This is a genomic window from Terrabacter aerolatus, from assembly GCF_007991735.1.
In the GTDB taxonomy this organism is placed as follows: domain Bacteria; phylum Actinomycetota; class Actinomycetes; order Actinomycetales; family Dermatophilaceae; genus Terrabacter; species Terrabacter aerolatus.
This window is the reverse complement of record NZ_BJYX01000005.1, coordinates 114,414-226,498: the sequence shown is the minus strand read 5'-3', so window position 1 is coordinate 226,498 and position 112,085 is coordinate 114,414. Positions and strand designations below refer to the sequence as shown.

Below are 112,085 nucleotides of genomic sequence, written 5' to 3'. Positions count from 1 at the left end.
CCCGCCCGCCCCCACCCCCAACACCCCCGACACAGCCGTCGGAGAACACCCGAGAAAGCGAGACACCGATGAGACGCACCACAGCCATCACGGTCGCGTGCATGACTGCCGCGGCCCTCACGATGACCGCCTGCGGTCGCAGCGCCGACAACGGCGGCACCGCCGCCGGCCAGACCGGCGCCGCCATCAGCTCCGGCAAGGCCACCGGCACGATCACCGTCTGGGCCATGGGCGCCGAGGGTGACAACCTCTCGAAGCTGACCGCCGACTTCGAGGCCGCCAACCCGGGCGTCAAGGTCCAGGTCACGGCCATCCCGTGGGATGCCGCGCACGACAAGTTCACGACCGCCATCACGGCCGGCAAGACGCCGGACGTCGCCATGGTCGGCACGACGTGGATGGGTGAGTTCGCGAGCAGCGACGCGCTCGACCCGACGCCGGCGCAGATCGACAAGTCCTCCTTCTTCGACGGCGCCCAGAAGACGACCGAGGTCAACGGCACCTCGTACGGCATCCCGTGGTACGTCGAGACGCGCGTGCTCTACTACCGCACCGACCTCGCCAAGAAGGCCGGCTACGACGCCGTGCCCACCGACTGGCAGGGCCTCAAGGACATGGCCAAGGCGATGCAGACCAAGGCCGGCGCGCAGTACGGCATCGGCCTGCAGGCCGGCGGCGAGGGCTCGTGGCAGACCGTCATGCCGTTCGCGTGGAGCGACGGCGCCGACCTCACCAAGAACGGCGGCAAGGCCTACAACTTCGACAGCCCCGCGCTGCTCAAGGCCACGAAGTACTACCAGTCGTTCTTCACCGACGGCATCTCCAACAAGAGCGCCCCGGCGACCCCGACGACCGAGCCCGACTTCGCGAGCGGCAAGGTCCCGATGTTCATCTCCGGCCCGTGGGAGATGTCCGCGGTCGAGAAGGTCGGCGGCGCCGGCTTCAAGGACAAGTACAACGTCGCCCCGATCCCCGCCGGCTCGGCCGGGTCGTCGTCGTTCGTCGGTGGCTCCAACTTCGTCGTCTTCAAGAACACGAAGAACCGCGACACGTCCTGGAAGTTCGTCCAGTGGCTCGCCGACCCGAAGGTGCAGGCGAAGTGGTACACCATCTCGACCGACCTGCCCTCGGTCAAGAGCGCCTGGCAGGACCCGGCCCTCGCCTCCGACAAGAAGCTCGCCGTCTTCGGCAAGCAGCTCGAGACGGCCAAGGCGCCGCCGTCGTTCCCGACGTGGGAGCAGGCCGTCAAGGGTCTCGACACCGAGATGGAGAAGATCACCAAGACCGGTGAGGACCCGGCGACGGGCCTGAAGACGGCCCAGCAGCAGGCCGACTCCATCGGGACGGGTCTGTAGTCCGATGACCACCGTCCAGACCGGCACGACCGGTGCCCGTCGGCGGGACGACTCGTCCCGCCGGCGGGAGGGGCGGGCGGCCTGGATCCTCGCGATCCCCTTCTGCCTGCTCTTCCTCGCCTTCACGGCGTGGCCGGTGATCCAGTCGCTCTTCATGAGCATCACCGACACGAAGGCCCGCGACCTGCGACACCCCTTCAGCGTCAACGTCATCGGGCTCGACAACTTCGCCAAGGCCCTGTCGGACCCGATCTTCCGCCAGGCCGCCGGCAACACGGCCTACTTCGTGCTCGTCGGTATGCCGTTGACGCTCGTCGTCGCGCTCGCCGCGGCGGTCGCGCTCGACAAGGGCATCGCCCGCTTCCGCGCCATCTTCCGCCTCGGCTTCTACATGCCGGTCATCACCTCGATCGTCGCGGTGGCCGTCGTGTGGCGCTTCCTCCTGCAGGACCCGGGCGGCCTCATCAACACCGCGCTCGGGTGGGTCGGCATCACCGGTCCCAACTGGCTCGGTGACCCGAGCTGGTCGATGCCCTCGCTCATCCTCATGGCCACGTGGCGCAACTTCGGCACCGCGATGATCATCTTCCTCGCCGGCCTGCAGGCCGTGCCCGCCGAGCTGCACGAGGCGGCCGCCATCGACGGCGCCGGGGCGTGGAAGCGGTTCCGCCACGTGACGATGCCGCTGCTGCGCCCGACGCTGCTCTTCGTCATGGTCACGACGGCCATCGGCTACCTCCAGTTCTTCGAGGAGCCGTTCGTCATGACCAAGGGCGGTCCCCTGAACAGCACGATCTCGCTGTCGATGTACACCTACCAGCAGTTCGGCTTCGGCAACTACGGCCTCGCCTCGGCGATGAGCTACCTCATCTTCGTCGTCATCGCGATCGTCACGGCCATCCAGTTCCGCCTGCTCCGAGAGAGGACCTGACCATGTCCGTCGACACCGCACCCCGGCAGACGGCGCCGGCTCCGGCGCCGAAGGCCCGGGCGAGCCGGACCGGGTCCGGGATGGTCGGGGCGAGCCAGGGCAGCCGCTGGTGGCTCTACCTCGTCCTCGTCGTCGCGCTCGTCGCCGTCATCGCCCCGTTCGTCTGGATGGTGCTCGGCAGCTTCAAGGGCGAGGGTGAGCTGCGCCAGGTCCCGCCGACGTGGCTGCCCCAGCACGCCTCGCTCGACAACTACACGCAGCTGTTCAGCAAGCTGAACTTCGGGCAGTTCTTCACCAACTCGATCGTCGTCGCCGTCGTCGTGACGGCCGGCAACCTCGTCTTCTGCTCGATGCTCGGCTACGCCTTGGCGATGCTCGACTTCAAGGGCAAGAAGGTCATCTTCGTCGCCGTCATGGGAACGCTCATGATCCCCGGGGTCGTGACCTTCGTGCCGCTCTTCGTGCTCGTGGCCAACGCCGGCCTCATCGACACGATCCCCGGCCTCTTCCTGCCGTTCCTCGTCAGCCCGTTCGGCGTCTTCCTCATGCGCCAGTTCATCCTCGGGCTGCCCAGGGACCTGCTCGACGCGGGCCGGGTCGACGGGGCGGGCGAGCTGCGCATCTTCTTCCGGATCATCCTGCCGCTCTGCGGCCCGGCCCTGGCCACGCTGGGCATCCTGACCTTCCTCGGCAGCTGGAACAACTTCCTGTGGCCGCTCGTCGTGGCCCAGTCCGAGGACAGGTACACCCTCCCGGTGGCCCTCGCGCTCTACTCGACGGGCCAGAACAGCACGAACTACGGCCTGCTGCTCGCCGGCGCGACGGTCGTCATCATCCCGATCCTCGTCGTCTTCCTCATCTTCCAGAAGCGGTTCATCGAGGGCATCGCCACCACCGGCCTCAAGTAGGCACTCCCCACCCGGAAACAGGAGCACTGCACCATGTCCGAGAAGAAGCTCTACACGCCCAGCCGCCGTTCGATGCTCGTCGGCGGAGCCGCCTCCGTCGCCGCCTTCGCGCTCGCGCCGTCGGCCTCGGCGGCGACGACCACGCGCAAGAGTGCCTATGCCGTCCGCCCCCTCGAGAGCGGAACCGTGCACACGTGGGCGGCGGACACGTGGCGCAGCCTCGTCGCGATGACCGACCAGACGACGGGCCTGCCCGCCGACAACATCCCCGAGTCGCTCGCAGCCGGGGACCGCTCGGGCTACACCTCGCCGACCAACATCGGCGGCTACCTGTGGTCGACGATCGCGGCACGTGAGCTCGGCATCATCACCCGCGGCGAGGCCACCGCCCGGCTCGTCCGGACGCTCAAGACGGTGGAGCGCATGGAGCACCACGCGCCGAGCGGGATGTACTACAACTGGTACGACGAGGCCACGGCCACGGCGCTGCACACGTGGCCCGGGTCCGGCGACAAGGTCGTCCCCTTCTGCTCCAGCGTCGACAACGGCTGGCTCGGGGCCGCCCTGCTCGTCGTGCAGAACGCCGACCGGGGCGCCGCACCGTGGGCCAAGCGCATCTTCGAGCGCATGCGCTGGGACGCCTTCTACAACGACAACAGCGACCCGGCGCACCAGGTGCGGGCCGGCGGCCTCATCCACGGCGGCTTCTACCCGTACGAGGACGGCCGCCCCGGCGGCACCTACCAGGGCACCCACATCGGCGGCGCGCCCGTCTGGCTCACGACGCACCACTACGACACGACCGTGTCCGAGACCCGCATCACGAGCTACCTCGGCATCATCACGGGCCAGATCCCGGCCAAGCAGTACTTCGCGATGTGGCGCACGTTCCCCGCGACGTGCGACTGGTCGTGGCACGAGATGCAGCCCGTCGGCGTCAACCGCACGTACTACGGCCTCGACGTCTACGAGGGTGCCTACACCTACCGCGGCATGCACGTCGTGCCCGGCTGGGGCGGCAGCATGTTCGAGGAGCTCATGCCCGACGTCTTCGTCGACGAGGCCGCGTGGGCACCGAAGAGCTGGGGTCGCAACCACCCGAACCACGTCCGGGCCCAGCGCGAGCACGGCCTCGTCGAAGCGGGCTACGGCTACTGGGGGTTCAGCCCCTCGAGCGACCCGTTCGCCGGCTACCGCGAGTACGGCGTCGACGCCCTCGGTCTCAACCCCGACGGCTACTTCTCCGACAAGGAGAAGACGAACTACGACCCGGGCTTCGGTGACTGCCGCGCGGCGACCAACCCGTCCCCGACCTACGGCGACGGCGTCGTGACACCGCACGCGTCGTTCCTCGCGATGATGCACGAGCCCGACGAGGCGTTCACCAACCTCGCGCGGCTCCAGGCCGACTTCGACTCCTACGGGCGCGGCGGCTTCTTCGACGCCGTCGCCGTGAAGTCGGGCACGGTCGCGCGCCGCTACCTCTCGCTCGACCAGGCGATGATCATGGGCGCCGCCGGCAACGTCCTGGGCCACGACGTCATCCGACGCGCGTTCAGCACGCCAGCCGTCGAGCGGGCCCTGCGCCCCGTCATCGGCATCGAGGAGTTCGGCGCCAGCCCGGTCGCCTGACCTCCGAAGCACCTCCCCTCACGACGAAAGGCACCATTCCGTGCGCCCCGAGCTCAGCACCTCCGAGGACGGCGTCGCCTACCGCGACCTCAACGGCAACGGCCGGATGGATCCCTACGAGGACCCCCGGCTGCCCGTCGAGGAGCGGGTCGAGGACCTCCTCGGCCGGCTCTCGCTCGAGGAGAAGGTCGGCCTGATGTTCCAGACCGTCATCGAGGCGGGCGCGGACGGCACGGTGCTCGAGCACCCTGGCAACATCAGCAAGTCCCCGACGAGCGAGGTGGTGCTCGACAAGCACCTGACGCACTTCAACGTGCACGCGCTCGACGACCCGCGCATGGCGGCGCGCTGGAGCAACGCCCTGCAGGCGCTCGCCGAACGCACGCCACACGGCATACCCGTGACGGTGTCGACCGACCCGCGGCACGCGTTCATCGAGAACGTCGGGGTGTCCTTCTCCGCGGGCGCGTTCTCGCAGTGGCCGGAGCCCCTCGGGCTCGCGGCGCTGCGGGACGCGGGGACCGTGCGCCGCTTCGCCGAGATCGCCCGGCAGGAGTACGTCGCGGTCGGGATCCGGGCCGCCCTGCACCCGACGCTCGACCTCGCCACCGAGCCGCGCTGGGCCCGCCAGGCCGGCACGTTCGGCCAGGACCCCGACCTCGTGACCGAGCTCGGGGTGGCCTACCTCTTGGGCTTCCAGGGCGAGGCGCTCGGGGGGGACAGTGTGGCGTGCACGAGCAAGCACTTCCCCGGTGGAGGTCCGCAGAAGGACGGCGAGGACGCGCACTTCCCCTACGGCCGCGAGCAGGTCTATCCCGGTGGGCGGTTCGACGACCACCTCAAGCCGTTCCCGCCGATCATCGAGGCGGGGACGGCCGGGATCATGCCCTACTACGGCATGCCCGTCGACCTCGTCGTCGACGGCGTCGAGATCGAGCCGATCGGCTTCGGCTACAACAAGCAGGTCGTCACCGATCTGCTCCGCGAGAAGCTCGGCTACGACGGCGTCGTCGTCACCGACTGGGAGCTCGTCAACGACAACCACGTCGGTGACCAGGTGCTCCCGGCCCGCGCCTGGGGCGTCGAGCACCTCGACCCGCACGGCCGCATGGAGCTCATCCTCGAGGCGGGCGCCGACCAGTTCGGCGGCGAGGAGTGCGTCGAGATCCTCATCGACCTCGTCGCCCAGGGACGGGTGACGCAGGCCCGCATCGACGAGTCGGCGCGCCGCATCCTCGAGGTGAAGTTCCGGCTCGGCCTCTTCGAGAACCCCTACGTCGACGAGGATGCCGCGGCCGCCGTCGTGGGACGGCAGGACTTCCGTGACGAGGGGTATGCCGCCCAGGCGCGGTCGGTGACCGTGCTGCACCACGAGGACGGCCGGCTGCCGATCGAGGAGGGCCTGCGCATCTATGCCGAGCGGGTCTCACCCGAGGCGGTCGTCAAGCACGGCAAGCTCGTCGACCGTCCCGAGGACGCCGACATCGCCATCGTGCGGCTCACGGCGCCGTTCGACCCGCGGTCGGACCTCTTCCTCGAGTCGTGGTTCCACCAGGGCTCGCTCGACTTCCCGCCGGGGCTGGTCGCGCGGTTGGAGCGGATCGCTGCGGTCTGCCCGCTGGTCATCGACGTCGTGCTCGACCGGCCCGCCGTCGTGACGCCGCTGCTGCGCTTCGCCTCGGCCGTCGTGGGCAGCTACGGCAGCAGCGACGACGCGCTGCTCGACGCCCTGACCGGCACCATCGCCCCGGCCGGCCGCCTGCCGTTCGACCTGCCTCGGTCGATGGACCAGGTGCGGGCCCACGGCGAGGACGTGCCGGGCTACGACGACCCGCTCTTCCGCTTCGGGCACGGCCTCACGATCTGAGGCCTCAGCCGGTGTAGCCCTCGACGGTGCGCTCCGAGCGCACCGTCGCGTCGTCCGGGTTCTCGCCGAACTCGCGCTTGGCCCGCCGCTGCCGCAGCAGGTCCCAGCACTGGTCGAGCTCGACCTCGACGCCGCGCAGCCGGGCGTGCTCCTCGTCGACGGTGATCTCGCCGGCCTGGAGCGACGAGCGCAGCCGGTGCTCCTCGTCGATGAGCGAGGTGATGCGGTCCTGGATCGAAGGGTCGTCAGCCATGTCGTCACCTTCGCACGGCGGCGCACCCCCGTCGAGACCCTGCGTGCGGCATACCGCATCGGCGCCGGAAGGAGTAGGAAGGACTCATGGGACGTCCGGTGGTAGGCGTGGTCTACGGACTCGTGATGGTGGCCGTGGTGGTCGCCGTCGACGTGCTCTTCTTCAGGGACCACCCGTGGCCCCGGCTCATGGTCAACATCGGGATCGTGCTCGTGTTCGGCGCGTTCTACCTGAGGTTCACCCGGTCGGCCTGACCCCCCGGCCGGCTTGAGCAGACCTTGCGGCATTCCTGCTCCTAGACGTGGCTGCCCTTGCGGTGCCCTCGACAGACTGGGCGACGGTGCCGGACCCGGCGCCTTCCGTCCGTGCACCGTCCACGCGCCGAGGAGCAACATGTCCATCCGTGCCCTGTCGACCGGACCCGACCTGCTCGGCATCACGGCCGTGGCCCTGGCCGGAGCGGTCGTGGTGTCCCTCGGCGCCTACGTCGCGCTCGGCGGCGGATCTACCGAGCCGGCCGCGCCTGCGCCGGTGCACGCGGCCGCCCCGGCCCCGTCGCCGTCGACCGGGACGTCCGTCCCGTCGGGTGTGCTCCTCGGGGACCACGTCTCGACCGGACTGCGCCCGGTGGCAGGCAGGCTGTCCGCCGTGGTGCCCGGGCGCCAGTCGTGGGTGCGGATCCCCTGGACGACCGACACGCCGGTCTGCTCCGTCGCCGTGACCGTGTCGGCCGCTGATGCCTCCGTCGCCTACCCCCTGGCCACCAAGGCCTATGCGTCCTTCTACCGCGAGGACCGGCTGCGGGCCTCGGCGAGCGACTACACGGCGGTCCGCGTGCTCGTGCCGGCCCTGACGTCCGCCACGTCCGTCACCGCGGACGTCACGGCCAGCTACACCTCGACCGCGAAGGGGCCGGCCGGGTCGGTGCCGAAGGGGTGCACGGGCACTCCGATGACGCGCACCTACCGCGTGACGCTGCCCGTGACCCCCGCCTCGGCGGCCACCGGGTCCGCCGGGTCCGCTGGGTCCGCTGGGTCCAGTGGGTCCACGGGGGCCGCGGAGGCGCTGGGCCTGTCAGGCGCGGGGACCTCCTCCGTCGGCTGAGACCGCCGGCGCTCGGGCACCCCGAGGGTCGTCTCGCGCGCCTCGAGCGTCCAGGCGACGCGGACCTCCTCTGCCGGTCCGTCGTGGCCGTCGATGCGGCGCGACAGCAGCTCGAGAGCGGCCCGGGCCAGACCGGTGAGGTCGGGTGAGATGGTCGAGACCGTGGGGTTGGCGTAGCGGGTCTCGGCGATGTCGTCGAAGCCGATGATCGCCACCTCGTCGGGCACCGAGACGCCCGCCTCGACGCAGGCGCGCAGCGCCCCGATCGCCATGAGGTCGTTGAAGCAGAAGACGGCGTCGGGCGGCTCGGGGAGGGCGAGCAGTCGCTGCATCGCGGCGTGGCCGTCGGCTCGCTCGACGTGCGGGACGCCGATGACGAGGGTGCCGTCATAGGCGAGCCCGGCCGCCTCGAGTGCCTGCCGGTAGCCGAGCAGGCGCGCCGACGCGGTCCCGCGCGTGGTCTCCCGGCCGACGGCCGCGATGCGTCGCCGTCCTTGTGCGACCAGGTGTTCCGTCGCGGCCCGTGCGGCGGCCACGGAGTCGACGGCGATGTGGTCGACGTCCGAGGGGACCGGGGGCTCGCCGAGCAGCACCATCGGCAGGCTGTCGGCGCGGCTGCCGATCTCGTCGGCCGACAGGGCGAGCGGCGAGAAGATGACGCCGTCGACGACGTGGGAGCGCATGCCCTCCAGGACGACGCGCTCGGCGTCGGCGTCGCCCCTCGTCACGTCGAGCAGCACGATGAAGCCGAGGGCGGCCGCCTCCTCGGTGATGCGGGCCGCGAGCTCGGCGAAGTAGGGGGAGTCCATCGCCGGCACGGCGAGGGCCAGGAAGCCGGCCCTCCCGTGCTTGAGGCTGCGGGCCGAGAGGTTGGGGCGGTAGTGCAGCTCGGCCATCGCGGCCTCGACGCGCTCGCGGGTGCTCGCCTTGACGTGCGGGTGGTGGTTGAGCACGTTGGAGGCCGTCTTGACCGAGACGCCCGCGCGTTCCGCCACGTCCCTGAGCCGCGCCGCCACCCGTGTCTCCGTCCGTGCGACCCCTGCGAGGGGTCCTCCGACGGTCCGTCCGAGGACCGTGCGAGTCCCCGACCAGGCCCCGTCCAGGACAGGCTAGCGCCCGGGAGGGCCGAGGCCCACGGTCCGGTCAGGCGCTCACGTCCGGGCCGAGGCCAGCACCTTCCCCGTGCCGGTGCGCACCTCGAGCGACCGGATCTCGTTGGGCCGCAACGCTGTTGCGCCGGTGACCTTGGAGTAGCCGGCGGCGGTCGCACGCCACGACGCGGCGGTCGTCGCCCTGCCGTTGGCGTCGATGACCCACAGCGCCAGCTCGCCCTCCTTGGGCATGTCCTCGCAGTCGATGTCGAGCTGGGTGCCCCACCCGCGGGTCACGAGCGCGATGTCGACGCGCACCGAGCTGCCCGGGACGGCTGCCGCCTCGACGTGCGTCGTCGGCAGCGTGGACGTGGCCGTGGGTCCGGCCGTGGGGGGCGTCGTCGCCGTCCACCGTGGACCCAGCCACGCGCCGCCGACGAAGAAGGCGACCGCTGCCGCTGCTGCGAGCCCGGTGATCCAGGTGCGCCGGCGGCGTCGACGGCGGGACACCTCGGCGAGCAGTGTCGTGACCCGCTCGTTGTCCGGCTCGGTCGGCAGCCCGGCTGCGACCCCGGCCGCGGCCTCCGCCAGGTGCGGTCCGCCTTCCGGGCCGGCCAGGTCGAGCAGCCGGGGCAGCCCGGACACCTGACCGAGCTCGGTCTGGCACGGGACGCACGTGCGCAGGTGCTCGCTGAAGGCGCGGTGGTCGTCGTCGGACAGGCCACCGAGCACGTACGCGCCGAGCAGCACGTGCAGGTCGTCCGAACCGGGGTTCATCGGGTCACTCCCATCTCGTCGAGGATGACGCGCAGGTTGCGCACGGCGTAGTAGGCGCGCGACTTCACGGTGCCCTCCGGCACCCCGACCCGGACGGAGGTCTCGGCGACGGTGAGCCGCTCGTAGTAGAGACAGCGCACGATCTCACGGTGGTTGGTCTGCAGTCGGCCGAGGGCCTCCTCGACGAGCACCTGGTCGAGCGCCCGGTCGAGGGCGGAGTCCCGCTCGGCGATCTCGACGAGCTGGGCCTGCTGGGGTCGTCGCCCAGCGGCGCGGTGCTGGTCGACGATGAGGTGACGGGCGGTCGTGATGAGGTAGGCCCGCAGGTTCTCGGCGTCCGGCGCCTGTTTCCACACCCGCAGGATGACCTCCTGCACGATGTCGTCGACCCGGTTCGCGTCGCTCGTGGCGCGCCAGACGACGCGTCGGAGCATCGGCCCGTGCTCGCGGTAGATCTCCGCGACCGCCTCGTCGTCGAGCGGCATCCCGCCGCCACCTCCTCACTCGTGCTCCTGTCCCGGAAGACGCCGCTGCGCGCGCTCCGGTTCAGTGGTCGGCTCCCTGCACGGTCTCACGACACCGACGCGTGCGTATGCCGTCTGCCGCGGACCCGGCCTAGCGTGGGGTCATGTGCCCTGCCGCCATGCCCGACCCGGCCCAGCACCCCCTGACCGGTGGGCTCTTCTCTTCGCCGGTCCCGCCCGGCGCCGGCTGGCCGGGCGACCCCGCGACGGCCGAGACGCCGGTGGCCGCCACCCCCGCCCAGGTGCGCCGCCTCGCGAAGGGGGCGGACGGCATACGCGAGCTCGATGCCCGCATCAGCGTGTGCCGCGCGTGCCCGCGGCTCGTCGAGTGGCGCGAGTCTGTGGCGACCGAGGGGCGCCGCGCGGCGTTCGCCGACCAGCCCTACTGGGGACGGCCGGGGCCGTCGTTCGGCGACCCCGACGCCGAAGTGCTCGTCGTCGGTCTCGCACCGGCGGCCAACGGCACCAACCGGACCGGGCGCATGTTCACCGGGGACCGCTCGGGGGACTGGCTGTATGCCGCCCTGCACCGTGGCGGGTACGCGAGCCAGCCGACGTCGGTCGCGTCGGGCGACGGCCTCGTGCTGACGGGACTGCGCATCGTCGCGACCGTGCGGTGCGCACCGCCGGCCAACAAGCCGACCACGGAGGAGAAGGCGACGTGCGCGCCGTGGCTCGACCGCGACCTCGAGCTGTCGGAGCCGCGCCTGCGCTCGATGCTCGCGCTCGGCTCGATCGCGTGGGACGCGGCGCTCGGGGCCGCTCGCCGCCGCGGATGGCTTGTGCCGCGGCCCAAGCCGACGTTCGGCCACGGCGCCGAGGTGATCCTGAGGACGGCGACGGGCCGTCCGGTGCGCCTCGTCGGCAGCTACCACGTGAGCCAGCAGAACACCTTCACCCACAAGCTCACCGAGGCGATGCTCGACGACGTCATCGCCCGGCTCTGAGGCTGAATGAGTAGGGGCGCTGACGCACGGCTGCCGGTCATGGGTGAAGGTGGGGTGTGGAACCACGCAGCGTCAGGCCGTACATCGTCGCTCTCGGCGTGCTCTGGATCGTCCCCGCCGTCCTCGTTCTCGTGCTGCACCTGACGTTGCCGGACTACAACGCCTCAGGCCGGTGCACCGGCCTCGGCTTCGGCTGCGTCCCGACACCCGCGGACGGCGTGCTCCTGCTCGGCTACCTGGCGGCCCTGCCGCTCTTCCTCCTCGGCATGGTGGCGTGCCTCGTCATCGCCGTCGTCCGTGCCAGGCGGGACAGGCGCGCGAGCGCTGCCTCGACTCAGCCCTCCGACCTGCCGGCAGGATCGCCGGACGGGCCGGACCCGGACAGCGAGAGCGAGTAGGTCAGCAGCTCCGGGCAGGGCGGGAACGAGCTCCGGCTGCGCTCGCCCGTGGGCTCCCACCCGTGCTTCTCGTAGAAGCGGCGGCCACGGCCGTTGCCGGTGAAGACACGGAGCCGGGCGCGTGCGGTGCCTCGCTCGCGCAGGTGGTCGAGGACCTCGTCGTGGGCAAGCCCGGCCAGATCGGTGCCCCAGTGCTCGACGGCGATGCCGAAGTGCAGGAGCTCGTCCTCCCGGATGGCGGCAAAACCGGCGACCGCTCCCTGGCGCAGGACGACGAAGCAGTCGGTGCCGGCCAGGTCGACCTCGCGCAGCCATCGGTCGGTGATGGCCTGCCGCGGGAAGGGGTGCCGGTCCTGCGGGAAGACGGCGGCCAGCCCGAGCACCGCCCCGGGCTCCTGGACCTCGACGACCAACGGCACGTCCGACGCGGTCATCATCCTGAGCACACTCATGCGCGGTGCGCCTCGACGCGTCGTGCTGCATCCCCGGTCACGTGCGGAGTATGACCCAGGTGTCGTCAGGTCGGGGTGAAGTCGACGAGGTGCAGGTGCAGGGGGCCGCCGCTCGGGGCGGGATACCGCCGCCCGAGTCGTGGGGGCGGTCTGCGACGTCTTCCCGGCTTCGGCTCGGTCCTCGGCCGCGCGGGGGCGTCGCTGACAGTCGGGCGTGCTGGTCGTGGTGGCCCGATGAGCAGGCCGGTGGCGGTGGTGAACACCAGCCCGTCGGCGCGGGTGGGATCGCCGGTGATGCTGAACTCGCCCCGGTGGTGCCCGTCGTGGTGGAACGGGCACAGGCCGAGGAGGTTGACGTCGTCGGTCGGTCCGCCGTCGCGCCAGTGGACGAGGTGGTGGATCTCGAGGTTGCGGGTCGACCCGCAGGCGGGGAAGCGGCAGCCCCGGTCCCGGTCGAGGACAAGGACGCGGGTGCGGTGCGGGACGACGCGCTGGGCTCGGCCGACGTTGACGGGGTGGCCGTCGGTCTCCCACACCGGGGTGAGGGCGCCGTCGCACGTCAGGCCGTCGACGATGGACCGGGGGAGCCGGGGTCGGCCGGTGAGCCAACCGCCGTCGGTGTCGAGGTGGACCTGCACCCGGTACCGCGCCCTGCGCGCAGCGCCACCCGAGTCGCTCGAGCCGGCTGCGTCGAGGGAGCGGGTGGCCATCAGGTGGAGGGCGTCGGCCCAGGTGACGCGCGGGCGTCCACCGTCGGTGGAGCACCGCGTCGGGTCGATGACGTCTCCGTCCAGCGCCCGCCGCTGCTCGTCACCGTCACCGTCGGTGGCCACGGTCTGGAAGAGGTGGTCCTTCGCCTCGGCCAAGGCGGCCTCGACGAGGGCCCCGACCTCGGCCGGGGCGTCGTAGCGTAGGCGGAACCGGCCGTCGGCGTCGATCCCCATGCTGAGGTGGGCAGGCTCCAGCCGCGGGGCGTCACCGTCGCCGTCCTGCCCGTCGGGCACGGCCTCCCCGGGCAGCACCTCGCCGTCGTCGTCGACGCTGTCGGGCCCGAGCGTGAAGTCGTACCGGCTGACCGAGCGCTGCAGCTGCGTCACGGTCGCGTGCTGGGCGAACTCGGCGACCGTCGCATCGAACTCGGCCGGTGTGTGCCGGGCCACGACCGCGGCCTGGTCCAGGCTGATCCGGCCCTCCCTGAGCGCTGCGGCCGTCGCGGGGAGCTCGTCGGCGCGACGACCCAGCAGGATCACCGCAGCTGCCTGCCCCCGCGACAGGCCGGCGCGGAGCATCAGCCAGTGCGCCGGCGAGCGCAGCCCCGGCGCCTGCCACGAGCCGTCGGCCAGGACGGCGGCCACGAAGTCGACGAGCCGGGCGTGCGCGTCGTGCAGGTCGGCGGCCAGGGACGCGACGTGGTCCCAGTCCTGCTCGATCCGCTCCGCGCTCTGGCTCATGCTCCCATCGTACAGGTGTTCGAATCCATCTTCAAGGCTTGTCCACGCCAAATCACTTGCAGCACAGTCTATTTCGCGACTCAACACCGCCTCAGCGGTACGACCTCGCCTGAAGCTCGAAGAGCTCGGCATAGGCCCCTCCGGAGTCCATGAGCTCCTCGTGGGTGCCGTCCTCGGCCAGCCGACCGTCGACGAGGTGGATGACCCGGTCGGCTGCTCGTACCGTCGACATGCGGTGGCTGACGATGACGGTGATCCCACCGGTGCGGGCGCCGGCCTCGCGAGCCCGCTCGAGGTAGCCACGCAGGATGAGGTCCTCGGCCTGCGCGTCGAGGGCCGACGACGGCTCGTCGAGGAGCATGAGCAGGGGTGTGTCCCGCATCATCCCGCGGGCGATCGCGAGCCGCTGCCACTGACCCCCGGAGAGCTCGGTGCCCCCGGCGAACTCCCGACCCAGCTGGGTGTCGACGCCGTGCGGGAGGTCGTCCGCCAGCCGGGTGGCATCGGCCTGCTCGAGCGCAGACGCCACCCGGGCGCGGCCGGCGTGGTCGAGGTCGCCCATGGCCACCGACTCCCGGAGCAGCACGTGCGGGGTCGCATGGTCCTGGAAGACCGCGCCGACCCGGGCCTGCCAGTCCGCGTGCGGGATCTCGCCGAGCGACCGGCCGTCGACGAGGATCGTGCCCGCCGTGGGGTCGTGCAGCCGGGCGAGCAGCGACACGAGCGTCGACTTGCCGGCGCCGTTCTCGCCGACGAGCGCCACGGTCGTGCCGCGCTCGAGCACGAGGTCGATGCCCGAGAGGCTCGGCTCCGCCGCCCCCGGGTAGGTGAACGACACGTCCCGCAGCTCGAGCCCGCGACCCAGCACGGCCGGAGCCGACCCCGCCGGCGTGACGAAGCCGGCCGCATACTGCTTCACCTCGTCGAGGCGCGCGACGTGCTGGGAGGTCTGGACGGCATACACGACGATACGTTCCAGCATGCCCACCATCGCCTCGACCTGTGGGACGAGGAGGACGAGCACGACGAGCTACCCGACGCCGAGGGATCCGGACCGCACGAGACCGAAGACGCCGACGAGGCAGACGGCCAGCACCGCGATCCACGCCAGGCGGGACAGGCTGGCGAGCGCACGCGTGCGTCGGGCTGCTGCCGCCACGGCCGAGAGGCGCTGGTCGAGCGAGGTGTCCTGCGCCGCGAGGAGAGTCGCCGGGGCGCCGCTGCACCGCACCTCGATGCCGGTCGCGGGGTCGCGTGCGATGTCCTGGAGCCGGTCGGCGACCCGGATCGCCTGCGCGTTGTCCCGCTCGGCGTCCATGCGCGCCCGGAACGCACGACCCGACGCCCAGGCCGGCAAGAGGGCGGCCGGCAGGAGCAGGGTCAGCCACCACGCGATCGACGCGAGGACCCCCGCGAGGGTCACGGTCCCGACGAGGGCCGAGAGGTCGGTCGACAGGCGCAGCCCGGCGTTGCCGAGGTGTCGGGCGTGACGCCGGACCAGCGCGACCCGGTCGGCCATCTCCGGGACCTCGTGGTGCGCGACCGTGGGGATGCCGGCCACGACGCGCAGCACGTGGTCGTGGGCGTAGCGTTCGCCGAGGTCCTCGACGAAGGACCAGACGAGGGGCCACGAGACCGACTGGAGCACCGCGACGACGATCCCGGCGCCCACGAGCCACAGTCCGCTCGTCACCCGCTCCGCGTCCGCCGTCCCGAGCCCGTCGACGACGCGGCCCACGCCGAGCGTGGCGAGCGGCGCCAGCACCGCGGCCAGCACGGAGATGACGAGACCGGCGGCCGCGAGCCACGGCGCGGCCGCCAGGCCGAGCACCAGCCACAGGCGAACCCGCCGCCACAGCGTGCTCATCGGCCCTCCCCGGCGAAGAGCCGCGACGACTGGAGGGAGAAGAGCCGGGCGTACGTGCCACCCGCAGCCATGAGGTCGTCGTGCGAGCCGTCCTCCGTGATGCGTCCGCCCTCGAGCACGACGATGCGCGGGATCGGGCGCAGCACCGAGAAGCGGTGCGACACGACGAGCGAGGTGATGCCGGAGGTCAGGGCGAGCTGGCGCTCGACGAGATGGGCCTCGGACCTGGCGTCGAGCGCCGCCGCCGGCTCGTCGAGGACCATCATCCCCGCACCCCGAGTGAGGCCGAACGCCGCTCGTGCCAGGGCGATTCGCTGCCACTGGCCACCGCTGACGTCCTGGCCGCCGGGGTAGGTCGCGTCGAGGACCGTGTCCCAGCCCGCCCCCAGGCCGACCACGACGTCGAGCGCTCCCGAGCGGGCGGCTGTGACGTCGAGGTCGGCGCGGTCCGTCTCGGCCCACAGCCTGCCCGCGCCCAGCGTCACGTTGTCGCGAGCCGTCAACGGGTAGCGGCAGAACTCCTGCGTCAGCACGGCCACCCGACGCTGCCACCGTGTGACCTCGGCGTCGGACATCGTCGCCAGGTCGACCCCGTCGATCTCGATCCGACCGGTGTCGGGACGCACCGTGCCTGTGAGCAGCCGGATCAGCGTCGACTTGCCCGCCCCGTTGACGCCGACCAGCCCGACGTTCTCGCCGGCACCGATGCGGAGCGAGAGACCGTCGAGCACGGGGACGTCGCGTCCGGCATACGTGAAGGTCACGTCGTGCAGCGTGACGGTGGGCGGGCGCCCGTGCGTGCCCCCGGCAACCGGGGCGTATGCCGTGTGCCCGGGGGTGCGTACGGCCGAATCGACCGGGGGAGTGGGCGACTCGGGCATCGGACGACCGTAGATGCGCTCGGTCTCCCGGAGGTCGGCCAGGATCGCGGCGCCGCGGACGAAGAGGGGCAGTCCGCCGATCTCCGCCTGGGCGAGGAGCAGCACGAGGGGGATCGCGGTCGCGACGGAGCCGACCGCCAGGCCACCTCTGAGCGCCGCCCGGACCACGTGGACGACGACCCCGACGGCGATCGCCGCCCGGATGCCGTCGAGCACGAGGGTCCACACCGAGTTGTGGATGCGTTTGCGCCAGAAGGGCTTCCACGACAACGACATCTGGTCCCAGTAGCGCCTGGCCAGCCAGTCGGCCAGGCCGAAGACGCGCACCTCCTTGGGGGCGAGCCCCGTGGCGAGCCCGAAGGCGTACTCCGCGTGACGCTGGTGCTCGGTGGCGCCGACCCACTGGTCGAGCTCGCGGCGCATGAGGACGGCCCGGATGACGGCCACTTCGAGCGCGGCCGCCACGAGGAGCAGCGCGCTGGGCCAACCGACGACGGCACCGACCGAGACGGTCGCACCGACGACGGTGAGCAGGCCGGTCAGGGCGATGCCGCCCTGCATGAGCCCCTGGTTGATCTCCCACAGCCGCGACCGCACCCGGTGGGCCCGGTCGAGGAAGTCGGGGTCCTCGAGGTGCTGGATCCGTACGGGGGCGACGAAGAGCCGGGTCAGTCGGGCGAGCACGTCCCTCTCGGTGCGCAGGCTGAGGTCCTGGAAGACCGGTTCCTGGGTGCCCGAGACGACGACCTGCGCCGCGAGCACGGCGACGAGCCCACCGAACTCGAGGCCGATGGCGCCGAGGGGGCCTCCGGCCGCCGCTGCCGGGAGGTCGGCGACGAGGCCGCCGACGAGCCACGGCACACCGACCGACACACCGGAGACGAAGAGGGCGTTCACGACGACGAGGACCACCCCGAGCGGGTGCACGCGGAACTGGTGGCGCACGAGTCCGAGCACGTCATCCCCTGTCGTCGTGGACGCTGACCGCATCCGGTCTACCCGACCTCGTCACGGAGCGCACCCGGATAACGTGGTGGCATGGTGGACGAGGTGCTCGCGGGCACGACGTGGGTGGTCGAGCAGGTCGGTGGCGTCGTCACGACAGACCCGAGGCCGCAGCTCTCCTTCGACGCGGAGGGCAGGGTCACCGGTAGCACCGGCGTCAACCGCGTCATGGGCCGCTACGAGGCGGCCGACGGGATGCTCGCGGTCCTCGACGCCGCGACGACCCGCATGGCCGGACCCCCGGAGGCCATGGAGCAGGAGCAGCGCCTGCTCGCCGTCCTGTCCGAGCCGCAGCCCCTCGTCGTCGACGGCGACCATCTCAGGCTCGGCGACGCGGAGACGGTCGCCCTCCTCGCCCGCCCGGCCGGGACCTGAGCTCAGCCGATCATCGAGAGTCGCTGCGGCCCACGGTCGGTGCCGGTGTTGGGCACGGCGTCGACGGGGATGACCGGGGAGACGAACCATCCCCACAGGCAGTTCTTCTCGCCCGCGCACGACTGCGTCGCGCTCCCCGAGGGATCGATCGCCGTGAAGCCGTCGGTGTCGGAGTTGCCCGTGACGTGGAAGCCGGCGAGGTAGAAGGCGGAGACCCCGTCGATGGTGTACTCCGTGTTGGCTCCGCGCCCGTCGACGCTCGTGAAGATCGGGATGTAGACGATCGAGCCGACGCTGGCCCTGAGCACGGCCGGGCAGCCGCTCGGGACGCTGGTGCCGGGCTTGCCTCCGGCCGTGATCGTCCCCTTGTCGCTCGTCAGGTCGACGGAGCACGTCTTCTTCCCGGTCGAGTCGAGCCAGCCGAAGTTGCCCGGTGTGTACTGACCCGGTCCTCCGGAGCCGCACTTCTTCGTCCCGTCGACCTTCTCGTTCTTCGTCTGGAGGATGACCATGCTGACGTACTTCCCGGCGACCGGCACTCGGGGCAGCGGTGAGGTCGCCGGCACGCCGGATCCGTCCAGGGCGTAGGGCGGCGCGGCGGGGAAGTCCGTGCCGTTGGCCGTCGCGTCGTCCCAGGCGCACTGGGACTGCACCACCGGCAGGACGGTGCTCGGGTGGCCGCCGGACCAGCCGACCCGCGCGCACGCCGAGACGGTCGCGCCGTTCCAGCCCAGGGCCTGGGCGAAGAAGGGCTTGAGGACCGTCCCCGTGTCGGCGAGGTCGGTCGACGTGCGGGTCCGGACCTCGACGTAGGGCCCTGTGGACCCGGCCGGTGCCGGCAGGCAGTCGGTGAGTGCCCCCGTCGTGCCCGTGCAGCCGGTGAACCGGTCGGCCCCGACGAACGTGCCAACCGCGCAGACGCGCTGGATGCCGCCGAAGCCGTCGGCGGCGTTGGCGTTCGCGAGCTGCTTGAGGCCCGGCGTGGCCGGGTCGCACGTCGCTCGCTTCGAGGCGCAGTCCTGGGCGAGCGAGAGCGTCGCGGCGTCGGCGCCGTTCTGCAGCTGCCGTCGCTCCCACATCATCGAGCCGATGTCGACGACGAGCGCCAGCATGGCGATGATGACGCCGGTCGAGAAGAGGATCGCGACGAGGGCTGTGACGGCGCCGCGATCCCGTGCAGCCCCTCGGCACTGCACCCGTTGCCGGGCGCGGTACGTCATGAGCCCCCGAAACCCATACATGGATCCCCCGATCCCCATGGATGTCCCCGAGCCCATCTCGGGGCTGCTCCCGACAACGTAGGACATGTCGGCCGGGTCCCGGACGCGGTTCCCGGAGATTCCGGGCGGCGGCGTCCGTCACGCGCCGGGGTTGCCCGGGATCGTCCGGAATGTCGTGGCGCGAATCGGTTAGCGTGAACGACATGACGGGCCAGCCGTACTGGGAGAGTGCCGTGGAGAAGCAGATCCGCGAGGCGCAGGAGCGTGGGGACTTCGACAACCTGCCGGGCGCGGGCAAGCCCCTCGACCTCAGCGACTCGGGCGACCCCGACTGGTGGGTCAAGCGCTTCGCAGCGCGCGAGAACCTCGACCTCGGCGGGGCGCTGCCGGGCGCACTCGCCCTGCGCCAGGAGGCGGCGGGCTACCCGGAGTCGCTCGCCGACGTGCGCACCGAGGCCCAGGTCCGGGAGATCATCGAGGACTACAACAGGCGCGTCCTCGCCGACCGGTTGCGTCCCGCGGTTGGCAACCTGCCGCCGCTCCTCGCCAAGACCCTCGACGTCGACGAGATGGTCGAGGGCTGGCGTCCGCTGCGGGCCGTCGTCGACGAGCGCCAGCGCGAGGCGCGTGAGGCCGCCGCGGCGGCCCGTGCCGCGGCCCTGGCAGCGCGCCCCCCGTGGTGGCGGCGCCTCTTCCGGCGCTGACGGCCCACCCGCACGCGCCCTACCCAAGCGGCCTCCCGTCGTGCCACGATCACGGGAAGCCGTGTCCCCACGCGCACGACGTCGCGTCGGGACACCTGACGCAAAGGTGCGCATGTCCACAGTCCCCGGTCTCGAGGCGGCCCTGACGGCCTTCGAGGACCCTGCCGCCAAGGCCCGGGACCTGCTGCGCCTGCACCGCACCTGGGCGCACACGCACGAGGTGCCCGCCGGCGCTCGCGGCGTCGTCGCGCGGTCGTGGCTGCGACAGAACCCCGAGGGCGACAAGATCTCGACGCCGATCTCCGACGACGCGCTGCTCGCCCGACGCGAGCGGTCGCGGCTGCTCGCCTCCGTCGTCCCGATCCTCAAGGACCGGCTGCTCCCGCTCGCGCACGAGGCCGGCAACGAGCTCGTCATCAGTGACGACGAGGGCTACCCGCTGTGGATGTTCGGGCCGTCGCCGATCCGCCGCCGCAGCGACGGGCTCGGCTTCGTCGAGGGCGCCCGCTGGCGCGAGGGCGACGTCGGCACCAACTCCCTCGGCACCGCGATGGAGGAGCGTCGCCCGGTCCAGATCTTCGGACCTGAGCACGCCCGCGAGGACCAGCACGCCTGGGTGTGCACGAGCGCGCCGATCCTCGACCGGCGTGCCCGTACGCCGCTCGGGGTGGTCACGCTGAGCGGGGCCTTCCGCACCGCGCATCCGCACACGCTCATGCTCGTGACCATGGCCGTGCGCGAGGCCGTCGACACCCTCGCCGGTCAGCACGAACGCGACCTGCGCCGGGTCGCCCGCGCCAGCGAGGCGTATGCCGGGTCGGGGCGTTTCGTCGTCGTCGACCGTCACGGGTGGGTGGCCCGGGCGGAGGGCTACGGCGTGGGCGAGCGGGTCTGGGTGCCGAGCAGCCTGCGCGAGGGCACCGTGTGGGTGCCCGAGATCGGACAGGTCCGCGCCGAGGCGATCACCGGCGGCTGGGTGCTCCACGAGGCGGTCAGTGCCCCGGCGACCGTCGAGGTCGTGCGCCGGCCGAGCCCGCGCATCCTCGTCACGACCGCCGGCTCGACCGTCGAGATCGCCCTGTCCGAGCGGCACGCCGAGATCGTCGCCCTCCTCGCCCGGCACCCCTCCGGCCTCGACACGGCAGGCCTCATGGCCCTGCTCGACGGTGCCACGACGCCCGTGACGATCCGCGCGGAGATGTCGCGCCTGCGCAAACGCCTCGGTGGCCTCATCGAGAGCCGGCCCTACCGGCTCACCACGCGCGCGACGGTGCGGCCCGACGCGACCTGACCACCCGGCATACGCCATCGGTCGCGCACCACCCTGTCGACGAACTGCCCACTCGACGGGAGGGGAGGAAGGGGGAGGGGAGGGAGGGGTAGGGGCTGCAACGTTCTGCAACTCTGTCGGCGCGGTCCGGCCACACCTACCGTCGGCACGACCCCACCACGTGGACGAAGGAGTTGGCGATGGGTGAGCAGCTGACGGCGGGCGAGTGGCTCGGACGGTTCTCCGAGGCACTGGCCTCCGGCGAGGTCGACCGGGTGACCGGTCTCTTCGGCGACGAGTGCTACTGGCGTGACCTGACGAGCATGACGTGGAACCTGCACACGGCCGAGGGGCGCGAGCAGGTCGCCGCCATGCTCTCGGGGGTCGAGCGGGGCGCCTGGCCCACCGACATCGAGGTGACGAGCGAGTCCGAGGCCGACGGGGTCCACGAGGCGTGGTTCACCTTCGGCAACGACACCTTCACCGGCAAGGGGCTCGTCCGCGTCCGCGACGGCCGGGCGTGGACCCTGCTCACGAGCGCGCAGGCGCTCAAGGACCACCCCGAGCCCTCGGGCTCCCGGCGCCCGCGGGGCGCCGAGCACGGCGTCGACGTCTCGACCGAGAACTGGCTCGACAAGCGGCAGCAGCAGGTCGAGTCCTACGGCGTCGACGCGGAGCCCTACGTGCTCGTCGTCGGTGGCGGCCAGGGCGGCATCGGCCTCGCGGCCCGCCTCAAGCGGCTCGGCGTGCCGACGCTCGTCATCGACCGCTACCCACGGCCCGGAGACCAGTGGCGCAGCCGCTACCACTCGCTGTGCCTGCACGACCCGGTCTGGTACGACCACATGCCCTACCTGCCCTTCCCCGACCACTGGCCCGTCTTCACCCCGAAGGACAAGATGGGCGACTGGCTCGAGAGCTACGTCACCGTCATGGAGCTCGACTACTGGAGCAGCAGCGAGGCCACGTCGGCCTCCTTCGACGAGGCCGCCGGCGCGTGGACCGTGCACGTGACCCGCGAGGGTCGAGAGGTCGTGCTCCACCCGGCGCAGCTCGTCCTCGCGACCGGCATGAGCGGCATCCCCAACGTGCCGACCCTGCCGGGCCAGGACGTCTTCCGGGGCGACCAGCACCACAGCAGCAAGCACCCCGGCGGAGCGCGCTACGCCGGCAAGAAGGTCGTCGTCGTCGGCTCGAACAACTCGGCCCACGACATCTGCGCCGACCTGTGGCAGAACGGCGCCGAGCCGATCATGCTCCAACGGTCGAGCACTCACATCGTGCGGTCCGACTCGCTCATGGACAAGGTGCTGGGACCCCTCTACTCCGAGGAGGCCGTCGCCGCCGGGATCGACCACGACACAGCCGATCTCGTCTTCGCGTCGATCCCCTACAAGATCCTCGCCGACTTCCAGCGCCCGGCCTTCGACGCCATCCGCGAGCAGGACAAGGACTTCTACGCCGCGCTCGAGTCGGCCGGCTTCGACCTCGACTTCGGCGACGACGACTCGGGGCTCTTCCTCAAGTACCTCCGACGCGGCTCGGGCTACTACATCGACATCGGCGCCTCCGAGCTCGTCGCCAAGGGCGCGATCCGCCTCGTGCGCGGGCAGGTCGACCACCTCGCCGAGCACGCGGTCGTGCTCACCGACGGCACCGAGCTCGAGGCCGACGCGGTCGTCTACGCCACCGGCTACGGGTCGATGAACGGCTGGGCCGCGCAGCTCATCAGCCAGGACGTCGCCGATGCCGTGGGCAAGTGCTGGGGCCTCGGCTCGGACACGACGAAGGACCCGGGTCCGTGGGAGGGGGAGCTGCGCAACATGTGGAAGCCGACCCGCCAGGACAACCTGTGGTTCCACGGTGGCAACCTGCACCAGTCGCGGCACTACTCCCGCTACCTCGCGCTGCAGCTCAAGGCGCGCCTCGAGGGCATCCCGACACCGGTGTACGCCCTGGCCGAGACGCACCACCTCGCCTGACGGCATGTGTCGTGGTTGCCTCGACGAGCGGCGTTGCGGCTCAGCCCTGCTCGGGTTGCCGGTCCTCGTCGGCGACGAACTGCACGAGGTCGGCGACCGAGTCGACGATGCGGCTGGGCCGGTAGGGGAAGTGCTCGACCTGCTCGCGGCTCGTCGACCCGGTGAGCACGAGCACCGTGCGCAGGCCGGCCTCGAGCCCACTGATGATGTCGGTGTCCATGCGGTCGCCGACCATGATCGTCGTCTCGGAGTGCGCGTCGAGCCGGTTGAGGGCGCTGCGCATCATGAGCGGGTTGGGCTTGCCGATGTAGTAGGGCTGGCGTCCCGTCGCGGTCGAGATGAGGGCGGCGACCGAGCCGGTGGCCGGGAGGGTGCCGGCCGGGCTGGGGCCGCTCGGGTCGGGGTTCGTCGCGATGAAGCGGGCACCCTTCTCGATCAAGCGGATCGCCCGGGTGATCGCCTCGAAGGAGTAGGTGCGCGTCTCACCGAGGACGACGTAGTCGGGGTCGCGGTCGGTCATGACGTAGCCGACGTCGTGCATGGCCGTGGTCAGGCCGGCCTCGCCGACGACGTAGGCCGACCCACCCGGGCGCTGCTCGGCCAGGAACTGCGCCGTCGCGAGGGCCGAGGTCCAGATCGCCCGCTCCGGGACGTCGATGCCGCTCATGAGCAGTCGGGCGCGCAGGTCGCGCGGCGTGAAGATGGAGTTGTTCGTCAGCACGAGGAACGACCGACCCGACTGCTCGAGCGCGGTGATGAACTCCGCGGCTCCGGGGATCGCGTCCTCCTCGTGCACGAGGACGCCGTCCATGTCGGTGAGCCAGGTCTCGACGGGCCGGTGATCGGTCATGTCCACCATTGTGGCCGCAGAGCACGTTCGGCGCGCGTCCCGCCTGGACCGACGAGCGAAGCGAGCGCAGCGAGCCAGCCGAGGAGGGAGGGCGGGACGCAACGGAGCGCCGGACACGCGAGCGCAGCGAGCCAACAGTTCGGAGCGCCGGACACGCGAGCGCAGCGAGCCAACTATTCAGAACTCAGGAGGCGGACTGCCTCGCGATCGCGAGGTCGACGCGGTCGGCCGTCAGGGAGTGCTGGATGACCATGGTCGCCGCACCGATGACGCCGGCCTGGACGCCCGTCGTGGCGGGCACGATCTGGAGCACCCCGGTCGCGAGCGGGAGCGAGCGCCCGTAGACGACCTCGCGGACGCCGGCGATGAGGCTCTCGCCGGCCTGCACGAGCGAGCCGCCGATGACGATGACCGACGGGTTGAGCAGGCTGACGCAGGTGGCCAGCACCTCGCCGATGGTGCGGCCGGCCTGGCGGATCGCGAGGGCCGCTGGGATGTTGCCGCCGCGCACGAGCTCGACGATGTCGGCGTTGGACTCGGCGAGGATGCCGATCTCCTTGAGCGACTTGGAGATCGCCGGTCCGCTGGCCACGGCCTCGAGGCAGCCGATGTTGCCGCACGAGCACAGCACCTCCGGCGCGTGGGGCGCGGCGACGTGCCCGAGGTCGCCGGCGGCGCCGACGGCTCCACGGTGCAGGCGGCCTCCGCTGATGATGCCGGCGCCGATGCCCGTGGCGACCTTGACGAAGAGGAGGTGCTCGACGCCCGGGTGGGCCATCGCGTGCTCCCCGAGCGCCATGATGTTGACGTCGTTGTCGACGAGGACCGGCACGTCGAAGTCGCGCTGGAGGTGTCGCGGCACGTCGTAGCCGTCCCAGCCGGGCATGATCGGCGGCCGCATCGGGCGCCCGCTCGAGTGCTCGACCGGGCCCGGCACGCCGATGCCGATGCCGATGAGCTCGCGCGGCTGGCGCCCCGCCTGCTTGAGCAGGCGCCGGGTCGTGGCGACGAGCCAGTCGAGGACGACCTCGGGGCCGTCGGTGATGTCGAGGCTCTCGCCGATCTCGCAGATGGGTCGACCGCTGAGATCGGTCAGGGCGACCCGGCCGTGCGTGGCGCCGATGTCGGCCCCGACGACGACCCGCGCCTCGGGGTTGAAGGCGAAGCGCACGGGCGGGCGGCCGCCGGTGCTGACCGCCTCGCCACTCGGGGCGAGCAGCCCCGTCGCGAGCAGCGCGTCGACGCGGGCGCCGACGGTCGAGCGGGCCAGCCCGGTCAGCTTGGCGAGCTCGGCACGGGTGCGCGGGGTCTCGTCACGCAGCAGCTGGAGCAGCTCGCCGGCGCCACTGACGGCACTGGCGGCATACGCGGACGACGTTGACTCTTGACGCACCCTTCAAGTCAAGCACACGCATCTTCCGTATGTCATGCAACAGGCTTTGTCGTGTCCAGAGAAAACTTTTGCTTGACGTGCCGACAAAAGTGGGTCACGGTGTGACGCATGGAATCTCGACGGCGAGATGGAGCCGACGCACCGCTGCTGCGAATGGCCAACGTGGTCAAGCGTTTTCCGGGGGTCGTCGCCCTCGGCGGCGTCGACCTCGACGTGCTTCCCGGCGAGGTGCACTGCCTGCTCGGCCAGAACGGCGCGGGCAAGAGCACGCTCATCAAGGTGCTCGCCGGCGTGCACGAGCCCAACGAGGGCACCATCGAGTGGCTCGGAGAGCCGGTCACCCTGCACCACCCGCAGGCCGCCATGGACCTCGGCGTCGCGACGATGTACCAGGAGCTCGACCTCGTCGAGGGGCTCACCGTCGCCGAGAACATCTTCCTCGGTCACGAGCCCACCCGGTTCGGGTTCTCGCAGCGCCCCGCGGCCCGCCGCGAGGCCGCCGCGCTGCTCGCGCGTCTCGGCCACCCCGAGATCTCGCCCGCCGCCGAGGTCGGCACCCTCTCGGCCGCCTCGTGCCAGATCGTCAGCATGGCCCGCGCCCTCTCCCGCGACGCGCGGCTCATCATCATGGACGAGCCCTCCGCGGTGCTCGACGCCGGCGAGGTCGACCAGCTCTTCCGGGTCATCCGCGAGGTCACCGACCAGGGCGTTGCCGTCGTCTACATCTCCCACCGCCTCGAGGAGATCCGCGAGATCGGCGACCGGGTCACCGTGCTCAAGGACGGCAGGACCGTGGCCACCGGCCTCGACGCGCGGTCGACGCCGACGCAGGAGCTCATCCGCCTCATGACGGGCCGCTCGATCGAGTACGTCTTCCCGCCCAAGCCCGCGGTCGACGCCGGCGCCGAGCCGGTGCTGCGGGTCGAGGGACTCGCCCGGCCCGGGGAGTTCGCGGCGGTGTCGTTCGACGTGCGGCCCGGGGAGGTCGTCGGACTCGCCGGCCTCGTCGGCTCCGGCCGCTCCGAGATCGTCGAGACGATCTTCGGGGCCCGCAAGGCCACGATCGGCACCGTCCGGGTCGGCGGCCGGGCGGTGCGCGGCGGTTCCGTCGCTGCAGCGGTCGCCGCCGGCATCGGCCTCTGCCCCGAGGAGCGCAAGAGCCAGGCTCTCGTGCTCGGTGCCTCGCTCGCTTCGAACATCACCCTCGCGACGCTGCCCCGCTTCTCCCGCGGCGGCCTGCTCGACGGCTCCGCCGAGGTCGAGGCGGCCGAGGAGCTGCTCGAGTCGCTCGACGTCCGACCGCGGGGTGTGCACCGCGAGTCGCGCACCCTGTCCGGCGGCAACCAGCAGAAGGTCGTCCTGGCCCGCTGGCTGCTGCGCGGCTGCAAGGTGCTCCTGCTCGACGAGCCGACCCGGGGCGTCGACGTCGGGGCCCGCTCCGAGATCTACGCCCTGATCCGTCGCCTCACCGACGAGGGCGTCGCCGTCGTCGTCGTCTCCAGCGAGATCCCCGAGGTGCTGGGGCTGTCCAACCGGGTGCTGGTTCTCGCCGACCGCACCGTCCGTCACGAGGGGCCGGCCGACGAGCTCGACGAGCACGCCGTCCTCGACATCATCCTGAAGGGAGACGCGGCATGAGCGCCGACGTCACGAAGGTCGACCGGGCAGGGGAGCCGGTCGTCGCAGACAGCCCGCCGAGCGGTCCGCCGGTCGGCGGCCCCACGGCTGGTCGCCACGGAGGTCTCGCCGGCCTCCTCAGCGGTCCGGCCGGACGCAGCGCGGGACTCGTCCTCGCCCTCGTGCTGCTCGTCGTCGTCGGCATCATCACGGCCGGTGACCGCTTCGCCAGCCCCGAGAACGCCCTGACGATCCTGCGCCTCGGCTCGGTCATCGGTGTCGTCAGCGTCGGCATGACCTTCGTCATCTCGGGCGGCGGCATCGACCTGTCGGTGGGCGCCATCGTCGCGCTGTCCTCGGTCTGGGCCACGACCGTGGCGACCCAGACCATGGCCGCGAACTACCACTGGATCGTCATGGTCGTCGCCGCTCTCGTCGTCGGGGGCGTCTGCGGGCTCGTCAACGGGGTGCTCGTCGCCTACGGCCGGATGGCGCCCTTCATCGTGACCCTGGCCATGCTCGCGGCAGCCCGCGGCCTGGCCGAGCTCATCGCGAAGCGGCGCACCCAGATCGTCCGCGAGCGCGGCTTCATCGACTTCTTCGGCGGCAGCGTGCTCGGCATCCCGGTGCTCGTCATCATGTTCGCGATCGTCGCCGTCGCCGGCTGGGTGCTCCTCAACCGCACCACCTTCGGTCGGCGCACGCTCGCCATCGGCGGCAACCCCGAGGCGGCCCGTCTCGCCGGCATCCGCGTCCAGCACCAGACGATGTACCTCTACATCCTGCTCGGCGTCGCCTGCGGCATCGCGGCCGTCATGCTCATGGCCCGCACGACGACCGGCACGTCCACCCACGGCACGCTCTACGAGCTCGACGCGATCGCCGCCGTCGTCATCCGCGGCACGCTCCTCAGCGGTGGCCGCGGCACCGTCGTCGGCACCGTGCTCGGTGTCCTCATCTTCACGACGCTCACCAACGTCTTCACCCTCAACAACCTCGACACCTCGACGCAGGCGGTGGCCAAGGGGGCCATCATCGTCGCCGCCGTCCTGCTCCAGCAGCGGGTCTCCCGCACGAGGTCGACCTAGCCGTCCCCCGGTCGATCGGGGGATCGACCGGGCAGCCGGATGCGTCGACAGCACATCGCACCACCAGCCACACCAACTCACACAGCACCACCCCTCACCACCCGCACAGGCAGCAACCCTCACCGCTCACATAGGAGTCAGCGTGTCCGCATCACTCTCCCGTCCGACCCAGCGCGTCGCCGTCCTGGCGCTCACCATGAGCGCGGCCCTCGTCGCCGCGGGGTGCACGAGCAACGACCCGGCGACCACTCCGGCGGCGTCGACCCAGTCGGCAGCGGGCAACGCCGCGAGCGACAACGACGCCCCGGGCAAGAAGGTCGTCATCGGCTTCTCCGGCCCGGCCGCCGACCACGGCTGGCTCGCGGCGATCAACAACTCGGCGCTCGCCGAGGCCAAGAAGTACAGCGACGTCGAGCTCAAGGCGGCCGAGGGCACCAACGACGCCAGCGCGCAGATCGCCCAGATCGAGACCTTCATCAACGACAAGGTCGACGCCATCGTCCTGCTCCCGACCGACGGCGCAGCCCTCACCGAGATCGCGACCAAGGCCATGCAGGCCGGCATCCCCGTCATCAACGTCGACCGCGAGTTCTCGAGCCCGTTCGCCGCGCGGGCCACGGTGCTCGGCGACAACTACGGCATGGGCGTCTCGGCCGGCACCTACGCCTGCAAGCTCGTCAAGGACAAGAGCCTCACCAACCCGGTCATCGCCGAGATCGCCGGCATCGACGCCCTCCCGCTGACGCAGGACCGGAGCAAGGGCTTCGCCGACGCCCTCAAGGCGTGCAACCAGACGGTCGACAACCGCGTCGCGGCCGAGTTCACCGTCGAGTCGGGCGAGAAGCAGGCCTCGAACCTGCTCCAGGCCGCCCCGAAGATCGACATCCTCTGGAACCACGACGACGACCAGGGTGTCGGCGTCATGGCCGCCCTCGACCAGGCGAACCGCCACGAGATGGCCTTCATCGGCGGTGCCGGCTCGGCCAACGCGATGCGGTGGATCAAGGAGGGCAAGATGGAGGCGACCGTCATCTACCCGCCCACCCAGGCGGCCGACGGCATCAAGCTCGCGCGCCTCGTCGCGCAGGGCAAGGGCATCAGCGACCTCGTCCAGGTCGAGGTCCCGAGGCGCGTCGTCCTCAACGCGCCCGTCGTCAACAAGGCGAACGTCGACCAGTACCTGCCGCTCGGCTTCGAGTCCTGACGGGACGGCGCCCACGCCCGCACGCCGGTGCGTGGGCGCCACCCCTCAGGACGCACCAGAACCGGACGCCATGCAGCACACCCCCACGTCGGATGTGAGGACGTCATGACCACACCCAGCAAGCCCACCCTCGGGGTCGGGATGATCGGCTACGCCTTCATGGGCCGCGCCCACTCCCAGGCCTGGCGCAACGCCGGCAGCTACTTCGACGTGCCGGCCGTGCCGAGCCTGGTCGCCGTCGCGGGGCGCAACGAGGCCGCGGCGCGCGACACCGCCGACCGCTTCGGGTGGGCGGGCGTCGAGACCGACTGGCGGCGCCTGCTCGATCGGGACGACATCGACGTCATCGACATCTGCACGCCCGGCGACACCCACGCGGAGATCGCGGTCGCCGCGCTCGAGGCCGGTAAGCACGTGCTGTGCGAGAAGCCCCTTGCGAACTCGGTCGGGGAGGCCGAGGCCATGGTCGCCGCCGCCGAGGCGGCCCGGGCCAGGGGCGTCCGCTCGATGGTGGGCTTCACCTACCGTCGGGTCCCGGCCATCGCGTATGCCCGTCGTCTCGTCACCGAGGGACGCCTCGGCCGCATCCTCCACGTCCGCGGCGCCTACCTGCAGGACTGGCTCGTCGACCCGGCGTCGCCCCTGACGTGGCGCCTGCAGAAGGAGCGCGCCGGCTCCGGGGCCCTCGGCGACATCGGGGCGCACATCGTCGACCTCGCCCAGTTCGTGACGGGGGAGCGGCTGACGGGGGTCTCGGCCCTCACCGAGACGTTCGTGCGCGAGCGGCCCGTGGCCGACCCGTCGAGCGTCGGGACCGGCGGCATCAGCGCCACGGCCGCCCTCAACGGCTCGGCGACCACCGGCCTCGTGACCGTCGACGACGCGGCCGTGCTCGTCTCGAGGATGAGCGGGGGCGCGCTCGCGACGTTCGAGGCGACGCGCTTCGCCAACGGCCGCAAGAACGCGATCCGCCTGGAGGTCAACGGGACCGACGGGTCGATCGCCTTCGACTTCGAGGACATGAACGTCCTGCACGTCTTCGACGGTCGCGTCCCGAGCCGCGACGCCGGCTTCACCCGGGTGCTCGTCACCGAGTCCACCCACCCCTACGTGGCGGCCTGGTGGCCGCCCGGACACGTGCTCGGCTACGAGCACGGCTTCACCCACCAGGCGGTCGACCTCGTCACCGCCATCGCCGAGGGCGCCGACCCTCGTCCTTCCTTCTCCGACGGGCTCCAGGTGCAGCGGATCCTGTCGGCGGTCGAGACCAGCGTGGAGCGGGAGGGGTCCTGGACCCCGATCGACGGGGCCCACGCGACGTCGCCGGCCATGTCCTGAACGTCGCGGGGGCGGGCCCGACCTTCCTGTCGGACAAGAGGATCCGGTTCGCCGCCGCAACGTCAAGTCTCTGTCACCCCCCGAAGGAGCACGCTCACATGCAGCACGACAACGACGTCAACCCGCTCAAGCTCGTCAGCAAGCTCGGCCTCAACCGTCGCCAGTTCTTCGCCGCCACGACCGGCATGGCAGCCGCAGTGGCCGTGACCGGCGCGGCAGCCGCGCAGGCCGCCCCGGGCGCCCCGGGCGCCAACGGCGTCCTCATCCCCGCGCCCCGCCGCGGGATCATCCTCTACACCGTCCGCGACGCCGTCAGCCGCAACCCGCTGACCTCGCCCTACGCCTCCGGTTTCAAGGAGGTCCTGACCGAGCTGTCCTCGATCGGCTACCGCCAGATCGAGTTCGCCGGTCTCACCCAGAACGCCAACGCGGAGGGCGGTGCGAACCTCAACAACGTCGCCGGCGCCACCCTGCTGCGCTCGTGGCTCGACGACCTCGGCCTGCAGGCCGAGGGCAACCACGGCTCCGTCCCGTCGACCATCACCGACGCCAACATCGCGGCGTTCGACACGGCCTGCGAGATCGCCAACATCCTCGGCATGGGCCACATCGGCACCGGCAGCGACCCGACGAGCAGCGCCTACGTCGCCGACTGGGAGGCCGCCGCCGCACGGTGGGACTTCTACGGCGAGCGGGCCTCGCGCCACGGGCTCAAGCTCTACACGCACAACCACGACATCGCCTACAGCTTCCTGCTCGACAGCGGGCCGCTCGACGCGACCGGCCGGCCGACCCGGTCCTCCGGCGTGCGTCGTCTCGAGTACTTCCTCGCCAACACCGACCCGAAGCACGTCTACCTCGAGATGGACATCTACTGGGCCCACGTCGCGCAGTACAAGCACAAGACGTACACCGCCCCGGACGGCTCGGTCGTGACCTCGATCTTCGACCCCGCAGCGGTCGTCGCCGCCCAGACGAAGCGCTTCCCGCTCTTCCACGCCAAGGACGGCAAGATCGACACGACGCAGGCCAACGGCTACGTCATGGCCCCCTTCGGCCAGGGCGACATCGACTACTCGACGTTCCTGCGTCGCGTCGGCGCCAAGGGCTCGCACAACCCGATGTGGGAGATGGACACCGCCCCGGGCAACGCGACCACCGCTCCGAACCAGTCGATGGAGCTCTCGAAGGTCAGCTACGACGGGATGGCCGCGCTGCGCGGCTGACCCGCCACCCCCGGAACGCACGTCGACCGCCACACGCCGGCGGCCGGCATACCCCGGAAACACCGGGACCCGGGGAGTGCAGATGCCGTTGCAGCGGCGCACTCCCCGGGGACCGGCTTCGCCCGTCTCTGTCAAGAAGGACGTACCGATGAATGCTACTTCCCGTTCCAGGGCGAGGAGGCTGGTTGCCACAACTGCGGCAGCCGTCCTCGCCTGCACGGCGCTCGGCGCCGTGGCCACCCTCCCGGCCTCGGCCCACGACGGTGTCGACCACGGCACCGAGCCGGCCCTCGACTGGTCCAACTACGAGAAGATCACGCTCACCAAGGACACCGGTGAGCCGATCGACATGGCCGTGCTGCCCGACCGACGGGTGCTCACCACGGCCCGCAACGGCGACGTGCGACTCGTCGACCCCGACTCGGACGTCACGAAGGTCGTCAACACGCTGTCCGTCTACAACAACTCCGAGGACGGCCTGCAGACCGTCACCCTCGACCCCGACTTCCAGACGAACAAGTGGGTCTACCTCTACTACGCGCCCAAGACGATGACGGCGCCGTACATCGCCTCGACCCCGACGGGCTCGGCGCCCAACAGCCTGCCCGCCGGTGCGGACGCGTCGTACTGGGACCAGTGGAAGGGCTACAACCAGCTGAGCCGCTTCCGGTGGGACGACGCGAGCAACAAGCTCGACCTCGCGAGCGAGCAGGTCATCATCAAGGTCGAGACCCAGCGCGGCCAGTGCTGCCACGTCGCCGGCGACGTCGACTTCGACGACAAGGGCAACCTCTACCTCTCGACCGGTGACAACACGCCCGCCAGCGCCCCCGGCGCCAACGGCTTCGCGCCGAACAACAACGCACCCGGCTTCAACCCCGGCTTCGACTCCCGACGCGGCGCCGGCAACACGAACGACCTGCGCGGCAAGATCCTGCGCATCCACCCCGAGGCCGACGGCTCCTACACGATCCCGGCGGGCAACCTCTTCGCGCCGGGCACCGCCAAGACCCGACCCGAGATCTTCGTCATGGGCGTGCGCAACCCGTTCCGCATCGACGTCGACCCGGTGACGAACTCGGTCTCGTGGGGTGACTACGGTCCCGACGCGGGCGCTCCCGACCCGCAGCGCGGCCCGATGGGCTACGTCGAGTGGCAGACCACGGCCATCGACAAGCCGATCAACGGCGGCTGGCCCTACTGCCACGGCCCCAACGCCAACTACAACGAGTGGAACTTCGCGACGGCGACGCCCGGACCGTGGTTCGACTGCAACGCCGGAGCCAAGAACAACTCCACGTGGAACACCGGGCTCGCCCAGGTGCCGCCGGCGACCGCGCCGACGCTCTACTACGGCGACAACAACACGCACCAGCCGTGGCCCGAGCTGACCGACTTCGACCCGCAGGGTGGCCAGGGCCCGATGGGCGGTCCCGTCTACCACTACGACGCGAACAACCCGTCGACGACGAAGTTCCCGGCCCACTGGGACAAGAAGGCGTTCTTCGCCGAGTTCTCGCAGGACTACCTCGCCGTCTTCGACGTGCAGTGGCCGAACGGACCCGTCGACCACATCCAGCACTTCCTGCCCAACAAGGACCTCGAGACGAACGGCCAGCCGATCACCGACAGCCCGATCGACATCGAGTTCGGGCCGGACGGCTCGCTCTACGTCCTCGACTACGGCGACGGCTTCTTCCGTCAGAACCCCGACGCAGGCCTCTACCGCATCGACTACTCGCCCGGGCACAAGGCGCCGCAGGCCAGCATCAAGGCCACCCCGGCGAGCAGCAGCACCGCGCCGCTCACGGTCGCCTTCGACGCGTCCGGCTCGGTCGACCCCGAAGGTGGGGCCCTCACCTACGAGTGGGACTTCAACGGTGACGGCACCTTCGACGCCACCGGTGCCACGGCGAGCTTCACCTACACCGAGCTCGGCAAGTACACCGCGCGTCTTCGGGTCACCGACCCGCAGGGCCGTCGCGGCCTGACGAGCACGTCGATCAGCGTCGGCAACGTCGCGCCGACCGTCACCATCGCGACCCCGCCCAACGGTGGCTTCTTCGACTGGGGCCAGGCCGTGCCGTTCGACGTCAAGACGTCCGACCCCGAGGACGGCACCGCGACGGTGTGCTCCCGTGTCAGCTGGACCTTCGGTCTGGGACACGACGCGCACGCCCACCCGCTGAGCCAGGGCACGGGCTGCCAGTTCGCGATCCCGACCCCGGCCGACGCGACCCAGCACGGCGAGACCGAGAACATCTTCGGCGTCGTCGTCATCACCTACACCGACAACGGCGCCAACGGCCTGCCCGGTGCGACGACGACCGAGCAGCTGATCCTCAACCCCAAGAAGCAGGAGGCCGAGTGGGCCGACGCGACGCAGGGTGTGGAGATCACGGCCGACACGACGGCGAGCGGCCTGCGCAAGGTCACCTCGTTCGACGCCGGTGACTGGCTGGCCTGGGACCCGGCGAACCTCGTCGGCGTCACGGGCGTGACCGCCCGCGCCACCGGCACCGGCACCCTGTCGCTGCGATGGAACTCGCCGACGGCCGCTCCCTTCGGGACCGTCGCGGTGAACGGCTCCGGCTGGACCGACACGGCAGGGAGCCTGTCGTCGAAGCCGAGCGGCACCGGCAAGCTCTACGTCACCTCGACCGGTGGCGTCGTGCTCGACTCGCTGACCTTCGTGGGCAACGGCGTCGCCGACGTCACGCCTCCGACGGTGTCGGCGACCCTGAACCCGGCGACGCCGAACGGGGCGAACGGCTGGTACACGAGCAACGTCACCGTGACGGTCACCGCGACCGACAACGGCACGGTCGCCTCGCGCCAGCGCTCCACCGACGGCGGCACGACCTGGGTCAACGCCAACACCGCGCTGACGGTCTCGACCGAGGGCACGACCACCGTGCTCTACCGGGCCACCGACAACGGCGGCAACGTCAGCCAGGTCGGCTCGGTGACGGTCAAGCTCGACAGGACGGCACCGACCGTGACCGTCTCCGGTGCCGCCGAGGGTGCCTCGGTCGGCAATTCCGGCGACCTCACCTGGACGGCGACCGACGCCACGAGCGGCATCGACACCGTGACGGCGACCGTCGACGGCAACCCCGTCGCGGCCGACAAGCCGCTCGCGCTCTGGCGGCTCCCGCTCGGCAGCCACACGCTCGTCGTCACGGCCACCGACAAGGCCGGTCTCGCCACGACGACGACGAGGACGTTCACGACGACGACCTCGGTCGGCACGCTGACGGCGCTGACGGAGCGGCTGGCCCGCGAGGGCCTCGTCACCCCGGCGGGCGAGAAGGAGCTCGAGAAGCGGCTCCAGCAGGCGGAGAAGCACATCGCCGGCGGTCGCACAACCGCAGCGGTCTCGCAGCTCCAGGGCTACGTCGACGCGGCGAAGTCCAGCAGCAACGTCCGTGACGCGGCGGCCTCGGCCGCCCTGCAGCGCGACGCCAACGCGGTCATCGCCTCGCTGCGCTGACCGATCCCGGTGACCGGCGGCGGGTCCCCCCAGCCCGCCGCCGGTCACCGGCCCCACACTCGAGGAGAAGAACATGACGGACGAACGAACCGGCCTCTGGCTCATCGGGGCCCGCGGCTCCGTCGCGACGACGGTCGCGGCCGGCCTGGCCCTCATCACCGCGGGTGGCGCCGCTCCCGACGGCCTCGTCACCGAGCAGCCGGAGCTGGCCGGAGCCCACCTCGTGCCGCTCGGCCATCTCGTGCTCGGCGGCCACGACGTCACCGACGTGCCGCTGGTCAAGCGGGCCGCCCAGCTCGCCGACGCCGGGGTCATCCCGCACGCGGCGCTGGCCCTCGTCTCTGACGAGCTCGACCGCACGTGCCACCGCATCCGGCACGGTCACCGGGACGGCGAGGAGCGGCAGGCGGACGCCGTCGAGCGCCTCGCCGGAGACATCCGTGCCTTCGCCGAGGCCGAGTCCCTCGCCCGTGTCGTGGTCGTCAACGTCAGCTCCACCGAGCCCGTCGTCGTCGCCCACCCCGCGCACGCCGCCCTCGACGCTCTCGAGCAGGCCTGGGCCGCAGGGGAGTCGCCCCTGCCGGCAAGCTCGGTGTATGCCGCGGCGGCCTTCACCGCGGGTGCCGCCTTCGTCGACTTCACCCCGTCGACCGGCGCCCGCCTCCCCGCGCTGGAGCAGCTCGCGCAACGACACGGCGTCCCGTGGGGCGGCAGCGACGGCAAGACCGGCGAGACGCTCGTGAAGTCGGTGCTCGCGCCGATGTTCGCGGCGCGCTCGCTCCGGGTCCGCTCGTGGGCCGGCACCAACCTGCTCGGTGGTGGGGACGGTGCGACGCTCGCCGACCCCGAGGCCATGGAGAGCAAGGCCCGCAGCAAGGCGCGCGGGCTCGAGGCGATGCTCGGTCACCCGGTCGACGGCCCCGTCCACATCGACAACATCGCCGACCTCGGCGACTGGAAGACGGCGTGGGACCACCTGACCTTCTCCGGGTTCCTCGGCACCCGGATGTCGATGCAGTTCACGTGGCAGGGCTGCGACTCGAGCCTCGCCGCCCCGCTCGTCATCGACCTCGCCCGGCTGCTCGACCTCGCCGCCCGGCGCGGGGAGACCGGCCCCCTCCCGGCCCTCGGCTTCTTCTTCAAGGACCCGGTGGGGTCGGACGAGCACCGCCTCTTCGAGCAGCACCGCATCCTGACGGAGTGGGCGACGGCGTCGTGACGTCCCTGCGCGACCTCGCGGAGCTGGTGCGCGCGCCGGCGGCCCTCACCGTGCCCGGCGACACCCTCGCGGGCGCGGCGAGCGCGGGCTGGCCGGCCGGCCCGCGGTCGGTGGCGCTCCCGGTCGCGTCGACGTGCCTCTACTGGGCGGGCATGGCGCTCAACGACTGGGCCGACCGCCGGCTCGATGCCGTCGAGCGACCGGAGCGGCCCATCCCGTCGGGTCGCGTGCCGGCCCGCACCGCGCTGGCGGTCGCCGCCGGCCTCACCGTGGCCGGGGTGGCGGTGGCCGGCGTCGGAGGGGGACGCCGGTCCGCCGCCACGGCGGCGGTGCTCGCCGCCGCCGTGTGGGCCTACGACCTCGCCCCCAAGGAGGGCCCCGTCAGCGTCGCGACGATGGCCTCGACGCGCGGGCTCGACGTGCTCCTCGGAGCGAGTGCGGGCGGCCTCCCCGGCCTGCGTGCGGCCGCGCTTCCCGCGGCGCTCGTCGCGGCCCACACCGCAGGGGTGACGGCCCTCAGCCGTGGCGAGGTGCACGGTGGGTCGAGCGACGTGGCGCGGGCCTGCGTCGCGGCCACGGCCGTCGTCGCCGGCGCCACAGCGGCCCGACACGTTTCGGTGACCGGGCGAGCCCGCGCCGCAGGGCCGTTCGGCGTCGCCGCCTCCCTCGCGTTGACGGGGTGGTATGCCGTGAGCGTCCTCGGCGCCCAGCTGTCCACCGTGCGCAGCCCTGACGCCGGCACCGTCCGACGCGCCACCGGGGCCGGGATCCGGGGGCTCGTGCCGCTGCAGGGTGCGGCGCTCGCGGCGGCGGGCCACCCCGGGGCGGCACTCGGGCTCGCCGCCTCGGCGCCGGTCGGGGCCGCGGCCATGCGAAGGGTGTCGGCCACATGAGCCTGCGCTTCGGCTACGGCCTCAACGGCTTCACCGACCACCGCCTGGCCGACGCCGTGGCGGTGCTGGCCGACCTCGGCTACGACGGGGTCGCCCTGACCCTCGACCATGCCCACCTCGACCCCTTCGCGCCCGACCTGGCCGCCCGCACGAGGGAGGTCGCCGGCCTGCTCGAACGCCACGGGCTCGGTGTCGTCGTCGAGACCGGCGCCCGCTACGTGCTCGACCCCCGGCGCAAGCACGAGCCCACGCTCGTCTCCGACCAGGGGCGCGAGCGCCGGATCGAGCTGCTGGAGAGGGCGATCCGGGTGGCGGCCGACCTCGGCGCGCCCGCCGTGTCGTTCTGGAGCGGCATCGCACCCGCTGCGGCAGGTCGCGACGAGCTGTGGTCGCGCGTCGAGGCCGCCGTGTCCCGCCTGCTGCCTCAGGCGGACGCGCACGGCGTCGACCTCGCCCTCGAGCCGGAGCCCGGGATGTTCGTCGAGCGGGTCGCCGACGTGCTCGAGCTGCGACGCCGGCTCGGCGCACCCGAGCGGCTGCGCCTCACCATCGACGTCGGGCACCTCCGCTGCACCGAGGACGCCGACCCTGCCGCCTGCGTGCTCGGCGCCGGTGACCTCCTCGCCAACGTCCAGATCGACGACATGCGGCGCGGCGTGCACGAGCACCTGCCCCTCGGCGACGGCGAGGTGGACTTCCCGCCGGTGCTCGCTGCGCTGGCCGCTGTCGAGTTCACCGGCCTCGTCGCCGTCGAGCTGCCGCGCCACTCGCACGCCGCGCCGACCCTCGCGGCCGCCAGCCTCGACTTCCTGCGCGACGCCGAGCGCGCAGCGCAGGACCCGGACCGCACGCGACGACCCCAGGAGGTGGGCCGATGAGCCCGACGACCAGCACGACCACCGCCGACGCCCTCGAGCAGGTGCGGACCGACCCCGGCAGCATCGACCGGCACTTCGCCGCCGCCGCGCGCACCGCAGCCCGCGAGGGTCTCGACGGCGACGCGACGCGTGAGGCGCTGCTGCTCGCGGTCCCGGGCGACACGGCATACGTCATCGGTGTCGTGCGACGCCTCTACGACCACGGCGATGCCGCCGAGCGACGGGCCGTGCTGCTCGCGCTGCCCGCCCTCGACGCACTCGACCGTCCTGCCGCGATCGGCGACGGAGCGCTCCCGATCGTGCGAGACGCCCTGCGCACCAACGACACCCGCCTCGTCGCAGCAGCCGTCGGGCCGTATGCCGCCACCCACCTCGACGACGACACGTGGCGTCAGGCCGTGCTCAAGGTGCTCTTCACCGGAGTCCCGGTCGAGCAGGTCGCCGGCCTCGCCGACCGCGCCGACGACGAGCTCGCCCGGATGGTGCGCGACTACGCCGCCGAGCGGGAGGCCGCCGGACGGGTGGTGCCCCCGGACGCTCGCACCGTCCTCGCCGTCACCGAGGGGCGAGACCCCCACACCCGCCCCCACCGAGCCCACTGAGGAGCAGCCGTGCGCATCTTCGACCCCCACATCCACATGACGTCCCGCACCACCGACGACTACCGTCGGATGCACGCCGCCGGTGTGCGCGCCGTCGTCGAGCCCTCCTTCTGGCTCGGGCAGCCACGCACGAGCGTCGGCTCGTTCACGGACTACTTCGACGCACTGCTCGGGTGGGAGCCGTTCCGGGCCTCGCAGTACGGCATCGCGCACCACGCGACGATCGGCCTCAATCCCAAGGAGGCCAACGATGCCCGCTGCCGCGAGGTGCTCGACGTGCTGCCCCGCTACCTCGCCAAGGACCGCGTCGTCGCCGTCGGTGAGCTCGGCTACGACTCGATGACGCCGGAGGAGGACGACGTCTTCGCCGCGCAGCTCGCGCTCGCCGCCGAGCACGAGCTTCCCGCGCTCGTGCACACGCCGCACCGGGACAAGCTCGCCGGGACCCGCCGCACGCTCGACGTCGTGCGCGAGTCGGCGCTCGAACCGTCGGCGGTCCTCGTCGACCACCTCAACGAGGTGACGGTCGGTGTCGTCGCCGAGTCCGGCTGCTGGATGGGCTTCTCCGTCTACCCGGACACGAAGATGGACGAGGGACGCATGGTCGAGATCCTCCGGCGCTACGGACTCGACCGGATGATCGTCAACTCCGCCGCCGACTGGGGCAACAGTGACCCGCTCAAGACGCGCCGGGTCGCCGAGACGATGCTCGCCGCGGGCTACACCGCCGACGACGTCGACCGCGTGCTGTGGCGCAACCCCGTCGAGTTCTACGGCCGCAGCGGCCGCCTCGAGCTGCCCGACACCGAAGCGCCCGAGGGCGCCCAGGACCACGAGCTGGTCGGTGCAGGGGCCACCTTCATGGGCAACTCCGTGCTCCGCGGCGCGAGGGAGTGAGCCGTGCGACTGCTCCACGCCGACGGGCAGACCGTCCACGTCGCGTACTGCACCAACGTCCACCCGGGTGAGGACCTCGAGACGATCATCGGCCAGCTCGACCGCTTCGCCCTGCCCGTGCGCCACCACCTCGGCGCCGACCTGCTCGGGCTGGGACTCTGGCTCAGCGCCCCGGTGGCCCGCGGTCTCGCCGACGACCCGCGCGAGACCGACCGGCTCCGCGCAGCCCTCGACGCCCGCGGCCTCGAGGTCGTCACCCTCAACGGCTTCCCCTACCGTGGCTTCCAGGACAAGGTGGTCAAGCACCGCGTCTACCACCCCGACTGGACCGAGCCGGCCCGGTTGGCCTACACGACGGACCTCATCGAGGTGCTGGCCCGCCTGCTGCCGGACGACGCGGCCCGCGGCAGCATCTCGACGCTCCCGCTCGGCTGGCGCCACCCCTGGTTCGGTGACCGGCAGGTGCTCGCCACCGAGCAGCTCGACCGCCTGGCGGACCACCTGCACACCCAGCGGGAGCGCACGGGCCGCGAGATCCGCGTCGGGCTCGAGCCCGAGCCCGGCTGCGTCATCGAGACGACGACCGACCTCGTCGAACGGATGGAGGGCCGGGACGAGGACGTGCTCGGGACGTGCCTCGACCTGTGCCACCTCGCCGTCGGTTTCGAGGACGCCGCCGTCGCCGTGCCCCGGCTGACGTCGGCCGGCCGGCGCATCGTCAAGGCGCAGGTCTCCGCCGCGCTGCACGTCGAGCACCCCGGCGACGACGCCACCCGCGACGCGCTCGCCGCCTTCGACGAGAAGCGCTTCCTCCACCAGACCCGCTCGCCTGGCCACCAGGGTGAGGGCGGGCAGCTGCGCGCCCGTGACGACCTCGGGGACGCCCTCGACGGCATACGCCCCCTCGACCCGTGCCCGGGAGGCACGGAGCAGCCCTGGCGGGTCCACTTCCACGTGCCGCTCGGCCACGCGCCAGAGGCGCCTCTCGCGGCGACGACCGACGACCTTCGCCACTCCCTCGACGTGCTCGTCGGCGGGGAGGCCGCGCTCACCGACCACCTCGAGGTCGAGACCTACACGTGGACGGTCGTCCCGGAGGCGGTGCGCCCGAGCGACGACGCAGCCCTCGCGGTCAGCATCGCCGGCGAGCTCGCCTGGCTGCGCGACACGCTCATCGACCTCGGACTCAAGGAGACCGCATGAACCAGCCCACAGCACCCGACAGGGTCCTCCTCCTCGACGTCGTCGGCCTGACGCCACGCGCCCTCGCGGACATGCCGCGCCTCTCCCGGCTCGCCGGGTCCGGCTGGCAGGCCTCGCTCGAGACCGTGCTGCCGGCCGTCACGTGCTCGGTGCAGTCGACGATGCTCACCGGACGCCCTGTCGCCGAGCACGGAGCCGTCGGCAACGGCTGGTACTTCCGCGACCTCGGCGAGGTCTTCCTGTGGCGGCAGCACAACGCGCTCGTCGAGGGCGAGAAGGTGTGGGACGCCCTGCGCCGGGCGCACCCCGGGGCTCGGGTCGCGAACGTCTGCTGGTGGTACGCCATGGGCATGGACGTCGACTCGATCGTCACGCCGCGCCCGGTCTACCACGCCGACGGCCGCAAGTCGCCCGACTGCTACACCCGTCCGGCGGCCCTGCACGACCGGCTCGTCGACCGGCTCGGGGACTTCCCGCTCTTCCACTACTGGGGCCCGACCGCGTCGATCGCCTCGTCCCGCTGGATCATCGAGGCCACCCGGATCCTGCTGCCCGAGCACGACCTGACGCTGTCCTACGTGCCGCACCTCGACTACGACCTGCAGCGCTTCGGCCCCGAGTCGCCCGAGGCGCGGGCCGCCGCCCGCGAGCTCGACGACGCCCTGGCGCCACTGCTCGACGACGCCGAGCGGCTCGGTGTCCGGGTCCTCGTCGTCAGCGAGTACGGCATCACGGCCGTCGACCAGCCCGTCGACGTCAACCGGGTGCTGCGGCGGGCCGGCCTGCTCGAGGTCCACACCCAGGCGAGGATGGAGTACCTCGACCCGTGGGCGTCGACGGCCTTCGCCGTGGCCGACCACCAGGTCGCGCACGTCTACGTCAGGGACGCCGATCGGCTCGACGAGGTCCGTACCCTGCTCGAGGCGACGCCCGGCGTCGACCAGGTGCTCGACCGAGCGGCCCAGGCGGAACTCGGCCTCGACCACGAGCGCAGTGGTGACCTCGTCCTCGTCGCCGAGCCGCGCGCGTGGTTCACGTACTACTACTGGCTCGACGACGAGCGGGCGCCGGACTTCGCGCGCGGCGTGGAGATCCACCGCAAGCCGGGCTACGACCCCGCCGAGCTCTTCTTCGACCCCGCCGACCGGTCGGCGAAGGCGCGCGCCGGGCTCGGTCTCGTGCGCAAGAAGCTCGGCCTGCGGTATGCGATGAAGGTCGTCCCGCTCGACCCGCGGTGGGTGCGTGGCAGCCACGGACGACTGCCCGCCGACCCCGTGGACGGCCCCGTCGTCATCGCCTCCGACGCGAGCCTGCGGCGTGAGACGGTGGCGGCAGCGGATGTCCACGACCTCGTGCTCGAGGCCGCTGGGATCGCCGTCGCCGCTGCCCCGACCCACTGAACAGCACACCCCAGCACCTCACAGCAGCAAGGAGATCCACGATGGCACGACCGATCACGCTCTTCACCGGACAGTGGGCCGACCTGCCCTTCGAGGAGGTGTGTCGCCTCGCGGGGGAGTGGGGCTACGACGGTCTCGAGATCGCGTGTTGGGGCGACCACTTCGAGGTCGACCGGGCCCTCACCGAGGACGGCTACATCGAGTCGCGGCGCGAGATCCTCCAGCGGCACGGGCTCGAGGTCTGGGCGATCTCCAACCACCTCGTCGGGCAGGCCGTCTGCGACGACCCCATCGACCAGCGGCACCAGGACATCCTGCCGGCGTCCGTGTGGGGCGACGGCGACGCGGAAGGCGTGCGCCAGCGCGCGGCCGAGCGGATGGCCGACACCGCCCGCGCGGCGGCGAAGCTCGGCGTCGACACCGTCATCGGCTTCACGGGCTCCGCGATCTGGAAGTACGTCGCGATGTTCCCGCCGGTGGGCGACGACGTCATCCGGGCCGGCTACGCCGACTTCGCCCGCCGCTGGAACCCGATCCTCGACGTCTTCGACGAGGTCGGGGTGAGGTTCGCCCACGAGGTGCACCCGAGCGAGATCGCCTACGACTACTGGAGCACCGTGGCGACGCTCGAGGCCGTCGGGCACCGCGAGGCGTTCGGCCTCAACTGGGACCCGAGCCACATGGTGTGGCAGGACCTCGACCCCGCCGGCTTCATCTGGGACTTCAAGGACCGGATCTACCACGTCGACTGCAAGGACACCCGCAAGCGGATCGGCAACGGCCGCAACGGTCGTCTCGGCTCGCACCTGCCGTGGGGCGACCCGCGCCGGGGCTGGGACTTCGTGTCGACCGGCCACGGCGACGTGCCGTGGGAGGACTGCTTCCGCACCCTCAACGCCATCGGCTACGACGGCCCGATCAGCATCGAGTGGGAGGACGCGGGCATGGACCGCCTCGTCGGCGCCCCGGGTGCGCTCGAGTTCGTTCGGGCCCTGAACTTCGACAAGCCGGACGCGGCGTTCGACGCCGCCTTCAGCAGCAGCAAGGACTGACCGGGACGCACCAGCCTCCCCTCAGCCGTGGTCCACGGCTCAGGGGACGCCTCGGCGACCCCGCCGGGGCACGACAGGGCAACTCACACGAGGAGACAACGATGACAGCGACACGACGACGTGTCGGTCCGGGACGACTGCTCGGGACCCTGACGGGCCTCGCGGCGCTCGTGCTCGGGTCCGGCGCAGCCTCTGCCGGCGCCGCCGACACGACACGCGGCGGCGCGACCCCCACGGGCGACCAGTACCAGGTGCTCGTCGTCGGCAAGACGCTGGGCTTCCGCCACTCCCACATCGACGAGACGACGCACGCCATCATCGACCTGGGCCGACAGGGCGGCTTCACCGTCGACGTCTGGGACCCGCCCAACAGCTCCGGCGGCTGGTGGGGACCCGGCTCACCGGGCCAGCCCGACCTGACCATGACGAGCACGCCCTTCACGAGCAGCGAGAACCTGTCGAAGTACGCGACGATCGTCTTCGCCTCGCCGGTCGACAACACGAACGGCCTGAACCCGTCGACGCCCCGGCTGCTCGACGACTCGGAGCTCGCGGCGTTCCAGGGCTACATCCGCGGCGGAGGAGGCTACGTCGGGTTGCACGCGGCGACCGACACCATGCACACGGTGCCCTGGTACAGCAAGCTCTCGGGCGGCGGGGCCCGGTTCGTCAACCACCCGGCGCAGCAGACGGCCACGATGCGGGTCGAGGACCCGACGCACCCCTCGACCGAGCACCTGCCGCGGACGTGGGTCCGGTTAAACGAGTGGTACAACTTCACGTCGAACCCGCGTGGGTCCGTTCGCGTCCTGCTGACGCTCGACGAGTCGACCTACAGCGGGGGCCGGATGGGCGCCGACCACCCGATCTCGTGGTGCCAGAACGTCGAGGGCGGTCGGTCCTGGTACGAGGGGGCCGGTCACGTCGACTCCTCCTACTCCGACCCGGACTTCCTCGAGCACCTCAAGGGCGGCATCGAGTGGACCGCCGGCAGGGTGAGTGGCGGCGGCGACTGTGTGACGTTCTCCGAGGTCTCGGGGCTGCTCGCCGCGTCCGACAACGGCTCGATCCGCACCCGGACGCTGGCGGCCCAGATCGAGGAGCGGCTCGCGTCCGCCGAGGCGGCAGCCGACGCCGGCGACCGCAACGCGGCCCTGCGCGCGCTGCAGACGGCGCGCGGCAAGGCCAACGGACTCGTCGACGGACACCAGGTCTCGTCCAAGATCGGCGACCTCATCGAGTGGCAGTCGGGCCTGCGCTCGGCCGGGATGTGAACGCGATGTCTCGACGGGCCTCGCAGGCCGGGCTAGCGTGCCGGGCATGGGACTCGTCCAGATCGCCCAGCACGCCGACGACCTCGGCCGGGCCACCGCGTTCTACCGTGACCTGCTCGGCACGGAACCGCTCGCGTCCTACGACCCGCCGGGGCTCGTCTTCTTCGACCTCGGCGGCATCCGGCTGCTCCTCGACCGAGGGGCGCCGAGCGCCCTGCACTACCTCGGCGTCGACGACCTCGATGCGACCGTCGAGCGGCTCCTGGCCGCCGGAGTCGAGGTGCGCAGCGAGCCGCACGTCATCTTCGGCCACGACGACGACACCCTCGGGCCTGCCGACACCGACGAGTGGATGGCCTTCGTCGTCGACTCCGAGGGCAACCTCGTCGGGCTCGTCGAGCGGCGGCCACGAGGATGACGGCGAAGACGTCTCGGGAGAGGTGTCGATCCGGGGTCCCGGCGTTCGTGTAGACGGCGAAGGGCGCACGGACGGTGCGCCCCCGAACCGCCGGTGACCACCGGCACGGAGGAGACCACCGTGAAGACCTACCTCATCTCCCTGTTCTCGCCCGACGGGCCGCCCCCCGGAGAGGCCGACCTCGGCCGGATCATGGCCGACCTCGAGGCCGTCAACGACGACATCCGCGCGGCGGGCAGCTGGGTGTTCGCCGGCGGTCTGGGTGACCAGGCCAGCGCCACGACGATCCGCAAGCGCGACGCCGTCGCCGACGCCGTGCTCACCGACGGCCCCTTCGTGGAGGCGAAGGAGCACCTCGGCGGCTTCTCCATCGTCCGCTCCGACGACTACGACGTCGTGCTCGGCTGGGCCGAGCGGATCGCCGGAGCCACCGGCCTGCCCGTCGAGGTGCGTCCCTTCGTCGACCGGGACGACCCGGGCCAGGTCCCGACCGACCACTGAGCCGTGACGGTCGGGCGATGAGGGTCACGAGCGCGGACATCGCGCGCGTCTTCCGTGCCGAGCACGGGCGCGCGGTGTCCGTGCTCATCCGGGCTCTCGGCGACATCGACCTCGCCGAGGACGCCGTGCAGGACGCGTTCGCCGTGGCCGTCGAGCGGTGGCCCCGAGAAGGTATGCCGCCCAGCCCGGCCGGGTGGATCATCACGACCGCTCGCCGCCGGGCCATCGACCGCCTCCGGCGCGAGTCCACCCGTGAGGCGCGCCAGGCCGCGGCGGTCGCGCTGCAGGCGGTCGACCCGGGCCGTGGCACGCACGAGCCGGACGAGGAGGGACCCGTGAAGGACGAACGTCTACGACTGGTCTTCACCTGCTGCCACCCGGCGCTCTCCCGCGAGGCCCAGGTGGCCCTGACCCTGCGGCTGCTCGGCGGCCTGACGACCGCGGAGATCGCCCACGCCTACCTCGTGCCCGAGTCGACGATGGCCCAACGGATCGTGCGGGCCAAGAGCAAGATCCGCACCGCCGGCATCCCCTACCGGGTGCCCCGCGACGAGGACCTCCCGGCTCGGCTGTCGTCGGTGCTGGCGGTGCTCTACCTCGTCTTCACCGAAGGTCACACGGCCTCGGCCGGCGACGGTCTCGACCGCCCCGACCTCGCGGCCGAGGCGATCCGGCTGGCCCGGCAGCTCGCCGAGCTCATGCCGGACGAGCCGGAGGCGCTGGGCCTGCTGGCCCTCATGCTGCTGACCGAGGCCCGGCGACCGGCACGCACCGACGCGGTCGGAGACCTCGTGCTGCTCCCGGACCAGGACCGGTCCCGGTGGGACGCCGACCTCGTCGCGGAGGGGCAGGCGCTCGTGCGCCGGTGCCTGCGGCGCAACGCTCCCGGACCCTACCAGCTGCAGGCCGCGGTCAACGCCGTGCACACCGACGCCACCGACGCCGCCGACACCGACTGGTCCCAGGTCGTCGCGCTCTACGACCATCTGCTGCTTCTGAGACCCACCGACGTCGTGCGTCTCAACCGGGCCGTCGCCGTGGCCGAGCTCGACGGTCCCCACGTGGCACTGGGGCTGCTCGACGGCCTCGACCTCACGGCATACGCCCCGTTCCACGTGGTGCGGGCGGAGCTGCTCGACCGGCTCGGACGACGGGACGAGGCGAGGGCCGCCTGGGCGCACGCGGCGCGGCTGACCGACAACGCGGCGCAGGCGCGCCACCTGCGCGCCCGCGCTGACGCCACCGGCGACGGGGGCCTCGGGGGCACCGGCCTCCGGTCATGACCCGGACGCCAGGACGAGTGTCCCTGCCGGGAGGCGGCCCTTCGGAACGCTCTCTCAGCGTGGCCTCAGGGTCGACGCGACAGGGTCGTCGACGCAGGAACGCCCTGAGTGGCTGTCCCGTGTCCACGTCAGGGCGGTGAGCGGACCTCACGCCCGCCGGTGGACGACCGGCCGCTCGACCCCACCCGCAAAGGAATGTCCTCCATGCCCGATGCCCCGACATCGACCTTGACCAGCACGGTGCGCACCAGCGTGACGCCACGGCTGCTCAACAAGGTGCCCGCCATCACTGCCACGTTCTGGGTCATCAAGATCCTGTCGACGACGATCGGTGAGACCTTCGCCGACTACCTGACGGTCCAGGTCGGCCTCGGTCCGTTGGTGACCGACGGCGCGATGGCGACCCTGCTCGTCATCGCCCTGGTGGCACAGCTGCGCACGCGGCGACTCGTGCCCTGGCTCTACTGGACGACGGTCATCCTCGTGAGCATCGTCGGCACCCAGATCACCGACTTCTTCACCGACATCCTCGGCGTGAGCCTCTACGTCAGCACGGCAGTCTTCGCCGTCGTGCTCGCCGTCGTGTTCACCGTGTGGTGGCGTCAGGAGCGCACCCTGGCCATCACCGCGATCGACACGCCCCGTCGCGAGCGCTTCTACTGGGGCGCGATCCTCACGACCTTCGCCCTGGGGACCGCAGGCGGGGACCTGGCGACGGAGGCCCTCTCCCTCGGATTCCGCAACGGGGCCCTGATCTTCGGGGGGCTCATCCTCGCCGTCTGGGCCGCTCGCCGCCTCGGGCTCAGCACGGTGCTCGCCTTCTGGATCGCCTACGTCCTGACGCGCCCGCTCGGGGCCTCGCTCGGGGACCTGCTGACCCAGGGTCGCGACTTCGGCGGCTTCGGACTGGGCGCGAGCGTCACGAGCCTGCTCTTCCTCGCCGTCATCGTCGTGCTCGTCGGGCGCGAGCAGGTCAACGTCAACCGTCACGGGATCCGAGCCAAGGGAGACACCCCGGCCGTCAGCCCGCGACGCGACTACGTCTGGGCGGCCGCCGGTGCCGTCGCGGTCGTCGCGGCGGCCACGGCCCTCGCTCCCGCGGCGGTTCCTGCCGCGGCGACCCCGGCCACCCGGTCGGGATCGGGCTCTGGCCGGGTCGACCCGCTCGAGGCGGACGCGACCTCTCCCATCGGCGACCTGCGACCCTTCGCGGTGATCGTCGACGACGTCGCGGCGAAGACGAAGAAGGACGACCTCGCCGGGGCCACCGCTCGGATCAAGGACCTCGAGGTGGCCTGGGACGACGGTGAGGCTGCCATGAAGCCTGCCTCCCCCGACGACTGGCACACGATGGACTCCGCGATCGACGGAGCCCTCACCGCGGTGCGCGCCAACCCGCCGTCGCAGGCGTCGAGCCTGACCGCGCTGCACGCGCTCCAGTCGACGATCGCCGCCCTCGACAAGAAGCAGTAGCCGCGGCGACGGGCACAATCGAGCAAGTCGTGGATCAGGTCAAAGATGCCGTCGAGCGAGGGAGGGGCCAGATGAGGGCACCCTTCCGCCTACCGCTCGGAGTCCGGGGGCAGGCGACGGTCGCCGCCGCAGCGGTGGTGGCCATCGCCCTGCTCCTCGGCGGTGCGGTCCTGGTCCTGGTCCTCCAGGGTGCGCTCACCCGGACCCTGCAGGACAGCGTCACCTCGGTGGTCGAGGAGGACGCCCAGGTGGTGGCCCGGGATGGCGCGAGCGGGCTGGCAGGAAGCGAGCGCGGGGAACGGCCCGAGGACGTCCTCGTCCAGGTCATCAGCCACGACCAGGGCGTCTCCAGGGTGGTCTACACCTCGAGGCCCTCGCGTGCGCTCCCCCTCACGACCACGCGTCCGGCCGTGGGGGAGACCGTCGTCAGTGGGCGCTCGTCGTTCCCGCTGCCCGACGACCTGCAGGACCCGCTGGTCGTCGCCCGCTCCGTCGACCACGCGGGGGCCACCTACGTCGTGGTCGGGCAGGCGTCCCAGGGGGCGCCCGAGGAGGCGGTGCGCACGACGGCGATCCTGCTGGCCGTCGCGCTGCCCATGCTCGTCGCCCTGACCGCCATGACCACGTGGTGGCGTGTCGGTCGAGCCCTCGGCTCGGTCGAGGCGATCCGCAGCCAGGTCGAGCGGACCAGCGCGTCGCGACTCGACGACCGGGTCCCGGTACCTCCCACCCAGGACGAGATCGCCCACCTGGCCGTGACGATGAACTCCATGCTCGGCCGGCTGGAAGCCTCCCAGCGCGCCCAACGGCGCTTCGTCTCCGACGCCAGTCACGAGCTGCGCTCGCCCCTCGCGACGATCCGCGCGTCTCTCGACGTCGTCAGCCCCGGCGACCCGGACACGTCCTGGGAGGAGCTCGACCCGATCCTGCGGTCCGAGACCGAGCGGATGAGCCGACTCGTCGAGAACCTCCTGCTGCTGTCCCAAGCCGACGACCACGCCCTCACGGTGAGCCGGGGGGACGTCGACCTCGACGACCTCGTCGACCAGGAGGTCGCACGCCTTCGGCAGCTGACGTCGCTGACCGTCCGCCTCGAGAACGTTCCCCTGCGGGTGACGGGCGATGACCACCAGCTCCAACAGGTCCTGCGCAACCTCCTCGACAACGCAGCCAGGCATGCACGAGACGTCGTGGCGGTCACGGTCTCACGGAGGCACGGTAGCGCGGTCGTCTGCGTCGACGACGACGGACCCGGCATACCCCTGCCCGAGCGGGAGCGGGTCTTCGAGCGCTTCGTCCGGCTCGACGAGAGCAGGTCGCGCCATTCCGGTGGTGCGGGCCTCGGCCTCGCGATCGCTCGCGAGCTCGCACGGGCGCACGGTGGGACGCTCGAGGCGGGTGCGTCCTCGCTCGGAGGAGCGAGCCTCCGGCTCACCCTGCCGCTGCCCGAGGGCGACCGACGGGAATGACGCCCACCGAGGCTCAGTCGCGGTCGGGCTCGAGCAGCCGGTAGCCCGCGCCGCGCACCGTCTCGATGGTCGCGACCCCGAAGGGCACGTCGATCTTGCGCCGCAGGTAACCGACGTAGACCTCGACGATGTTCATGTCCCCGTCGTAGGCGGGGTCCCAGACGGCCTCGAGGATCGCCGTCTTCGTGACCACCTCCCCGGGGTGTCGCATCAGGAAGGTCAGCAGGGCGAACTCCTTGGGCGTCAGTGCGATCTCGGTCCCGGAGCGCGTGACTCGGCGGCGGACGGGATCGAGCGACAGGGACCCGTTCGTCATCACCACGGGACGCTCGGGCGCACCGCGCCGGATGAGGGCCCGCAGGCGCGCGACGAGCACCACGAAGCTGAACGGCTTGGTCAGGTAGTCGTCGGCCCCGAGGTTGAAGGCCTCCGCCTGGTCGTGCTCCCCGTCGACGGCCGTCAGCATCATCACCGGTGTCCACACGCCGGCCTGACGCAGGCGCGCGATGACCTGGTAGCCGTCGAGCCTGGGCAGCATGATGTCGAGGACGATGACGTCGTAGACCGTCTCGCTGGCGGCCCACAGGCCGTCCTGACCGTCGTGCACCACGTCGACGACAAAGCCCTCGCGTGTCAGTCCACGGCGAACGACGTCGGCGAGGGCCCTCTCGTCCTCCACCACCAGAACCCTCATCCCAGTCCTGTCGTCGTCATGGTCCGAGGATAGGTCTCGGCGCCTGAGCCGGCGCTGAGCGCCGGCCGGCGCGACGCGCCCGCCGGAACCGGCGCGGTCGCTCAGCCTGTGCTCAGGATCCCGACGTCACCATGGAGCCTCGATCGACTCCAGGAAGTGACTCATGCGCACGACGGTCCACGAAGGAACGGAGCCCGGAACCGGCCCCCTGACGACGGGGCTCGGCCGTGCTCGTCGCACTCGACGGCTGGCAGCGGCCCTGGCCGGCCTCGTCGCTCTGGTCGCCGCCCTCGCCGTCGGGGTGATGGTGACGAAGCTCGGCGCCGCGCGGACCGGCGAGCTCGGCCTCGACGTCTCGATCTCGCACCATCGGGATGCCGCGCTGACCGATCTCGCCCTGGCCGTCAACCTCCTGCTCGGGACGCTCGTCGCGCCGGTGCTGCTCGTGGTGGTCTGCGCGACGATCTGGGTGCGCAGCAGGTTCGTGGCGACGACCGTCGCGATGCTGACCGCGGTGGGGTGGTTCTCGGTCGAGGTGGGCAAGCTCCTCGTCCAGCGGACTCGGCCCCCGGCCACCGCCGTGCACGCCCTCGTGAGCGAGACCGCCGCCGACAGCTACCCGAGCGGCCACACCGCCTTCGCGGCGGGAGCGCTCTTCGCCGTGGTCGCCGCCCTGGCGCTCGCCGGTCGGTCCACGCGCGCCGCCTGGATGATCGGGGTGCCCGTCGTGGCCGTCGTCGCGCTCTCGCGGCTCTACCTCGGGGTGCACTACCTGAGTGACGTCATCGCATCCGTGGTCTTCGCTGGCGCGTCCATCCTGGTCGCGGTGGCGGTCGTGCAACCCTGGCTGATGCGGCTGCAGCACGCCGACCTGCACCGGCGCGCGGCTTCCGTGGCTGCCCCCGCTCGTGAGGAGGACTCCGAGGGCGAGGCCTGAGCCGAGCATCGTCCACGCCCCGTGCCCGTGCGTCGCGAGCCGGTGCGCGTGCGCGGAGCCCTCGCGACCGTGGGCCCCAGCGGGCGCACAGGCGCGTTCGGCATCCTGCACTGGTCTGTCCGCTCGACGCGCACCTGCGCTCCCGGTCGGGCCTCGGTCCCCGTGTCGCGTCCGTTCCGGCAGGGTTTCCCGGCGCTCGCCCCCACCGACGAAAGAGCTGCCCATGATCGAGGCCCGGGGTCTCACGAAGCGTTACGGCCACAAGACCGCCGTCGACGACCTGACCTTCACGGTCCGCCCGGGGGTGGTCACCGGCTTCCTCGGGCCCAACGGTGCCGGCAAGTCCACGACGATGCGCATGATCCTGGGCCTCGACGCCCCGACGTCCGGGAGCGTCCTCGTCAACGGCAAGCCGTACCGCGAGCACAGCTCACCGCTGCACGAGGTGGGAGCGCTCCTCGAGGCCAGGTCGATCCACACGGGGCGCAGCGCCTACAACCACCTGCTGGCCCTCGCTCAGACCGCGGGCATCGCGCGGCGTCGCGTCGACGAGGTCGTCGAGCTCGTCGGCCTCGGCGACGTCGCGAAGAAGCGGGCCGGGACCTTCTCGCTCGGCATGGGGCAGCGGCTCGGCATCGCCTCGGCGCTGCTCGGCGACCCTCGCACGATCATCCTCGACGAGCCGGTCAACGGGCTCGACCCCGACGGCATCCGGTGGATCCGGACGCTGCTCAAGTCGCTGGCCGACGAGGGCCGCACGGTGTTCGTCTCCTCGCACCTGATGAGCGAGATGGCCCAGACGGCCGAGCACCTCATCGTCGTCGGCCGCGGCCGGCTCATCGCCGACACGAGCGTCCAGGACTTCATCGCCCGCTCGTCCGGCAACCGGGTCCGCGTCAGGACCACCGACCCCGAGGCGCTGGCGACCCTGCTCGCCGATCCCGACGTGACCGTCGAGGCCACCGGCGGGGACGCCCTCGAGGTGAGCGGCCTCAGCACCGACCAGATCGGCGTCGCCGCCGGCCGCGCCGGCATCACGCTGCTCGAGCTCGCCGCCCAGCAGACCTCCCTCGAGGAGGCGTTCATGGACCTGACCAAGGACGCCGTCGAGTACCACGGCACCACGACCCCCGAGAGCCGCAGCGCACTCACGACCGCCGGAGCGAACCGATGACCGCCGCGACCACGAACGCCGCGGTCCCCCCGCGCACCTCGAGCCCCACGAAGGTCACCCAGGCCCGGGTCGTCCTCTCCGAGTGGACCAAGCTCCGCTCGCTGCGCTCGACCGTCTTCTCCCTCCTCGCCGCCGTCGTGTTCGTCGTGGGCCTCGCCGTCCTCGTGCCCTCGGTGACCGTCGCCCACTGGCCGCCGCGCGACGTGCGCGAGGCAGCCGCCTTCGACCCCACCTCGCGCAGCCTGGCCGGCATCTTCCTCGCGCAGCTGGCCATCGGGGTCCTGGGTGTCCTGCTCATGACGGGGGAGTACGCCACGGGCATGATCCGGGCGACCCTCGCCGCCGTCCCGGCGCGCCTGCCGGTGCTCTGGGCCAAGGCCGCCGTCTTCGCCGCCGCGACCCTCGCCGTCATGGTGCCCGCCGTGTTCGGTGCCTTCGTCATCGGCCAGTCGATCCTGCAGGCCAAGCAGCTGCAGGCGGGGCTCGGTGACCCCGGGGTGCTGCGAGCCGTCGTCGGGGCCGCGCTCTACCTCACCGTGGTCGGGATCCTCGGGCTCGGCCTGGGGGCTCTGCTGCGCAACACCGCCGGTGGCATCTCCGCCCTCTTCGGGGTGCTGTTCGTCCTTCCGATCATCGTGCGCTTCCTGCCGACGTCCTGGTCCGACCCGATCGACCGGTACCTCCCCAGCACGGTCGGCCAGACCGTCACCCACGTGCACCCCGACCCGGCGGGTTTCGCGCCGTGGACCGGGTTCGCGATCTTCTGCGGGTATGCCGCCGTGGTGCTGGCTCTCGCGGCGATCCGCCTGCGCCGCCGCGACGCCTGACCGAGCCGCCTGACCGGCCGTGCGACCGTCCGACCGTCTGCCGGAGGCCCGAGTGCATCCGGCAGACGGTGCTCCACCTGACCGGCGGTAACCTGCGTCCATGACGTCGCTGCCGTCCACCAGGCCTGTCGCCCTCGCCTCCCCGTGGGGTGGCGTCGACCGGACCGTCGACCTCGACGGTCCGGTCCACTGGGTCGACTTCGGCGGCCCGGAGGCCTCCTCGGCACCGCCCGTCGTGCTCGTGCACGGCCTCGGCGGCTCGCACCTCAACTGGGTCGGCATCGCGCCGGCGCTCGCCGAGCACCGCCGCGTCGTCGCCCTCGACCTGCCCGGCTTCGGCCTGACGCCGGCGCTCGGGCGGGACACGAGCGTCAACCACAACGCGGCCCTGCTGAGCCGCTTCGTCCACGAGGTCGTGGGTGAGCCCGTGGTCCTCGTCGGCAACTCGATGGGCGGCATGGTGAGCCTGCTGCTCGCCGACCGCCGCCCCGAGCAGGTCGTCGGCCTCGCGCTCGTCGACCCGGCGCTGCCGAACCCCGGGGCCCGCCCCGACCCCCAGGTCGCCGCCACCTTCGCGTTGTATGCCGTGCCGCGGGTCGGCGAGCTGGTGCTGACCCGCTACAACTCGCGTTTCAGCGACCGCCAGCGCGTGCTCGGCACCGTGGCGCTGTGCTTCGCCGACCCGTCGCGGGCCGACCGGGACGTCGTGGAGGCCGGCATCGAGCTCGCGGCCTGGCGGCGCTCGCTCCCGGACCCCGAGTCCGAGTTCCTCGGCGCGGCGCGCTCGCTGCTGCGCGTGCTGCGCGGACGGCGTGAGTACGACCGGATCATGCGCGACCTGCGCGCCCCGGTCCTGCTCATCCACGGCACGCGGGACCGGCTCGTGCCCGTCTCGGCCGCCCGCCGGGCGGCACGGCTCAACCCGACCTGGCGCACGGCATACCTCGACGGGATGGGGCACACGCCGCAGCTCGAGGCGCCCGAGGACGTGCTCGGACACCTCCAGCCGTGGCTCGACTCCCTCGACGGTCCGGGCACCTCCGACTCGGCCGACGCGGCCGACGCGGCCGGCTGACGTCCGTCAGGCGACGCCGTGCGAGACGCGGGTCGCCAGGGTCGCGCCCCACTCCCGGGCGCGCTCCAGCTCCCCCTCGAGCACGGGCCCGGCCACGCCCTCGACCCAGAAGGTCTCGCCGCGCTCGGCCCCGTCGAACCCGCGGTGCCGCAGGGCCTTAGCGGCAGCGTTCGCCGCCGAGCCGGGAAGCAGCTTCACGTGCACGCGGGTGTCGAAGGTGACGACGGGCAGCCCGCGCCGCGGCGTCACCTCGGCGATCCACTCACGAACGCCCTCGCGAGCCGGCGCGGCTCCCTTGGACGTCGCGTCCTCGCGGGTCTGCGGACGCGTCATGCTCAGCCCGTGCGTGGGCCCGCCGACGAGCAGCAGGTCGACGTCGTCACCGATGGCCGTGGGGGCGTCGTCGACGTGGACGACCCGGACCTCACCGCCGGGAGTGGTGCCCGCGCGCACCCCCTCGGCGATGGCCGACGCGATCTGGCGGGTGTTGCCGAACATGGACTCGTGGACGATCAGGACATTCATGACGGGTGCCTCTCCGCTCTCCACGCTACGCGTGCGGCGCGCGACCGTGGACGGATCGTGACGCACGAGACCTGCCACGACACAATGGGATTCGGGTCGTCTCCGACGGTCCCCGCCCTGCCCCGAGACGAGGAGAGCCACCGTGGACGCGAGCGCCTGGGACGAGAGGTATGCCGCGCGCGACCTCGTGTGGTCGGTCGAGCCGAACCGCTTCGTCGCCGAGATCATCGGCCCGCTCGCGCCGGGTCACGCCGTCGACCTCGCGGCGGGCGAGGGCCGCAACGCCATCTGGATGGTCGAGCAGGGCTGGACGGTCGTCGCCGCGGACTACTCGACGGTCGCCGTCGAGCGGATGGGCTCGCTCGCGGCCGACCGGTTGGGTGACGACTCGGGTCACCTCACCGCGCTCGTCGCGGACGCCACGCAGGAGGCGCCCGGTGGCCCGGGCGCCTACGACCTCGCGCTGCTCTGCTACCTCCAGCTGCCCCCGGACGAGTGGAGGCAGGCGCTGCGGGCCGCCGTCGAGGCGGTGCGCCCCGGAGGCCTCGTCGTCGTCATCGGGCACGCGGGTCGCAACCTGGCCAAGGGGTGGGGCGGCCCGAGCGAGCGCGCCGTCCTCTACGACCCCGAGGAGGTGGTCGACCGGGCCGAGGGCCTGCCCGTCACCGTGGAGCGGTCGGGCATCCGGGAGCGTCCGGTCGACACCGACGAGGGCGAGCGGGTCGCGCTCGACACCGTCGTCGTGCTGCGTCGCGAGGGCTGAGGGCGCGGCACGCCCGCGTTAGCGTCGCCCGTACTTCTGGTGCACGGCCTGGCGGCTGACGCCGAGCTGCTCGGCGATCTCGGCCCACGCCAGTCCCTGCAGCCGCGCGCGGCGCACCACGGCGGCCTCGGTGCGGTCGGCCGTGCGCCGCAGCTCGCGTGCGGCCGCCAGGGCGGCGCGGGGGTCGTCGTCGCCCGTGGCGCGGGCCAGCTCCAGCATGTCGTCGACCTCCCGGGTCATCGCGGCGCCTCTCCTGATGTCAACCTCTGTTGACACGGTAGGCCGCCCATGCGCCTGCGTCAACCATGGTTGACGCTCGCGCTGCGGGGCGGCCTGTTCCCGGCCGCGCGGACGGGCTGCGCCGACAACCCGACAACCCGGTGGCGGTGGCAGGGCTGCGCTCAGCAGGATGTCCCCATGGCTCTGGAGCTCTCGCACACGACCGTCAACGCCCTCGACGCCCACGCCCAGTCGCTGTGGTGGGCCGACCTCCTCGGCTACCACGAGGACCCGGCCGACCCGAACCTGCCGGGGCACGAGGAGTGCATGATCCTCTCGCCCGACGAGTCGCACCGGCTGCTCTTCATCGAGGTCGCGGACGCCAAGCAGGGGCGCAACCGCGTCCACCTCGACCTGCGACCGACGGACCGCCCGCGCGACGACGAGGTGGAGCGTGTGGTGGGGCTCGGCGCCGCCGTCGTGCAGGACTGCCGGACCGAGGACGGACGGGGATGGGTCGTCCTGGCCGATCCCGAGGGCAACGAGTTCTGCATCCTGCGCAGCGACCGGGAGCGCCGCGCCGCGGGAGACCTCTGAGGCCTCGCGCCGATCCGGTGCGGGGCCGGTGCGACGATGAGCCCGTGAACGTCGCCCGCTCCATCGTCCTCTTCGTGCTCGCCGCCGTCGCCGAGATCGGCGGGGCCTGGCTCATCTGGCAGGGGGTTCGAGAGCACCGCGGCTGGGTGTGGGCCGGCGCCGGCGTCGTGGCCCTCGGCCTCTACGGCTTCGTCGCGACCCTGCAGCCCGATGCGAGCTTCGGTCGCATCCTGGCCGCCTACGGCGGGGTCTTCGTCGCGGGCTCGCTCCTGTGGGGCATGGCCGTCGACGGCTTCCGGCCCGACCGGTGGGACGTCGCGGGCGCGCTCGTGTGCCTCGTCGGCGTCGGCCTCATCATGTACGCCCCCCGCTCGAGCTGAGTTCACGCCGTGCGGTCGGGGCCAGCACGCGGCATACGGCAGGGGGTATCATGAGGCGTCCGGCAACGACCCCAGGAGGATGCCGTGGAGCTCGACCTCGACGAGATGCAGTCCGTCATCCGTCGCCTCAACCGCGCCCGCGGCCAGATCGGCGGCATCGTCAAGATGATCGAGGAGGGTCGCGACTGCAAGGACATCGTCACCCAGCTCGCCGCCGTCTCCAAGGCCCTCGACCGTGCCGGCTTCGCCGTCATCGCCACGGGGCTGCGCGAGTGCATCACCAACCCCGAGGGCGAGACGATGGACGTCGCCCAGATGGAGAAGCTCTTCCTCTCCCTGGCCTGAGCCGTCGGGCCGCCGGGCCGCCGGGCCGCCGGGCCGCCGGGCTGCCGGGCTCAGGCCACGGCGACGAGCTCGCGGGCGCTCGTGCCGGCGAGCCACGTGCGGTAGCCGCCGTCGAGGTTGCGCACCTCGCGCCCGGCGTGCGTGAGCACCTGCGCCGCGACGTGTCCTCGCTGCCCGACCGCGCAGTGCACGACGACCGGCCCGGCCGGGATCTCCTCGAGGCGCTGGCGCAGCTCGTCCACGGGCACGAGCACCGCTCCCGGGATGGCCCCCGAGTCGTGCTCCTCCCGGGTGCGCACGTCCACGAGCACCGCGCCGTCGGCGACGGCCTCGTCGAGCTCGTGCCACTGGATCGAGCGGGCGAGCCCGGTGCGGAGGTTGTCCGCGACGTAGCCGAGCAGGTTGACCGGGTCCTTGGCCGAGGCGAACTGCGGCGCGTAGGCGAGCTCGAGGTCGGCCAGGGCGCTCGCCGAGATGCCGCCCGCCATGGCCGTGGCGATGACGTCGATGCGCTTGTCGACACCCTCGCGGCCCACACCCTGGGCTCCGAGGATCGCGTCGGTGTCGCGGTCGACGAGCAGCTTGAGGCTCATGCCCTCGGCTCCCGGGTAGTACGTGGCGTGCGAGGCCGGGTGCGTGTGGATGACCCGGTGCGGACGGCCCGAGGCGACCAGGCGCTTCTCGTTCCAGCCGGTCGTCGCGACCTGCAGCCCGAAGACGCCGACGATGGCGGTGCCGAGCACCGGTCGGTCGTGGGCCGGCAGTCCGGCCATGATGTCGGCGGCCATGCGGCCCTGCCGGTTCGCGGTGTTGGCCAGGGGCACGAGCACCTGCTCGCCGTCGAGGGCGTCGCGCTTCTCGACGGCGTCGCCGACGGCGAGGATGCGGGGGTCGCTCGTGCGGAAGCGGCTGTCGACGAGGATGCCGCCGAGCGGTCCCGTGTCGAGCCCGGCGTCGACGGCCAGCCGGGTGTCGGGGCGCACGCCGACCGCGGCGACGACGAGGTCGGCCCGGACCTCCTCGACCGGTGCGTCCTCGTCGCCCGTCGACAGCGTCACGGTGTCGCGCCCGATGGCGGTCACCGCGGAGCCGAGCCGCAGGGTCACGCCGCTCGCGCGCAGGTGGTCGTGGACCGGGGCGACCATCTCGGGGTCGAGGGGCGCCATGACCTGGTCGGTGGCCTCGACGACGGTCACGGCGATGCCGCGGTGGGTGAGGTTCTCGGCGAGCTCGAGACCGATGAAGCCACCGCCGATGATGACGGCGGTCCGGGCCGGTCGGCTGGCCGCGACGAGGGCGTCGGTGTCCTCGATGTCACGCAGCGACAGGGCGCGCTCGATCCCGGGGATCGGAGGCCGCACCGGCCGGGCTCCCGGAGAGAGCAGCACGTGGTCGTAGGGCAGCTCCGACTCGGTGCCCGTCGCGAGCTCGCGCACGACGACGACGCGGCGCTCGCGGTCGATCCGGACGGCCTCGGTGCCGACGCGGACGTCGAGGCCGAAGCGGCGCCCGAGCGAGGAGGGGGTCTGCAGCAGCAGGGACTCGCGATCCTCGATGAGGCCGCCGACGTGGTAGGGCAGGCCGCAGTTGGCGAAGGACACGTGTCCGCTGCGCTCGATGACGGTGATGTGGGCGTCCTCGTCGAGCCGGCGCAGCCGGGTGGCCGCGCTCATGCCGCCGGCGACACCGCCGATGATGATGTGGTCCATGCTCGGAGTATACCCCAGGGGGTATTGCTCGACCGAATCCGTGACGACCATCGGACGGAACCTCCCGCGCTCTGGACGGGCAGGGCCTCGCAGCGCGACCATGGAGGGCACGGAGGTCGAGCCATGAACGCGTGCGCCATGAACGTCGAGCCAGATGCCATCCAGGTCGACAGTGCCCTCGAGCTGGCCCTCCACCTCGACCGGGTCCGTCGGCACCGCTCCGAGCTGCGCGAGTCCGTCGCCGCCGTCGACCTCGCGCTCGAGGCCCCCATCGCCCGCGGCGGGATGTGGCGCGAGCGGGTCAGGGCGGCCCTCGCCGAGCTCGCCCACGACTTCGACGACCACGTCGCGCTGACCGAGAGCCCCGGCGGCATCTACGACCGCGCCCGGCACAGCGCACCGCGCCTCTCGGGGCGGGTCGAACGGCTCCTCGGCGAGCACCGGGACCTCCGCGAGGCCATCCACGGCTACCTCGCCGTCCTCGAGCACGGCGGCACGATGGCCGACCTGCCCGTCTTCCGCGAGGAGCTCACCGTGCTCCTGGGACGCCTCGTCCGGCACCGGCAGAAGGGTGGCGACCTCGTCTACGAGGCGTACGACGTCGACCTCGGCGGTCAGGGCTGACCCGTCCCCGAGGGCGGCAGACCCCGCGCCCGTGTCAGGAAACGTCCAAGTGCGCTTGGCACCATCGTCGCCGTGACCGCTCCCGAGCCCCAGACCGAGCCCCAGACCGAGCCCCAGACCGAGCCCCAGACCGAGCCGACCGCGCACCCCGCGACGGCCACGCCGCTGGCGCGACCGGGCCACCTGGCGCGGGTCCCCGAGCTCACGGTCCTCTTCTGGGTGCTCAAGATCCTGACGACGGGCATGGGCGAGACGGCCTCGGACTACCTCGCGCACACCATCGGCCCGGTCATCGCGGTCGGCCTCTCCGGCATCGCCCTCGTCGCGGCGCTGGCCGGCCAGCTCTCCGCGCGGCGCTACGTGCCGTGGCTCTACTGGACGACGGTCGCCATGGTGAGCGTCTTCGGCACCGTCGCCGCCGACGTCGCCCACGTCGGCCTCGGGGTGCCGTATGCCGTGTCGACCGTCGCGTTCGCCGTGGCCCTCGCGCTCGTGCTCTGGCTCTGGCACCGCACCGAGGGCACGCTGTCGGTGCACAGCATCGACACGACCCGCCGCGAGCTCTTCTACTGGGCCACCGTGCTGACGACCTTCGCCCTCGGCACCGCGGCCGGCGACCTCACCGCGGTCACGTTGGGGCTGGGCTACCTCGGCTCGGCGGTGCTCTTCGCCGTGGCGTTCGCCGTGCCGGCGGTGGCGCACCTGCGCCTCGGCCTCGGTGCGGTCGCCGCGTTCTGGACCGCCTACGTCATCACCCGTCCCCTGGGGGCGTCGGTCGCCGACTGGATGGGCGTCTCGGTGGCCCGCGGCGGTCTCGGACTGGGCACGGGCGCCGTCACGCTCGCGTGGGCGGCGGCCATCGTCATCATCGTGGGCGCCGCGGTGGTCAGCGGGCGCGCCCGGGCCGCGTCGGCCGACTGACCGCGCCTGACGGCATACGACCTCGCCGTCAGGCGCCGGTGTCGGACGGTGGGTGCGGGTGTCAGCCGTCGGCGGGCTCGAAGCGCGGCCGCAGCGGGAAGCCCGACACCCCCTCCGTGCTCGTGCGTGACGCGAGGACCTGGTGCAGCTGGATCCCGTTGCGCTCGAAGCCGAGGCGCGACCCGGCGAGGTAGAGGCCCCACACCCGCGCCGTGCCCAGGCCGGCGAGCTCGACGCACTCCTCCCAGTTCTTCGCGAGGTTGGCGTTCCACGCGGCGCACGTGCGGGCGTAGTGCTCGCGGAGGTTCTCGTGGTGGCGCACCTCGAAGCCCTCGTCCTCCATGATGCGCACGATGTCGCCGCTGCCGGTGAGCTCGCCGTCGGGGAAGACGTAGCGGTTGATGAAGCCGCGGGGCGGCAGGCCGGCGTGCCGGTTGTCGGGCCGCGTGATGCAGTGGTTGAGCAGCCGGCCCTCGTCGCGCAGCCGCTCGCGCAGGAACCGGAAGTAGGCCGGGTAGTTGCCGACGCCGATGTGCTCGGTCAGGCCGATCGAGCTGATCGCGTCGAAGCCGCGCTCGGTGACGTCGCGGTAGTCGCCGTGCCGGACCTCGGCGCGGTCGCCGATGCCGTCGGCCTCGATGGCGGCCTGCGCCCACGTCGCCTGCTCGCGCGAGAGGGTCACGCCGAGCGCCGTGACGCCGTAGTGCTTGACGGCGTGCCGCACCATGCCGCCCCAGCCGCAGCCGACGTCGAGCAGCCGCATGCCGGGACGCAGCCCGAGCTTCTTCGCGACGAGGTCGTACTTGTAGGCCTGCGCCTCCTCGAGCGAGGACTCGTCGGTCGGGAAGCAGGCGCACGTGTAGGTCATCGACGGCCCGAGCACCAGCTCGTAGAAGGCGTTGGACACGTCGTAGTGGTGGCTGATCGCGGCGGCGTCGCGGGCCTTGCCGTGGCGCAGGCCCTGGGCCATGCGCCGCAGCTGGCTCGGGGTCTCCTCGGCCGGGAGGGCCGGCGGGTGCGGACGGTGGTGGGCGAGGAACCGGGCCAGCTCGACGGTGTCGTGCCGGGTCGGCCGTCGCGGCGTCAGGCCGTCGCCGATGACGCGCAGCACCTCGTACGGGTCCGCCTCGTCGATGCCGTCGATGACGAGGTCACCGAGCAGGTAGGCGCGGGCGAGACCGAGGTCGCCCGGCGCCGTGAGGATGTGGTTGAGCGCCTCGGGGCCGGTCAGGCGCAGCACGAGCCCGTCGGGGCTCCCGCCCTCGGAGCCGTCCCACGCGACGACCCGCACCGGGGCCTCGGGGCCGAACACGCGGTCGAATGCCTGTCCCACGGTCAATGTCATCGAGCCTGCACCGCCTTCTCGTAGAGAGTGGGGAACCGTCCCCTCGGGTCGTACCTGCGCTTGACGGGGTCGTATGCCGTGCCTCCGTAGAGGGCGGCGAAGGTGGCCTCGTCGTAGTACGCGTCGGAGTAGAGCGACTTGTGGCCGCCGAGCCGGGTCACCTCGGCCTCGATCCGGCGGTTGACGTCTCCGTCGCGCGCCCCCGGCTCGATCGCGACGGTCGACCAGAAGCCGACGTTGACGTAGCGCTCACCGGGGCGCATCGGGTAGAGCGGCCACGGGGCGTCGCCGGTCCGGGTCGGGTGATCACCCTCGGCTCCGTACCCGCTTCCGCGGAGCTGGATCGGGCACAGCCAGACCGGCTCGATCGGCACCTCGCGCAGGAACCAGTCGACGAACTCGGCCGTGCGGTCGAGCGGGATCTCGACGTCCTGGACGACGCGTTCGCGGTCGGGCAGCCCACGGAGCCGGTCGAGGCGGCCCATGACGCGGTGCCGGTTCTCGAACGCGACGATCTTCCAGTAGACGTCGCTGCGCAGCAGGCGGCTGGGCCACAGGCGGCGGACCGTCGGGTTCTGGGCCCCGAAGGCTCGGCTGCACCAGAACCAGTCGGTGTCCCAGCGCCAGAGGTAGTCGTGCGCGGTGAGCACGTCGGTGCGGCGCTGCTGGATCGAGCGGTAGAAGACGTGCTCGCCGGTGTAGTCGCTCGGCCGGGCCTGCCCCTCGAGGTGGTCGCTCCAGCGGCCGAGGCTGAGGTAGGCCTCGGTCGGCCCGAAGACGACACCGTCGACGAAGTCGACCCGGTCCCCGTCCCACGCTCGCGTCGTCATGACGTCGCCGACCGCGTCGGCGAGCGCCGCCACCGAGTCGAACCGGACGTGGCGCAGCGCGACGAACGGACGGGCCGGCTCGAGCTCGATGACGAGGTCGAGGGCGTAGCCGAGCGAGCCGTAGGAGTTGGGGAAGGCGCGGAAGAGGTCGGCGTGCTCGCCGTCGGGGGTGGCCGTCACGACCTGCCCGTCGCCGGTGAGGATCCGCAGCTGCTGCACCGACTCGTGCGGCAGCCCGTTGCGGAACGACGACGCCTCGATGCCGAGCCCGGTCACCGCCCCGCCGATGGTGATGGTCCGCAGCTGCGGGACGACGAGGGGGACGTAGCCGTGGGGGAGCAGCTCGTCGACGAGCTGCTCGTAGGTGGTCAGGCCGCCGACGAGCGCGGTCGCGGGAGCGCCGTCGAGGCCGGGGCGGACCTCCACGACGCCGCGGAACGCTGACAGGTCCAGCCCCGGCGAGTCGTGGGCGGTCCGGTTGCGGAAGAGGTTCGAGGTGCGCTTGGCGAGGCGGACCGGCCGGTCGGGCGGCAGGGCGGCATACGCCGTCCGCGCCTGCTCGAGTGCACGCTCGTGCTCGCGGACCCGGTCGACGGGTGGGTGCTCGTCCGCAGGGGACGAGACCTGAGGGGGTGTCACCATCGCAGTCAAACAGATCTCCCGGGGAGGTGGGAACTACTCACGCGCCAGCATCGCAGCGCCGAGACCGACCATCATGACGCCGCCGGTGGCGCCGAGCTTGTCGAGACGGGCGGGCTTGCGGGCGAACCATTCCCGCGCCCGAGCGGCGAGCAGGGCCCACACGCTGTCGCTGCACACCGCCATGGCGCCGAAGACCGCGCCGAGCACGGCCATCTGCACGCCGACGTGCCCCGCGGCGGGGTTGGTGAACTGCGGCAGGAAGGCGACGAAGAAGAGGATCGTCTTCGGGTTGGTCAGTCCCACGACGAAGCCGATGCGCAGGGCGTGGCCCCGTTCGGCCGACACCTGAGCCTCGAGCGCCTCGCGTGCCTCTCGCCGGTGCCGGATCGCCTGGATGCCGAGCCAGATGACGTAGGCGGCGCCGGCGACCTTGATGACCGTGTAGGCGGTGATGCTCGCGGCCACGACGGCGCCGAGGCCGACGGAGACGAAGAGGGCCTGGGCCGTGACACCGAGGGCGTTGCCGACGACCGACAGCAGCGCCTCGTGGCGCCCGACGGTCAGCGCGCGGCCGATGGTGAAGAGCAGGCTCGGGCCCGGGACCTGGATGAAGAGGATCGACGCGACGAGGAAGGCGATCCACTGGCTCGATGAGGGCACCCGACCAGTCTGCTCGCGCCGGGGCGAAATCCGCAGGCGCTTTTCGAGCCTCGGACACTAGCGTCGGTCGGCATGACCTCCTCCCCGCACACCGAGCGCACCGACCCGCCCCTGACGGCAGACGAGGCGAGCACCCTCGTGGCCTTCCTCGACTACCACCGCGACACCCTGCGGATGAAGACCGAGGGCCTCACCGCCGAGCAGCTCGCCCAGCCCCTCGCGCCGTCGACGCTGACCCTCGGGGGTCTGCTCAAGCACGTGGCCCTCAACGAGGCGAGCTGGTTCGGCGAGGTGCTGCACGGCCGCCCGATGCCCGAGCCGTGGGCGAGTGCCGACTGGGAGGCCGACCGCGACTGGGAGCTGACCTCGGCCCGCGACGACAGCCCCGAGGAGCTGCGCCGCCTCATGGACGTGTCGGTCGGGCAGGCCCGTCGCGACATCGACGCGGCGCTCGCCGAGGGGGGCCCCGAGTTCCGGTCGGTGAAGCTGTCGCGCAAGGACGGCCAGGAGTTCTCGCTGCGCTGGATCCTGCTCCACATGATCGAGGAGTACGCCCGGCACAACGGCCACGCGGACCTCCTCCGCGAGGCGGTCGACGGCGTCACGGGAGAGTGAGACCGGCCCGCCTGAGGCAGAAGCGCCGGAGCGGCTCGACGGCGATGACCTCGGCGAGGTCGCGGTAGCGCGCCGCCGCCTGCTCCCGCCGTCCCGTGCGCCACTCGAGGTCCGCGAGGGCCAGGCTCGCGTCACGGCTGGCGTATGCCGGCGCGTCCCTCACGAGCCCGGTCAGCTCCCGCTCGACCTCGGCCAGGACGCTCCCGGTCGAGGTGACCGCGCGAGCGTCGCCGGTGGCGGTGTCACCTCGAACCGGCTCGGCCGACAGGACCGTGTGGGCCGTCGCGACGAGGCGGGCGACGTGGACCGACGGAGAGGGCCAGCGGTCCTCGAGCGCCCCGTAGAGCTGGGCGATGCGCGTCCAGTCGGTGCCCTCGAACGACGCCGCGCTCGAGTGCAGGCCGGCGATCGCGGCCTCGATGGCGAAGCGGCCGTCACCGCGGGCGGCGAGCGTCGCGTCGTGGAGCCCGGCCCGCAGCAGTCGCGCGTCCCACCGCGAGCGGTCCACCTCGTCGAGGGCGAGGCCCGTGCCGGCGTCGTCGACCCGACCGGGTCGGCGGGCCAGGCCCAGGCGGATGACGGCGCGCAGGCCGCGCACCTCCGTGTCGTCCGGGTGCGCGGCCACGAGCGCGTCGGCGATCGACAGGGCCTGGCGGCCGGTGTCGGCCAGTGCGTCGGCCGGGTCGAGGACGGTCCGGTGGGCGACGGTGAACAGGCCCGCGACGCAGGCGATGACGACCGGCAGGCGCCGCTCGCGCTCGGCCCTGTCGGGCACGTGGAAGGCGCCCCGGGCCTCGGCCAGCGCGCGCTTCGCCCGGGTGAGGCGAGCTGCCGCGGCCGTCTCCTGGACACCCAGGTGGTTGGCGATCTCGGGGATCGTCAGCCCGCAGACGACGCGCAGCGCGAGGACCATCCGGGACGTGGGGGAGATGGCCTCGTCGCAGGCCACGAAGAGCAGGGCGAGGCGGTCGTCGAGTCCCTCGCGTCCGTGCGGGGACAGGTCGTCGGCGTCCATGGCGGCGTGCTCCGCCTCGGGACGGGGGAGCTCGGGAGCGAGCCGGCGCAGGGTGGTGCGCCGGCGGGCGTCGTCGAGCCAGGCCCGCTTGGCCACCGACGTGCACCACGCGGCATACGACTCGATGGTGCGGCCGCCGTCCCGCTCGTGGGCGGCGGCGCGGGCGACGGCCTCGGCGGCATACTCCTCGGCGTCGTCGAGGCTCCCGGTGAAGGAGGCGAGGGCGCGCACGATGCGCGGCCACGCCTCCTCGAACTCACCCGTCCCGAGGGGCACTCACATCCCCGTCGGGAAGACCCTGCGCCACTCGATGTGGCCGCCGGTGGGCACGAGCGCGGCGACGCGGCGTGCGGTGTCCTCGTCGTCGGTCTCGACGAGGTAGAAGCCGGTGATGACCTCGGACGTGTCGGGGAACGGGCCGTCGGTGTAGACGGCGTCCTCGACGAGGCGGTCCTTCGCGCCCGGGGTCACCGTGCCGCCGTGGCGGCTGTTCTGCAGCGCGGCGCCCCCGACGACGCGCGCGCCGAGGTCGGCGACGGCCCGCTGGAAGGCCTGGTGCTCCGGGAAGGTGGCGTTCATGTCGTTCGGGGCGTCGGCGCCGGGAGCCCCGGGGTCCCGGCCCTCGGGGGCCGCCTCCGGCCGGCCGCCGAGGTAGGCGTCGGAGTCCCAGTCGCGCTCGTGGATCAGGTAGGCGTACGTGTCGGCCATGGCCGGCTCCTTCTCGGACAGGTGCGCAGTGCGCAGGTGGCGACCCTCGCCACATCATCCTGACGAACTCCGGCCGGCGGAATCGACATGACGGCCGAACTTTCTCCGGTCAGCCCGCCGCGAGGCGTTCGAGGCGCGCCTCGAGGGAGGGGCGGCGGTGGGCGTTGCCCTCGAGGTCGAGGTAGCGCGTGCCGAAGGTCGCGAGGAGGGCGTCGTCGAGGCGGCGGACCGCCCCGGGCGGGTACGTGTAGCCCATCCGCTCGATGAGGTCGGCGCCGTCGACGGGCGCGATGACCTCGGCGAGCGCGTCGACGTCGGTGATGCCGAGCTCGAGGAGCAGGCCCGAGACCCACGTGTAGTGGTCGGTGCGGGCCCACCCGGCCCCGGCGTACTTCGAGGCGAGGAACTTGGCGAGGTCCTGCGAGCTGATCCGCTCGTCCCGCTCGTCCGGTCCGGGGGCCACCGCGGGCAGGGCCATCTGGAGGCGGTCGCGGATGGCCGAGAACTCTCGGTCGGCGAGCTCGATGAGCCCGGCGGCCAGGGTGAAGCGGCGGTCGAGCTCGTGCGCGTGCTCCTCGGGCACGGTGCCCTTGTAGCGGATGTCGTGCTCGAACTCGGCCCACGCGTGCTGCAGCACCGTGCGGATCTGCACCGACGCGCTGCGCCGGCGCAGCGACTCGTAGGCGGCCGGCACGGTGCGGCTCGCGTCGACGGAGACGAGCTGGTGGCGGCTGGCGTAGCCGAAGCGCCCGGCCCGAGCCGTCTCGAGACCCATGTCGCGGTCGTCGAGGACGGCGAGCTCCTCCGCCAGCAGCTCCGCGACGGCGGCGACGTCGTCGTGGACGTAGGTGATGACGCGCACGCCGATCTGGTCGGTGATGTCGACGAGGGGGTCCGGGTAGAGCAGCCCGTGGTCGTCGCGCCGCTCCGCCTTGGACGCGAACGACGCGACGGACTTGGTGCGGCCGCTGACGCTGAGGTAGTTGATCCCGGCGTCGTCGAGCAGGCCGGTGACCATCTCGACGAAGAGCGCGGTCGCCGCCTCGACCTCCGGCCGCACCGCGGCGTAGGCGGTCGCGGCCTCGTTGACCTCGGTCGGTGGGTGGCCGGCCCCGTCGGTCGTGACGGCGTGGGCCCCTGCGTCTTCCCTGTCATCCCTGTCGGACATGCGGCCATCCTGCCGTGCCCCCGGCCCGGGCGGCGACCGCGTCTGTCTCCGGGCTTCGGCGTCCGGTCTCGTGGACGGCTGCCCACCCGAGCACACCTCACCCGGACGAGCACACCCGGGTGGCCGGACGGCCTCGCCGAGGTATGCCGTGCGGCCGGGTCAGCCGCCGACGTGCACCTGCGGGCGTCGGTCGGCGTCGGGCTCGGCGCGCCGGATGATCTCGTGCGTCAGGGGCGGGATGTCGCCCTCGCCGGCGAGCAGGAAGCGCAGCACGTTCTGGCCGGGCGCCTTCTCGCTCCACTCGAAGTAGATGTGCGGCGGCTTGCTCACGCGGTCCCTGACGTCGAGCAGGACCGCGGCGAGGACGTTGGGCACCGACGGACCCGTGGCCCGCAGGATGTAGTGGCCGCCGACGACGGCCGACCCGACGTGCACGGTCGTGGCGAAGTCGCTCGCGTCGCTGATCTCCACCTCGAGGAAGATCGCGCCCTGACGGGCGTTGAGGTGGTTGTGCATGCGGACGTCGAGGGACTTCGCGCGGTACTCGTCGCGGTCGCCGGCGTTGATCTTGTTGGCGATGAAGCGCAGCGGCTGGGGTCCGAGCGCCGCGTCGTCGAGGATGGCGCGCGCGCTGTCGTCGTAGACGACCCGCTGCACCCGCAGCTCGGTCGAGCGGACGATCCGTGACCAGACGCTGATGACGACGATGAGCGCGATGAAGACGAGCGCGATGACGAGGCCCTCGGGACGCTGCTCGATGGTGATGGTGATCGTGTAGACGAAGATCGCGCTGACGACGGCGAAGAAGGCCGCGGCCGCCCGGTGACCCCGCCGCAGCTCGGTGAGGAAGACCGCGATCGCGGCGGAGGTCATGAGCGCCAGCACGCCCGTGGCATACGCGCCCGCCTGCTCGTCGACGTTGGCCCCGAAGGCGAGCGTCACGACGGCCGCGATGAACGACAGGACGAGCACGAGAGGCCGCGTCGAGCGCGCCCAGTCCGGCGCCATGCCGTACCGGGGCAGGTAGCGGGGCACGATGTTGAGCAGGCCGGCCATCGCCGAGGCGCCGGCGAACCAGAGGATGCCGATGGTCGAGACGTCGTAGACCGTGCCGAAGCCCTCGCCGAGCAGGTGGTGCGCGAGGTAGGCCAGCGCGCGGCCGTTGGCCAGCCCGCCAGGCTGGAACGCCGCCGGCGGGATGAGCAGGGTCGTGACGAGCGAGGACCCGATGAGCAGGACGCTCATGATGAGGGCGGCGGTCGTGAGCAGCCGCCGGGCGTTGCGGATGCGGCCCTCCGGCCGCTCCGCCGAGTCGGTCGGGTCGCCCTTGACGAGGGGCATGACGACGACGCCCGTCTCGAAGCCGGAGAGGCCGAGCGCCAGGGCCGGGAAGACGAGCAGTGAGGCCCCGATGATCCCGAACGGCGCGGAGTGGGCCGACGTCATCGCCGTCACCCAGTCGCTGAACGCGGTCGGGTGGTTGCCGATCTCGACGATGCCGCGCACGAGGACGACCGAGCTGAGCCCGAGGTAGGCGACGACGAGCACGACGGCGATGCCGATGGCCTCCTTGAACCCCTTGAGGAAGATGCCCGCCAGCAGCACGAGCAGGGTCAGCGTGACGCCGACCTGACGCCCGGTCAGCGTCGAGCGGAGGTAGGGGTTCTCGACGAGGTGGGCGCTCGCGTCGGCGGCCGAGAGCGTGATGGTGATGACGAAGCCCGTGGCGACGAAACCGATGAGGCAGAGCACGAGGATCTTGCTCGGCCAGTAGGACAGCAGGCGCTCGAGCATCGAGAGGCTGCCGTCGCCGTGGGGGCTCTCGGCGGCCACCCGGCGGTACATCGGCAGGGCGGCGAAGAGGGTGATGAGCACGAGGACGAGCGTGGCGACCGGCGACAGGGCGCCGGCCGCGAGAGCCGCGATGCCGGGCTGGTAGCCGAGGGTCGAGAAGTAGTCGACACCGGTGAGGCACATGACCCGCCACCACGGCTGGACGTGCTGCTGGGCCTTGGCCTCGCTCTCGCGCTCGTAGTAGCCGCCCGGGTCCGGCTCCTCGGCGTCGAGGAACCAGCGCTTCAGGGGTGTGCGCTCGATGCGCTGTGTCGTCACGGCGGCGAAGTCTAGGGGTCGGCGCTGGTAGCGCTCGCCCCCACGACGGCCGCGGGGCCCTACCGGCGCGAGCGCGCCTGGTAGCCGAGGGACAGCGCGACGAGGCCGAGGGCCCAGAGGGCGTGGGCGCCGTTGGCGACGAGCAGGACGACGACCGACACGAACGCGACGACGGCGGTCCACCACGCCGTCGTCCGTCGCGGCAGCAGGCGCAGGGCCGCGGCCGTCCCGAGCACGTAGACGACCGTGAAGCAGCCGGTGGCGAGGAGCATGAGCGGCGTCAGGCCCAGGTCGAGCACGACGGCCGCCCCGAGTGCCAGGAGCGAGGCGGTCGTGATGAGGAGCGTGCTGCGCCGCGGGACCTGGCCGGTCTCGGCGCCCGGGGCCAGCCACCGCGGCAGGGCTCCGTCGCGGGCCAGGGCGGCGCCGAGGCGGGAGCCGCCGGCGTAGTAGGCGTTCATGGCACCGACGGTGAGCAGGACCGCGACGACGGCGGTGACGACGCGAGCCTGCTCACCGAGGGAGATGGCCATGAGGTCCGAGAGCGGCGCCTGGCTGCTCCCCGTCGCCGGCCCGAGCACGAGGACGCTCGTGGCCGCGAGCCCGAGGTAGAGCACGCCGACGACGGCCACCGCGATGCCGGTCGCTCGGGGCACGTCCCGGCGGGGATCGCGGTAGTCCCCGGCGAGCGAGGCCACGGCCTCCCAGCCGGCGAAGCCCCAGACGAGGACGGCAGCGGCGGTGCCGACGGCTCCCCAGCCGTGCGGCGCGAAGGGCGTGAGCGACGCCGTGCTCGCGTGCGGCAGGGCCACCGCCATCGTCGCGGTCATGAGGACCGCCAGCACCGAGGCGAGCACGAGCTGGACCCGACCGGAGAGGCGCAGGCCGGCGAGGTTCATCGCGCCCGTTCCGACGATGAGGGTGCCGGCGACGACGACGGTCGTGGTGCGGCCGCCGCCGACGACGTCGGCGACGTAGGCGCCGGCCATCATCGACGCCGGTGGAGCCCCGACGGGGATCGCGAGGTAGAAGCACCACCCGACGGCGCCGGCGGCCCGCCCGCCGAAGGCGCGACGGACGTAGGTGGAGACCCCGCCGCCGTCGGGGTGGCGCGCGCCGAGGGCGGCGAAGGTGCTGGCGAGAGGGATCGACAGCGGCACGAGCGCGGCCCAGGCGACGAGCGAGGCGGGGCCGGCGACCTCGGCCGCGAGGGCGGGCAGGGTGATGACGCCGGTGCCGAGCACCGCGCCCACGGAGAGGGCGGTGCCCTGCGCGACCGTGAGCGTCCCGCCGGCTCGGGTGGGGTGGGTCCGGGCCAGGCCTGCCGTCGTCGCCATGGTTCCAGCATCGGGTGCGAGTGGACCGGTCGGAAGTGCCACCTCTTGCCACCTCGTTTGGGCCAATCCAGGATGGGGTGGTGGAGCTCCATGTCACGCTCGCCGGTTCCGGCGACCTCACCGCCCAGATCTACGCGCAGGTGCGCTCCGCCGTCCTCGACGGTCGCCTGGCCGGCGGCGACCGCCTCCCGGCGTCGCGCGACCTCGCCGCGACTCTCGGCGTCTCGCGCGGCACGGTCACCGCCGCCTACGACCGGCTGCTGGCCGAGGAGCTGCTCGAGAGTCGCCGGGGTGCCGGCACCTTCGTCGCGAGGGGCTGCGTCCCGCCCGTCCAGACCTCGCGGCGCGCCCGCCCGGGTTCCGTGGCACCGACCTCCCTCTGGATGGCGTCCGGCGGCGCGGTGCCCACGCCGGTCGGTGCGCGGCACGACTTCTCCGTGGGAGTGCCCGACCCGTCCCTCTTCCCGCTCGCCACGTGGCGCCGGCTCGTCAGCGGCACGCTGCGCCGAGGCCGCCTGTCGGTCGGCACCTACGACGGCCCGGGGAGTGCGGCCGGCGGGAGCCGGCTCGAGGCCGAGATCGCGAGGTATGCCGGCCGCTCCCGTTCCGTCGTCGCCTCCGCCGCCGACGTGGTGACGACCGCCGGGGCGCAGCAGGCGCTCGACCTCGTGGCGCGGGTGCTGCTCGAGCCGGGCGACGTCGTCGCGCTCGAGGACCCGGGCTACACCGCGGCGGCGCGGCTGTTCGAGACGCACCGCGCCGTCGTGCGCGGTGTGCCCGTCGACGGCGAGGGGATCGTCGTCGAGGCGCTGCCGGACGCGGCCCGGCTCGTCTACGTGACCCCCTCGCACCAGCACCCCACCGGGGTGGCGATGTCCCATGCCCGGCGGATCGCCCTGCTGGAGTGGGCGGTCCGGCACGGGGCCGTCGTCGTCGAGGACGACTACGACAGCGAGTTCCGCTTCGCCGACCGCCCCCTCGAGCCCCTGCAGAGCCTCGACCGTGACGGCCGGGTGGTCTACGTCGGGTCGTTCTCCAAGTCGCTGCTCCCGGCCCTGCGGGTCGGCTACGCCATCGCACCGGCCACGGTCACGGCCGCCCTGCGTGAGGCCAAGCTGGTCACCGTCTGGGACGGGGACGCCGTCACCCAGGGCGCCCTGGCCGACTTCCTGGCCGAGGGCCACCACGCGGCGCACGTCCGGCGGGCGACGAAGGTCTACCGGGCCCGCCGTGACGCCCTGCTCGCCGGGCTGACGGGCGGCGACGGCCTCGGCGACTGGCTCGAGGTCATCCCGTCGGCGGCCGGGCTGCACGTGTGCACGCTGCTGCGCGACCCGGACCTCGACGACGTGACGGTCGCCGAGCAGGCCCTCGCCGCAGGGGTCCTCGTCGAGCCCCTGTCGGTCCGGCACCTCGAGCAGCCTCCCCGTCACGGGCTCGCGTTCGGCGTCGGCGGCATACCCCTCGAGGGCATCGCCCCGGCGCTCACCGCGCTGCGGGGTGTCCTCAGCTCGGGCCGGCGGTGACGCCCCGGCGCCGGATGATCGCGAACTGCGTCGCGAGCGGGATGATCCCGAGGATGAGGACCATCGGCACGGCGAAGCCGAGGCGCAGGTTGTCCGACCCGACCGCTCCCGTGAGCACCGCGCCGAGGAGGGCTCCCACGTAGTTGAACTGGTTGAAGCGCGCGACCACCTGGTCGACCTTGTCGATGCGCTCACCGGCGGAGCCGGCGTCGTCGCCACCGGCTATCGCGCCTGCGGCCGAGAAGCTGAGCGGAGCGATGGTCGCGACGGCCCCGCCGAGGACCGTGAAGCCGACGACGGCGATGACCCACGTCGGGGCGAAGACGATGACCGCGAGCGACAGGGCGGCCACGACCCCGCTGATCCTCAGGAGCCACACGGCACCGTGGCGGTCGACGAGGCGGTCGCCGACGGCGCGCGCGAGCAGCGTCGCGACGAGGTAGGGCAGGGTCGCGAGCGCGGTGAGGCCGGTCGGGGCGCGGAGCGTGCCGTCGAGGTAGACCGGTCCCCACGTCGTCGCGGCCGTGTCGACCATGTAGAAGAGCACCATCGCGACCCCGAGGAGGGCGATGCGGCGCCACGGCACGTCGACGGTCGCCTCCGTCCCGGCGATCCGGTCGCGCCGGGCGTAGGGGGCGGCGAGGGCGGCGACGGGGAACACGAGCAGCGGCAGGAGCGCCGGGCCGAGGTGCAGGCCCGAGGTCGCCAGCGTCACGACCGTGCCGAGGATGCCGCCGGCTGTCCAGAAGGCGTGGAACGACGGCAGGATGGGTCGCCGGTAGAGGTGCTCGACGGTGACCGCCTGCATGTTCGACGACGCGTCGACGAGGCCCAGCGCGAGGCCGTAGGTCGCGAGCCAGGCCACGAAGACGCCGAACGCCGGCGCGACGAGGAGCACGGCGAAGCCGATGGTCGCGACCACGAGCCCCACCCGGACCACGACGGCACTCGAGGAGCGTGCCGCGACGACCTCGGCGACGACCGAGCCGACTCCGGCGAGCAGCACGACCATGAGGAGGAGCCCGCTGACGGCGAGCTCGTCGAGGGACCACTTCTGCTGGACCTGGGGGAGGCGGGTCGTCAGCGAGATGAAGAGCAGACCCTGCACGAAGAAGGCGGTGCCGGCGGCGAGGCGCGAGCGCAGCAGGGACGAGGACTCGGCCTGGAGTGTCACGGTTGGTCACACTGTCGGTCGGCGATCACGTCGTCAAGGGATCGCGTTCGGACGGCGGGTCCGGTCACCGGGTCAGGCGCCGGGCCGGGTCACCGGGTCAGGCGCCGGGCCGGGTCGCCGGGTCAGGCGCCGGGCCGTCGCGCGGCCCGACCGGCAGACTGTCGGACATGCTGAGACTCACGGCCACGATCCCGAGCCACCTGACCGAGCAGGTCACCCGGGTCCTGTCCGACTCGAGCGCGGTGAGCACGCTCTCGGTCCTGCGCGGGGCGGCCGTGCGCCCGGTCGGCGACGTCGTCCAGGCGGACGTGGCACGCGAGGGCGCCAACGTGCTCGTCGACCGGCTGCGCGAGCTCGGGGTCCACGAGGACGGGACGCTCCAGATCGAGCCGGTCACGACGTGGGTCTCGCGGACCGGCTTCGAGGCCGAGGAGGAGACGCCGGGCAGCAGCGCGGACGCCGTCGTGTGGGCCCAGGTCGCCCAGCGGTCGTACGACGACAGCGAGCTCAACTGGACCTACCTGTCGTTCATGTCGCTCGCGACCCTCATCGCGGGGGTCGCCATCGTGCTCGACTCGCAGATCCTCGTCATCGGCGCCATGGTGCTCGGACCCGAGTTCGGGGCCATCGCCGCGCTCGGAGTCGCCCTCGTGCGACGGCGCACGCTCCTGCTCGCCGTGGCCGCCCGCGCCCTCGTCGTCGGCTTCCTCGTGGCCATCGTCGTCACGTGCCTCGCCGGCCTCGTCGGGCGCGCGCTCGGCTGGGTGACGCTCGACGACATCACCGGCACGCGGCCGGCGACCGGCTTCATCTACTCGCCCGACAAGTGGTCGTTCATCGTCGCGGTCCTCGCGGCGGCGGCCGGGGTGCTGTCGCTGACGTCGGCCAAGGTCGGAGGCCTCAGCGGTGTCTTCATCTCGGTGACGACGATCCCCGCCGCGGGCAACGTCGGTCTCGGGCTCGCCTTCGGTGCCTGGGACGAGGTGCGCGGCAGCGGGCTGCAGCTCGTCCTCAACATCGTCGGCATGGCGCTCGCCGGCTGGCTGACCCTGGCCCTGCAGCAGGCCGTCTGGTCGCGGGTGCCGGCGCCTCGGTCCCACTCGCGCCTCAGCCGGCGCATCCACGCCGAGCCCCCGCCGCCCCGCTGACGGCGTCGCCCTCAGGATGTCGTCGGTGTCGGCTGCGGTGTGGGGGTCGGCAGGGCGAACGTCGTCTTGAGGGCACCGTTGACGAGCGTCAGCAGCACGCCGGTCTCGTGGCGGATGACGGCGTAGCGGCTCTGGGCCACGGGCGAGTTCGCCTGGGCCTCGTTCGACGCGGCGGTGGCGAAGAGCCCGAGCGAGCCGAGCCGGCCGTAGTAGCTGGGGGCGTCGAGCCCGGGAGGTGGGCCGTTGGCCCCGAGCCGCGCGAGGTGCTGGGACATGAGGTCGAGCTGGAGGGCGGCGGCGTTGCCCGCCAACGACATCCCGTCGAGCAGCCGCACGTCGACGACGAGGTTCGCGTAGTCCGCGAGCGCGACCGGGCGGTTGAAGACGGTGCTCGTCGTCAGGCTCGGGTGCGGGAGCGCCGTGACCGTGACGGTCGGCGTCGCCACGACGGTCGCCGTCGTCACCACGGTCGTCGTGGCGGTCACCGTGTGGGTGTCGACCTCGGTGACCGTCACCGTCTGCGTCGGCACCGGGGTCCCGGAGGGCCCCGCGACCTGGCTCAGCTCGATCGAGGGCCTGCCGGACGAGCACCCGCCCAGGACGACGGCGCCCGAGAGCAAGACTGCTGCTGCAACCCTGGCTCGGTGCACAGCCACTCCGATGCTCGACGTGATGGTGCGTCGATTGTCATCTCTGGGTGGCCCCCGCGGAAGCGAATGCGCGAATCGTCCCCGACGGGGCCGTCGGGTGCGAGTCCGGGGGAACCGTCGGGCTCAGGTGCGCGCCGCGGCGAGCTGCGGCCGCGTGAGGAACAGCGCGCCGTCGAGTCGGGCGCCGCGCAGGTCGGCGTCCCTGAGGTCCGCGCCCAGCAGGTCGGCCCAGCGCAGGTCGGCACCACGCAGGTCGGCCGCGATGAGCAGCGCACCCCGCAGGTCGGCCGCGCGCAGGTCGCGTCCCCGCAGGTCCGCGGCCACGAGGTCGGCTCCCGCGCGGACCCGACGGGGAGGCTTCGGTATGCCGTGTCGTGCCCGCCGGTGCGCACGCGCGTTCGCGCTGACCGCCGCGAGCAGGCCGCCGACGCGCGACCGCAGGGCCGGCAGGTCGACGGCGAGGAGCTCGTCCGGCCTCCCGGCGGTCGTCGCCGAGACCGTCGCGGTCGTCGCCGCGAGCGCCGACCGCGTCACCTCGTCCGACTCGAGCGCCATGGCGTCGCGCAGGTGGGCGAGCATCTCGTGCAGCTGGCGCATGACGGGCAGGACGGCATACATCGTCGGCGCGGTCGTGGGGGCGTCGCGCCACGAGACGCCCCCGAACGTCGCCTGGGACACCTGCTGTCCCGCGCCGAAGCAGTCGAACGTCACGCAGCCGCGCCAGCCGCCGTCGAGCAGGTGGTCGTGGATGCCGCACCGGTGGTCGGCGAGCAGGTTGCGGCACGGCACCCCGGCGGCCTTGTCGACGGGGAAGTCGGCCGACCGCGCGAACGGCAGCGCGACGCAGCAGAGTCCGAAGCACCGGGAGCAGTCCGCCTCGAGGTGAGGGATCGGTGCGGCACCCATCGGGCCAGTATCGGTCAGAGCAGCGAGCTCGGGTCGTCGGGCACGTCGGCGGCATACGACTGCAGCAGCTGGAGCGGCACCACCTCGAGCGCGCGCTCGTGGGTGGCGACGAGCAGGACGGGCGCCGCGGCGCCGTCCCGGTGCGCCTCGAGCCAGCGGCCGGCCACGACGCACCAGCGGTCGCCGGGCGTCAGGCCGGGGAAGCGCCACTCGGGGCGCGGGGTCACGAGGTCGTTGCCGACGCCCAGCTGGTGGGCGAGGAACTCGCCGGTGACGACGACGCAGATGGTGTGGCTGCCCCGGTCCTCGGGGCCGGTGGTGCAGTAGCCGTCGCGGTAGAAGCCCGTCACCGGGTCGGTGCCGCACGCCTCGAGCTCGGTGCCGAGCACGTTCCGTTCACGCGCTGCCATGGCCCAAACCTAGTGGTCGACCGGGCGCCTCACGCCGCTCGACGAGGAGTCCGCCGGGGCGCGGATCGCTAGGCTGAGGTCATGCCGGGTCCGACGGAGTACGAGCAGGACTACATCGACGCCTGCCGGTCGCGCATCGAGTCCCAGGTCGCGGTGTTCCAGGAGGTCGCCCGGTCCGCGCGCGACCACGGCGACGCCGACGTCTCGGCCCTCGAGAGTGCCCTCGAGTCGCTGGAGTACGAGTACTTCAACAACATGCTCATCGTGCTCGACGGCTGTTTCGCCGAGCGTCGCCGTACCACCGGTGCCGCCGCAGACGGCGGCGCGCTCGACGAGGTCCGGGTGCTCGCCCGCTCCCTGACCGCGAACGGTGGGACCGTCCTGGCCGACCCGGCCGTGCCCCTCGACCCGACGCGCAGCGTTCTCGGGCTCGAGGTCGGCGCGCCGGTGACCCTGACCCTGCAGCAGTACCGCCGGATCTCCGACGCGTTCCTGCGCGAGATCGAGCGCCGGTCGTCCGCCACGCAGGACTGAGGCCGACCGCCCTGTCCCACGACGCACCCGCCCGACAGTCCGAGCAACCCCGAGGTCGAAGGAGATCCGCAGTGCCCCGCGCCCCGATGCCCGCCCAGGTGGTCGAGTTCCTGAGCCGACCGAACCACGCCACCATCAGCTGCCTGCGCCCCGACGGCTCGCCCGTCTCGGTGCCGACGTGGTACCTGCTCGAGGACGGTCAGGTCGTCGTCAACATGGATGCCGGGCGCAAGCGCCTCGAGTGGCTGCGCGCCGACCCCCGCGTCAGCCTCAGCGCCATGGACCCCGTCGACTGGATCACCCACGTCAGCCTCCAGGGCCGCGTGGTCGAGCTCGTCGAGGACCCGGCGCTCGCCGACATCGACCGCCTCGCCACGCACTACACGGGTCGGCCCTACCGGGTGCGCGACCGGCCCCGCGTCACGGCCCGCATCGCTGTCGACCGGTGGCACGGCTGGGGCCGGTTGCAGGACGCCACGTGACGGGGGCGGTGCGCCGCGACGCCCTCGGCATCCCACACCTGCGCGCCGACGACGTCATGGAGCTGGCCCGCCTCCAGGGCCGCGTCACCGCCCTCGACCGCGCGTGGCAGGTCGAGCACCACCGCTGGCGCATGGAGGGCCGCACCGCCGAGTACGTCGGGGCCGACGGGCTCGCCTGGGACCGCTTCGCCCGCCAGGTGCGGCTCGAGCCGACGGTGCGGCGCTGCTACGAGCGGCTCGACCCGGAGACGCGGACGTGGCTCACGGCATACGTCGACGGGGTCAACGCCACCCTCTCCGAGGGCCTCGCGGGCACTCCGGAGGTCGCCCGGCTCGGGCTGGAGTCGTATGCCGCGTCGCCCCGGCCGTGGCAGCCGTGGACGCCGCTCGGCATCTTCTGGGGCATCCACCTGCTCTTCGGGACGTTCCCCGCCAAGCTCTTCAACGCCCACGTCGCCGAGCGGCTCGGCGTCGAGGCGCTGGCGATGCTCGACGGGGAGGGGGTCGAGCGGGCCGAGGCCTCGGGCAGCAACGCGTGGGTCGTCGGCGGCGCGCGCACCGCGAGCGGACTCCCGCTCGTCGCGGGTGACCCGCACCGCACGATCGAGCTGCCCGGTTGCTACCAGCAGGTCGCGTTGGCGTGCCCGGAGTTCGACGTCGTCGGCTTCACCTTCCCCGGTGTCCCCGGCGTGCAGCACTTCGCGCACACCGGCACGGTCGCGTGGGGCATCACGAACGCGATGGCCGACTACCAGGACCTGACGCTCGAGTCGCTCGGTCACGTCGGACACGCCCCGGACGGCTCACCGGTCCTCAAGGCCAGGGGGATCGACGGATGGGAGCCGGTGAGCGCGAGCACCGAGACCGTGCGGGTGCGCGGTGCGGCGGACGTGACCGTGCCGGTCGTCGTCACCGCCCGGGGGCCCGTGGTCACCGGGCTCGAGGCGGAGCTCGAACGGCTCGACGCGGAGGCCGAGGCGCCGCCGCAGTGGACCGACGAGAGCGTGCAGCCGCGGCGGGCGCACCCCGCCCTGCACAGCCTGCGCACGCCGACGCAGGTGGAGGAGGACCTCGGTTTCGGGGCCTTCCTGCCGCTCCTGCGCTCGCGCACGGTCGCCGACGTCGAGGAGGCCCTGTCGCGCTGGGTCGAGCCGGTCAACAGCGCCCTCGTGGCCGACGTCAGCGGACGCATGCGGCACGTCGTGGCCGGCCGGGTCCCGCGACGTGACGACGTCGGCGCGGTGCTGCCGGTGGCCGCGTGGGACCCGAGGCACGTGTGGCGCGGCTACCGGCGCGGCCCCGCACGGGACGTTCCGGAGGTCATGGTCAGCGCGAACGACCGGTCCAGCGGTGGCGGGCTGGGCGTCGAGTACGCCACGCCGTTCCGGGCCGACCGCATCCGCTCGCTCGTCGAGGCGGGGGAGGGCCTGACGGCCCACGACTGCGCGGCCGTCCACGTCGACACGCTCAACGGCCAGGCGGTGCTCATGCGCGAGCTGGTCGGGGCGGCCGACGTCGCCGGTGCTGCCGCCGACGTGCGGTCGCGACTGCTCGCGTGGGACGGGCACAGCGATGCCGACAGCGCCGGCGCCGCGCTCTTCGCCGCCTGGCGCACCGCCCTCGTGCGCTGGTTCTCCGAGCACCCGGTCCTCGCCGTGCTGCACGAGGCCAGCGGGCACTCGCGCCTCTTCCTTGCCTGGACCGACGTGGTGACGCAGGTCGGGGCGGCCTGGCACTCGGTGGCCCGACTCGGCCCGCAGCACGGCATCGACGTCGGCGAGGGCGTGCGCGTCGCCCTCGAACGCGTTGCCGCACAGGCCGGCCCGCCGACGACGTGGGGCGAGCGGCACTGGCTCGACCCCGTCCACGCGCTCGACGCCTCCGGTCGCGGGCCACGGGTGCCGGGGGACCCCGTCGGCGGCGACAAGGGCTGCGTCCTCGCGGCAGCCAGCGCGCCCGGGGTCACCGACCACTGCTACGGCGGCCCCGTGGCGCGCTACGTGTGGGACCTCGCCGACCGGGACGCGAGCGGGTGGGTCGTGCCGTTCGGTGCGAGCGGTGACGCGCGCGACCCGCACTTCGCCGACCAGACCCGCGCCTGGCTCGCCGGCGAGCTGCACCCGGTGCGACTCGCCGACGTCGCGGCGCGTCAGCCGGCGGACGGCACGAGGTAGCCCTCGGCGTCGACGGTCACCGGGGTCGGGTCCCCGATCCACAGGGACCCGTCGGCGCCGTCGTGGTGGAAGCCGAAGATGACGGTGCTGCCGTCTCGGCGCGTGACGACGGGCGCGGCGAAGAGCGTCGGGTCGGCGGTGAAGGGCCGCGCCCGGGTCAGGTCCCACGGACCGAGCAGGCCGGGTGAGGGCACCGACCACGTGCAGCAGCCGTGCGCCGTGGCCTGCCGCTCGGGGGTCATCTCGTCGGGGTGGCAGGTGAACACGAGGACCGGTCGGCCGTCGACCTCGAGGCTGCGCAGCACCTCGAGCTGCCCGAAGCCGGCGCCGGGCGCGCACAGCGGCTCGCGGACCTCCCCGCGGTGGAGGTCGCGGCTCCAGGCATGGGCGATGACGCCGTCGTCGTTCGTCGCGGCGTCGCGGGCCCGAGCGGTCACGAGCAGGTGCCAGCCATCCCCGTCCGGGTCGCGCAGCACGAGCGGGTCGCGCCACGTCTCGCTGCTGCCCTCGCGGTCCGGCCCCTTGGTCGGGCCGGGGTGCGAGGCGAGCGTCTTGTAGTGACGCGGGTCGACGCGCAGGGCGGGCTGGTCCGACACGCGGGTCCAGTGGTGCAGGTCGTCCGAGACGGCCGTGCCGATGCGCTGGTCGTAGATGTGGTGGCCGGCGCGCGAGATGGCCGTGTAGAACATCCTCCACCGGTCGCCGTCGCGGATCGTCGACCCGGTCCAGATCGCGAGGTCGTCGAAGCCGCGCTCGGCGGGTCCGAAGGTGTCGCCGAGCACCTCCCAGTCGACGCAGTCGCTCGAGACGGCGTGGCCGATCGTCGCGTTGACGTGCCGGAGCCCCGCGTCGCCGAGCGAGCGCGGCGCCTGGAGGTAGAAGAGATGGGTACGCTCGCCGTCGTCGACGGTCCAGGCGTCCCAGATCCAGCGGTCCTCGAGGCGCAACATGGTCGAAGTCTGCCACCCCCATCGGGGTGGACAGATGACGAATTTTGCCTTTCCTTTACTATTTACGGTACAAAACCTGACTTTGCCCGTACTCTCGTCCTGTAGCAGCACCGTCCTCTTTCCGGTGCCTCGTGCGATCGCAGGAATGGTGAGTCTGGTGACGACGAGCATGACGCCCCTGCACGGCGACTCGAACTCGCCGCGCGACGCCAAGGGCGCCCTGCCCCGTCGCGACGCCGACACGGACCGCTGGCTGCCCGACCCGTCCTGGCCGGTCCCCCCACGCGGGTGGCAGCTCTGGGCGGCAGCCGGTGCCGGCTCCGGGTCCACGGGCGGGGGCCGCACGGAGTCCCGCGAGCTCGGCGGCACGGATCGGCGGCAGCCCCTCGAGGGACGCGAGTCCCAGAAGTCGCACCCGTCCCACGTGCACACCGAGGCCTCCATGCAGCACACTGACGATGTGTTGTCCGAAATGCCCCGATTGACCGCGCTCGAGGATGCCTCGTTCACACTCCCGGCCCGCCCGACGGCCTTCGTCGACGAGGCGTGGTTCGAGCAGGAGCGAGTCGACCTCCTCGCCGACCACCGGGCGCGCGGCGCCGCTCCCGAGGGGACGGTGCGTGGCTTCGTGGTCCTCGCGGTGCTCCTGCTCGTCAGCTGCCTCGCCGGCGGCCTGACGGGCGGCCTCATCGTCCTGGGCGTCTCGACCCTGCTCGCGGCCAGCGCCGCGCTCGTGCAGGGGCATCTGTCGCTGACCCGCGTCGGCGGGCAGCGTGGGGCGGGAATGCTGCTCGGCGCAGCCGTCGTGGCCCTCATCACCGGCTCGGTGGCCGCCCACGACCGCCCGGACGAGGCGCCCGGCGTCGCCGCACTCGTCCCGGTCAGCTCCAACGGCACGGGCGGCGCGGCACGCACCCCCGCGGTGTCGCAGACCAGGACGTCGTATGCCGTCACGCCTCCGTCGTCCGTCGCGGTGCGTCCTGCGCCCGCTGCGACCCGGTCGACGGGCACGCCTCCCGCGGCGGTCGCCGACGGCACCGACGAGTCGGTGGCGTCGCTGACCGACGAGGCCACGACACCGCCGAGCCCGACCGTCCGCGCGACCCGCGCCACCCGCGCCACGCCGGCGACGCCCGCCACGCCGGCCCGGCCCGGGACGTCGGGATCGGCCGCGATGCCGGCGACGCCCGCCACTCCGGCGCAGCCCGCCGCGGCTGCCAAGCCGGCGAAGCCCGGATCCGGCGTGTCGGCCGCCGTCTCCGGACTCACCCAGCTCGGGGCGAGCCTCACCCTGTCGCCCGACGCGCTGAGCCCGAAGCCGGCACCCGTCGGGCCGAAGCCCGCACCCGTCGGGCCGAAGCCGAAGCCGAAGAACCCGAAGTCCGCCACGTCCGCCAAGCCGTTCCGGATCGGCACCGCGGCGAGCGATCCCTCGGCGAAGTCGGCCACCTCCGCGTCACACGGCGCCCAGGCCTCGGCGAAGGCAGCCAAGGTGAGCAAGGTGAGCAAGGTGAGCAAGGCGGGCAAGGTGAGCAAGGCGGGCAAGGTGAGCAAGGCGAGCAAGGTGAGCAAGGCGGCAACCTCTGCCAAGGCCTCGGCAGCGGCGTCGGTACCCGCCCGCCGCTGAGACCGGTGACGCGGCGCCCGGCGCCGGCCGCTGGGACGCCAGTCCCGACCCGTCGCTGCGCGTTCGTCGCGGCTGCCGTCCGTCGGCGATCACCTGTGCCACAGTGACCCCGTGGGTAAATCTATGACCCGGACCACGGTCATCTGGTTCGTCGGAGCCGCGATCGTGGGGGCCGTCGCCGGGGGCCTGCACCTGCTCCGCTCCACCATCGGTGGCGCGCACACCGGAACGCCGCTCGCCGTGTCCGCGTTCGGTCTGACCGCCCTCGCGGCCGCGATGCTCTTCCACGGCGTCGTCGTCGCGGCGCGCGAGCAGGACACTGCCGCCGGGCCCGCGCCGCGGGCTCTCGATGAGCAGGACGGGCGGGAGCCGTACGACCCCCGGGCTGTCGCCGGAGACGGACGCACCTTCCCGGTCGACGACGGCCCCGACGACGGCACCGACGAAGGCCTTGACGACGGGCTCGACGACGGCGATGACGCCGACGGCCACGACGCCGACGGCGCGGCCGACGCGACGGACGAGCGCGGACACCACGACGGCCACGACCGCGCCGAGGGTCCCGACGGCCAGGGCCACGCCCACGGCCACGAGGACGGCGACGACCGCTGGGCGCCCGTTGAAGGGCCGGACGTCTACACCTTCCGGGGCGGCAAGCCGATCACCGAGCGGGCGCCCCGACCCTCGCGCCGCAACCGGCCGTCGCAGGGCTGACGCCGGGGCGGTGTCGCACCCGCCGGGCACAATGGCGGGATGAGCGCCGGCCGCGACCCCTGGGTGCTGCACGTCGACCTCGACCAGTTCATCGCTGCGGTCGAGGTGCTGCGTCGTCCTGAGCTCGCAGGCTTTCCTGTCATCGTCGGCGGTCACGGCGACCCGACCGAGCGTGCCGTCGTCTCCACGGCCAGTTACGAGGCCCGCGCCTTCGGCGTGGGCTCCGGCATGCCGCTGCGCCTGGCCGCGCGAAAGGTCCCGGACGCGGTGATCCTCCCGGTCGACGCCCCGGCCTACACCGAGGCGTCCGAGCAGGTCATGGGGACCCTGCGCCGACTCGGTGTCGTCGTCGAGGTGCTCGGCTGGGACGAGGCCTTCCTCGGGGTCGACGTCGACGACCCCGAGGCGTTCGCCGGGCAGGTGCGGGCCGCGGTGCTCGAGGCGACCGGACTGCACTGCTCCGTCGGCATCGGCGACAACAAGGTGCGGGCCAAGATCGCGACGGGGTTCGGCAAGCCGCGCGGTGTCTTCCGGCTGACGCGGCACAACTGGTTCGAGGTCATGGGCGAGCGACCGACCATCGACCTGTGGGGTGTCGGGTCCAAGGTGTCCAAGCGCCTGGCCACCCACGGGATCGTCACGGTGCGCGACCTCGCCGGCGCCGACGAGTCCGTCCTCGTCGGTGAGTTCGGGCCCCGCATGGGGGTCTGGTACTCCGAGCTCGGTCGCGGCATCGGGTCGGCCGTCGTCGACGACTCCCCGTGGATCGCGCGGGGGCACAGCCGCGAGACCACCTTCCAGCGCAACCTCACGACGCCTGACGAGGTGCGTGACGCCGTCCGCGCGCTCGCCTCCCTGGCCTTCGACGACACCGTCGAGGACGGGCGTCCGGTCTTCCGTGTCACCCTCAAGGTGCGCTACGCCCCGTTCTTCACCACGACCAAGGCCCGCAAGCTGCCCGGGCCCACGGTCGACCGGGATGTGGTCGTCGCGGCCGCGGTCGCCCTGGCCGAGACCCTCGACCCCGATCGTGAGGTGCGGCTGCTCGGGGTCCGCGCCGAGATGGTCATGCCCGACGGCGGCGACCCGACGCCGCGCACCCCGGTCCGGGGACGTCTCTGACGGGCCTGCAGCGGCTCTCATCTTCATCGCCTACGGTCGTGCCCATGCCTTCTCCAGATGACGGTGCCGTGGACGTCCGGCGACGCTTCGGTGGCGGCCCCGTGGCGGGCGTCCTGCCGGTAGGGGTCGCCGTCGTCGTCCTCGGCATCCTGCTCTTCGTCGTCCGTGACGCCGCCTACCGTGCGACGGCGTCCGGTGCCGTGGCGCTGCCGTCGGTCGTCGGTGGCTTCTTCGAGGTCGTCGGCGAGCTCGGGCTCGTCGTGCTCGCCGGTGTCGCGGCGTGGCTCACCTGGCGGGCGCGCTCGCGCGGTCTCGAGCACCTGGCCGTGGCCGCGGTGGCCGCGGTCTCGACGGTGGCGGCATACGTGCTCAGCGAGGTCGTCAAGGGTTTCGTCCGGGAGGACCGTCCCTGTCGCACGCTCTCGGTCCACACCGTCGCGGCTTGCCCCGCGCCCGGTGACTGGTCGTGGCCGAGCAACCACGCGACGATCGCGGCCGCCCTCGCCACCGCCGTCGTCATCCTGGCGCCCGTCTGGTGGCGCCTCGCCGTGCCGCTCACCCTGGCCGTCGGGGCCTCGCGGGTGTTGACCGGCGCGCACTACTGGCACGACGTGCTGGCCGGCTTCGTCGTCGGGGTGGTCGTCGTGTGGTTCGGCACGTGGGCGCTCGCGCCGACGGGCCACCGTCTGCTCCAGCGGTCGGTGGCGTCCGGGCCGTCGCGGTGGCGCCGCGTCCTCGGGCAGGGCTACACGCCGCGGTATGCCGCACCCGACCTCGCCGAGGCCGGTGCGGACCCCGAGGGCGAGGGTTCCGGACAGCCCGGCGGACCCCCGGCGCGCTGACGCGGCGGGTCAGGTCCGCGCGGGCTCCGCGCGGTGCAGGAACTCGACGAGCGAGGCCAGCTCGGGCACGTCGCCCGCGGTCTGGAGCGACGCCTCGAGCACCTCGTCGTGGGTGGGTGCGGTCTCGCGGTAGAGCGCCCAGCCGCGGTCCGTCAGCTCGGTGTAGATGCCGCGGCGGTCGTCGGCGCAGAGCACCCGGGTCAGCAGGCCACGGTCCTCGAGCCGGTTGACGAGCCGCGTGGTGGCCGACGACGACAGGGCCGCGGCTCGCGCGAGCTGGCTCATGCGCATATGCCAGCCGTCCTGGCGGGACAGGGCGTCGAGGACCGTGAACTCGACGACGGACAGCTCGTGGCGCCGGACGAGTTCACGCTCGAGGGCGCCCTCGATGTGCCCGTGCAGGGCGGCGAGGGTGCGCCACCCGGAGGCGCGCACCTCGACGGCGGAGTCAGCGATACCCATGCGTCCCATCATAACGCGCGTTTGCAATATGCCGCGTGTGCAACTAACGTCGCCGACGTCAATTGGTTGCACACGCGGCATACCGGCGAAAGCAGAGAGGCTCGGCCCGGACGATCGCGTCCCGCCCGGAAGGACTCGGAGAACCCATGCCACTCGGTCTCATCGCCCTCGCCCTCGGGGGCTTCGGCATCGGCCTGACGGAGTTCGTCATCGCCGGCCTCATCAGCACAGTCGCCACCGACATGGGGGTCAGCATCCCCACGGCCGGCTACCTCATCAGCGGCTACGCCCTCGCCGTCGTCGTCGGGGCGCTCGGCCTCACGCCGGTGCTCGGTGCCTGGCGGCCCAAGCGCGCGCTCCTGGCGCTCATGGTGCTCTTCGTCGTGGGCAACACGCTCTCGGCGGTCGCCACCGGCTACGGCATGCTGCTCGCCGGACGCGTCGTCGCGGCGCTGGCCCACGGCGCGTTCTTCGGCATCGGCTCGGTGCTCGCCGCCTCGCTCGTGCCCGCGGACCGCAAGGCCGGCGCCATCTCGATCATGTTCGGCGGCCTGACGCTCGCCAACGTGCTCGGCGTCCCACTCGGCACCTTCGTCGGGCAGCAGTGGGGCTGGCGAGCGACCTTCGCCGTCATCGCCCTGGTCGGCGTCGTCGCCGCGGCAGGCATCGCGGTCCTCGTCCCGGACACTGCCGAGACGAGGGACGGTGAGCCGGGTGAGCCGGCCCAGCCCGTCGGACGCGCCGCGACCCTGCGTGCCGAGCTCGCGGCGTTCCGCAACCGCCAGGTCTGGCTCTCGCTCGCCATGACCGTCCTCGTCTTCGGCGGCATGTTCGGTGCGTTCATGTACGTCGAGCCGCTCCTGACCCGCGTCACCGGCTTCGGCGAGTCGGCCGTGCCGTGGCTGCTCGTCCTCTTCGGCGTCGGGCTCTTCGTCGGCAACCTCCTCGGCGGCCGCTGGGCCGACCGGGCCCTCGCCCGAACGCTCGTGGTGCTGACGCTCGCGCTGGCGGTCTCGCTCGTCGGGTTCGCGCTGCTCTCGGGCAGCAAGGTCGGTTCGGCGGCGATGCTGCTGGCCATGGGCTTCTTCGGCTTCGCCACCGTGCCCGGCCTGCAGATGCGCGTCCTCGGTCACGCGTCCGGCGCCCCGACCATGGCGTCCTCGGCCAACATCGCCGCCTTCAACGTCGGCAACTTCCTCGGCGTGTGGATCTCCGGCCTCGCGATCAGCGCCGGCCTCGGCTGGACCTCACCGCTCTGGGTCGGCGCGGCCTTCGCGACCCTGGGGCTGGTCGTCCTCCTCGTCGCCACCTCGGCTGAGCGCCGGACGGCCCCGGTCCCCGCCCCGAGCGTGCACGACGAGCCGGTCGTCATCGGCTGACGTGCCCGCGTCCCCGTTCGAGGTGATCCCGACAGGCCCGTGGCCGCCGGGGTCACCTCGACCGGCAAGAAGGGGGGAGGTCAGAGGGCTGCGGCGACCGCGCGGCCGGCGGACCGGCCGCTGAAGAGGCAGCCGCCGAGGAAGGTGCCCTCGAGGGAGTTGTAGCCGTGCATGCCACCACCGCCGAAACCGCTGACCTCGCCCGCGGCATACACCCCGGGCAGCGGCTCACCGCCGGCGCGCAGCACGCGTCCGGCGAGGTCGGTCTCGAGGCCGCCGAGAGTCTTGCGGGTCAGGATGTTGAGCCGCACCGCGATGAGCGGGCCCGCCTTGGGGTCGAGCAGCCGGTGCGGGCTCGCGACGCGGATCAGCCTGTCGCCCCGGTAGTTCCGCGCCCCGTGGATCGCCGTCACCTGGGCGTCCTTGCTGAAGTCGTTGGCGATCTCGTTGTCGCGCGCGACGATGGTGCGCCGCAGGGACCCGACGTCGACGAGGTCGTCGCCGGTCAGGGCGTTCATGCCCCGGACGAGCTCGTCCAGCGTGTGGGCCACGACGAAGTCCTCGCCGTGCCGCTTGAACGCCTCGACGGGTGCCGGCGCCCCCTTGCGGGCCCGGCCGAGCACCTGCTTGACGTCCCTGCCGGTGAGGTCGGGGTTCTGCTCGGAGCCCGACAGGGCGAACTCCTTCTCGATGATGCGCTGGGTCAGCACGAACCACGAGTAGTCGTGGCCGCTGCGCATGATGTGGCCGAGCGTGCCGAGCGTGTCGAACCCCGGGAAGTACGGCGCCGGGAAGCGGCGTCCCCGCGCGTCGAGCCACAGCGACGACGGGCCGGGGAGGACACGGATGCCGTGGTTGTCCCAGACGGGGTCCCAGTTGCGCAGGCCCTCGGTGTAGTGCCACATCCGGTCCGGGTTGATGACGTGACCCCCGGCAGACTGGGTGATGCCGAGCATCCGGCCGTCGACGTGGGCCGGGACGCCCGCCACCATGCGCGCGGGCGGCGTCCCGAGACGCTCGGGCCACACCTGGCGCACGAGGTCGTGGTTGCCGCCGATGCCGCCGCTCGTGACGATGACGGCCTGGGCCGTGATCTCGAAGTCCCCGACCTCCTCGCGACTGCTCGGCCGACCTCGGTCGACGCCGTCGGGAGCCAGGATCCGACCGCGTATGCCGGTGACGGCGCCTGCGGTCACGACGAGCTCGTCGACGCGGTGACGGAAGGCGAACGTCACCCGGCCGCTCGCCACGGCCGCGCGGACCCGCCGCTCGAACGGCTCGACGAGACCGGGACCGGTGCCCCACGTGATGTGGAAGCGCGGCACCGAGTTGCCGTGGCCCTCGGCGCGCCCGTCCCCGCGCTCGGCCCAGCCGACGACGGGGAAGAGCCGGTGCCCCTGCTCGTGCAGCCAGGCTCGCTTCTCGCCGGCCGCGAAGTGGAGGTAGGCCTCGGCCCACTTGCGGGGCCAGAAGTCCTCGTCGCGGTCGAACTGCGCCGAGCCCATCCAGTCCTGCGTCGCGAGCTCGAGGCTGTCCTTGATGCCCATTCGGCGCTGCTCCGGGCTGTCGACGAGGAAGAGCCCGCCGAAGCTCCAGAAGGCCTGGCCGCCGAGGGACTGCTCGCCCTCCTGGTCGACGAGCACCACGCGTTTCCCGCGGTCGGCCAGCTCAGCGGTGGCGACGAGCCCGGCCAGACCGGCACCCACGACGACGACGTCGGCTTCCATGGGTCCGATCATGTCATCCGGGCGGTCACTGGCCGGTCGCGCCGTCGACGCACTCCCGGAGCAGGTCCGCGTGGCCGCAGTGTCGTGCGTACTCCTCGATGAGGTGGACGAGGACCTCGCGCAGGTTGATCGGGTTGGCCGGGTCGAGGCTGACGAGGTCGAGCGACTCGGCCGCCGCGACGAACGCGTCGCCGTGTGCCGTCTCCTCGCGCCACCGTGTCCACGCCTCGGTGACGACGGACTCCTCGCCGACGGCCCCGGTGAAGTCGGCGTCGCGGTCGTCGGGCCGGCGGTAGAGGTAGGGCGTGTCGTCCCCGGCCATGACGCGCCGCCACCACGTCTGCTCGACCTGCGCGAGATGGCGCACGAGTCCCAGCAGCGACATCGTCGACGGTGGCACCGACCGCATGGCGAGCTGCTCCGGCTCGAGCCCGGAGCACTTCAGCTCCAACGTCAGCCGGTAGTTGGCCAGGTAGTCGAGCAGGGTCGTCCGCTCGTCGCCGAGGAGCGCCTCCTGCGACCGTGGGTCGTCCTCGGGGTCGACCCACATGTCGGGATACGTGTCTCCGGCCATGCGACCCATCGTCGTGCCCGGCGAGCCGACGCGCCAGCGGGATATCGGCAGGGTGGCCTACGCTGTCGGCTAATCTGCCCGTGGCGGAGCGGGATCCCGGACCTGGACCGCAGTCCCGATGCTGGGTGGATGACCGACATGCCCATCCCCGCCGCCCTGGACGACCAGCTCTCGATGCAGCTGCTCCACCAGCGGATCATCGTCCTCGGGGCGGAGGTCGACGACCCGATCGCCAACCGGATCACGGCCCAGCTGCTCCTGCTCTCGGCGCGCGACCCGCGTTCCGACATCAGCCTCTACGTCAACAGCCCCGGCGGCTCCGTCACCGCCGGGCTCGCCATCTACGACACGATGCGGGTCATCCCCAACGACGTCTCCACCCTCGCCGTCGGGTTCGCGGCCTCCATGGGCCAGTTCCTGCTCGGCGCGGGAACTCCCGGCAAGCGCTTCGCGCTGCCCAACGCGCGGATCATGATGCACCAGCCGTCCGCCGGCATCCAGGGCACCGCGGCCGACGTCGAGGTCCAGGCCGCCAACCTCAAGGCCGTCAAGCGCCGCGTCAACGAGCTGCAGGCCGAGCACACCGGCCAGACCGTCGAGCAGGTCACCCACGACAGCGAGCGCGACCGCTGGTTCAGCGCCGAGGAGGCTGCGGCATACGGGATCGTCGACCACGTCGTCACGTCGCTGACCGACGTGCGCCCGGTCGGCGTCGAGCGCAAGGTCGGACTGCGGTGAACGGGTCACGGTCGCAACCCGTGGCGAGCAGCTACACGATCCCCTACGTCATCGAGCGCACCCCGGCAGGGGAGCGCAGCCTCGACATCTACAGCCGGCTGCTGCAGGAGCGGATCATCTTCGTGGGCAGCGAGATCGACGACGGCGTCGCGAACGTCGTCATGGCGCAGCTGCTCCACCTCGCCGACATCGCACCCGACCGGGAGGTCTCGCTCTACGTCAACAGCCCCGGCGGCTCGTTCACGGCACTCATGGCCGTCTACGACACGATGCAGTTCGTGCCGTCGCCCGTCGCGACGTACTGCCTCGGGCAGGCCGCCTCGGCTGCGGCCGTGCTCCTCGCGGCAGGGGAGCCGGGACGGCGTTTCGCCCTCCGGCACTAGCGCGTGCTGCTCCACCAGCCGTCTGCGGGCGGACAGGGGACCGTCAGCGACCTCGCGCTCCAGGCGGACGAGCTGCTGCGCGTGCGCGCCCAGGTCGAGGAGGTGCTGAGCCAGCACACCGGACGGTCCGTGGCGCAGCTGCGTCTCGACACCGACCGCGACGCGGTGATGACCGCGCAGCAGGCGGTCGACTTCGGCATCGTCGACCACGTCGTCGAGCGTGCCGTGGAGGCACGGCTGGACGGTGCCTGAACCCCGTCTTCACCGATTCTGTGGACACGCCCTGACGGGCGGTGCCAGAGTTCGAGGTGCACGTCTGAGCGACCCGGCGCCGAGGGCCCTCACCTGTTCGTCCATCCTCGCCCGCCCCCGGCGCGCCCCCTCGTCCATCGACCGGACCTGCCCCGGACGGGCTCCACTTCCTCGAAGGGGAGCTCATGGCTGGTTCTCGTACGTCGCGCCGCAGGCGCATCAGTGCCATCTCCGTCCCGGTCCTCGCGGCAGCGGCCCTGGGACTCTCCATGACCCAGACCGCCGCCCACGCCGACCCCGGTGCCTCTGCCTGACTCGTGGGCACCTCCACCGCGACGACGGGGGCGTTCACCCCGTCCGGCAGCAACGACGCGACCCAGACCGAGTTCGTCGGCGAGACCGACGACCAGGCCGCCACCCCGACGTATCCCGGCACCATCACCGATCGCGGCCTCTCCAACGGGCACACCTCGGGGAAGTCGGTCAGCGTCCACAGCGGGCAGAAGGCCAAGTCCAAACCCCAGCTCGGCAGCTCCTTCGAGGGGCTCAACCTCTTCCAGCAGAGGTATGCCCGCGGCGGCAACCAGTTCACGGTCGAGCCCCCGGACCAGGCCCTCTGCGTCGGCAACGGCTTCGTCCTCGAGGCCGTCAACGACGTCCTCAACGTCTATGACAAGAACGGTGCCTCGCAGCTGCCCGACAACACCGCGACCAACATCGTCTCGGGGTTCCCCACCGACGTCGGCCACGCCGTCGACCTCAACTCCTTCTTCGGCTACGCCCCCGCGATCAACCGGTCTACCGGCGTGCGAGCCCAGAGCATCACCGACCCGGTCTGCCTCTTCGACGCGGCCACGCAGCGCTTCTACGTCGCCGTGCTCACCCTGGAGTCCAGGCCCAACGGGTCGCTCACGCTGGTGAACCACCTCGACGTCGCGGTCAGCCAGACGGCGAACCCGACCGGCTCGTGGAACATCTACAAGCTCGACGTCACCAACGACGGCACGAACACCGGTGGCGCCAACCCCGGCCCCTACCTCGGCGACTACCCGCACATCGGTGCCGACGCGAACGGGATCTACCTGACGACGAACGCCTACCCGTGGAACTCTGGCGGCTTCGCCGGGGCGCAGATCTACGCGCTCTCGAAGTCCCAGCTCGCCGCCGGTGCAGCGACCGTGACGACGCGGCACATCGACACGTCCGGCACCGTCGCGCTCCCGAGCGACGCCGGCGCCACGCAGCCCGGGTTCACGGTCTGGCCCGCACAGTCGCCCGGCACCGGCTCCTTCGAGACGGCGGCGAACGGCACGGAGTACTTCATGAGCTCCACCGCGGCCGACGAGGCCACGCACCCGGTCGCCGGGACCGGCGGCAACTACGTCTCGAGCACGGTCGTCGTGTGGGCCCTGACCAACACGGCGTCGCTCGGCACGTCGACCCCGGCCCTGTCCCTCAGCAACAGGGTCCTGCCGTCGGAGACGTATGCCATCCCGCCGAAGGCGCACCAGAAGGGTGCCGGCACGACGCCCACGACCGACACCCCGCAGGGCTACTGCATCAACGACACGACGACGCCGACGATCGCAGGTGTCGGCTGCTGGCGGCTCCTCTTCGGTGGCCAGCCGGCGCACGACGAGGTCGTCTCCACGCCCGACTCGAACGACACCCGCATGCAGCAGGTCATGTATGCCAACGGCAAGCTCTGGGGTGCGCTCGACACCGCGCTCAACCCTGACGCCGGGGCGCAGCGAGCCGGCATCGCCTGGTTCATCGTCAAGCCGTCGACGACCTCCGGGTCCCTGTCGGCCAAGATGGCGCTGCAGGGCTACCTCGGCCAGGCCGGGCACGACCTGACCTACCCGGCGATCGGGGTCACCGCGAGTGGTCGAGGCGTCATGGCCTTCAGCGCCACCGGCGACACGCAGTTCCCGAGCGCCGGCTACGCGGCCATCGACGCCCTCGTCGGGACCGGCCCGATCTCGATCGCGGCCGAGGGGCAGGCCACCGACGACGGGTTCACGAGCTACAAGGCCCAGGTCGGCAGCCCGCCTCGCACCCGGTGGGGCGACTACAGCGCGGCCGCCGTCGACGGCAGCTCGATCTGGATCGCGAGCGAGTACGTCGCCCACGCGTGCGACTACGCGACGTGGGGTGGCCGTTTCCTCGGCGCGACCACGGGTGACAACAAGCTCGGTACGTGCGCGGCGTCGCCCGGAGCGGCGGGCACCCGTGCGGCACTGGGCAACTGGTCGACCCGAGTGAGCCAGGTGACGCCCTAGCGGCGTCCCCGGGGAGGGGGTGGCGGTGGCGCAGGGAGGCGCCATCGCCACCTGCCGTCCGCCCGCGTCGACCGCGTGACCCTGACCTGCCGACGAGCGCATGGGGAGTTCTCCCCATGCGCTCGACGCGCGAAACCGTGACGAATCGGACACGCTCGGCAGGTAGGTCCACGCACCACGCGAAAGGAACCAGCATGCGCAGGAGCACACTCACCCACGCCTTCGCCGCCGTCGCCCTCGTCCTCGGTGGACTCGGCGTCGCCACCGCGACCGTCACCGCGACGGCCCCCGCTGCCCACGCCGACGAGTGCTACTCGTGGCCCCGCACCCTCGCGTCCGGCGCCTCCGGCTCGGACGTCACCGAGCTGCAGGTCCGCGTCGCCGGTTGGGTCCCCCGTGGCCAGGTCATGGCCGTCGACGGCTCCTACGGGGCACAGACCACGGCGGCCGTCACGAACTTCCAGAAGGCATACGGCCTCACCGCGGACGGCGTCGCGGGCCCCGCGACGTTCTCCACCATCTACGCCCTGCAGGACCCCGACTGCTCCCCGGCCCACTTCAGCTACGCCGAGGCGAGCGAGAACTGCGGCAAGGGCTTCACCGGCACGGCGGCCAACAGGGAGAACATGAAGCGGGCGCTCTGGCGCGCGGAGGCGTTGCGCCACCAGCTCGGCGACCACCCGCTCCGGGTCACCTCCGGGTTCCGCGATGCTGCCTGCAACGCCTCGGTCGGAGGTGCGAGCAACAGCGTGCACCTGAGCGGTGGGGCGCTCGACCTCGTGCCCGGTGACGGCGCCACCTCGATCTGCAGCATCGCCAAGCAGGCTCGCTCCGCCGGCTTCGGCGGGATCTTCGGTCCGGGCTACCCGGCCCACGACGACCACGCCCACGTCGACATCCGCACCACGATCACGTGGGACGCCGACGTGTGCGCGGGCTGGTGACCCCGTGCGGAGCCGGAGAGAGAGGGTCCGTCCGATGACGCCCACCACCCCCCGGCGCGCCGTGGCGGGCCTGCTCGTCGGTGTGGCCGTCGCCGTCCTCGGCGTCGTCGCGGCGCCGAGCGCCCTCGCCGCCTCGAACGACGAGATCGCCTTCGACTACTTCGTCGGCAAGGGCCTCACCGAGCGCCAGTCCGCCGGCATCGTCGGCAACCTCATCCAGGAGTCGGGCAGCCCGATCAACCCCTACGCCGACCAGCCCGGCGGTCCGGGCATGGGCATCGCGCAGTGGAGCGAGGGAGGCCGCTGGGACACCGACTCGCGGGACAACCTCGTCTGGCACGCCGGCCTGAGTGGCAGCAGCCGCTACAGCCTGAGCGCCCAGCTCGACTTCACCTGGTACGAGCTGTCGACGTTCAGCGGCTACGGCCTCGCGGACCTCAGGGCCTCGACGTCGGTCGACTCGGCGACGACCGTCTTCATGCAGAAGTTCGAGCGGTGCGGCACGTGCGCGACGACCCAACGCATCGCCTATGCCGACGACGTCCTCGCCCGGTACGGCACGGGGGGCACCGGCGGGGGCACGACGGAGACGAGTCTCCCGGTGCTGCGCAGCGGAAGCAGCGGGACCGCGGTGCGCACGCTCCAGTACCTCCTCCGGGCCTCCGGGCGCAGCGTCACCGCTGACGGATCATTCGGCGCGGCAACGGATTCCGCCGTGCGCAGCTACCAGTCGGCGCACGGCCTCACCGTCGACGGGGTCGTGGGCGACACCACGTGGTACTCGCTCCTGCCCGTGCTGCGTCAGGGTGCGAGCGGCGACGCCGTCACGGGCCTCCAGCGCGAGCTCGTCGACGCCGGCTACGCGCTGACGGTCGACGGGTCGTTCGGCCCCGCGACGGACTCGGCCGTGCGGGACTACCAGTCGAAGACGGGTCTCGTCGTCGACGGAGTCGTCGGCAACAACACGTGGGGCAGCCTCGTCGACTGAGGTGGGACCGCTCGTCCGGTCCCGGCCGGGTCGGTGCTGCTCAGGCGACGAGCAGCACCGACCCGGCCGCGTCGGAGAGCGTGCCGGTCGGGGCGGGCGCCGCCGCGGGGGAGGCGATGCTCGTGCCGACCCGCGAGGTGAGGTCGAGGACGCGACCGCCGGTGGCGCCGTCGGTCGTCAGGTCGCGCAGCTCCCGGTGGGCCGCGCCGACGAGCCCGGTGATGCTCGACCCGAGGGCGACGCAGACCGCCTCGAGCACCTCGGACGACGGTTCCTTGAGGCCGCGCTCGACCTCGGAGAGGTAGGCGACCGAGATGCCGGCCCGGGCGGCGACCTCGGCGAGGGTGCGGGCCTGCCGGGTGCGCAGGCCGCGGAGCAGCCGCCCGTAGACCTCACGCAGCAGCGGGGTGCGGACGCCGGGGCGCGGACGCGGGGCGATCTGGGTCATGGCCGTCTCCGATCTGGGTGGTGCCTCCAGCGTCGCACGGGAGCGTCCGGATCGTGCCCGGTCAGCCCACCGACGGCGTATGCCGTGGGCGAAATCCGGCCGATCCCGTCGGGACGCGGGTGGTTGAGGAGAAAAATGTTGACGGCGTTCACTTCGTGACCGACGCTGTCGGTGACGACGTCTACGGTCGTCGCACGCAGCACCTCACGCCCACACCCTCGCACCCTCACACCCCTCACACCCTCACACCCACGAATGACCCACGTGTCGCCGACGCACCACCGGGGAGCCTTCACATGACCATCACCACCGACGCGCGCGTCGTGCGCGACCGGTTCACGGGACCGGCCATCGAGGCCGAGCACCTCGTCAAACGCTTCGGCGACACGACCGCCGTCGACGACGTCAGCTTCTCCGTGCCGCAGGGCACGGTTCTCGGTCTGCTCGGGCCCAACGGCGCCGGCAAGACCACCACCGTCCGCATGATGACGACCCTGAGCCGTCCGACGAGCGGGTCCGCCCGCGTCGCCGGGCACGACGTCGCCCGCGAGCCCGAGCTCGTGCGCCGCAGCATGGGGCTCACCGGCCAGGCCGCCACGGTCGACGAGCTGCTGACCGGTCGGGAGAACCTCCGGCTCATGGGCTCGCTCTACGGGCTGCCCAAGGGCGAGGTGCGCCGCCTCTCCGACGAGCTGCTCGAGCGCTTCTCGCTCACCGACGCGGGCCACAAGGTCGTCAAGGACTACAGCGGGGGCATGCGCCGCCGCCTCGACCTGGCCGTCAGCCTCATCGCGACCCCGCCGGTCCTCTTCCTCGACGAGCCGACAACGGGCCTCGACCCGCGCAGCCGCGTGGAGCTGTGGGACGTCCTGCGCGGGCTCGTCCGCGACGGCACCACCCTGCTGCTGACGACCCAGTACCTCGAGGAGGCCGACCAGCTCGCGGACCGGATCGTCGTCATCGACCACGGCCGGATCATCGCCGAGGGCACGCCGCTCGAGCTCAAGGACCAGTCCGGCCAGGCAGCGATCGTCCTCACGGTCTCGCACGCCGACCAGGTCGAGGCGGCTCGCGCCCTGCTCTCGGCCCACGTCGAGGGGGTCCACGTCGACGTCGCGGCCCGGCGACTCACCGCCCCGGCCGAGGGGCTGCACGACATGACCCGCGTCGCGGCGGTCTTCGAGCGCAGCGAGATCGTCCTCGACGACCTCGGCCTGCAACGACCCAGCCTCGACGACGTCTTCCTCAGCCTCACCGGGCATCGCGCCGAGTCGGACACCGCGTCCGGGGACCCCGGCGACACCGGCGACACCCGCGACACCCGCGACACCCGCGACACCCGCGACACCCGCGACCCCGCCGACACCAGCTCCACCGCCGAGGAGTCCCGATGACCGACCGCACCCTCACCACCACCGCCCGGGTCAGCACCCGGCCCGGCCCGCACGACTACGAGCCGCCCGGTCGCCCCCGACAGATCGCGACCATGGTCTGGCGCAACCTCAAGCACATCAAGCGCCAGCCCGAGATGCTCACCGACGTCACCATCCAGCCCGTGATGTTCGTCCTGCTCTTCGCGTTCGTCTTCGGCGGGTCGATCCGGACCGACAGCGGCTCCTACCGCGAGTGGCTGCTGCCCGGCATCATGGCCCAGACGATGGCCTTCTCCTCGTTCATCGTCGCCATCGGCCTCAACATGGATCTCGGCAAGGGCATCATCGACCGGTTCCGGTCGCTGCCCATCGCCCGGTCGTCGGTGCTCGTCGGACGCAGCATCTACAGCCTCATCCACTCGAGCATCGGCATCTTCGTCATGTCGGTGACCGGTCTCGCCATCGGATGGCGCATCCGGGGCGGCGTAGGGCCGGCGCTGCTCGCGTTCGGCCTGCTGCTGCTCTTCGGCTTCGCCATGATCTGGATCGGTGTGCTCGTCGGGTCCTCGATGCGGTCACCCGAGGCGGTCAACGGGCTGATGTTCACGACCATCTTCCCCGTCACCTTCCTGGCCAACACCTTCGCGCCGACCGAGGGGATGGTGTCGTGGCTGCGCACCGTGGCCGAGTGGAACCCGATCAGCTCGCTCGTCCAGGCGATGCGTGAGCTGTGGGGCAACGTGCCGCCCGCGCCGGCCGACGCGGCCCTGCCGCTCCAGCACCCCGTCCTGACCACCCTCATCTGGTCGGTGCTCATCACCGCCGTCGTGGCGCCGCTCGCCGTCCGGGCCTTCGTGCGCCGGACGACCGACTGACCCGGCGCGACCCGGCGGGCCTGCCGGCTCAGGCCGACGGCATACAGCGGATGACGGTGAGCTCGCCCTCGAGGCGCACGTCGCCGGCGCCGTGGGGCACGAGCAGGACGTCGCCCCGCCCCACCTCGGTGGTGCGGGGCGGGCCCGTTCCCGTCGTCAACGTGCCGTGGCCCTCGACGACGACGGCGACGGCGAAGGCCGCCGCACCGGTGGCGGGCGCGTCGGGCCTCGCCCGCAGCACCTCGGCGCGGAAGAACTCCGCAGCATCCTCGGGCAGCGCGTGTCCGGTGCCGCCGACGTCGGTCCACCGCCGGCGCAGGGCCGTCAGTCCCTCGGCGGTCAGGGGGCCACGGTCGACGCTCTCGAGCGCACGGGGGATGTCCAGGCCGAGGAAGGCGTGCGCCTGCTCGAGGCCGAACCGTCGGTGCTCGAGCATGACCGACAGGTCGGTCGGCTCCTGCAGCTCGAGCACGAAGACGCCCTCACCGATGGCGTGGGGCTGTCCGCCGGGCACGAGCAGGGCGTCGCCCGCGGAGACCTCGATCCGGTTGAGGGCCGTGAGGAGCCGATGGTCCTGGGCCTCCACCAGATCTGCGAGCTCGTCGGCCGGCAGCTCGTCGCGGAAGCCGAGCCAGACGCACGCGCCGGGTGCGGCATCGAGCACGATCCACGCCTCGGTCTTGCCGTGCGCGCAGTCGAGGTGGGCGGCCGCGAAGGTGCGGTCGGGGTGAGAGTGCACGGGCAGGCGTTCGCCCGCGTCGAGCAGCTTGGTCAGCAGGCCCGGCTCGACACCGTGGGCAGCGAGGTGCGCGGCGCCGAGCCAGTGCTCCGGGTCGGCGGCGAGGGCATCGGGCAGCCGCGTGCCGTCGTCGAGGACGGTGACGCCGTCGCCGCCCTCGGCGAAGAGCCGGGTGGTCGACGCGAGCCAGTCCTCCGGGCGGTGCCCGTCGAAGTCCGGCGGAACCTCCAGCCCGCGGAAGGCGAGGATGCGCTCGCCCCCGCGGTAGAAGCGGTGCGGGGTGTTGAGCGGCAGGCGGCTCATGACACGGGCGGCGTGGCTGGTCTCGTCGGGCACGGTCGTCTCTGACACGGGCGGGAGCTCCTTGGGTGGGTGCGGGAGAGGTGCGGCGCTCGGGGTGCTGGGGGAGGGGCAAGCGGTCGGGGGTGACGTCAACGGCCCAGGGGAGCTCGCCGGAGGCCTGAGGCGCGGACGATGAGCCGGGTCGGCATGACGACGGTCTGGGCCGGGGACTCGTCGCCGAGCAGGCGGGCGAAGAGCTGCTGGGCGGCCTTCTGTCCCATGGCCGCCGGGTCCTGGTGCACGACGGTGACGGGAGGGTCGATGAGGGCGGCCAGCTCGAAGTCGTCGAAGCCGACGAGCGACAGGGGCAGTCGCAGCTCGCGCAGGGCGAGCAGGACGGCCAGGGTGATCCGGTTGTTGCCCGTGATGACCGCGCTGATCGGCTCCGGACCGGCGGACCACGGGATCAGGGTCTCCCGCACGGACCCGACGGTGTGCGGTCCCATCGAGACGCGGGGGCTGCTCGGGAGCCCGAGGCCCTCGTGCGTCGCGACGAACGCGTCACGGCGCTGCCGCGCCGTCCAGAACGCCGGGTCGTCGCCGTAGAAGGCGATGTTGCGGTGACCGTGGGCGACGAGGTGCTCGACCGCGCTCCGGATGCCGCCCTGGTTGTCGCTGAGCACCGTGTCGCGGGGCGTGCCGCGCACCGGACGGTCCATGTAGACGATGGGGGTGTGGCTCGCCTCGAGGACGGCGTCGGACGAGGCGCTCTCGTCGGCGGGGACGACGACGATGCCGTCGACGCGGCGGCCCACCAGGGCCTCGATGACGGCGCGCTCGCGTGACGGCGACCCCTCGGCGGACGCGGTGATCAGCTGGTGCTGCCGGATGCGGGCCTCGCGCTCGACCGCCGCCCCGATCTGGGAGTAGAAGGGGTTGGCGAGGTCCTCGACGACGAGGGCGATGGTGAAGGTGCGGCCCTGGCGCATGAGGCGGGCCCCGTCGTGCCGGCGGAAGCCGAGGCGCTCGATGACGGCTCGGACGCGCTCCGCGGTGTCGGGGCGCACGCCCGGCTCGTGGTTGACCACGCGCGAGACGGTCTTGACCGAGACGTGGGCCTCGGCGGCGACGTCAGCCATGGTCGGGCGCACGGCTGTCCGGTGGTCAGACAACGCTGTCATTCCCGCAGTCTGACCACAGCGCGCTGGCGAGTGCAACGCGAGAGGTCACGAGAGCGACCGGGACGACCCGTTCTGTCCGATCTGATGTCCGGACTGGACAGGATCGGTTCGGGCTGTTGACGCCGTTTGTCCCCGGCGGCGAGTCTCGCCACGTCGGTCGCGGCTCGGGGGTCGCTCGCACCGACCTGCTCACCCCACGGCACCAGCTCACTTCAGCACGGCTCAACGACGAGCACGGAGGCACCCATGTCCATGAGATCCGGGATCCACAGAGGCGTCATCGCCCTGGCAGTCCTGGCCACGTCGACCGCAGGCGCGGTCGCCGGTCCCGCCCACGCGACAGCCCTCGGCAGCACGGCCGCGGCGCCGCTCTCGGCGCCCGCAGCCGATGCCGGCGCGGGTGACTTCTCGACCTCGTTCGAGGCCGGTCAGCCCCAGCCCCAGCTCTCGACCGTCGAGGTCGCGGGCGGCGCGCCCCGCCAGCAGAACGTCTCGGGCACCGCGAGCTCGGACGGCAGCCTGCTCGGCTCGGTCGTCGGAGTCACGGCGAGCGCGGAGAACACCCCGGGCGAGGTCGCGGCCAACCTCGCCGACGCCAACCCCGACACCAAGTGGCTCGCCTTCGCCTCGAGCGGATGGGTGCGCTACCAGCTCGGCACCCCGGCCAAGGCCGTGCGCTACTCGTTGACGTCGGCCAACGACTCACCCGAGCGCGACCCCAGGGACTTCACCCTGCAGGGCTCGACCGACGGCACGACGTGGACCGACCTCGACCGCCGGACCGGCATCGACTTCTCGGGTCGTTTCGCCAAGCGCACCTTCGACGTGACGACCCCGGCGACCTACGCGTACTACCGGCTCAACGTGACCGCCGTCCACTCCGGCGGCATCGTCCAGCTCGCCGACTGGGACCTCTCGGACGGCAGCACCGGGTCCGGCCCGGCGACGCCGATGCGCACGGTCGTCGGGTCCGGCCCGATCTCCGGCTTCAACATCAAGCCGCTCGTCGGCTGGACCGGTGTCAAGGCCCTGCGCTACTCCGGTGGCCACACGGCCGACGGTCGCGGCTACGCGTGGAACCGGCTCTTCGACGTCGACCTGCCGGTCACGTCGACGACGCGCCTCAGCTACAAGATCTTCCCCGACATGGTCGCCGGGGACCTGAAGTACCCCTCGACGTATGCCGCTCTCGACGTCCGGTTCACGGACGGCACCTACCTGTCCGACCTCGGCGCCGACGACCAGCACGGCGTCGCAGCGAGCCCGAGCGGCCAGGGCAAGGGCAAGATCCTCTACGCCAACCAGTGGAACGCCGTCTCGGTCGACGTCGGCAAGGTCGCCGCGGGCAAGACCATCGACCGCGTCCTCGTCGGCTACGACAACACCGGTGGGGCCACGAAGGACACCCGGTTCGGCGGCTGGATCGACGACGTCTCGGTGCAGGCGAGTCCGGCGGCCGTCGACGGCGCGGACCTGACGAACTACGTCGACGTGCGGCGCGGCACCAACGCCTCGGGCAGCTTCTCGCGCGGCAACAACCTCCCGATCAGTGCGCTGCCCAACGGCTTCACGTTCTTCACGCCGGTGACGAACGCCAACTCGCAGTCGTGGGAGTACTACTACCAGTCCGCCAACAACGCAGCGAACCTCCCGGTGCTGCAAGGGCTCGCGATCTCCCACGAGCCGAGCCCCTGGATGGGTGACCGCAACCAGATGTCGGTGATGCCGTCCGTCGCGACGGGCACCCCGACGGGCAGCGCGTCCGGTCGTGGGCTCGCCTTCGACCACGCGACCGAGGTGGCTCACCCCGACTACTACAAGGTCTCCCTCGCCGGCGGTCTCACGGCCGAGACGGCACCGGCCGACCACGGCGGTGTCTACCGCTTCACCTTTCCGGCGTCCGCGAGCAAGGGTCACCTCGTCGTCGACACCATCGACGACAACGGGACCTTCACCGTCGACCCGGCCACCGGCACCATGACCGGTTGGGTCGACAACGGCAGCGGCCTGTCCGCCGGCCGCAGCCGGATGTTCGTCTACGGCACCTTCGACCGACCCGCCACCGCGGTCGGCACCGCACCGAACGGTCACGCCGGCACCCGCTACGCGACCTTCGACACGAGCGCCGACAAGCAGGTCACGCTCAAGCTCTCGACGTCGTTCATCTCGCTCGACCAGGCGAGGAAGAACCACGCCCTCGAGCTGGCGGGCCGTGACTTCGACGCCGTGCGCGCGGCCGCCAAGGCCGCCTGGAACGCCCGTCTCGGCGTCGTCAGCGTCAAGGGAGCCAACGACTCCGAGCGCACGACGCTCTACTCGAACCTCTACCGCCTCAACCTCTACCCCAACAGCCAGTTCGAGAACACCGGCACGGCAACGGCTCCGCACTACCAGTACGCGAGCCCTGTGGCGGGCAAGGCCGGTTCGCCCACCGCGACGACGACCAACGCCGCGGTCAAGGACGGCAAGATCTACGTCAACAACGGCTTCTGGGACACCTACCGCACCGTGTGGCCGGCCTACAGCCTGCTCTACCCGGAGGTGGCGGCCGAGATCGCCGACGGCTTCGTGCAGCAGTACCGCGACGGCGGCTGGGTCGCGCGGTGGAGCTCGCCGGGCTACGCCGACCTCATGACCGGCACGAGCTCCGACGTGGCGTTCGCCGACGCCTACGCCAAGGGCGTCAAGCTGCCCGACCCGCTCGCGGCCTACGACGCGGCCGTGAAGAACGCCACGGTGCTCCCGACCTCGAGCGCGGTCGGCCGCAAGGGCCTCGACACCTCCACCTTCCTCGGTTACACGAGCACCAGCACCGGTGAGAGCGTGTCGTGGGGTCTCGAGGGCCTCATCAACGACTTCGGCATCGGGACCATGGCGGCCAAGCTCGCCAAGGACCCCGCCACGCCGGAGACGCGCCGTGCCCAGCTGGCCGAGGAGTCGAAGTACTTCCTCGAGCGGTCGACGCACTACGGCAACCTCTTCAACCCGAAGGTCGGCTTCTTCCAGGGCCGCGCCGCCGACGGCAGCTTCCCGTCGACCTTCGACCCGGAGGCCTGGGGCGGGGACTACACCGAGACGAACGCCTGGAACTTCGCCTTCCACGCGCCGCAGGACGGCAACGGCCTCGCCAACCTCTACGGCGGCCGGGACGCGCTGGCCAAGAAGCTCGACACGTTCTTCGCGACGCCCGAGACGGCGACGAAGCCCGGTGGCTACGGCGGCGTCATCCACGAGATGCTCGAGGCGCGTGACGTCCGGATGGGCCAGCTCGGCCAGAGCAACCAGGTCAGCCACCACATCGCGTACATGTACGACTGGACCGGCCAGCAGTGGAAGACGGCCGAGAAGGTCCGCGAGATCATGCGTCGCCTCTACGTCGGCGGCGAGATCGGGCAGGGCTACCCCGGTGACGAGGACAACGGCGAGATGTCGTCGTGGTACGTCCTGTCCTCGCTCGGCATCTACCCGCTGCAGGTGGGGTCGGCCAACTGGGCCGTCGGCTCGCCGAAGTTCGAGCAGGTGCGCGTCAAGCGCACCCAGGGCGACCTCGTCGTCAACGCGCCGGGCAACTCCGAGAAGAACATCTACGTGCAGGGCCTCACCGTCAACGGCGCCAAGCACAAGAGCGTCTCGATCAGCCAGGACGAGCTCACCGGTCCGACCACCGTCGACTTCGCGATGGGCGCCACGCCCTCCGACTTCGGCTCCCGCGCCCAGGACGCCCCGCCGTCGCTGACGCAGGGCACGGCGGCACCCCAGCCGCTCAAGGACGCGACCGGCCCCGGCCGCGGCACCGCGACGGCGACCGACCTCGCGTCGGGCGACGACGCCAAGGCGCTCTTCGACAACACGTCGCGCACCGGGGTGTCGTTCACCTCGGCCACCCCGTCGGTGACCTTCGCCCTGTCGGGCGTCGGCCAGCGGGCGACGTGGTACACCGTCACCTCCGGGCCGAAGGCCGGCGACCCGTCGGCGTGGCGCCTCGAGGGCAGCAAGGACGACGGCAAGACGTGGCAGACGCTCGACACGCGTACCGGCCAGGTCTTCCCGTGGCGGGTGCAGACGCGCCCGTTCGAGATCGCCCACGCGGGTACGTTCACGAGCTACCGCCTCGTCGTCACGGCCACGGCCGGGAGTGCGGCGCCCAACCTCTCCGAGGTCGAGCTGCTCACCGACGGGTCCAAGGCGCAGAACACCGGCATCAAGGTCTCGGCAGCCGAGCCGTTCGAGGTCGCCGAGGACACCGCGTGGTCGGGCACCGTCGCGACCTTCTCCGGTGGCGTCGGCCAGGGGCAGGACCCGTCGGCCACGGCCACGGCGACCATCGCCTGGGGTGACGGCACGAGCTCTGCCGGCACCATCGAGGCCGGCGACCTCGGGTCGTTCACGGTCCGCGGCTCGCACACGTGGGCGACGCCCGGTCCGTACCAGCCGAAGGTCACCGTCACGACGTCGAACGACAGCGGCTCCGCGCTCGGCGCCGCCACCGTGCACCAGGCGTCCAAGCCGGCGTATGCCGCAGGGTTCGACTCGGTGTGCTTCGGCAACGTCGGCGACTCGGTCCCCTGCGACGGCGACCGGGCAGGCCTGTCCCGCGACGCGCTCGTGGCGGCGGGCGGGATCCCGGGCAGGCTGCTGACCGTGCCGGGCACCGACCTGCGGTTCTCGATGCCCGGCATCCCGGTCGGGGACAAGGACAACGCCACGGGGGCGGGTCAGACCCTCCCGGTGACCCTGGCCCCCGGAGCGACGAAGCTGTCGCTCATCGGCACGGCGACGCAGACGAACCAGGACACGACCGCGACGGTGAACTTCACCGACGGCTCGAGCACGAGCTACCCGGTGCAGTACGGCGACTGGTGCGGGTCGCCGCAGTTCGGCAACGTCGTCGCGATCCAGATGGCCTACCGCCTCAACGGCACCGGCACCGACTCGTGCCAGGTCAAGCTGTTCGCCACGGCTCCGCTCGCGGTCCCCGCGGGCAAGACGGTCGCGTCGGTGACGCTGCCGACGCAGACGGGTGACCCGAAGACGGCGGGCCGGATCCACGTCTTCGCGGTGGCCGACAACGGCTCGGCCCTCGGGGTCACGGCCGGCGCCGACACCACCGCCAAGGCCGGTGCCAGCACCGACGTCACGCTGGGCACGGCGAAGGGCGGCGTCCCGGCGTCGACCGGCTACACGGCCCGGGTCCAGTGGGGCGACGGCACGGTGACGGAGGACGCGGCGGTGACGACCGCCTCGGACGGCACGGCCACCGTCGCGGGCGGCCACGCCTGGGCGGCCGCCGGCACCTACACGGTGCGGGTGCTCGTCTCCGACACCCGGTCCGACGTGCTCGCCTCGCTCACGGTGACGGTCGGGTAGCCGAGCCCTCGCGGTGCGCGGGACACGCCCCCGCGCTCTGCCCACGACGGGCCACGCACCGGGTCTCCACCCGGTCCGTGGCCCGTCGCCGTGTCAGTCGAGGTTGTGGTCGAAGTCCATCCGGTGGGTGCCGTCGTCGTCGATGCGCAGGCGCACCGTGCCCTCGATGCCGGCCAGCTCGTCGGTGCCGCTGCCGGGCACGATGAGGCCGTACTCGTGGTCACGGTCCGTGCCGGTCGTCGAGGCGGCGTGCACGAAGTTGAAGGCCCCGCGGCGGCCGGCGACGGTCCCCTCGAAGGACTCCATCGCGACGTACGTGCCGACACCGCTGGCCTGGTCGAAGGCCGACGTGAACTGGGTGACGCTGCGCCCGGCGACGTCGCCGGCATACGTCTTGCGCAGGCGGAGGTGGCCCGTGGGCAGGGCGGTCGTCACGTCGGGGACGTAGTCGGTGACGTCGAAGTCCGACGTCGTGAAGGTCGAGGTGCTCAGCATGGGCCGAACCTAGCGGCGCGGATCCGGCCGGGGATAGAACGTTCCCGACGCATCAGGACGGCGTCAAGATCGCGTCAGGATGGCAGGAAGTGCTGACGCGAGCCCGTCGACGGGTGTTGCGTGGAGTCATGACCAACGACTGGCTCGCCACGCACCGCACGCTGACGCGCTGGGCTGCCCTGCTCCTCCCGGTCGTCGTGGGCGCCGTGCTGGGGCTGTTCCGCGGCTCGCTGGACCCGAGCACCGCCGCGATGGTTCTCGTGCTCCCCGTCGTCGCTGCGTCCGCCACCGGCGACCGGGTCGCGGGCGTCCTTGCGGCCCTCACCGCGGCCGGCAGCTTCGACTTCTTCCTCACCGAGCCGTACTACTCGCTATCGATCCACCGCCAGGCCGACCTCGAGCTCGCCGTGGCCCTCGTGGTCGTGGGGCTCGCGGTGACGGAGATCGCGCTGTGGGGGCGCCGCCAGCAGGCGGTGGCGCAACGTCGCGAGGGCTACATCTCCGGGCTCACCCACCTGCTCGACCTCCCGCCCGACACGACCGAGCAGGCCCGTTCGGTCGCCATCGGGTCGGCCATCACGACGGTCCTCGGGGCCGACCGCTGCACCTGGGACCCGGGGCACCCGCGCTGGAACGACGCCGTCGTCGACGCCGACGGGAAGGTCATGTCCGGTGGTCGCCGGCTGCCCGTCGAGCGGGTCGGACTCCCCACGGACGGCTACGCGGCCGTGGTCGTCCGCCGCGGTGACGAGGTCCTGGGCCACTTCCGGGTGACCGCGTCGACGCACGTCGTGCGCCCCACGGCGGAGCAGCTTCGCGTCGCGGTGCTGCTCGCCGACCGGATGGCCGTGGGTGGCCGCGCCGGGACGAGCCGGACCTGACGGCCCGAACGCCGCAGCCCGCCACCGAGGAGGGGATGGCGGGACGCGGCGTCCGGGAGTGGGAGCGCCGGACCGGCATCGTTGGCGACCCGAGCGCAACCCCTGAGTAACCTAGGGCGCCGCAGTGGCCCGATGGGTAAAGAGCCGGTCTGGAAATGCTGGTAGCCCACTGACAGTCCGCTGGGAGTCGGCCCGACGCCGAGCCCGGATCGCCGGGTCCCACGGGCCCGCGGTCGCACTGGCCTCACGAAGACGTCAGTCGACCTGCGACCGCAGCCAGGCGATGTCGGCCGACTGCCCCTCGAGCCCGCCCGGGGTCTCGCACACGACGGGAGCCCCGGCGGCCCGGATGACCCCCGCGAGGGCCTCGCCCGCGATGTGGCCCGAGCCGAAGTTCGTGTGCCGGTCGGCGCCGGAGTCGAACTCGTCGCGCGAGTCGTTGGCGTGGACGAGGTCGATACGGCCGGTGATGGCCCGCACCTCGTCGACGACGGTGCCGAGGTCGTTGCCGCCGGCGTGGGCGTGGCACGTGTCGAGGCAGAAGCCGACCTGGTCGCTCCCGGACGCCGAGCCGATGGCGTCCCAGAGGCGGGCGATGGCCTCGAGCCGCCGGGCCATGGCGTTGTCGCCACCGGCGGTGTTCTCGATGAGGAGCGGCACCGGCAGGTCGAGGCCGTCGATGCACTTGCGCCAGTTGTCGAAGCCCGTGGCCGCGTCCTCGTCGGCCCCGAGGTGCCCGCCGTGGACGATGACGCCCTTGGCGCCGATCTCGGCGGCGGCGGTCAGGTGCTGCTGGAGCAGCTTGCGTCCGGGGATGCGGATGCGGTTGTTGAGGCTCGCGACGTTGATCGGATACGGCGCGTGGACGTAGAGGTCGACCCCGGCGGCGGCGGCGTCGGCCTTGAGCGCGGCCGGCCCACCGGCATACCTCACCACAGGTCCCTTGTAGCTCTGCGGGTCGCCGAGGAAGAGCTGCGAGAGGGACGCCCCGCGTGCCTTCGCCTCGGCGATCGGGTCCTCCTGGTCGACGTGCGCACCGATGTGTAGAGCCATGCGGCCAGCGTATGCCGCGTGGCCGACACCGATTCCGCGTGACCGTGTCGAGACGGTCGGGTCCCGTTCGACGTGGGGGCATGACGACCTCGACCCAGACCCAGTCCATCCCCACCGGGTCCGACCGGCGCGGGACGGTCACCGACCCGTCCGCGCGGCGGCGGTGGACCGCCCTCGCCGTGCTCGCGCTGACGGCACTGCTCCTGTCGCTCGACGTCAGCGTGCTCTACCTCGCGCTGCCCGAGCTCTCGGCCGACCTCGGCGCGAGCACGACGCAGCAGCTGTGGATGCTCGACATCTACAGCTTCGTGCTGGCCGGCTTCCTCGTGACGATGGGGGCGGTCGGCGACCGCATCGGCCGCAAGCGGCTGCTCCTCGCCGGCGCGGTGGCCTTCGGTGTGGCCAGCGCAGCGGCGGCCTACGCCTCGAGTCCCGGGCAGCTGATCCTCTGGCGGGCCGTGCTCGGCATCGCCGGGGCCACGCTCATGCCGTCGACGATGGGCCTCATCCGCACGATCGTCACCGACGAGAAGCAGATGATGGCGGCGATCGGTGTCTGGTACTCGTGCTTCATGGGTGGCATGGCCGTCGGACCGCTCGTCGGCGGGCTGCTGCTCCAGCACTTCTGGTGGGGCTCGGCGTTCCTGCTCGGGGTGCCGTTCATGGTGCTGCTCGTCGTCGTCGGACACCGGGTCCTGCCGGAGTCCGAGCGCCGGGTGGGCACCCGGGTCGACGTCGCCAGCTCGGTGCTGTCGTTGGCGACGATCCTGCCGGTCATCCACGGGTCCAAGGAGATCGCGCGAGGAGACGGCTCCCCGGCGGCGCTCCTGACGATGGCCGTTGGCGTCGTCATGGGCCTCGTCTTCGTGCGTCGCCAGCGTCGCATCCCCGACCCCCTCGTCGACCTCACCCTCTTCCGCAGCCGCGGCTTCGTCGTGGCGCTCGCGGTGATGCTCGTCGGCGGCGTCGTGATGGCGGGGGTGTCGTTCCTCAGCTCGCAGTGGCTCCAGCTCGTCGCCGGGCTCGACCCGCTGGGCGCCGGGCTGTGGATGCTCCCGGCCAACGTGGCCCTGCTCGTCGGGTCGGCGTCGTCGGCGCGCATCGCCGCGCGACTCGGCACGGGCCGCACCATGGCGACGGGCCTGCTCGTCTGCGCGGCCGGGCTCGTGCTCTACACGCAGGTCGGCCCGGCACAGGGGCTCGGCCTGCTCGTGCTCGGGATGTGCCTGACGTCGTTCGGGATCATGCTGCCCTCGACGCTGACGATGGGTGTCATGATGCAGTCCGCGCCCCCGGAGCGCGCGGGCTCGGTCGCCTCGATGTCCGAGACGTCGGGGGAGCTGGGGATCGCCGTCGGCATCGCTGGCCTCGGCTCGCTGGCGACGTTCGTCTACCGCGACCAGCTCGCGCCGTATGCGGCCGCCCACCCGGGTGGTCCCGCCGCGGCCGCGCTCGACTCGCTCTCGGTCGCCGTCCGTGCGGCGACGTCACTGCCGGCTGCGGCGGGACACGACCTCGTGGCCGCCGCGCAGGGGGCGTTCTCGACGAGTCTCGCGGTCGTCGCGGGGGTCGGGGCCGCGCTCCTGGTGGGGTGTGCGGTCGTCGCCGGGCGGGTGCTCCGTGCCCGGTGACATGCCCGGTGACATGCCCGGTGACATGCCTGGTGACGTGCCCGGTGACGTGCCCGGTCCGCCTCGCCAGACGAGACGACTTGCATAACCTGCCCTTATGTCGTCAATAATGTGAGGATGAGTTCCTTGCGCTTCCCCGCCGTCGTCGACGATGTGACCGTTCGTCTCATCGCGGCCGTCGTCCTCGTCGTGGGCGTCATCGCGCTCGCCACGTCGCAGTGGTGGCTGTATGCCGTCCTCGCCGTCGACTTCTGCCTGCGGGCTGCGTTCGGACCCTCGGCCAGCCCGATCGCCCGGCTCGTGCAGCGGTGGATCCGACCCTCCGTCTCGACGCCGAAGCGGCCCACGGCCGGGGCGCCCAAGCGGTTCGCGGCGACCATCGGCGCCGTGATGACGGTCGCCGCGACCGCCCTCTGGGTGCTGAGCCTGCTCACCGGTTCGACGGGCGCCGTCGTCGGTGTCGTCGTGATCGGCGTCGTCATGGTGCTCTTCCCGGCGCTCGAGTCGATCTTCGGCGTCTGCGTCGGCTGCATCCTCTTCTCCGGTCTCATGCGCCTCGGCGTCATTCCCGAGGAGGTCTGCCTCGAGTGTGCCGACATCACCAAGCGCCGCGAACGGCTGCTCGCCGAGCGCGCCGAGCGTCAGGCGGCGTGACCGCCTGACGCTCCGGCGGTCGTCTCGCGGACTCAGCCGGCGGCGGCGCGCAGCTTCTCGAGCAGTGGGCCTGCCGCCTCGTCGAGGAAGCGCTCCTGGGCGTCGCCCCCGACCTGGACGAGGGCGATGTCGGTGAACCCGGCCTCCCAGTAGGCGCTGACGGACTCGACGATCCGGTCGAGGTCGGGTCCGCACGGGATCGACTCGGCGACGTCCTCGGGCCGGACGAACTGCGTCGCCCCGGCGAAGCCCGCCGGCGTCGGCAGGTCGGCGTTGACGGCCCAGCCGCCACCGAACCAGCGGAACTGGTCGTGGGCCCGGGCGATCGCGGTCTTCTCGTCGGGGTCCCAGCAGATGGGGATCTGCCCGATGGCTCGGGCGCCGGCGCCGATGCGCTCGGCCCCTTCGGTGCGGTTCCACGTGTCGACGAGCTCGGCCTCGGGCTGCACCGCGATCATGTGGTCGGCGAGCGGGGCGAGCCGCTCGATCGACATGTCCCCGCTCACCGCGACCGCCACCGGCGTGAGGATGTCGGGCAGGTCCCAGATGCGGGCGGAGTCGACGTCGAAGTACTGGCCGTGGTGCGTCACGAGCTCGCCCGAGTGCAGCTGGCGGATGATCTCGACCGCCTCGACGAGCATGTCCTGGCGTGTCACGACTCCGGGCCAGCCCTCGCCGACGACGTGCTCGTTGAGGCTCTCGCCGCTGCCGAGGCCGAGCGTGAAGCGGCCGTCGGCGAGCAGCTGCAGGGTCGCGGCCTTCTGGGCGATGACGGCGGGGTGGTAGCGCATCGTCGGGCACGTCACGTAGGTCATCAGCTCGACCCGCTCGGTGGCGTGGGCGACCGCGCCGAGCACCGACCACGCGTAGGGCGCGTGCCCCTGCTCGGTGAGCCAGGGTGAGAAGTGGTCGCTCGAGACCTCGAAGTCGAAGCCTGCGGCCTCGGCTCCCACGGCCCATCGCACGAGGTCCTTGGGGCCGCTCTGCTCGGTCATGAGGGTGTATCCGAAGTTCGTCACCCCGGCAACGTACCCAGTCCCGCCCGCTCGCGTGTACAGGGTCTGTCCACAGTTGTGGACAGGGCTGTGGACCGCGGTTCCGCCTCAGGCGGGGCGGTGCCGCGAGAGGAAGCCGCGGATGGCCTCCCGCGGACGGTCGCGCAGCTCGGTCCCGTGCGTGAAGGCCGCGACGTCGTAGTCGAGCTCGCCGAGCCGGTGGGCGGTCTGCTGCGTCATGCGGAAGTCCGTGCAGAAGGCCCTGACGGGCCAGCGCAGCCCCAGGACGTTGAAGATCGCGTCGCCGGTGATGAGCGTGCGCGACTCCTCGTGGAGCAGCGAGACGTGACCGGGGGAGTGCCCCGGCGTGTGCACGACCCGCAGGCCGCCCGCGACGGGCAGCACCTCCCCGTCGGTCATCTCGCGTTCGACGGTGACCGGCTCGAAGTCCCTCCCCGGTCGCGAGAAGCGGTCGAAGAGCCGGCCGAGGACGAAGCGGCGGTCGCGCGGGGGCGACGACCCCTCGGCGGCGTAGGCCGCGTCGTCGTGGTGGACCGTGAAGCCCCGTCCGGTCTCGCGGGCGACGTGAGCCGCTCCACCCGCGTGGTCCGGGTGGGCATGGGTCAGCAGCAGGCGCGTGACGTCCGAGGGCGCCGCGCCGATGGCGCCGAGCGCCGCCACGACCTTGGGGCCCGAGCCGGCCACGCCCATGTCGACGAGCGTCACCTGCCCGTCGTCGTCACGCAGGATGAAGCCGTTGACGAGGTCGCGCACCAGGGGGATGCGCCAGACGTTCGGAGCGAGCGGAACCACGAGGTCCTTGGCCATGGGCCGACCCTAACCGCGCAGGACTCGGCCTGCCCGTGCTGTCGAGGGTCCGGTGACAGGACCGGTCGGGGTGGGTAGGAGCCGAAGGTGGCGGTCGACGCCACGAGAGTCACCCAGAACGCCGAAGAACCACATCGAGCGCCCCTCACCGGGGCGACCAGAGGAGGGCCTCATGGCCAAGCGAGTCGCATTTCTCGTCGCGAGCGAGGGCATCGAGCAGGTCGAGCTGACCGAGCCGTGGAAGGCCGTGACCGACGCCGGCCACGAGGCCGTCGTCGTGAGCCCGGAGTCCGGTGAGGTCCAGATGT

The 112,085-nt window shown here is 72.4% G+C and carries 104 protein-coding genes and 1 pseudogene (1 of these 105 only partly in view); 66 read left to right on the top strand and 39 right to left on the bottom strand.

The window, feature by feature from the left end; genetic code table 11:
- Positions 1–101 precede the first annotated feature (101 nt).
- The 5 genes from TAE01_RS07235 to TAE01_RS07215 are packed head-to-tail and all read left to right on the top strand — an operon-like array spanning position 102 to position 6,693.
- The gene (locus TAE01_RS07235; RefSeq protein ID WP_246111196.1) at positions 102–1,355 is read left to right on the top strand and encodes a sugar ABC transporter substrate-binding protein; all 1,254 of its coding nucleotides are present in this window, start codon (positions 102–104) and stop codon (positions 1,353–1,355) included.
- A 4-nt stretch (positions 1,356–1,359) separates the two neighbouring features.
- Positions 1,360–2,286 (top strand): carbohydrate ABC transporter permease, encoded by a 927-nt coding sequence (locus tag TAE01_RS07230; RefSeq protein ID WP_147064885.1) that lies wholly within the window; start codon positions 1,360–1,362, stop codon positions 2,284–2,286.
- A gap of 2 nt (positions 2,287–2,288) precedes the next feature.
- Positions 2,289–3,194: a carbohydrate ABC transporter permease gene (locus tag TAE01_RS07225; RefSeq protein ID WP_147064883.1), complete on the top strand. Its 906-nt coding sequence runs from the start codon at positions 2,289–2,291 to the stop codon at positions 3,192–3,194.
- A 33-nt stretch (positions 3,195–3,227) separates the two neighbouring features.
- A complete protein-coding gene (locus tag TAE01_RS07220; RefSeq protein ID WP_147064881.1) occupies positions 3,228–4,826 on the top strand; it encodes a glucoamylase family protein in 1,599 nt (532 codons plus the stop codon).
- Positions 4,827–4,866: 40 nt separating this feature from the next.
- Complete coding sequence (locus tag TAE01_RS07215) at positions 4,867–6,693, top strand: glycoside hydrolase family 3 protein (RefSeq protein WP_147064879.1); 1,827 nt, start codon at positions 4,867–4,869, stop codon at positions 6,691–6,693.
- Between the two features lie 4 nt (positions 6,694–6,697).
- Here TAE01_RS07215 and TAE01_RS07210 read toward each other — a convergent pair whose 3' ends face one another.
- Positions 6,698–6,946: a DUF2630 family protein gene (locus TAE01_RS07210; protein ID WP_147064877.1), complete on the bottom strand. Its 249-nt coding sequence runs from the start codon at positions 6,944–6,946 to the stop codon at positions 6,698–6,700.
- An 86-nt stretch (positions 6,947–7,032) separates the two neighbouring features.
- Between TAE01_RS07210 and TAE01_RS20480 the strand changes: the two genes are divergently transcribed.
- A complete protein-coding gene (locus TAE01_RS20480) occupies positions 7,033–7,200 on the top strand; it encodes a hypothetical protein (RefSeq protein WP_186815081.1) in 168 nt (55 codons plus the stop codon).
- 708 nt (positions 7,201–7,908) lie between these two features.
- Here TAE01_RS20480 and TAE01_RS07200 read toward each other — a convergent pair.
- From TAE01_RS07200 to TAE01_RS07190, 3 genes are all read right to left on the bottom strand, one after another.
- Positions 7,909–9,045 carry a LacI family DNA-binding transcriptional regulator gene (locus tag TAE01_RS07200; RefSeq protein WP_246111195.1) on the bottom strand — a complete coding sequence of 379 codons (1,137 nt, stop codon included), beginning with the start codon at positions 9,043–9,045 and terminating at the stop codon, positions 7,909–7,911.
- Positions 9,046–9,201: 156 nt separating this feature from the next.
- Positions 9,202–9,918 (bottom strand): zf-HC2 domain-containing protein, encoded by a 717-nt coding sequence (locus TAE01_RS07195; protein ID WP_147064873.1) that lies wholly within the window; start codon positions 9,916–9,918, stop codon positions 9,202–9,204.
- A complete protein-coding gene (locus TAE01_RS07190; RefSeq protein WP_147064871.1) occupies positions 9,915–10,403 on the bottom strand; it encodes a sigma-70 family RNA polymerase sigma factor in 489 nt (162 codons plus the stop codon). The genes TAE01_RS07195 and TAE01_RS07190 overlap by 4 nt, the downstream gene beginning before the upstream one ends.
- A gap of 143 nt (positions 10,404–10,546) precedes the next feature.
- Here TAE01_RS07190 and TAE01_RS07185 point away from each other — a divergent pair, with 143 nt between their 5' ends.
- Both TAE01_RS07185 and TAE01_RS07180 read left to right on the top strand, forming a co-directional pair.
- The gene (locus TAE01_RS07185; protein ID WP_147064869.1) at positions 10,547–11,389 is read left to right on the top strand and encodes a uracil-DNA glycosylase; all 843 of its coding nucleotides are present in this window, start codon (positions 10,547–10,549) and stop codon (positions 11,387–11,389) included.
- A 56-nt stretch (positions 11,390–11,445) separates the two neighbouring features.
- Positions 11,446–11,787, top strand: a complete 342-nt coding sequence (locus tag TAE01_RS07180) for a hypothetical protein (protein ID WP_147064867.1) — start codon at positions 11,446–11,448, stop codon at positions 11,785–11,787.
- Here TAE01_RS07180 and TAE01_RS07175 read toward each other — a convergent pair.
- The 5 genes from TAE01_RS07175 to TAE01_RS07155 all read right to left on the bottom strand — a co-directional run bounded on the left by TAE01_RS07175 (position 11,724) and on the right by TAE01_RS07155 (position 17,428).
- The gene (locus TAE01_RS07175) at positions 11,724–12,239 is read right to left on the bottom strand and encodes a GNAT family N-acetyltransferase (RefSeq protein ID WP_246111199.1); all 516 of its coding nucleotides are present in this window, start codon (positions 12,237–12,239) and stop codon (positions 11,724–11,726) included. The genes TAE01_RS07180 and TAE01_RS07175 overlap by 64 nt on opposite strands.
- 65 nt (positions 12,240–12,304) lie before the next feature.
- The gene (locus TAE01_RS07170) at positions 12,305–13,690 is read right to left on the bottom strand and encodes an HNH endonuclease signature motif containing protein (protein ID WP_147064865.1); all 1,386 of its coding nucleotides are present in this window, start codon (positions 13,688–13,690) and stop codon (positions 12,305–12,307) included.
- Positions 13,691–13,781: 91 nt separating this feature from the next.
- On the bottom strand, positions 13,782–14,714 hold the full coding sequence (locus tag TAE01_RS07165; protein ID WP_147064863.1) for an ABC transporter ATP-binding protein: 933 nt from the start codon (positions 14,712–14,714) through the stop codon (positions 13,782–13,784).
- A 6-nt stretch (positions 14,715–14,720) separates the two neighbouring features.
- Positions 14,721–15,557, bottom strand: a complete 837-nt coding sequence (locus tag TAE01_RS07160; RefSeq protein ID WP_147064861.1) for a hypothetical protein — start codon at positions 15,555–15,557, stop codon at positions 14,721–14,723.
- Positions 15,554–17,428, bottom strand: coding sequence for an ATP-binding cassette domain-containing protein (locus tag TAE01_RS07155; RefSeq protein WP_147064859.1), 1,875 nt, complete (start codon positions 17,426–17,428; stop codon positions 15,554–15,556). The genes TAE01_RS07160 and TAE01_RS07155 overlap by 4 nt, the downstream gene beginning before the upstream one ends.
- 48 nt (positions 17,429–17,476) lie before the next feature.
- Here TAE01_RS07155 and TAE01_RS07150 point away from each other — a divergent pair, with 48 nt between their 5' ends.
- Positions 17,477–17,818, top strand: coding sequence for an META domain-containing protein (locus TAE01_RS07150; RefSeq protein WP_147064857.1), 342 nt, complete (start codon positions 17,477–17,479; stop codon positions 17,816–17,818).
- 2 nt (positions 17,819–17,820) lie between these two features.
- Here TAE01_RS07150 and TAE01_RS07145 read toward each other — a convergent pair whose 3' ends face one another.
- Positions 17,821–19,059 (bottom strand): pilus assembly protein TadG-related protein, encoded by a 1,239-nt coding sequence (locus tag TAE01_RS07145; RefSeq protein ID WP_186815080.1) that lies wholly within the window; start codon positions 19,057–19,059, stop codon positions 17,821–17,823.
- A gap of 182 nt (positions 19,060–19,241) precedes the next feature.
- Between TAE01_RS07145 and TAE01_RS07140 the strand changes: the two genes are divergently transcribed.
- From TAE01_RS07140 to TAE01_RS07130, 3 genes are all read left to right on the top strand, one after another.
- Positions 19,242–19,742 (top strand): DnaJ family domain-containing protein, encoded by a 501-nt coding sequence (locus TAE01_RS07140; protein ID WP_147064853.1) that lies wholly within the window; start codon positions 19,242–19,244, stop codon positions 19,740–19,742.
- Positions 19,743–19,854: 112 nt separating this feature from the next.
- Positions 19,855–21,033: a helix-turn-helix domain-containing protein gene (locus TAE01_RS07135; RefSeq protein WP_147064852.1), complete on the top strand. Its 1,179-nt coding sequence runs from the start codon at positions 19,855–19,857 to the stop codon at positions 21,031–21,033.
- A 179-nt stretch (positions 21,034–21,212) separates the two neighbouring features.
- The gene (locus tag TAE01_RS07130; RefSeq protein WP_147064850.1) at positions 21,213–22,994 is read left to right on the top strand and encodes an NAD(P)/FAD-dependent oxidoreductase; all 1,782 of its coding nucleotides are present in this window, start codon (positions 21,213–21,215) and stop codon (positions 22,992–22,994) included.
- Between the two features lie 40 nt (positions 22,995–23,034).
- On the opposite strand, the gene TAE01_RS07125 is transcribed toward TAE01_RS07130, so the two are convergent.
- Together TAE01_RS07125 and TAE01_RS07120 are read right to left on the bottom strand one after the other, a co-directional pair.
- Positions 23,035–23,853 carry an HAD-IIA family hydrolase gene (locus TAE01_RS07125; protein ID WP_371860827.1) on the bottom strand — a complete coding sequence of 273 codons (819 nt, stop codon included), beginning with the start codon at positions 23,851–23,853 and terminating at the stop codon, positions 23,035–23,037.
- 175 nt (positions 23,854–24,028) lie between these two features.
- Positions 24,029–25,237, bottom strand: a complete 1,209-nt coding sequence (locus TAE01_RS07120; RefSeq protein WP_147064847.1) for an ROK family transcriptional regulator — start codon at positions 25,235–25,237, stop codon at positions 24,029–24,031.
- 153 nt (positions 25,238–25,390) lie between these two features.
- On the opposite strand from TAE01_RS07120, the gene TAE01_RS07115 reads away from it, so the two are divergent.
- From TAE01_RS07115 to TAE01_RS07020, 20 genes are all read left to right on the top strand, one after another.
- Positions 25,391–26,875 (top strand): sugar ABC transporter ATP-binding protein, encoded by a 1,485-nt coding sequence (locus TAE01_RS07115; protein ID WP_147064921.1) that lies wholly within the window; start codon positions 25,391–25,393, stop codon positions 26,873–26,875.
- Positions 26,872–27,942, top strand: a complete 1,071-nt coding sequence (locus TAE01_RS07110) for an ABC transporter permease (RefSeq protein ID WP_147064845.1) — start codon at positions 26,872–26,874, stop codon at positions 27,940–27,942. Before TAE01_RS07115 ends, TAE01_RS07110 begins: the two co-directional genes overlap by 4 nt.
- Before the next feature lie 142 nt (positions 27,943–28,084).
- The gene (locus tag TAE01_RS07105) at positions 28,085–29,146 is read left to right on the top strand and encodes a substrate-binding domain-containing protein (protein WP_147064843.1); all 1,062 of its coding nucleotides are present in this window, start codon (positions 28,085–28,087) and stop codon (positions 29,144–29,146) included.
- Positions 29,147–29,251: 105 nt separating this feature from the next.
- Positions 29,252–30,484 carry a Gfo/Idh/MocA family protein gene (locus tag TAE01_RS07100; RefSeq protein WP_147064842.1) on the top strand — a complete coding sequence of 411 codons (1,233 nt, stop codon included), beginning with the start codon at positions 29,252–29,254 and terminating at the stop codon, positions 30,482–30,484.
- A gap of 98 nt (positions 30,485–30,582) precedes the next feature.
- Positions 30,583–31,710: a sugar phosphate isomerase/epimerase family protein gene (locus TAE01_RS07095; RefSeq protein ID WP_147064840.1), complete on the top strand. Its 1,128-nt coding sequence runs from the start codon at positions 30,583–30,585 to the stop codon at positions 31,708–31,710.
- Positions 31,711–31,942: 232 nt separating this feature from the next.
- Positions 31,943–35,203, top strand: coding sequence for a PQQ-dependent sugar dehydrogenase (locus TAE01_RS07090; protein ID WP_147064838.1), 3,261 nt, complete (start codon positions 31,943–31,945; stop codon positions 35,201–35,203).
- Between the two features lie 73 nt (positions 35,204–35,276).
- Positions 35,277–36,422: an inositol-3-phosphate synthase gene (locus TAE01_RS07085; RefSeq protein WP_147064836.1), complete on the top strand. Its 1,146-nt coding sequence runs from the start codon at positions 35,277–35,279 to the stop codon at positions 36,420–36,422.
- Positions 36,404–37,315, top strand: coding sequence for an SCO3242 family prenyltransferase (locus tag TAE01_RS07080; RefSeq protein ID WP_186815079.1), 912 nt, complete (start codon positions 36,404–36,406; stop codon positions 37,313–37,315). Before TAE01_RS07085 ends, TAE01_RS07080 begins: the two co-directional genes overlap by 19 nt.
- Positions 37,312–38,193, top strand: coding sequence for a sugar phosphate isomerase/epimerase family protein (locus TAE01_RS07075; RefSeq protein ID WP_147064834.1), 882 nt, complete (start codon positions 37,312–37,314; stop codon positions 38,191–38,193). Before TAE01_RS07080 ends, TAE01_RS07075 begins: the two co-directional genes overlap by 4 nt.
- Positions 38,190–38,795: an EboA domain-containing protein gene (locus TAE01_RS07070; RefSeq protein WP_147064832.1), complete on the top strand. Its 606-nt coding sequence runs from the start codon at positions 38,190–38,192 to the stop codon at positions 38,793–38,795. Before TAE01_RS07075 ends, TAE01_RS07070 begins: the two co-directional genes overlap by 4 nt.
- A gap of 9 nt (positions 38,796–38,804) precedes the next feature.
- Positions 38,805–39,692, top strand: a complete 888-nt coding sequence (locus TAE01_RS07065; RefSeq protein WP_147064830.1) for a TatD family hydrolase — start codon at positions 38,805–38,807, stop codon at positions 39,690–39,692.
- Positions 39,693–39,695: 3 nt separating this feature from the next.
- A complete protein-coding gene (gene eboE / locus TAE01_RS07060) occupies positions 39,696–40,895 on the top strand; it encodes a metabolite traffic protein EboE (protein ID WP_147064828.1) in 1,200 nt (399 codons plus the stop codon).
- On the top strand, positions 40,892–42,295 hold the full coding sequence (locus TAE01_RS07055; RefSeq protein ID WP_147064826.1) for an alkaline phosphatase family protein: 1,404 nt from the start codon (positions 40,892–40,894) through the stop codon (positions 42,293–42,295). Before eboE ends, TAE01_RS07055 begins: the two co-directional genes overlap by 4 nt.
- A 41-nt stretch (positions 42,296–42,336) precedes the next feature.
- A complete protein-coding gene (locus TAE01_RS07050; protein WP_147064824.1) occupies positions 42,337–43,347 on the top strand; it encodes a sugar phosphate isomerase/epimerase family protein in 1,011 nt (336 codons plus the stop codon).
- Between the two features lie 101 nt (positions 43,348–43,448).
- The gene (locus TAE01_RS07045; protein ID WP_147064822.1) at positions 43,449–44,621 is read left to right on the top strand and encodes a ThuA domain-containing protein; all 1,173 of its coding nucleotides are present in this window, start codon (positions 43,449–43,451) and stop codon (positions 44,619–44,621) included.
- A 46-nt stretch (positions 44,622–44,667) separates the two neighbouring features.
- A complete protein-coding gene (locus TAE01_RS07040; RefSeq protein ID WP_147064820.1) occupies positions 44,668–45,039 on the top strand; it encodes a VOC family protein in 372 nt (123 codons plus the stop codon).
- Between the two features lie 120 nt (positions 45,040–45,159).
- Entirely contained in the window at positions 45,160–45,540 is a 381-nt protein-coding gene (locus TAE01_RS07035) for a YciI family protein (protein WP_147064818.1), read from the top strand.
- A 17-nt stretch (positions 45,541–45,557) separates the two neighbouring features.
- A complete protein-coding gene (locus tag TAE01_RS07030; protein WP_147064816.1) occupies positions 45,558–46,823 on the top strand; it encodes an RNA polymerase sigma factor in 1,266 nt (421 codons plus the stop codon).
- Positions 46,824–47,027: 204 nt separating this feature from the next.
- Positions 47,028–48,296, top strand: coding sequence for a COG4705 family protein (locus TAE01_RS07025; RefSeq protein WP_147064814.1), 1,269 nt, complete (start codon positions 47,028–47,030; stop codon positions 48,294–48,296).
- A gap of 71 nt (positions 48,297–48,367) precedes the next feature.
- Entirely contained in the window at positions 48,368–49,765 is a 1,398-nt protein-coding gene (locus tag TAE01_RS07020) for a sensor histidine kinase (RefSeq protein ID WP_147064812.1), read from the top strand.
- A 13-nt stretch (positions 49,766–49,778) separates the two neighbouring features.
- Here the strand turns inward: TAE01_RS07020 and TAE01_RS07015 are convergent, their stop codons facing one another.
- Complete coding sequence (locus tag TAE01_RS07015) at positions 49,779–50,459, bottom strand: response regulator transcription factor (protein WP_147064810.1); 681 nt, start codon at positions 50,457–50,459, stop codon at positions 49,779–49,781.
- 163 nt (positions 50,460–50,622) lie between these two features.
- Between TAE01_RS07015 and TAE01_RS07010 the strand changes: the two genes are divergently transcribed.
- From TAE01_RS07010 to TAE01_RS06995, 4 genes are all read left to right on the top strand, one after another.
- On the top strand, positions 50,623–51,396 hold the full coding sequence (locus tag TAE01_RS07010; RefSeq protein ID WP_147064808.1) for a phosphatase PAP2 family protein: 774 nt from the start codon (positions 50,623–50,625) through the stop codon (positions 51,394–51,396).
- Positions 51,397–51,619: 223 nt separating this feature from the next.
- Positions 51,620–52,570 carry an ABC transporter ATP-binding protein gene (locus TAE01_RS07005; RefSeq protein WP_147064806.1) on the top strand — a complete coding sequence of 317 codons (951 nt, stop codon included), beginning with the start codon at positions 51,620–51,622 and terminating at the stop codon, positions 52,568–52,570.
- Positions 52,567–53,397, top strand: coding sequence for an ABC transporter permease subunit (locus TAE01_RS07000; protein WP_147064804.1), 831 nt, complete (start codon positions 52,567–52,569; stop codon positions 53,395–53,397). Before TAE01_RS07005 ends, TAE01_RS07000 begins: the two co-directional genes overlap by 4 nt.
- A 100-nt stretch (positions 53,398–53,497) precedes the next feature.
- Positions 53,498–54,472: an alpha/beta fold hydrolase gene (locus TAE01_RS06995; RefSeq protein WP_147064802.1), complete on the top strand. Its 975-nt coding sequence runs from the start codon at positions 53,498–53,500 to the stop codon at positions 54,470–54,472.
- Between the two features lie 6 nt (positions 54,473–54,478).
- On the opposite strand, the gene TAE01_RS06990 is transcribed toward TAE01_RS06995, so the two are convergent.
- A complete protein-coding gene (locus TAE01_RS06990) occupies positions 54,479–54,997 on the bottom strand; it encodes a flavodoxin family protein (protein WP_147064800.1) in 519 nt (172 codons plus the stop codon).
- Positions 54,998–55,139: 142 nt separating this feature from the next.
- On the opposite strand from TAE01_RS06990, the gene TAE01_RS06985 reads away from it, so the two are divergent.
- On the top strand, positions 55,140–55,760 hold the full coding sequence (locus TAE01_RS06985; RefSeq protein ID WP_147064798.1) for a class I SAM-dependent methyltransferase: 621 nt from the start codon (positions 55,140–55,142) through the stop codon (positions 55,758–55,760).
- Positions 55,761–55,778: 18 nt separating this feature from the next.
- Here TAE01_RS06985 and TAE01_RS06980 read toward each other — a convergent pair whose 3' ends face one another.
- Positions 55,779–56,000, bottom strand: a complete 222-nt coding sequence (locus tag TAE01_RS06980) for a sigma factor-like helix-turn-helix DNA-binding protein (protein ID WP_186815078.1) — start codon at positions 55,998–56,000, stop codon at positions 55,779–55,781.
- 177 nt (positions 56,001–56,177) lie between these two features.
- Between TAE01_RS06980 and TAE01_RS06975 the strand changes: the two genes are divergently transcribed.
- From TAE01_RS06975 to TAE01_RS06965, 3 genes are all read left to right on the top strand, one after another.
- On the top strand, positions 56,178–56,576 hold the full coding sequence (locus tag TAE01_RS06975; protein WP_147064795.1) for a VOC family protein: 399 nt from the start codon (positions 56,178–56,180) through the stop codon (positions 56,574–56,576).
- A 44-nt stretch (positions 56,577–56,620) separates the two neighbouring features.
- Positions 56,621–56,956 (top strand): YnfA family protein, encoded by a 336-nt coding sequence (locus tag TAE01_RS06970; protein ID WP_147064794.1) that lies wholly within the window; start codon positions 56,621–56,623, stop codon positions 56,954–56,956.
- A gap of 84 nt (positions 56,957–57,040) precedes the next feature.
- On the top strand, positions 57,041–57,301 hold the full coding sequence (locus TAE01_RS06965; protein ID WP_030201220.1) for a metal-sensitive transcriptional regulator: 261 nt from the start codon (positions 57,041–57,043) through the stop codon (positions 57,299–57,301).
- A 50-nt stretch (positions 57,302–57,351) separates the two neighbouring features.
- Here the strand turns inward: TAE01_RS06965 and TAE01_RS06960 are convergent, their stop codons facing one another.
- Positions 57,352–59,010, bottom strand: a complete 1,659-nt coding sequence (locus TAE01_RS06960; protein ID WP_147064792.1) for an FAD-dependent oxidoreductase — start codon at positions 59,008–59,010, stop codon at positions 57,352–57,354.
- A 138-nt stretch (positions 59,011–59,148) separates the two neighbouring features.
- Between TAE01_RS06960 and TAE01_RS06955 the strand changes: the two genes are divergently transcribed.
- Together TAE01_RS06955 and TAE01_RS06950 are read left to right on the top strand one after the other, a co-directional pair.
- Positions 59,149–59,634, top strand: a complete 486-nt coding sequence (locus TAE01_RS06955) for a hemerythrin domain-containing protein (protein WP_246111194.1) — start codon at positions 59,149–59,151, stop codon at positions 59,632–59,634.
- Between the two features lie 72 nt (positions 59,635–59,706).
- The gene (locus TAE01_RS06950) at positions 59,707–60,555 is read left to right on the top strand and encodes a COG4705 family protein (RefSeq protein ID WP_246111193.1); all 849 of its coding nucleotides are present in this window, start codon (positions 59,707–59,709) and stop codon (positions 60,553–60,555) included.
- A 61-nt stretch (positions 60,556–60,616) separates the two neighbouring features.
- Here the strand turns inward: TAE01_RS06950 and TAE01_RS06945 are convergent, their stop codons facing one another.
- From TAE01_RS06945 to TAE01_RS06935, 3 genes are read right to left on the bottom strand one after another with little or no spacing between them, the layout of a single operon-like run.
- Complete coding sequence (locus TAE01_RS06945; protein WP_147064788.1) at positions 60,617–61,888, bottom strand: SAM-dependent methyltransferase; 1,272 nt, start codon at positions 61,886–61,888, stop codon at positions 60,617–60,619.
- A gap of 8 nt (positions 61,889–61,896) precedes the next feature.
- Positions 61,897–63,369: an FAD-binding oxidoreductase gene (locus tag TAE01_RS06940; RefSeq protein ID WP_246111192.1), complete on the bottom strand. Its 1,473-nt coding sequence runs from the start codon at positions 63,367–63,369 to the stop codon at positions 61,897–61,899.
- Between the two features lie 36 nt (positions 63,370–63,405).
- The gene (locus tag TAE01_RS06935) at positions 63,406–64,032 is read right to left on the bottom strand and encodes a LysE family translocator (protein WP_147064784.1); all 627 of its coding nucleotides are present in this window, start codon (positions 64,030–64,032) and stop codon (positions 63,406–63,408) included.
- 72 nt (positions 64,033–64,104) lie between these two features.
- Between TAE01_RS06935 and TAE01_RS06930 the strand changes: the two genes are divergently transcribed.
- Positions 64,105–64,647, top strand: a complete 543-nt coding sequence (locus TAE01_RS06930) for a DinB family protein (protein WP_147064782.1) — start codon at positions 64,105–64,107, stop codon at positions 64,645–64,647.
- On the opposite strand, the gene TAE01_RS06925 is transcribed toward TAE01_RS06930, so the two are convergent.
- The 5 genes from TAE01_RS06925 to TAE01_RS06905 form a co-directional block, all read right to left on the bottom strand.
- Positions 64,634–65,938, bottom strand: coding sequence for a DUF6596 domain-containing protein (locus TAE01_RS06925; protein ID WP_147064780.1), 1,305 nt, complete (start codon positions 65,936–65,938; stop codon positions 64,634–64,636). The two genes, TAE01_RS06930 and TAE01_RS06925, sit on opposite strands and share 14 nt — an antisense overlap.
- Positions 65,939–66,370, bottom strand: a complete 432-nt coding sequence (locus tag TAE01_RS06920; RefSeq protein WP_147064778.1) for a YciI family protein — start codon at positions 66,368–66,370, stop codon at positions 65,939–65,941.
- A gap of 109 nt (positions 66,371–66,479) precedes the next feature.
- Positions 66,480–67,538 (bottom strand): GTP pyrophosphokinase, encoded by a 1,059-nt coding sequence (locus TAE01_RS06915; protein ID WP_147064776.1) that lies wholly within the window; start codon positions 67,536–67,538, stop codon positions 66,480–66,482.
- A 159-nt stretch (positions 67,539–67,697) separates the two neighbouring features.
- Positions 67,698–69,650: an APC family permease gene (locus TAE01_RS06910; RefSeq protein WP_246111191.1), complete on the bottom strand. Its 1,953-nt coding sequence runs from the start codon at positions 69,648–69,650 to the stop codon at positions 67,698–67,700.
- Between the two features lie 59 nt (positions 69,651–69,709).
- Entirely contained in the window at positions 69,710–70,987 is a 1,278-nt protein-coding gene (locus tag TAE01_RS06905; RefSeq protein WP_147064774.1) for an amino acid permease, read from the bottom strand.
- A gap of 80 nt (positions 70,988–71,067) precedes the next feature.
- Between TAE01_RS06905 and pdxR the strand changes: the two genes are divergently transcribed.
- Positions 71,068–72,513 (top strand): MocR-like pyridoxine biosynthesis transcription factor PdxR, encoded by a 1,446-nt coding sequence (gene pdxR, locus TAE01_RS06900; protein ID WP_147064772.1) that lies wholly within the window; start codon positions 71,068–71,070, stop codon positions 72,511–72,513.
- Here the strand turns inward: pdxR and TAE01_RS06895 are convergent.
- Entirely contained in the window at positions 72,494–73,687 is a 1,194-nt protein-coding gene (locus TAE01_RS06895; protein ID WP_147064771.1) for an MFS transporter, read from the bottom strand. The genes pdxR and TAE01_RS06895 overlap by 20 nt on opposite strands.
- A gap of 167 nt (positions 73,688–73,854) precedes the next feature.
- On the opposite strand from TAE01_RS06895, the gene TAE01_RS06890 reads away from it, so the two are divergent.
- Entirely contained in the window at positions 73,855–74,835 is a 981-nt protein-coding gene (locus TAE01_RS06890) for a DUF389 domain-containing protein (RefSeq protein WP_147064769.1), read from the top strand.
- Positions 74,836–74,846: 11 nt separating this feature from the next.
- Here TAE01_RS06890 and TAE01_RS06885 read toward each other — a convergent pair whose 3' ends face one another.
- The 3 genes from TAE01_RS06885 to TAE01_RS06875 all read right to left on the bottom strand — a co-directional run bounded on the left by TAE01_RS06885 (position 74,847) and on the right by TAE01_RS06875 (position 76,801).
- Positions 74,847–75,455, bottom strand: coding sequence for a hypothetical protein (locus tag TAE01_RS06885; protein WP_147064767.1), 609 nt, complete (start codon positions 75,453–75,455; stop codon positions 74,847–74,849).
- A gap of 153 nt (positions 75,456–75,608) precedes the next feature.
- Complete coding sequence (locus TAE01_RS06880) at positions 75,609–76,391, bottom strand: pentapeptide repeat-containing protein (RefSeq protein ID WP_147064765.1); 783 nt, start codon at positions 76,389–76,391, stop codon at positions 75,609–75,611.
- Between the two features lie 14 nt (positions 76,392–76,405).
- Positions 76,406–76,801 (bottom strand): DUF2237 family protein, encoded by a 396-nt coding sequence (locus TAE01_RS06875; RefSeq protein ID WP_147064763.1) that lies wholly within the window; start codon positions 76,799–76,801, stop codon positions 76,406–76,408.
- Positions 76,802–76,882: 81 nt separating this feature from the next.
- On the opposite strand from TAE01_RS06875, the gene TAE01_RS06870 reads away from it, so the two are divergent.
- The 3 genes from TAE01_RS06870 to TAE01_RS06860 all read left to right on the top strand — a co-directional run bounded on the left by TAE01_RS06870 (position 76,883) and on the right by TAE01_RS06860 (position 79,991).
- Positions 76,883–77,335 carry a hypothetical protein gene (locus TAE01_RS06870; RefSeq protein WP_147064761.1) on the top strand — a complete coding sequence of 151 codons (453 nt, stop codon included), beginning with the start codon at positions 76,883–76,885 and terminating at the stop codon, positions 77,333–77,335.
- Between the two features lie 71 nt (positions 77,336–77,406).
- On the top strand, positions 77,407–77,817 hold the full coding sequence (locus TAE01_RS06865) for a TIGR03618 family F420-dependent PPOX class oxidoreductase (protein WP_147064759.1): 411 nt from the start codon (positions 77,407–77,409) through the stop codon (positions 77,815–77,817).
- Complete coding sequence (locus TAE01_RS06860; protein ID WP_147064757.1) at positions 77,814–79,991, top strand: penicillin acylase family protein; 2,178 nt, start codon at positions 77,814–77,816, stop codon at positions 79,989–79,991. Before TAE01_RS06865 ends, TAE01_RS06860 begins: the two co-directional genes overlap by 4 nt.
- Here TAE01_RS06860 and TAE01_RS06855 read toward each other — a convergent pair.
- Complete coding sequence (locus TAE01_RS06855; RefSeq protein WP_186815076.1) at positions 79,967–80,941, bottom strand: glycoside hydrolase family protein; 975 nt, start codon at positions 80,939–80,941, stop codon at positions 79,967–79,969. The two genes, TAE01_RS06860 and TAE01_RS06855, sit on opposite strands and share 25 nt — an antisense overlap.
- Before the next feature lie 157 nt (positions 80,942–81,098).
- Here TAE01_RS06855 and TAE01_RS06850 point away from each other — a divergent pair, with 157 nt between their 5' ends.
- The 4 genes from TAE01_RS06850 (at position 81,099) to TAE01_RS06835 (ending at position 85,246) form a co-directional block, all read left to right on the top strand.
- Positions 81,099–82,568, top strand: coding sequence for a hypothetical protein (locus TAE01_RS06850; protein ID WP_147064753.1), 1,470 nt, complete (start codon positions 81,099–81,101; stop codon positions 82,566–82,568).
- A gap of 123 nt (positions 82,569–82,691) precedes the next feature.
- Positions 82,692–83,282 carry a hypothetical protein gene (locus TAE01_RS20475; protein ID WP_186815075.1) on the top strand — a complete coding sequence of 197 codons (591 nt, stop codon included), beginning with the start codon at positions 82,692–82,694 and terminating at the stop codon, positions 83,280–83,282.
- A 39-nt stretch (positions 83,283–83,321) separates the two neighbouring features.
- Entirely contained in the window at positions 83,322–84,404 is a 1,083-nt protein-coding gene (locus TAE01_RS06840; protein ID WP_186815074.1) for a DNA polymerase IV, read from the top strand.
- 44 nt (positions 84,405–84,448) lie between these two features.
- Positions 84,449–85,246, top strand: coding sequence for a phosphatase PAP2 family protein (locus TAE01_RS06835; RefSeq protein WP_147064752.1), 798 nt, complete (start codon positions 84,449–84,451; stop codon positions 85,244–85,246).
- A 9-nt stretch (positions 85,247–85,255) separates the two neighbouring features.
- Here the strand turns inward: TAE01_RS06835 and TAE01_RS06830 are convergent, their stop codons facing one another.
- Entirely contained in the window at positions 85,256–85,708 is a 453-nt protein-coding gene (locus TAE01_RS06830) for a MarR family winged helix-turn-helix transcriptional regulator (protein ID WP_147064750.1), read from the bottom strand.
- 146 nt (positions 85,709–85,854) lie between these two features.
- On the opposite strand from TAE01_RS06830, the gene TAE01_RS06825 reads away from it, so the two are divergent.
- Positions 85,855–87,087: an MFS transporter gene (locus TAE01_RS06825; protein WP_147064748.1), complete on the top strand. Its 1,233-nt coding sequence runs from the start codon at positions 85,855–85,857 to the stop codon at positions 87,085–87,087.
- 80 nt (positions 87,088–87,167) lie between these two features.
- Here TAE01_RS06825 and TAE01_RS06820 read toward each other — a convergent pair whose 3' ends face one another.
- Positions 87,168–88,814: an FAD-binding dehydrogenase gene (locus TAE01_RS06820; protein ID WP_147064746.1), complete on the bottom strand. Its 1,647-nt coding sequence runs from the start codon at positions 88,812–88,814 to the stop codon at positions 87,168–87,170.
- Positions 88,815–88,839: 25 nt separating this feature from the next.
- Positions 88,840–89,388: a DinB family protein gene (locus tag TAE01_RS06815; RefSeq protein WP_147064744.1), complete on the bottom strand. Its 549-nt coding sequence runs from the start codon at positions 89,386–89,388 to the stop codon at positions 88,840–88,842.
- A gap of 129 nt (positions 89,389–89,517) precedes the next feature.
- On the opposite strand from TAE01_RS06815, the gene TAE01_RS06810 reads away from it, so the two are divergent.
- The 6 genes and pseudogenes from TAE01_RS06810 (at position 89,518) to TAE01_RS06790 (ending at position 94,975) form a co-directional block, all read left to right on the top strand.
- The gene (locus TAE01_RS06810; protein ID WP_147064742.1) at positions 89,518–90,126 is read left to right on the top strand and encodes an ATP-dependent Clp protease proteolytic subunit; all 609 of its coding nucleotides are present in this window, start codon (positions 89,518–89,520) and stop codon (positions 90,124–90,126) included.
- Positions 90,123–90,761, top strand: a pseudogene (locus TAE01_RS06805) (ClpP family protease). Before TAE01_RS06810 ends, TAE01_RS06805 begins: the two are co-directional and overlap by 4 nt.
- Positions 90,762–90,946: 185 nt before the next feature.
- A complete protein-coding gene (locus tag TAE01_RS21055) occupies positions 90,947–91,075 on the top strand; it encodes a hypothetical protein (RefSeq protein WP_281289270.1) in 129 nt (42 codons plus the stop codon).
- A 3-nt stretch (positions 91,076–91,078) separates the two neighbouring features.
- Entirely contained in the window at positions 91,079–93,043 is a 1,965-nt protein-coding gene (locus tag TAE01_RS06800; RefSeq protein ID WP_147064740.1) for a hypothetical protein, read from the top strand.
- 194 nt (positions 93,044–93,237) lie between these two features.
- A complete protein-coding gene (locus tag TAE01_RS06795; RefSeq protein WP_147064739.1) occupies positions 93,238–93,987 on the top strand; it encodes a D-Ala-D-Ala carboxypeptidase family metallohydrolase in 750 nt (249 codons plus the stop codon).
- 34 nt (positions 93,988–94,021) lie between these two features.
- A complete protein-coding gene (locus TAE01_RS06790; protein WP_147064737.1) occupies positions 94,022–94,975 on the top strand; it encodes a phage tail tip lysozyme in 954 nt (317 codons plus the stop codon).
- A gap of 40 nt (positions 94,976–95,015) precedes the next feature.
- Here TAE01_RS06790 and TAE01_RS21050 read toward each other — a convergent pair whose 3' ends face one another.
- Positions 95,016–95,423, bottom strand: coding sequence for a helix-turn-helix domain-containing protein (locus TAE01_RS21050; protein WP_147064735.1), 408 nt, complete (start codon positions 95,421–95,423; stop codon positions 95,016–95,018).
- A 296-nt stretch (positions 95,424–95,719) separates the two neighbouring features.
- Here TAE01_RS21050 and TAE01_RS06780 point away from each other — a divergent pair, with 296 nt between their 5' ends.
- Positions 95,720–96,817, top strand: a complete 1,098-nt coding sequence (locus TAE01_RS06780) for an ATP-binding cassette domain-containing protein (protein ID WP_246111190.1) — start codon at positions 95,720–95,722, stop codon at positions 96,815–96,817.
- Positions 96,814–97,671, top strand: coding sequence for an ABC transporter permease (locus TAE01_RS06775; protein WP_186815073.1), 858 nt, complete (start codon positions 96,814–96,816; stop codon positions 97,669–97,671). The genes TAE01_RS06780 and TAE01_RS06775 overlap by 4 nt, the downstream gene beginning before the upstream one ends.
- Before the next feature lie 28 nt (positions 97,672–97,699).
- On the opposite strand, the gene TAE01_RS06770 is transcribed toward TAE01_RS06775, so the two are convergent.
- Together TAE01_RS06770 and TAE01_RS06765 are read right to left on the bottom strand one after the other, a co-directional pair.
- Positions 97,700–98,761 (bottom strand): class I mannose-6-phosphate isomerase, encoded by a 1,062-nt coding sequence (locus TAE01_RS06770; RefSeq protein WP_246111189.1) that lies wholly within the window; start codon positions 98,759–98,761, stop codon positions 97,700–97,702.
- An 80-nt stretch (positions 98,762–98,841) separates the two neighbouring features.
- Positions 98,842–99,873, bottom strand: a complete 1,032-nt coding sequence (locus TAE01_RS06765; protein WP_246111188.1) for a LacI family DNA-binding transcriptional regulator — start codon at positions 99,871–99,873, stop codon at positions 98,842–98,844.
- A 246-nt stretch (positions 99,874–100,119) separates the two neighbouring features.
- Between TAE01_RS06765 and TAE01_RS06760 the strand changes: the two genes are divergently transcribed.
- Entirely contained in the window at positions 100,120–105,240 is a 5,121-nt protein-coding gene (locus tag TAE01_RS06760) for a GH92 family glycosyl hydrolase (RefSeq protein WP_246111187.1), read from the top strand.
- 93 nt (positions 105,241–105,333) lie between these two features.
- Here TAE01_RS06760 and TAE01_RS06755 read toward each other — a convergent pair whose 3' ends face one another.
- On the bottom strand, positions 105,334–105,735 hold the full coding sequence (locus TAE01_RS06755; protein WP_147064733.1) for a DUF3224 domain-containing protein: 402 nt from the start codon (positions 105,733–105,735) through the stop codon (positions 105,334–105,336).
- 128 nt (positions 105,736–105,863) lie between these two features.
- On the opposite strand from TAE01_RS06755, the gene TAE01_RS06750 reads away from it, so the two are divergent.
- Entirely contained in the window at positions 105,864–106,616 is a 753-nt protein-coding gene (locus TAE01_RS06750; protein ID WP_147064731.1) for a DUF4118 domain-containing protein, read from the top strand.
- 255 nt (positions 106,617–106,871) lie between these two features.
- Here TAE01_RS06750 and TAE01_RS06745 read toward each other — a convergent pair whose 3' ends face one another.
- The gene (locus TAE01_RS06745; RefSeq protein WP_147064729.1) at positions 106,872–107,669 is read right to left on the bottom strand and encodes a deoxyribonuclease IV; all 798 of its coding nucleotides are present in this window, start codon (positions 107,667–107,669) and stop codon (positions 106,872–106,874) included.
- An 80-nt stretch (positions 107,670–107,749) separates the two neighbouring features.
- Between TAE01_RS06745 and TAE01_RS06740 the strand changes: the two genes are divergently transcribed.
- Together TAE01_RS06740 and TAE01_RS06735 are read left to right on the top strand one after the other, a co-directional pair.
- Positions 107,750–109,300, top strand: a complete 1,551-nt coding sequence (locus TAE01_RS06740) for an MFS transporter (protein WP_147064727.1) — start codon at positions 107,750–107,752, stop codon at positions 109,298–109,300.
- Between the two features lie 117 nt (positions 109,301–109,417).
- Positions 109,418–109,954, top strand: a complete 537-nt coding sequence (locus TAE01_RS06735) for a DUF4395 domain-containing protein (RefSeq protein WP_147064725.1) — start codon at positions 109,418–109,420, stop codon at positions 109,952–109,954.
- Between the two features lie 32 nt (positions 109,955–109,986).
- Here TAE01_RS06735 and TAE01_RS06730 read toward each other — a convergent pair whose 3' ends face one another.
- Entirely contained in the window at positions 109,987–110,973 is a 987-nt protein-coding gene (locus TAE01_RS06730; protein ID WP_147064723.1) for an LLM class F420-dependent oxidoreductase, read from the bottom strand.
- An 84-nt stretch (positions 110,974–111,057) separates the two neighbouring features.
- Entirely contained in the window at positions 111,058–111,777 is a 720-nt protein-coding gene (locus TAE01_RS06725; RefSeq protein ID WP_147064720.1) for an MBL fold metallo-hydrolase, read from the bottom strand.
- Between the two features lie 172 nt (positions 111,778–111,949).
- Between TAE01_RS06725 and TAE01_RS06720 the strand changes: the two genes are divergently transcribed.
- Positions 111,950–112,085: the beginning of a type 1 glutamine amidotransferase domain-containing protein gene (locus tag TAE01_RS06720; RefSeq protein WP_147064718.1), read on the top strand. 425 nt of this gene lie beyond the right edge of the window; only the first 136 of its 561 coding nucleotides appear in the window; its start codon is at positions 111,950–111,952; the stop codon falls past the right edge of the window.

Coding starts and splice junctions, on each gene's coding strand:
- TAE01_RS06790 (WP_147064737.1), top strand. CDS start 94,022: ATGACGCCCACCACCCCCCGGCGCGCCGTGGCGGGCCTGCTCGTCGGT.
- TAE01_RS07055 (WP_147064826.1), top strand. CDS start 40,892: ATGAACCAGCCCACAGCACCCGACAGGGTCCTCCTCCTCGACGTCGTC.
- TAE01_RS06915 (WP_147064776.1), bottom strand. CDS start 67,538: ATGTCCGACAGGGATGACAGGGAAGACGCAGGGGCCCACGCCGTCACG.
- TAE01_RS06960 (WP_147064792.1), bottom strand. CDS start 59,010: ATGGACCACATCATCATCGGCGGTGTCGCCGGCGGCATGAGCGCGGCC.
- TAE01_RS06750 (WP_147064731.1), top strand. CDS start 105,864: ATGACCAACGACTGGCTCGCCACGCACCGCACGCTGACGCGCTGGGCT.
- TAE01_RS06955 (WP_246111194.1), top strand. CDS start 59,149: ATGAACGTCGAGCCAGATGCCATCCAGGTCGACAGTGCCCTCGAGCTG.
- TAE01_RS07095 (WP_147064840.1), top strand. CDS start 30,583: ATGCAGCACGACAACGACGTCAACCCGCTCAAGCTCGTCAGCAAGCTC.
- TAE01_RS06820 (WP_147064746.1), bottom strand. CDS start 88,814: ATGGAAGCCGACGTCGTCGTCGTGGGTGCCGGTCTGGCCGGGCTCGTC.
- TAE01_RS07125 (WP_371860827.1), bottom strand. CDS start 23,853: ATGGTGGACATGACCGATCACCGGCCCGTCGAGACCTGGCTCACCGAC.
- TAE01_RS07135 (WP_147064852.1), top strand. CDS start 19,855: ATGTCCACAGTCCCCGGTCTCGAGGCGGCCCTGACGGCCTTCGAGGAC.
- TAE01_RS21050 (WP_147064735.1), bottom strand. CDS start 95,423: ATGACCCAGATCGCCCCGCGTCCGCGCCCCGGCGTCCGCACCCCGCTG.
- TAE01_RS06880 (WP_147064765.1), bottom strand. CDS start 76,391: ATGGGTGCCGCACCGATCCCTCACCTCGAGGCGGACTGCTCCCGGTGC.
- TAE01_RS07015 (WP_147064810.1), bottom strand. CDS start 50,459: ATGAGGGTTCTGGTGGTGGAGGACGAGAGGGCCCTCGCCGACGTCGTT.
- TAE01_RS06930 (WP_147064782.1), top strand. CDS start 64,105: ATGACCTCCTCCCCGCACACCGAGCGCACCGACCCGCCCCTGACGGCA.
- TAE01_RS06830 (WP_147064750.1), bottom strand. CDS start 85,708: ATGGGTATCGCTGACTCCGCCGTCGAGGTGCGCGCCTCCGGGTGGCGC.
- TAE01_RS07150 (WP_147064857.1), top strand. CDS start 17,477: ATGGTGGACGAGGTGCTCGCGGGCACGACGTGGGTGGTCGAGCAGGTC.
- TAE01_RS07025 (WP_147064814.1), top strand. CDS start 47,028: ATGCCCGATGCCCCGACATCGACCTTGACCAGCACGGTGCGCACCAGC.
- TAE01_RS06735 (WP_147064725.1), top strand. CDS start 109,418: ATGAGTTCCTTGCGCTTCCCCGCCGTCGTCGACGATGTGACCGTTCGT.
- TAE01_RS07100 (WP_147064842.1), top strand. CDS start 29,252: ATGACCACACCCAGCAAGCCCACCCTCGGGGTCGGGATGATCGGCTAC.
- TAE01_RS06920 (WP_147064778.1), bottom strand. CDS start 66,370: ATGGCCGACACGTACGCCTACCTGATCCACGAGCGCGACTGGGACTCC.
- TAE01_RS07190 (WP_147064871.1), bottom strand. CDS start 10,403: ATGCCGCTCGACGACGAGGCGGTCGCGGAGATCTACCGCGAGCACGGG.
- TAE01_RS07195 (WP_147064873.1), bottom strand. CDS start 9,918: ATGAACCCCGGTTCGGACGACCTGCACGTGCTGCTCGGCGCGTACGTG.
- TAE01_RS06775 (WP_186815073.1), top strand. CDS start 96,814: ATGACCGACCGCACCCTCACCACCACCGCCCGGGTCAGCACCCGGCCC.
- TAE01_RS07115 (WP_147064921.1), top strand. CDS start 25,391: ATGGCCAACGTGGTCAAGCGTTTTCCGGGGGTCGTCGCCCTCGGCGGC.
- TAE01_RS07140 (WP_147064853.1), top strand. CDS start 19,242: ATGACGGGCCAGCCGTACTGGGAGAGTGCCGTGGAGAAGCAGATCCGC.
- TAE01_RS06755 (WP_147064733.1), bottom strand. CDS start 105,735: ATGCTGAGCACCTCGACCTTCACGACGTCGGACTTCGACGTCACCGAC.
- TAE01_RS07145 (WP_186815080.1), bottom strand. CDS start 19,059: ATGTATGGGTTTCGGGGGCTCATGACGTACCGCGCCCGGCAACGGGTG.
- TAE01_RS07085 (WP_147064836.1), top strand. CDS start 35,277: ATGACGGACGAACGAACCGGCCTCTGGCTCATCGGGGCCCGCGGCTCC.
- TAE01_RS06745 (WP_147064729.1), bottom strand. CDS start 107,669: ATGGCTCTACACATCGGTGCGCACGTCGACCAGGAGGACCCGATCGCC.
- TAE01_RS07050 (WP_147064824.1), top strand. CDS start 42,337: ATGGCACGACCGATCACGCTCTTCACCGGACAGTGGGCCGACCTGCCC.
- TAE01_RS06870 (WP_147064761.1), top strand. CDS start 76,883: ATGCCGGGTCCGACGGAGTACGAGCAGGACTACATCGACGCCTGCCGG.
- TAE01_RS06905 (WP_147064774.1), bottom strand. CDS start 70,987: ATGGCGACGACGGCAGGCCTGGCCCGGACCCACCCCACCCGAGCCGGC.
- TAE01_RS07075 (WP_147064834.1), top strand. CDS start 37,312: ATGAGCCTGCGCTTCGGCTACGGCCTCAACGGCTTCACCGACCACCGC.
- TAE01_RS06795 (WP_147064739.1), top strand. CDS start 93,238: ATGCGCAGGAGCACACTCACCCACGCCTTCGCCGCCGTCGCCCTCGTC.
- TAE01_RS06975 (WP_147064795.1), top strand. CDS start 56,178: ATGGCTCTGGAGCTCTCGCACACGACCGTCAACGCCCTCGACGCCCAC.
- TAE01_RS20480 (WP_186815081.1), top strand. CDS start 7,033: ATGGGACGTCCGGTGGTAGGCGTGGTCTACGGACTCGTGATGGTGGCC.
- TAE01_RS06825 (WP_147064748.1), top strand. CDS start 85,855: ATGCCACTCGGTCTCATCGCCCTCGCCCTCGGGGGCTTCGGCATCGGC.
- TAE01_RS07235 (WP_246111196.1), top strand. CDS start 102: ATGACTGCCGCGGCCCTCACGATGACCGCCTGCGGTCGCAGCGCCGAC.
- TAE01_RS07000 (WP_147064804.1), top strand. CDS start 52,567: ATGACCGCCGCGACCACGAACGCCGCGGTCCCCCCGCGCACCTCGAGC.
- TAE01_RS06855 (WP_186815076.1), bottom strand. CDS start 80,941: ATGTTGCGCCTCGAGGACCGCTGGATCTGGGACGCCTGGACCGTCGAC.
- TAE01_RS20475 (WP_186815075.1), top strand. CDS start 82,692: ATGACCCGGACCACGGTCATCTGGTTCGTCGGAGCCGCGATCGTGGGG.
- TAE01_RS06725 (WP_147064720.1), bottom strand. CDS start 111,777: ATGGCCAAGGACCTCGTGGTTCCGCTCGCTCCGAACGTCTGGCGCATC.
- TAE01_RS06840 (WP_186815074.1), top strand. CDS start 83,322: ATGAGCGCCGGCCGCGACCCCTGGGTGCTGCACGTCGACCTCGACCAG.
- TAE01_RS07020 (WP_147064812.1), top strand. CDS start 48,368: ATGAGGGCACCCTTCCGCCTACCGCTCGGAGTCCGGGGGCAGGCGACG.
- TAE01_RS07230 (WP_147064885.1), top strand. CDS start 1,360: ATGACCACCGTCCAGACCGGCACGACCGGTGCCCGTCGGCGGGACGAC.
- TAE01_RS06875 (WP_147064763.1), bottom strand. CDS start 76,801: ATGGCAGCGCGTGAACGGAACGTGCTCGGCACCGAGCTCGAGGCGTGC.
- TAE01_RS07110 (WP_147064845.1), top strand. CDS start 26,872: ATGAGCGCCGACGTCACGAAGGTCGACCGGGCAGGGGAGCCGGTCGTC.
- TAE01_RS07010 (WP_147064808.1), top strand. CDS start 50,623: ATGCGCACGACGGTCCACGAAGGAACGGAGCCCGGAACCGGCCCCCTG.
- TAE01_RS21055 (WP_281289270.1), top strand. CDS start 90,947: ATGGCTGGTTCTCGTACGTCGCGCCGCAGGCGCATCAGTGCCATCTCC.
- TAE01_RS07130 (WP_147064850.1), top strand. CDS start 21,213: ATGGGTGAGCAGCTGACGGCGGGCGAGTGGCTCGGACGGTTCTCCGAG.
- TAE01_RS06995 (WP_147064802.1), top strand. CDS start 53,498: ATGACGTCGCTGCCGTCCACCAGGCCTGTCGCCCTCGCCTCCCCGTGG.
- TAE01_RS06990 (WP_147064800.1), bottom strand. CDS start 54,997: ATGAATGTCCTGATCGTCCACGAGTCCATGTTCGGCAACACCCGCCAG.
- TAE01_RS06815 (WP_147064744.1), bottom strand. CDS start 89,388: ATGGCCGGAGACACGTATCCCGACATGTGGGTCGACCCCGAGGACGAC.
- TAE01_RS07040 (WP_147064820.1), top strand. CDS start 44,668: ATGGGACTCGTCCAGATCGCCCAGCACGCCGACGACCTCGGCCGGGCC.
- TAE01_RS07170 (WP_147064865.1), bottom strand. CDS start 13,690: ATGAGCCAGAGCGCGGAGCGGATCGAGCAGGACTGGGACCACGTCGCG.
- TAE01_RS07175 (WP_246111199.1), bottom strand. CDS start 12,239: ATGAGTGTGCTCAGGATGATGACCGCGTCGGACGTGCCGTTGGTCGTC.
- TAE01_RS07030 (WP_147064816.1), top strand. CDS start 45,558: ATGAGGGTCACGAGCGCGGACATCGCGCGCGTCTTCCGTGCCGAGCAC.
- TAE01_RS07220 (WP_147064881.1), top strand. CDS start 3,228: ATGTCCGAGAAGAAGCTCTACACGCCCAGCCGCCGTTCGATGCTCGTC.
- TAE01_RS06760 (WP_246111187.1), top strand. CDS start 100,120: ATGTCCATGAGATCCGGGATCCACAGAGGCGTCATCGCCCTGGCAGTC.
- TAE01_RS07185 (WP_147064869.1), top strand. CDS start 10,547: ATGTGCCCTGCCGCCATGCCCGACCCGGCCCAGCACCCCCTGACCGGT.
- TAE01_RS07225 (WP_147064883.1), top strand. CDS start 2,289: ATGTCCGTCGACACCGCACCCCGGCAGACGGCGCCGGCTCCGGCGCCG.
- TAE01_RS07155 (WP_147064859.1), bottom strand. CDS start 17,428: ATGCGGTCAGCGTCCACGACGACAGGGGATGACGTGCTCGGACTCGTG.
- TAE01_RS07160 (WP_147064861.1), bottom strand. CDS start 15,557: ATGAGCACGCTGTGGCGGCGGGTTCGCCTGTGGCTGGTGCTCGGCCTG.
- TAE01_RS06890 (WP_147064769.1), top strand. CDS start 73,855: ATGCTGAGACTCACGGCCACGATCCCGAGCCACCTGACCGAGCAGGTC.
- TAE01_RS07070 (WP_147064832.1), top strand. CDS start 38,190: ATGAGCCCGACGACCAGCACGACCACCGCCGACGCCCTCGAGCAGGTG.
- TAE01_RS07210 (WP_147064877.1), bottom strand. CDS start 6,946: ATGGCTGACGACCCTTCGATCCAGGACCGCATCACCTCGCTCATCGAC.
- TAE01_RS07045 (WP_147064822.1), top strand. CDS start 43,449: ATGACAGCGACACGACGACGTGTCGGTCCGGGACGACTGCTCGGGACC.
- TAE01_RS07005 (WP_147064806.1), top strand. CDS start 51,620: ATGATCGAGGCCCGGGGTCTCACGAAGCGTTACGGCCACAAGACCGCC.
- TAE01_RS06980 (WP_186815078.1), bottom strand. CDS start 56,000: ATGACCCGGGAGGTCGACGACATGCTGGAGCTGGCCCGCGCCACGGGC.
- TAE01_RS06810 (WP_147064742.1), top strand. CDS start 89,518: ATGACCGACATGCCCATCCCCGCCGCCCTGGACGACCAGCTCTCGATG.
- TAE01_RS06765 (WP_246111188.1), bottom strand. CDS start 99,873: ATGACAGCGTTGTCTGACCACCGGACAGCCGTGCGCCCGACCATGGCT.
- TAE01_RS06780 (WP_246111190.1), top strand. CDS start 95,720: ATGACCATCACCACCGACGCGCGCGTCGTGCGCGACCGGTTCACGGGA.
- TAE01_RS06740 (WP_147064727.1), top strand. CDS start 107,750: ATGACGACCTCGACCCAGACCCAGTCCATCCCCACCGGGTCCGACCGG.
- TAE01_RS06835 (WP_147064752.1), top strand. CDS start 84,449: ATGCCTTCTCCAGATGACGGTGCCGTGGACGTCCGGCGACGCTTCGGT.